Origin of the sequence: Microbacterium sp. 22296 (assembly GCF_052045385.1) — a bacterium.
Classification (GTDB): domain Bacteria; phylum Actinomycetota; class Actinomycetes; order Actinomycetales; family Microbacteriaceae; genus Microbacterium.
Genome location: NZ_JBQEOS010000005.1, coordinates 1 through 115,343, shown reverse-complemented (window position 1 = coordinate 115,343; position 115,343 = coordinate 1). Strand labels below are relative to the sequence as shown.

Genomic DNA, 115,343 nt, shown 5'->3' with positions numbered 1-115,343 from the left:
CACGTATTCGAGGTTGCGGTACCGGTAGGTGAACCACCCCGCTTCGGTCTCTACGACGACCGCATCCCCCACGCGAAGCGAGGGTAGATCGGCGAAGGGGGCGCCGTGACTGCCCCGGTGCCCGGCGATGGCGAAGTTGCCGACGGCACCGGGCATGGCGGTGTCGGGGTAGTGTCCGAGGCCGATCGGGTCGAGGGTGCGCGATGCGCTCACACCACCCGCGACGGTGAAGAGGTAGTCGGGGCCGAACCGCGGAATGTGGACCACGCCGAAGCGTTCGGCATCGCCCGGCTGCGCGAGCGCGGGCGGCTCGGCCGTCGGCGGTCCGGCGGGCTGATCGGGGGTCACGGGTGAAGCCGATGCGCTCGGCGCCGGGAGCTGAGGGTCGGCCGCCCATTGCTGACTCAGTTGTCTGCCCTCGTCCTTGAACTGGGCCCCGATGATCGCGTCGCCGATCCACAACTGCCAGACCACGAACAGCAGCACGAGGACCCCTGCCGTGACGAGCAGATCGCCGATGACCCCGATGATCGAGACGCGTCGACGGGCGGCGGGTGCGGGCGGCGGCGACGCCGCAGCGCGCCGATCACGGCGGGTCAGCGGCTGCGTGTCGGTCTGCACGGGGCGATTCTAGTTCCGCGGGTTCGGAGACCGCTGAGCATTAGACTGTGGCGCATGGCTCGAACTGGCAATGGCGACGACCCGATCGCAGAACGCACCGACGGCAATTCGGCTCCGAACCCGGTGTGGTTCCTGCCCATCATGATCGGTCTCATGCTGGTCGGGCTGGTCTGGGTGCTGGTCTTCTACCTCAGCAACTCCACGTTCCCCATCCCCGGTATCGGCGCGTGGAACCTCGTGATCGGCTTCGGCATCGCCTTCGTGGGCTTCCTCATGACCACCCGGTGGCGCTGACTTACACCGGTGTAATTCATCCCCACCTGTGGATGAGCCTGTGGATAACTTCGCTCAGAACAACACAGCCGGGATCGCGAGAACCGCAAGCAGCGCGATTCCGAGCCCCACAAGCGACCCGATCTGCACACCGCGCCGCGATGCGGTGCGCGTACGGGCGTAGATCAGTCCGACCAGTGCGCCGGTGATCAGCCCGCCGAGGTGGGCCTGCCACGAAATGCCCACCGCGGTCAGCGATCCGATGAAGTCACCCGAACCGATGGTGTTGATGGCCGCGAGGACGAACGGCCACGCGAAGTTGATGGCGATCAGGATGCCGATCACGCGGATGTCGGCGCCGATGTGGCGCCCGATGACGAGCAACGCCCCGAACAGTGCGAAGATCGCCCCCGACGCTCCGACCGTCCAGACACCGGGAGCCAGCAGCGCCACGGCCACCGATCCGCCCAGCGTCCCCAAGAGGTAGAGGAACACGAAGCGCGCGCGGCCCAGCATCGGCTCGAGACTGCGTCCGATGAACCACAACGCCAGCATGTTCAGGCCGACGTGGAAGAACCCGCTGTGGACGAGCGCGACGGTGAAGAGCCGCCACGGTTGAAAGACTCCCGCTTGGGGCAGCACGAAGATGCTGTTGAACGCGAGCAGATTCGACACCAGTCCGCCGACGCCCGGGATCAGACCGATGATGTAGACGAGTCCGGTCACCGCCACGATGGCGAGCGTCGCGCGCGGGCGACCGGCAGCGACCACGGCCATCGGCCGCGATCGTGAGCCCCAGCGTCGCTCGGCTTTCTTCTGAGCGGGCGTCTGGGCGGCCTGCTGTTGCGCCATGCACTCCGGGCAGATGACGCCGACGGCGGCGGGGGTGCGGCACTCCGAACAGACGGTGCGCATGCACCGTTGGCACAGCACGAAGCTCTGCCGGTCAGGATGCCGGTAGCAGAAGTTGTCGCTGTTGCGACGGAACTCCTCGGTGGTGGACACCCGCCGCCGCCCGTGCGGTCAGACCGAGACGACGTCGACCGAGGTGAGCACGACAGGCTCGATCGGACGGTCGCCGGCGGCGGTGGGGACGGCGGCGATCGCGTCGACAACGGCCTTCGAGGCGTCGTCCGCGACCTCGCCGAAGATCGTGTGCTTGCCCTGAAGCCACGGCGTCGGGTCGGTGGTGATGAAGAACTGCGAGCCGTTCGTGCCCTCGGGCTGACCGGTGATGGCGTTGCGGCGGAGACCCGCGTTCGCCATGGCGAGCTTGTAGGGCTGGGTGAAGTCGAGCTCGGGGCTGATCTCGTCGTTGAAGTTGTAGCCGGGTCCGCCGATGCCCTGACCGAGCGGGTCGCCGCCCTGGATCATGAAGTTGGGGATGATGCGGTGGAAGATGACGTCCTTGTACAGGGGACCGTCGCCCTTGGCACCCGTCGCCGGGTTCGTCCACTCCTGCGACCCATCGGAGAGACCGATGAAGTTGCGGACGGTCCGGGGAGCGTGGTCTCCGAACAGGTTGACGACGATGTCGCCATGATTGGTGTGCAGGGTCGCGACGGCGGTGTGGTTGGCCATGGGTACATTCTCTCAGAGTTATCTGCAAGGGTCGGCGGGCCGAGCGGCCCGGTCTGGCAAGATGATCGGACGTACATCCCATCGACAGGGAGGATGAGCCGTGGGCCTCAGCCGCAAGAGCAAGAAGGAACTGCGCAAGCTCCAGAAGCACGCCGCCAAGGTGTGGGAGTCGCAGCAGGTGCTGCTGGGCGAGAGCGGGAAGGTCGCTCGCGAAGCCGGCCACCAGCTCGGTCGCTTCAGCCGCGAAGATCTCGTCCCCGCCGTACAGGACGGCTACAGCAAGTACGCCGCACCGTACGTCGACAAGAGCGTGAAGTACAGCAATCGCTTCCTCAGCAACAAGGTCGTTCCGGCCGCCGGTGCTGTCGTGGGCGGTGCCCTGTCGGTGTGGGACGCCGCGGGCGACACGCGTGACCGCCTCGCGAAGGGGAAGGGCTTCGAGCTCGACACCCACAAGTACGCCAAGCGCGCCGAGAAGTACGGCAAGCAGGCATCGAAGCGCCTCGCGAAGAAGCTGCCGTCGCAGCACGACGGCATCGGTGCCGGAGGTGTCATCGCCATCATCCTCGGCGTCGTCGCCGCTGCCGGCGTCGCGTACGCCGCCTGGCAGACGCTGCGCGCCGATGACGAACTGTGGGTGGCGGACGACCCGCTGCGCGCGCCGGACGCGTGAGCGATCCCACCATCAGAGTCAGAGAGGCCGCGCGCGAGCGCGGCCTCTCTGTCGATGTCCGCGAGCGACCCCCGGCATCCAGCCTCGACGAGGCGGCCGAACTCCTCGGCATCCCCTCCGCGTCCCTCGTGAAGACGCTCGTCGTGAAGCGGTCCGACGACAGCTACCTCTTCGCCCTCGTTCCCGGAGACCGGGCGATCTCATGGCCCAAGCTCCGCGCGGTGGTCGGCGTGAACAAGCTTCGCCTTCCCGAACCCGAGCTGGCACTCGCGGCGACGGGCTACGAGCGCGGGACCCTCGTGCCGATCGGCAGTTCCACCGCCTGGCCGGTCTATGCCGATGAGCGCATCCGGGGCACCCGGATCGCTCTCGGAGCCGGCGCGCACGGCTACAGCGTGTTCGTCGACGCCGATGACCTGATCGCCGCCTACGACGCGGTCGTCGCCGACATCACCTCGGAACGCGCCTGACGCACGTCACGACCGCAGGCCCGCCATCCGCAGTGCGATGTCGACCAACTGCACCCGGCGCAGTTTTCTGGCTGCCCCCAGAGTGAACCACTCCGCTCGGTCGGTCGAGCCGTCGGTCTCATTGCGGAGCCTGCCGCCCACGATCCGCGCGCGGTACACGATGCGCAGGGTGTGCAACGGGCCGGACGAACCGTCGGCCAGACGCGCTTCGGCGGGGATCACCCGCGAATGGATTCCGAGCAGGTCGCCGACCGAGACCCGGAACCCGGTCTCTTCGCGTACCTCGCGGCGTACGGCCTGCACGGGGTCCTCCCCCGCCTCGAGCCCGCCACCGGGCAGTGTCCACGCGGCTCGCCGCCCGTCGACCCAGTGAGCGAGCAGCACGCGGTCGTCGGCGTCGGTGACGACGGCGTACGCGGCGACCCGCATGTCCATGACCAGACTCTAGCGAAGAGGAAAACGAAGAGCCGGTCCTGTGGACCGGCTCTTCGAGGTTGTGGAGCCTAGGAGATTCGAACTCCTGACATCCTGCTTGCAAAGCAGGCGCTCTACCAGCTGAGCTAAGGCCCCGCGAGAGAAGGGGTGGGGCTACCAGGACTTGAACCTGGGACCTCTTCATTATCAGTGAAGCGCTCTAACCGCCTGAGCTATAGCCCCGTCTCGCCGACGTGATCACGTCAACCTCGAAGACTTTACCGGAATCCCGAGGTTTTCACGAATCGACGTCAGTTCGAGGTGAACCCGACGAGCAGGCCACCCGTCACCTTCACCGCGAGGTTGTAGATCCCCGCCATCACGGCGCCGAGCACCGTGACGACGACGAGGTTGAGGATGGCGATGATCGCCGCGAACGCCATCACCTGGGGCAGTCCGACGTACTGCGACAACGTCGCTCCGCCATCGGTGAAGCTGGTGAAGAACTCGTCGAGCCTCGGCAGCAGAGTCGCTGCGACGACCAGATAGAGCAGGAAGTAAGAGACCACGGTGACGATGGCCAGAGCCACTGCCGCGAGGAACGACAACTTCACGGCCGACCAGAAGTCGATGTATACCAGGCGCAGTCGCACCTGCTTGGCCGGGGTCTTGTGAGTCGACTTCTTCGCAAGCTTGTCAGCTACCGTGCTCATGCGTCAGTACTTTCCTCAGGGGTCTCGGGAGCGGAGGCGTCGGCCTCATCCGCAGGGGATGCGGGAGGCTCCGTGGTCGTCTCCGTCGTCTCGGCCAGGTTCCGTTCGGCATTGCGCGCGATCGCGATGATGCGATCGTCGCCACCGGCCCGGGCGAAGACGACACCCATCGTGTCGCGTCCCTTGGCAGGCACCTCGGCCACGGAGGAGCGTACCACCTTGCCGCTGGCAAGAACCACGAGGACTTCATCGCCCTCGGAGACCATCATGCCGCCCGCGAGGACACCACGATCGTCGGTCAGACGGGCCACCTTGATGCCCAGGCCGCCACGGTTCTGCATGCGGTATTCGGTGACGGCGGTGCGCTTGGCGTAGCCGCCCTCGGTCACCACGAACACGAACTCGTCGTCCTTGGCGACGGATGCCGAGAGCAGACTGTCTCCCTCGCGGAAGTCCATGCCCTTCACCCCCGAGGTCGAGCGACCCATGGGGCGCAGCGCGCTGTCGGTGGCGGAGAATCGCAGCGACATGCCGAGACGGCTGATGAGGAGGATGTCATCGCCCTCGTCGACCAGCATCGCGCTGACCAGTTCGTCGGCGCCGCCCTGCTCGGTGTCGTCCCCGTCCTCCGAGACCTGACCGCGCAGCTTTATGGCGATCACGCCGCCCTGGCGGTTGGTGTCGTACTCCGACAGACGTGTCTTCTTCACCAGGCCGGCGCGTGTGGCGAGGACCAGGTAGGTCGAGACCTCGTAGTCGCGGATGTCCAGGATCTGGGCGATCTCCTCGTCCGGCTGCAGCGCCAGCAGGTTCGCGACATGCTGGCCCTTGGCATCCCGACCGGCCTCGGGAACCTCGTAGGCCTTGGAGCGGTACACCCGGCCCTTGTTGGTGAAGAACAGCAACCAGTGGTGCGTCGTGGTCACGAAGAAGTGCTCGACGACGTCGTCGGCACGCAGCTGCGCACCCTTCACACCCTTGCCACCGCGATGCTGGGACCGGTAATTGTCGCTGCGGGTCCGCTTGATGTAGCCGTCGCGGGTGACGGTGACGACCATCTCTTCTTCGGCGATGAGGTCTTCGATCGAGACGTCGCCGTCGAAGCCGTGCAGGATCTCGGTGCGACGGTCGTCGCCGAACCTGTCGGTGATCGCCGTGAGCTCGTCGCGGATGATGGTGCGCTGGCGGCCGGGCGTGGCGAGGATGTCGTTGTAGTCGGCGATCCGTGCCTCGAGCTCGGTGGCTTCGTCGACGATCTTCTGACGCTCGAGAGCGGCCAGACGCCGCAGCTGCATGTCGAGGATGGCCTGCGCCTGGGTGTCGTCGATGTCGAGGAGCTTCTGCAGCCCCTCGTTGGCATCCTGGGCCGTGGGCGAGCGACGGATGAGGGCGATGACCTCGTCGAGGGCGTCGAGAGCCTTGAGATAGCCGCGCAGGATGTGCATGCGCTCTTCGGCCTTGCGCAGGCGGTACCGCGTGCGGCGGACGACGACCTCGACCTGGTGGTCGATCCACAGGCTGATGAAGCCGTCGAGCGAGAGCGTGCGCGGCACGCCGTCGACGATCGCCAGCATGTTCGCGCCGAAGTTCTCCTGCAGCTGCGTGTGCTTGTAGAGGTTGTTCAGCACGACCTTGGCCACGGCGTCGCGCTTGAGCACGACGACGAGGCGCTGACCGGTACGTCCAGAGCTCTCGTCGCGGATATCGGCGACACCCGTGATCTTGCCCTCACGTGCGAGGTCGCCGATCTTGACCGCGACGTTGTCGGGGTTGACCTGGTACGGGAGCTCGGTGATCACCAGGCACGTACGGCCCTGGATCTCTTCGATGTTGACCACCGCGCGCATCGTGATGGAGCCGCGACCCGTGCGGTACGCGTCTTTGATGCCGCGCGTTCCGAGGATCTGCGCGCGCGTCGGGAAGTCGGGGCCCGGAATGCGCTGCATGAGCGCCTCGAGGAGTTCCTCGCGCGTGGCATCCGGGTTCTCCAGCGCCCACAGCGCGCCGGACGAGACCTCGCGGAGGTTGTGCGGCGGGATGTTCGTCGCCATTCCGACGGCGATGCCGACCGAACCGTTGACGAGCAGGTTGGGGAAGCGCGCCGGAAGGACGGTCGGCTCCTGGGTCTGACCGTCGTAGTTGTCCTCGAAGTCGACGGTCTCCTCTTCGATGTCGCGCACCATCTCGAGCGCGAGGGGAGCCATCTTGGTCTCGGTGTACCGCGGGGCGGCGGCACCCTGGTTGCCGGGAGAGCCGAAGTTGCCCTGGCCCAGAGCGAGCGGGTAGCGCAGCGACCACGGTTGGACCAGTCGCACGAGGGCGTCGTAGATGGGGGCGTCACCATGCGGGTGGTAGTGCCCCATGACCTCGCCGACGACGCGCGCGCACTTGGAGAACGACTTGTCGGGACGGAAGCCGCCGTCGTACATGCCGTAGATCACCCGGCGGTGCACGGGCTTGAGGCCGTCGCGCACGTCGGGCAGAGCGCGCCCGACGATGACGCTCATCGCGTAGTCGAGGTAGCTCCGCTGCATCTCGAGCTGAAGGTCGACCTGGTCGATCTTGCCGTGATTGTGAGCCGCCTCTTCGGGCGCTCGGGGGGGCTCGGGAGTGATGTCGTCAGCCATGTCTTCTCAGTTCCGTAGTGCGTGCGTCGTCTGTCGGTGCCGTGAGGTCGCGCCGACGCGATCAGATGTCGAGGAAGCGGACGTCTTTGGCGTTGCGCTGGATGAAGGTTCGACGCGATTCGACGTCTTCACCCATGAGCACCGAGAAGATCTCGTCGGCTGAGGCGGCGTCGTCGATCGTGACCTGCTTGAGCGTGCGGGTCTCCGGGTCCATGGTGGTCTCCCAGAGCTCGTGGTCGTTCATCTCGCCGAGACCCTTGTAGCGCTGGATGCCGTTGTCCTTCGGGATCCGGCGACCCGACGCCTGGCCGTCGACGAGCATCGCGTCGCGTTCCCGGTCGCTGTAGGCGTACTCGTGCGGGTGGTTCGACCACTTCAGCCGGTAGAGCGGGGGCTGGGCGAGGTAGACGAAACCGGCCTCGATCAGTCCGCGCATGTAGCGGAACAGCAGCGTCAGCAGCAGCGTCGTGATGTGCTGGCCGTCGACATCGGCATCCGCCATCAGGACGATCTTGTGGTACCGCGCCTTCGCCATGTCGAAGTCTTCGCCGATACCCGTGCCGAAGGCCTGGATCATCGCCTGGACCTCTTTGTTGCCGAGGGCGCGGTCGAGGCGCGCACGCTCCACGTTGAGGATCTTGCCGCGCAGCGCCAGGATCGCCTGGGTGTGCGGGTCGCGTCCCTGCACCGCCGACCCGCCGGCCGAGTCACCCTCGACGAGGAAGATCTCGCTGATCGAGGGATCCTTCGACGTGCAGTCCTTGAGCTTGTCGGGCATCGCGGCCGACTCGAACACGCTCTTGCGACGGGCGGTCTCGCGCGCCTTGCGGGCGGCGAGACGAGCCGTTGCGGCGTCGATCGCCTTGCGGATGATGTTCTTCGCCTGCCCCGGGTTGCGGTCGAACCAGTCGCCGAGCTTGTCGCCGACCACCTTCTGCACGTACGCGCGAGCCTCGGTGTTGCCGAGCTTGGTCTTGGTCTGACCCTCGAACTGCGGCTCCGACAGCTTGACCGAGATGACGGCGGTCAGACCCTCGCGGATGTCATCACCGGTGAGGTTGTCGTCCTTCTCCTTGAGAAGGTTGTTCGCGCGTGCGTAGCGGTTGACGAGCGTCGTCAGCGCAGCGCGGAAACCCTCTTCGTGGGTGCCGCCCTCGTGGGTGTTGATGGTGTTGGCGTAGGTGAAGACGTTCTCGGTGTACGCCGTGGTCCACTGCATCGCCAGTTCGAGCGCGATCTTGCGATCGGTGTCCTCGGACTCGACCTCGATGATCTCGTCGTTGACGACGTCGGCCTTGCGCACGCGGTTGAGGTGCTCGACGTAGTCGACCAGTCCGCGCTCGTAGAGGAACGAGTCGTGCCGCGGCGCCGTCACCTCTTCGCCCGGCTCCCCCTCGGTCACGATCGACTGAGGGCGTTCGTCGCGCAGGCTGATGCGAAGGCCCTTGTTGAGGAACGCCATCTGCTGGAAGCGCGTGCGCAGCGTGTCGTAGTCGAAGTCGACGGTGTCGAAGATCGTGGCATCCGGCCAGAAGGTGATGGTCGTGCCCGTCTTCTCGCTCTCCTCCTCTTTCGCGAGGGGGGCGAGCGGCACACCGCCGTCGCGGAACGACTGGCGCCAGACGTGACCTTGACGCTGCACCTCGACTTCGAGGCGCGTCGACAGGGCGTTCACGACGGAGGAGCCCACGCCGTGCAGGCCGCCCGACACGGCATAGCCGCCGCCGCCGAACTTGCCTCCGGCGTGCAGCACGGTGAGAACGACTTCGACGGTCGACTTGCCCTCGGTGCGGTGCATGTCGACAGGGATGCCGCGTCCGTTGTCGATCACGCGGACGGCACCGTCGCTGAGGATCGTGACGTCGATCGTGTCGCAGTAGCCGGCGAGGGCTTCGTCGACGGAGTTGTCGACGATCTCCTGCACGAGGTGGTGGAGCCCGCGCTCGCCCGTGGACCCGATGTACATCCCGGGACGCTTGCGAACGGCCTCGAGCCCCTCGAGCACCTGGATGGCGTCTGCCCCGTACTCGTTGGGAACCTTCGCGGGGGTGGTCGCTTCGGGTTCCTCGGAAACGGTGTCGGGGTTTTCGGACGTCATGAGTGAACGCGCTCCAGATCGATTCGTCGGAACTCCCATCTTACCGCGCGCCGGTCCTCGAAATGGCGTGTACGCCCCTACGCGGGGATAAATCACGTCGGATCGGGATCGACCATGGATCAGCCGTAGGTATCGCGTGGACCGCGGCCTGGAACGGCTCTGGGCCCCCATTTCCAAGAGGGGACGTCCGGCCCTACGAAGCGGATCGCCTCGACACCCGCCTCGGGGAAACGTCTGAGGATCTCCGACAGGATGTGCGCGCGCATGAGCTGGAGCTGTTTGGCCCAGGCTGTGGAGTCGGCCTGGACCGTGAGGGTGCCGGCATCCAGTGCCACCGGACGCGTGTGCGCTGCCGTGTCCGCTCCCGCCACTTCATCCCACGTGCGCACGAGATCCTCGCGCGACAGCTGAGCCTCCCACCCCGCCGAATGGGTGAGCGCAGAAAGGACGTCGCCGAGGCCGCGCGGATCGCGCCCGGGCGTGAAGGGGGCGTTCTCTCCGTCATCCGCGCGTCGCCGGCGCTTCTTCTTGCGGTAGGGAGTCGGCTCGAGACCGCGCAGCCGCAGGTAGGTGGCCATCGTCTCGGGCAGGTCGGGTTCGTCAGTCATGGTCGGACTCCACGATCCGGCCTGCGTCGACGCGCACCACATGGGCCCGGAGGGCGTCGGGCACGTCTTCTTCGACGGCCGCGGTGACGATGACCTGCTCGAAACCGCTTGCGAGTTCGGCCAGGCGGGTTCGGCGTCCGGCATCGAGCTCGGCGAACACGTCGTCGAGGATGAGCACCGGGTCTCCCAGCCGCGACTCCGCGCGCAGGAGCTCCGCGGATGCCAGTCGCAGGGCCAGGGCGACCGACCAGGACTCTCCATGCGAGGCGTATCCCCGCACGGGCAGGCCGCGTACCTGGAGCACCAGATCGTCGCGGTGGGGACCGACGAGGGTGAGCCCGCGCTCGAGCTCCGCGGAACGCCGAGCGGCGAGTGCCGCGCGGAACTGCTCGGCGAGCGGACCCGACGAGCGATCCGCGGCCGCCGGGCTTCCCTCCTCGGGGTCGCCCCCGCCCACTGACAGCGCCCACGACAGACGCGGTTCGTGATCAGCGCCCGCGATCGCCGCATAGGAGACGGCGACGGGCTCGGAAAGATCGGATGCCAACGCCAGACGCGCCTCGATCACCTCCGTACCGAGGGTGATGAGTTTGTCGTCCCAGACGTCCAGCGTGCTGAGAGCGTCGCCGCGAAGCCCCCGAGCCCTCGCGGACTTCAGCAGCGCGCCACGCTGACGGAGGACGCGGTCGTAATCGGCGAGCACCGCGGCCATGCGCGGCGTGCGCTGCACGACCAGTTGGTCCGCGAACCGGCGCCGAGCCGAGGGGTCGCCGCGGACGATCTGGAGGTCCTCGGGAGCGAACAGCACGACCTGCGCGTAGCGCGGGAGTTCGGAGGTGCGCACATTGACGCCATTGACTCGGGCCCTGTTCGCTCCCTGTCGGTTGAGCTGGAGCTCGAGAAGCACCGTGCGCTCGCCGTGCGCGAGCCGTGCCCGGACGATCGCGGCCTCCGTCCCGTCGCGCACGAGGGGAGCATCGGAGGACACCCGGTGCGAACCGAGGGTCGCCAGGCAGGCGACGGCTTCGACGAGATTGGTCTTGCCCTGACCGTTCCGACCGACGAAGACGTTCGCACCGGAGAGGAGAGAGACGTCGGCTTCCGCGTAATTGCGGAAGTCCTTCAGTCCGAGCTGCTCCACGATCACCGGGTCAGACTACCCGCCCCCTCCGACACGGCAGGGGGACGGCGTCTCAGCGCAGCAGCAGGTTTGGCTGCAGAAGGTACTTGAACGAGCCTTCGCCGCCCTTGTCGATCGAGGTCTGAGGAGTGACCAGGACCGGGCTGAGCTTGTTGGCGTTGTCGCTCGAGGTGAACGTGATCCGGGCGAACTCGCTCCGCACCGCGCCCAGCGACTCGAGGAGGTACTGCGGATTGAGCCCCAGAGTCACTTCGTCGCCCACGAGCGTCGCGTCCACGGACTCGGTCGCCCGCGCCTGCTCGGTTCCGGACGCGTCCATCGAGACGCCATCGGGCCCGAATGTGAAACGCAACGGCGCCGACCGGTCGAGCACGAGCGCGACTCGGCGCACCGCCTCGGCGAGATCGGCGGTGTTCACGACGCTGTGGTGCTCCGTCTGAGCGGGGAAGAGCCGACGAACCGGCGGGAAGTTGCCCTTGATCAGCAGCGACGTCACCGTCTTGTTGCCCGACGAGAACGCGATGATCTCGCGGTCGCCGGACCCCGAGAAGGCGATCGAGATGTCGCCGCCGTGCGCGAAGGTCTTGCCGACCTCCTGCAGAGTGCGCGCGGGCACCAGGGCCGAGGTCGGCTCATCGGATGCCGCCGAACCGCCGTCCCAGGGAATCTCGCGGAGCGCGACGCGGTACCGGTCGGTGGCGACCAGGCTGAGCTGCGTGCCGGTGACCTCGAGCTGCACGCCGGTCAGCACCGGGGTCACGTCGTCGCGTGAGGCCGCGAAAGCGACCTGGGCGATCGCCGTGGCGAACTCGTCGGCGGGCACCAGGCCGGACTCGCCGGAGACCTCGGGGATCGCGGGGTATTCCTGGACGGGCATGGAGGCGAGTGTGAATCGCGCCGAGCCACACGTGAGCAGGATCCCCCCGTCGTCGTCGACTGTGATCTGGATCGGTGCATTCGGGAGACGGCTCGCGATGTCGCTGAGCAGACGGCCGTGGACGAGGATCGTGCCCGGTTCGTCGACGGTGGCTTCGATCGTCGTGCGCGCAGAGGCTTCGTAGTCGAAGGCGGCCAGGGTGAGTCCCTGTTCGCCGGCTTCGATGAGCACACCGGCCAGGATCGGTTGCGGGTTGCGCTGGGGCAGGAGCTTGACCACGAACGAGACGGCTTCGCTGAACACATCGCGATTGACGTGGAACTTCACGGGTGCTCCCTTGACGGCGGGTATGGCTTTCCCATGCTAGTGCCCCCTCTGCGACGGGCACGCCGAGCGCTGTCGGCACGGCAAGGTCATCGAATCCGCCTTAACAAAGAGATGGAGTCTTCATCTTGTTAACAGCTGTGGACTCTGTGGATAACTCTCGCCATCCGTGTTAACAGCAGGGAAGGAGAGGGTCGGCGGTTGTGGACGGATCGCGGAGAGCCTGTGCTGTTAACAGCGTGGACGCGAGGGTCGCGGCGCGCCCGTCCACAGGGTCAAGGCATTCGTGCACACGTCATCCGCAGGAAAGTCGAGTTATCCACAGGTTTTCCACACTGTGAAGAACCTCGTGAGAAATGCCGTCCGTATGGCCTTGTATGCCTGATCAGCGGGCGAAAAAGACAAAGGGGACCGATCCACGATCGTGGATCGGCCCCCTCGGGAGAACGTCGCTCAGCGCATCCGGCCGAGCTGGCTCGTGATCTCCGAGACCTGGTTGAAGATCGACCGTCGTTCCTTCATCAAGTCGCTGATCTTCTTGTAGGCGTACATGACCGTCGTGTGGTCGCGGTTGCCGAACAGTTGCCCGATCTTGGGCAGCGACAAGCTCGTGCGCTCCCGGCAGAGGTACATGGCGATCTGGCGCGCTGTCGCGACGGCCTGCGATCTGCTCGAGCCGTAGAGATCGTCGACCGACAGCTTGAAGTACTGCGCCGTCGCCGTGATGATGTCGGTCGGCGAGATGACGTTGGCGTCGTCCTGGTCGATGATGTCGCGCAAGACCGTCTGAGCGAGCGACATGTCGAGCGTCGACCGGTTGAGGCTGGCGAATGCCGACACCCGGATGAGTGCGCCCTCGAGCTCGCGGATGTTCGACGAGACGACCGTCGCGATGTACTCGAGCACATCGTCGGGGATGAGCAGTCGTTCGCTCTGCGCCTTCTTGCGGAGGATCGCGATACGGGTTTCGAGGTCGGGCGCCTGGACGTCGGTGATCAGACCCCACTCGAAGCGGCTGCGCATGCGGTCTTCGAAACCCGTCAACTGCTTCGGCGGCAGATCACTGGTGATCACGACCTGCTTGTCGTGATCGTGCAGGGTGTTGAAGGTGTGGAAGAAGGCTTCCTGGGTCTCGGCGCGCCCCTGCAGGAACTGGATGTCGTCGATGAGGAGGATGTCGACATCGCGATAGCGCGCCTGGAACGCCGAGCCGCGGTTGTTCGCGATCGAGTTGATGAAGTCGTTCGTGAACTCCTCGCTCGAGACGTAGCGCACGCGGATGCCGGCGTACATGCTCGCGGCGTAGTCGCCGATGGCGTGGAGGAGGTGTGTTTTACCGAGACCGGAGTCGCCGTAGATGAACAACGGGTTGTACGCCTTGGCGGGCGCCTCGGCGACCGCCACCGCCGCCGCGTGGGCGAAGCGGTTGGACTGGCCGATGACGAAGTTGTCGAAGGTGTACTTGGGGTTCAGGCGTGTGTCGTTGCGCGATGCCGGAACGATCGGTTCCGGCGCCTGATCGATGACGTTCGAGTGCACGGCGATCGTCGGAGACGAGGTGGTTCGATCCCCGCCCACCGAACCACCGGCGCGGTGGGACTCGACGATGTCGGGATTGACCACGACACGGAACGTGCCCACGTCGGGGTCACTGCCCTGCACCTGGGCGAGGGCTTCGAGGATGGGTGCGCGCATGCGCTTGTTGAACTGCGCCGCAGTGAGGTCGTTGGGGACGTCGAGGTAGAGAGTGCCGCCCATGACGCCTTGCGGAACGGCCAGATTGAGGAAGCCGTGCAGCTGCGGGGTGACGCGGTCGTCGGTGAGAAGATGGTCCAGCACGGCTGACCAGACGGGGACATCCGGTACTTCGTGCAGAGACATATCCCCTCCGGGATCTAGACGCGACGGGCGATCGACGAGTCGCGCCGAGCCTGTGGATAACTTCCGGGGCCACGCTAGTTCGCGGCTCTCGCGGAGCAAAATCCACTGTAGGACCCGGCCGCGTGTCTTTGCCATGCTTGTGGACAACGCCTGGGGATAATGGGCGGTCGCGTTCTCGGTTTGAGTTAACGCCCCTCACGACGTAGCCTTAGTCGGTTGACTTATGCCTATAAGGCAGTCCCGACCCCGTCCCCGGCAGAAGAGCATCGGGCGACACCACCTCCGGAGTGACCCATGAGCAAGCGCACCTTCCAGCCCAACAACCGTCGCCGCGCCAAGAAGCACGGCTTCCGTGCCCGCATGCGCACGCGTGCCGGCCGCGGCATCCTTTCGGCGCGTCGCGCCAAGGGCCGCACCGAGCTCTCGGCCTGACAGACCCGGTGCTCGCGAAGCCGAACCGACTCACCCGCGGATCGGACTACAAAGCCACAGTCCGACGGGGTTCTCGTTGTGCCGGAGCGCACACCGTCACCTACGTCGGATCCTCGGCTGAGACCGATGCACCGCGTTTCGGCTTCATCGTGAGCCGCCAGGTCGGCTCCGCCGTCACACGCAACACCATTCGCCGCCGCCTCAAAGCGGTGTGCGCCGAGGCGCTCCCGTCCATCCGCGGGGGCGCCTCGATCGTCATCCGCGTCCTGCCCTCGGCGGCGGCGGCCGACTACGAGTCGCTCCGCGCAGACGTCGTGCGGTGTCTCGAACGGAAAGCGTCGGCATGAGCGCTTCGACCCTCCCCGCATCGGCCACGGGGTCCGGCCGGCTCACGGCCGGGGCGGCCTTGGCATCCGTTCCACTTCTCCCCCGGAACGCCGGCCTCGCGCTCCTGCATGCCTACCGGTCGACGATCTCGCACGTCTACGGCGACGTGTGCAAGTACTACCCCTCGTGCTCCGCCTACTCGGTGGGCGCCGTGCAGCAGCACGGACTCGTGAAGGGCGTCGCGTTGACCGCCGCCCGTCTCGCACGGTGTCATCCCTGGGCTCAGGGTGGCATCGACGACGTCCGTCCTCACCGGGCCTTCCGCCACGAACTCACTCGGCACGGATTCGTCGTGCCCGCCCGAAAGGACTGATCGTGCAATTCGATCTCATTGGGACCATCCTCTGGCCGCTGAAATGGGCGGTCGAGCTCGTGCTCGTCGGCTGGCACTCGCTCTTCACCGCATTCGGCATGGCGCCCGCGGCCGGCCTGACGTGGGTGCTCTCGATCGTCGGTCTCGTCCTCATCGTGCGCGCTGCGCTGATCCCCCTCTTCGTCAAGCAGATCAAGAGCCAGCGCAAGATGATGGAGATCGCTCCGGAGCTGCGCAAGGTCCAAGAGAAGTACCGCGGGAAGAAGGACCAGCTCTCGCGCGAAGCCATGAGCCGCGAGACGATGGCGCTGTACAAGAAGCACGGCACCACACCTGTCTCCAGCTGTCTGCCGCTGCTCGTGCAGATGCCGATCTTCTTCGCCCTCTTCAGTGTGCTGAACGACGTCGCGAAGCACGCCACGAACAACCAGGGAGGCGTCGGCCTGCTGACGCCCGAGCTGACGCGTGAGTTCTACGACGCCCGCCTGTTCGACGTGGCATCCATGCACGTGAACCTGGTCACGGCCTGGGGTCAGGCCGACGGTCAGATCACCGTCGCGATTCTGCTCACGCTCGTCGTGCTGATGATCGCGTCGCAGTTCTTCACGCAGCTGCAGATCATCTCGAAGAACCTGTCGCCCGAAGCCAAGACCGGTCAGGCGTACCAGATGCAGAAGATCATGCTGTACATCCTGCCGCTGGCCTTCATCTTCTCGGGTGTTTTCTTCCCCCTCGGTGTCGTCATCTACTGGTTCGTCAGCAACCTGTGGACGATGGTCCAGCAGTTCATCGTCATCCGCGAGATGCCCACACCCGGCTCAGACGCAGCGAAGGCGCGCGAGGAGCGGCTGGCACGTAAGGGGAAAGCCATCGATGCGGCCGGCAAGGTCGTTCCGATGGAGAAGTATCAGGCCGAACAGCAGCGTCTGCTCGAGGAGGCCGAGCGCGCACGCGCGGCGGCTCCGAAGCGTCAGCAGCCCGTCGGCAAGCAGCGCGCCAAGAAGCAACAGACCACCAAGAACACCGGTGCCGCGGGCGGAGCCGCCGGCGGTCCCGGATCCGCACCCGCTTCCTGACCTCCGGAGATCCTGATGACGACGTCCGATCAGATTGCCCCCGAGCAGACTGCCGCCACCGAAGAGCAACTCGAACAAGAAGGCGACATCGCCGCCGACTACCTCGAGGGTCTGCTCGACATCGCCGACATCGACGGCGATCTCGCGATGGATGTGCGTGCCGGGCGCGCGTACGTTTCGGTAGAGGCAGACGACGCCGATTCGCTGTCGAGCCTCGCGCACCCCGATACCGTGCAGGCGCTGCAAGAGCTCACCCGTCTCGCTGTGCAGAATGCGACGGGTCGATTCTCGCGACTCATCCTCGACATCGGCGGGTCGCGCGACGCCCGCCAGCGTCAGCTCGAGATGCTCGTCGACCGGGCTATCGCACGACTCGTCGAGGGTGCTTCCCAGGCCTCATTGCCGGCGATGTCGAGCTACGAGCGCAAACTCGTGCACGACATCGCGGCCGACCGCGGTTACGAGTCCGAGTCGTACGGCGAGGGTGCGGACAGACACACCGTTTTGCGCCGGGGCTGATCCGCGGATGCCGGAACAGCTCGAGGCCGAGCCCCTCGCGGCCGCGGACATCTTCGGTGACCGCGTCGACGTCGCGCGAAGATTCACCGCGAATCTGGCGGCGCACGGCGAGGAGCGAGGGCTGATCGGTCCGCTGGAAGTGCCGCGCCTGTGGACGCGACACATCCTGAACAGTGCGATCGCGGCTCCCTTCTTCACAGGAGCGGCGGTGGATGTCGGATCCGGAGCGGGGCTTCCGGGCCTCGTGCTGGCGATCGCGCGCCCCGACGTGGAGTGGACCCTCATCGAGCCGATGGAGCGCCGCACGACGTGGCTGTCGGAGCAGGTTGCCGACCTCGAACTCGATAATGTCAGCGTCGAGCGCATGCGCGGCGAGGAGTGGGCGCGCGGGCGCATCTTCGACGTCGCGACGGCGCGAGCGGTCAGCGCGTTGCGCACTCTCCTCCCCTACACCGCACCTCTCGTGCGCCCGGGTGGCCGGCTCGTGTTCCTGAAGGGCGCGAACGTCGGGCGCGAGATCGATGCTGCGGCCAAGCAGATCCGACACTACGGACTGCAGGACGTGTCGGTGGAGATCGTCGGAGAGGACGTGTTGGAGGAGCCCACGCGGGTCTTCCTGGCCACCGTCGGGCGCTGATTGTCAGGGCATGTGTACATGCTCTTCTGTGCCATTGGTTATCGTCCACTCTGGTCGGATGCCGATGAGTGACGTCGTGTGCTGCGGTGAGCGGCAGCTGCTTCGGTCTTTCCTCTTCCCGTCGACGTCGGAGCTTGAGTCGGAGCTCTGACGTGAGTCACTCGGCTGGTCCTGGGTGACCGTAGGGGACGAACGACGTGTCTCCTTGAGATCTTCGTTGAGACCCACCGTGCCGTAGCTCTCGCGTGAGATGGTTTGACGTCGAACGGTGTGCCGTCGGGGTCCCGCACCGATAGCCGGCGGAGACGGCGTCGTCCGTCGGCGTACGGCCTTGAGGTGGTGACGACTTTCGCTCGTGCCGTCGGACCGAGGTCGCGAGTTCGTGTGCGTTCATGACGTGTGACAGGTCACCCGTGCCCGATGTGGTTCGGGGGCCGGGATTCCACGGTGGGCCGGATGCCGCAGGTTCGGTGGGTGCCTGGCGGGCGGGTCGGTATCGGACGTGACATCGTTCGGCGTCTCTCCGGAGCTGTGACTGACGTTCCGGGCATTTCGTGTCAGCAGAAGTTCTGGCCTCGTGTGTGGCGGGTGGGTCCTCTGACCTCGGCGTCTCCGTTGGTGTGCGGCGCGGGCGGCGACACCGGAGTGGGCGTTCGTATCAGCGATGGAGCTGCGGGGAGAGCCACCACGGCCGTGTACTCCTCCACCCAGTTGCCCGAGTCGGCCGCACGTTCGGCCACCGACTCTCGACGCGATCTCGTAAGTGGGCGTGTTTCACGTGGAACAGATTGCGGCTCTCGATCGGCGCGACGAGTACGGCAGAGCTGGGCGCGGTGCATTGGCCGTCTCGTTCTCACTGTGCCGCCGCACGACAGCCATGGGCGAGGTGCAGTCACGTACGACTCCCCCGCCTCTCGCGGGTGACGGTGAGGACCACGGGTCGTCGGTACGGCGGTGGGCGGTCATTTCTGCCCACGAGCGCAGCACGAAGCGGTGAGTGGGGGCTGAGGGAGTCGTGCCGCGGGGTGACTTGGTCGCCGTGTGCGTTCCCTCCGATGGCCCGTGACGCGGGGTACGCCGAATGTTTCACGTGGAACACTCCGACTGTTGGGTGGGGGTGAGGCCGGGCATCTGAACGTGGCTGGCGTCTCCTCCTTCTCGATGCTCCCCGTCGCAGGGGGGGTCATGGCAGCGAGGGGATACCCGCACTCCACGCGCATTGCGCCTCGACGGTTGACGCGAGGTCCACCGCGCGCGCGTGCGGTCATGAGGAGGTGAGGATGTGCGGCCTGGATTCACACGAAGATGTCTGCATATCGGGAGTCGATCACCTGCCCTCCGACGTGGTTCTGTGGCCATGCTGTCGCACCATTGACTGCTGACCCCGAGGCGATGACCTCAGTTGCTTCGTGATCTCGAAGCTGCGCGAACGGGTGGATGCGATTGAGCAGATGGGTGTGGCGGGTCCTCTGCCGCCGCTCGCGGGGACGATGCTCGAAGATGGAGCCTGAAGGTGGCCACCCGTGGGGCGATGACGTCGTCCCACGGGAGACGCATGGGTGATGTGTCAGCCGCCCGTACCCAAGGCACCGTCTGGATCGTCGCTGGCGGCGGTCCAGTCGGCCCGCGCGGCGACACGTGAGCCGGCTTTGTAGACGGAGGGGAATGCGTGGTCCGTGCGAGAGTCGTGACGCGGGCGGGTCGAGCCTCGGCAACTCGCGGATGTGTTCATAGATCGGTCCCCGCTGTATGCAGCGAGCGTGGTGGTGATGAGGATCTCGTTGGCTGGGCAGAAACCAGTCGCCATCGGCAACGCCCCGAGTCACCGATACCCCATCCAAGGTGAACTGCCAATGTTCCACGTGAAACATCCAACGTCACAAGCTGAGGCTCCACGGTTGCGGGCGGGTGGCCGGCAGTCATGCTCGCATGGCCGACTCGCAACCGGTCCCCAGTCCCCCGATTTGCGTCAGCGAGACGGGTCATACGCCCACTGCACATGCCACGACCGAGGGTGGGCGGACGACGCGCACGGTCGGCAGAATGACGCGATGAGCCCAGCTTCCTGGTCATCAAACACGTCGAAGCGGACGCTGGTGGCGATGCCGATGGCTTTTCGGGGTCCAGGCGTCTGCACGTCGTCACTGTGAGACAGGGGCCTCCGCCGCCGGGCTGCGTGTGCGAAAATGCGCGGGCTCCGGAGCTGTCCGTCAGTACATGGACCACCGCGACCTCCGACAAACATCGCGGTTCGTTCGGGACGCTCTACCCCGCCTACGAGGATGAGGTCTTGTCGAACCCCGGGTGACCGAGTGTCGTCCGCATTGCGGAGCCTTCGCGTTGCATTGCCGCGGCCGACCATCACGTGGAGAAGGATGGGGACCTTGGCCGGTCCGTCCGTTCCCGCCCGGACTACCACGCCCGATGCGCGTACGGCGTTGCACGCGGAACAGCGCGCTTATCCTGCGGGATCGGCGGTCGAGATGCGGCGCCAGATTCAGCATGCGCGGCGACGAGATGAGCTTGTTCCGCACCCCAGCCAGGGACGAGTGGCCTGTTCGGTGAGGGTGCGGGCTCAGCTGCGCCAGGAGGCAGATCGTTCGAGCGCGCGGCGCCCCGGCGTGCAATCTGGCCAGGAAGCGTAAGCCCCTCTCCCGATGTCTCCGTTGGCACGAACCCAGAGACCCGACGACACGAACCACACGTTTCACGTGAAACATCAGCGCACTCGTGAACGGCAGCTTTTCGGGTCTCGTACCTCCCCGACCTCGTTGTCAGCCTGACCACAGCACCCGACCGAGAAGCACTGGAGCGGGCATCTCCGGTGATCGCGGCCTGATGTCTTCGCGCGGGGTGTCGAAGAGCCGGTTGTCGCGCGCACAGAGCGGGCAGGCGTACCGGCTCGCTCCTGGAGTGAGCTTCGGGTCACGGCGTGACTTCCGATACCGGTACGGCCAGATCCCGCGGTGTGAGCTGGTCGATGCGTGAAGCGTGCAGCGGCATCCGTTCATCCCGCTGTTCAATGGCAGGCTGCGACGCGACGTATGTGGCGGAGTTGATGCCCAGGGTGAGGGGCTGCGCCAACGCGGGGAACGCCGTCCGCTGCGTGCTCAACTGCTGCCGGTGCGAACTGATGCCCGATGCGTCCGACGGTGGCGGCTCTGTCCGTCCGCGTCTCCGGCATGCGCTGGGAGCGGCGGTGCGTGTTGCCGCGCATGATGCCGCTCGACGCTGCTGACGTGTGCTGGTGGACACATGCAGCGCAGAGCCTGTGTTTTGGCCTGCAGGCCGCACTGAGTCCGCGGGATGACTTCCGACGAACCGCCGTTCGAATCAGCAGGGCCCGTTGGCGGCGGCTTCTGTCACGCTGGCTCGCCCATCGCTACGTCAGATCTCCGTGTCGTGCCGGACTGTCCAGCGAAACGAAGCCGATCGAGCCCGCTACCCGACCCGCCGGACGCGAGCCCGCGCACCTGGCGGGTTTCTCCTACATTCACGTCTGTCCAACAGCGGCAGGCCAGGACCGGACACGGCGCACGACGCACCGGCGGCGGGTGCGGGCGTGACGCACGACAGGGCCAAACACTGCGGCTCCGCCCGGTGGTCCGTGGACGCGAGAAGGAACGTTCCACGGGTGGCCCCCGAATCGGAGGGCGACCGGTACGTAGATGTCGGTCTGGCAATGTTTCACGTGAAACACCTGACGGCAGGGGGACCGACCGTGACTCGGGGCTCTCCATCAAGCGCACACAGAGGGACGCGAGCATGAGCGCCTGCCCAGCGCACGAGTGAGTCGGGGGTATTGGAACGCGAATGCGGTCTCGCGGATGAGCGGATGACACCCCGCTGCTCCCCGCCCGCGGGCGTGGGTCGGCGGCGAGGAAGCCCCTCCACGACCGGGTACAGGGCACACGTTGCGTGCAGACGGGTTGCACACCAGGCGTCCCCAAGGGTGGAGCGAAAGCCGTTCCGTGCATCCGCCGGACGTCGGGCGATGTCAGGGGCCCCGGGTAGACTGAGCGAGTTCGCGAAGGTGAGAGGTGTTTCACGTGAAACAATCCGGTGAGGCGTCTTCGTCCTTTTCGCTTGACGACTCCCCCATTGCCCGTGAGATCGCAGATCTATCGGCGCGGCGGCGCGCGCTCGAAGGGGCCACCATCAAGCTTTCCGGCCGCACTCGCGTGTTCACGGTATCGAACCAGAAGGGCGGGGTCGGAAAGACCACGACCGCCGTCAACACAGCAGCGGCTCTGGCGTCGGTGGGAGCCCGGGTTCTCGTCGTCGATCTCGACCCGCAGGGTAACGCCTCAACCGCTCTCGGTGTCGCCCACACGGCGGACACGCCGAGCGTTTACGACGTTCTCATCAACGATGTCCCGCTCGTCGACATCATTCAGACGAGCCCGGAGTCCCCTGATCTGCTGTGTGCGCCGAGCACCATACATCTTGCCGGCGCAGAGATCGAGCTCGTCTCCCAGGTAGCCCGCGAGCACCGCCTGCGTGGTGCCCTTCGCGAGTATCTGGCGATCGAGGATAACCATCTCGACTTCGTGATCATCGATTGCCCGCCGTCGCTCGGACTCCTGACGATCAACGCATTCACGGCAGCCGATGAGGTGATGATTCCCATCCAGTGCGAGTACTACGCACTCGAGGGGCTCAGTCAACTGCTCGGCAGTGTCCAGATGATTCAGAAGCACCTCAATCCGAAGCTCCACGTATCGACGATCCTGCTGACGATGTACGACGGCCGCACGCGGCTCGCACAGCAGGTTGCCGAAGAGGTCCGCTCGCATTTCACGGGGGAAGTCCTCAATACGGTCATTCCCCGCTCCGTTCGCGTCTCCGAGGCACCGAGCTTCGGGCAGACGGTCATCGCGTACGATGGCCAGTCGGCGGGCGCCATCGCCTACCGCGAAGCCGCGGTCGAAATCGTCGCTCGCGACACCACCGAAAAGGATTCCTGATGGCTAAGAGGACCGGACTGGGTCGTGGCATCGGTGCGCTGATCCCCACCGCCGAACCGACGGAGGCGCGCCCCGTCGACGTATTCTTCCCGGGTGCATCAGCGTCCGACAAGGCGAAGAAGTCACCGTCGACGACGGACCCTGGAACGAGCGCTGACGCACAACTCGTTTCCGTTCCGGGTGCACGCCTCATCCACGTAGACCCGGCGTCGATTGTCCCGAACCCTCGTCAGCCCCGAACGCACTTCGATTCGGATGACCTCGCCGAACTGGTGCACTCCGTCCGCGAGTTCGGCGTGCTTCAGCCTGTCGTCGTTCGTGACAAGGGCGATGGAACGTACGAGCTCATCATGGGTGAGCGGCGGACGCGCGCGTCGCGCGAAGCCGGACTCACTACGATCCCCGCGGTCGTTCGTGAGACCGATGACGAGTACCTGCTTCGGGACGCACTCCTCGAGAACCTGCACCGGTCTCAGCTCAATCCCCTCGAGGAAGCATCGGCCTACCAGCAGCTGCTCGAAGATTTCGGCATCACGCAGGAGGAGCTGGCAACGCGGATCGGGCGTTCGCGTCCACAGATCAGTAACACCATCCGTCTTCTCAAGCTGCCGGTCCCCGTACAACAGCGTGTTGCCGCAGGTGTCCTCAGCGCGGGACACGCTCGCGCGATTCTCTCGCTCGACGACCCGCGCGAGATGCAGAAGCTCGCGGACAAGATCGTGAATGAAGACCTGTCGGTGCGCGCGGCCGAGGCCGCGGCGAAAATGCCCGGTGTGGTTCCCGTTCGCCAGAAGCCGAAGGCCGGCGCTCGTCAGGCGGGACTCGACCAGATCGCCGACAGGCTGGGTGACCGATTCGACACCAAGGTGCGCGTGTCGCTGACTGCAAAAAAAGGCCAGATCAGCATTGATTTCGCTTCTATCCAGGATCTGAATCGCATCCTTTCGACCCTGGGCGAAGACGGCTATACCGGCTGAGCGTCCTCAGACCAGGATCAGTCTCGAGACGAGGGATGCGATCGCGGGCCTCGGTGTCGGCGGCCCGACGTACGCTGGAATGGTGACAGCGAACGACGACACCCTGCGCCGCCGCGCCAGCCTCGAGCTGCTGCGCGCGGAGGCGTCCGACGAGTTGGCCGTGCTCATCCACGAGCGTCTGCGCGGCGGCGAAGACCCGTGGGACTTCATGGAGGATCTGCCGAGCGTGGACGAGCTCGTCGTGCTCACGCTCCGCGCGGAGAACATCGCGGAGAACGGCGGACGGCGACCCAACCGCTCGCGCAACTACCGCGTGCTGCGTCAGATCTCGCTCGACTATCCGCCCCTCACACGCGCCGTGTGGCGCATCCTGGGCGACGAAGAGCCGCATCGCCGCTGGGACGCCAGCGTGCGTCTCGACGCGTCCTGAGGGGCTCTCAGCACGCCACACCGATCGACACGACCCCGTACACGGCGAGGGGCTCGACGTGCCCGTTTGATCGCGGGGGTCGCGGCATCCGGAACCCGGTCCTGTCGTTGACGAAGCGACCCTCTGCGCCCACGCCGTCCGGCCGATCCCCGGCAACGCGAAAGCCCCGCGTCCGTGAGGAGGCGGGGCTTCCGTGCAGAACATCTCAGCCGAGGTAGGGAGCGAGATCCTGTTCCAGCGCGAACTTGGGCTTCGCGCCGATGATCGTCGTCTTGACCTCGCCGCCCTGGAACACCTTCATCGCGGGAATCGAGGTGATCTGATACTTCATCGCGAGGTCGGGGTTCTCGTCGACGTTCAGCTTGAGGACCGTGATCTTGCCCGCATTCTCGGTCTGGATCTCATCGAGGACGGGAGCGACCATGCGACACGGACCGCACCACTCGGCCCAGAAGTCCACGAGCACGGGTCCGTCAGCCTGCAGGACGTCCTGCTCGAACGTGGCGGAGGTCGTCGCCTTGGCAGTCATTGCATATCTCCTTAGATGAAAGCTTCAGTGAGTGAAAACGCCGGTGAGCGCGGATTTGTTCCTCAGACGACCGCGACGTCGGGAAGGCCGCCGATGGGGCTCTCCGAGACTGCGGGTTCGCCGGCCTCACCGCGTGCGGCGAGGAAGTGCTCGACGTCGAGGGCGGCCACCGTCCCGCTGCCCGCGGCGGTGATCGCCTGGCGATACGTCGGGTCGATCACGTCGCCGGCGGCGAAGACGCCGGCGACGGACGTGCGCGACGAACGTCCGTCGACCCAGATGGTGCCCTGGTCGGTGAGCTGCAGCTTGTCGTGCACCAGGTGGGTGCGCGGGTCATTGCCGATGGCGACGAACAACCCGTCGAGGGGCAGCTCACGCGTCGTGTCGTCGACGGTCGAACGCAGACGCACGCCGTTGACGGCGTCGTCACCGAGGATCTCGTCGACGGCGCTGTTCCAGATGAACTCGATCTTGGGGTTCGCGAACGCGCGCTCCTGCATGATCTTGGACGCGCGCAGCGAGTCCTTGCGGTGGATCACGTAGACCTTCGATGCGAACTTCGTCAGGAAGTTCGCTTCTTCCATCGCCGAGTCGCCGCCGCCGACGACGGCGATCGTACGGTCGCGGAAGAAGAACCCGTCGCACGTGGCACACCAGGAGACACCGCGACCCGAGAGGCGCTCTTCGCCCTCGAGCCCGAGCTTGCGGTAGGCCGAGCCGGTGGCGTAGATGACCGAGACGGCCTCCTCGACCTTGCCGCTGCCGAGCGTGACCGTCTTGACGGGGCCCTCGAGGTCGAGCGACACGACGTCGTCGTAGAGCACCTGAGCGCCGAAACGCTCGGCCTGCGCCTGCATTTTGGCCATGAGGTCGGGCCCCTGGATGCCGTCGGGGAACCCGGGGAAGTTCTCGACCTCGGTCGTGTTCATGAGGTCACCGCCGGCTTCGACGGAGCTTGCGACGACGAGGGGCTCGAGGTTGGCTCGGGCAGCGTAGATGGCGGCGGTGTAGCCGGCCGGGCCCGACCCGATGATGATGACGTGACGCACGTTTGCGCCTTCCTCTCGTTGATTCCGTCGGATGAAACCCATGGTAGCCGCGGGGTATTCCACGACCGCAGGGCTAGCGCTTGGGGAGGAACCGTCGACCCAGCGCGACGGCCGGTTCGAGTTCCGGCGTACGAAGAAGGGCCAGGATGCCGATGTAGACGGCCAGGACGACCGATCCGACCAGCGCGGCTCCCAGGGCGCCCGACACCACCGACGCCGACAGCCAGCCCTCGGGACCGCCGCACAGCACCACGACGCCCCAGCCCGCAGCGGCAGCCGGGATGGCGACGAGGACGAACCGCGCGAGCGGGGTCAGCCAGGCGCGGACACCGATACCCCCCAGGCGCCGATGCAGGATCGCTGTGGCGATCACCACCTGAACGACGCTCGCGAGGGACTGACCCAGAGCGACCCCCGCCGCCAGCTGCGCGAGGGGAAGGGTTCCGGCACCCACGGCGGCCCCGGCGATCAGGGCCGTCACCGCGACCAGAACGCCCTGGGCGAGGGTGAAGAAGAACGGCGTCCGCGTGTCGTTGTAGGCGTAGAAGGTGCGCTGGATGACGAAGAGCACGGCCAGTGGGAGCAGACAGACGAGGAAGCACAGCAGGACGGGGGCGGCGGCGAGCGCCTCGTCGGAGCTGTTGGTGAAGACGCGCGTCGCCGGCACCGCGGCGACGGCCAGCGCGGCGGTGGCGACGACGATGAACAGTCCGAGGACGCGGATGCTGCGGACGATGTCCGACTTCACCTCATCGTGGCGCCCGGCTGCGGCGTGCTCGCTGAGCTGGGTGAAGTACGGCGTCCCGATCGACAGCACGATGATCGAGTACGGCAGCATGAACACCAGCCACGCGTTCTGTGTGGCGATGATCGCGGGTCCGGTTCCCGAGGCGCCGGACAGCACCCGGGTCTGCACGATTCCGGCCAGCTGTCCCACGATGACCATGAGGAACGTCCAGCCGGCCAGCCGTCCGATGTGGCGAAGGCCCACGCCCCGCCAGTGGAAGTCGGGACGCAGCTGCAGACCGGCCCGCCGCCAGAACACCAGCAGGACGACGGTCTGCAAGACGATGCCGCCGGTGGCGACGCCGCCGAGCAGCCCGATCATCGTTGGTGTCCACTGCAGGACGTCGGGGCTCGGCCCTCCGAACAGCAACAGGAAGATGCCGAAGCCGACGATGGAGACGACGTTGTTGACGATGGGTGCCCACGTGTACGGGCCGAACACTTTGCGTGCGTTGAGGATCTCGCCCAGCAGCGCATAGAGGCCGTAGAAGAAGATCTGCGGCAGGCACCAGTAGGCGAACGCGGTGGCGAGAGCGATCTGATCGGGCTCGACCTTGGCGGGGTCGATGTAGACGGTGACGATCAGCGGAGCGGCGATCATCGCGAGGGCGGTCGTCGCGAGCAGGATCACCGTGCCCAGCGTGAAGAGTTTGGAGACGAAGGCGCGGCCCCCGTCGGCATGCGCGGCGGCCTTGACGATCTGCGGGACGATCACCGCCGTGAGCACCCCGGTCGAGATGACCGTGTAGATGTTGTTCGGCAGCTGGTTGGCGAGACCGAAGGCGTCGCCCGCGGCGCTGCCCACCGACCCGACGATCGCGACGAGCACGACGATGCGCAGCAACCCGCTCACGCGGGAGACGATCGTCCCCGCCCCGATGAGCACACTCGCCCGTCCGATACTGCTCACGGGCGGATCTCCTGTTCGTCGGGTGCGGTCTCGTCCGCGGACTCGGCGGGGCTGCGCCCGTCGTCGTCCGGACCCTTCGCTCCGATGCCGTCGACGGGGCCGTCGGCATCCGGAGTCGGGGCGGAATCCTCTTCGGCGCGTGTGCGACGGCGACGCGCGACGGTCCGGACAACGCCGAGGCCGAGGAAGCCGACCACGAGCACGACGATGACGATCAGCCCGATGCTCTCCCACTCGGCGCGCACCTCGACGTCGACCCGCTGCGGGGCGCCGATCGGCTGGTCGGTGGGGCTGTAGAGCTGCAGGGCGACGCTGACCTCGCCGTTGGCGATACGCGCCTCGACGGGGACCTCGACGCGGGTGTTGGCCGCGGCCTGCGCCTCGACCGTGGTGCGGTCCTGCACGCGCAGACGCGCATCGTTCGGGCTCACGTCGAGGACCACCGTGACGGGCCACGGCAGGTCGTTGCGCACCCAGGGCCGCAGCGGGGCGCTGGAGCTGACCAGGCGGAAGTCGGAGGACAGGATGCCGACGGAGTCCAGCGTGGTCTGCGTGCCGGAGCGGTGGTCTGCCACGGCCTGACGGGCGGGATCGCCCGTCCACGAGACGTTGATGACCTGCAGCATCTCGGCGCGCTCGCGGCCGGTGAGCAGCTCGGGTTGATCGAGGATCGTCGCGAAACGGTCGACCGACTGCTCGTCGGAGAGGAGATCGCCCACCTCGGCGGCCCGTGTCGGATCGACCGCGGGCGCGGCGAGGGAGATCTCGGATGCCGAGCGGCCCGAGATCTCGGCGAGGGTCGATGTCGCGAACCCCGGCGCAGACGACAGCAGGCCGAGCGTGGCGCGCAGGCTCCCGCGGGAGCGATCGGTGCCGCGGTCGAGCACGGCGAGCACCGGCTGATCGCCGGCGGAGCTGCGCGCGACGGCGAGGTACGCCTGCGCCGCGGCCAGGGACGCACTGCGGCGCGTGGCGTCGTTCTGGCCGGCCGCGGTCGCGAGCACCCGCGACACCTCCGCGTCGTACACCGGGGTCGAGATGCCCGCGGTGGTGGCGGCCGCGACGCGCGAACCGCCCGAAACGCTCGTCGAAGCGATGAGGACGCGAGCGGGGGCCTCAGGGGTTCCGAGCGCGCCGAGCGCCGCCACCGTCTCGGGCCCCGCCGACCCCGTGGCCGGCCAGAAGACGTTCGACGTCGACGAACCGATGTCGAGCAGCGTCGACAGCGACGGATAGCTCGGCTGTCCCGGACTCGCGGACGGGAGCGGTTCCGGAGTCGAGACCGCGGGCACCGCAGCCGACGAGCCGGTGAAATCGGCCTCCGTCATATAGGACTGCAGCGATGTCGGGCCCAAGGGGGCGCTCAGTCCGGCCTGCAGCTGGGCAGCGATGTCGGCGTCGCCGAACTGCAGCGCGAACCTGTCGTTCGGCAGGGCGAGCAGGCGCTGCAGCCAGGCCACCGCGGTGGGCGGGGCAGCGGAGCCGAGGACGCGGATCGCCGCCGGTATCGCCGGGTCGACGGCGAGGGTCGCGGCGGTACCGTCGACGGCGTCGAGCTGGGCCGACAGCGCTCCGTCGACCGCCGTCAGCTCCGCCAGCTCGTTGCCCGTCAGCAGCCCCCGTGTGAGGGGGGCGGCGGTGATGGGCACCACGAGAGCGATCGGGGTGGTCGGCCCGTCGGACGGCACGACGACGACGCTCGGGGCCGTCAGGCCCGCCGCCGACACGAGCACCGGGTAGATCCCGGCACCGCGGGCGGCGAGGGTCGGATCGGTCGCGGGGACGGTCAGCGTGATCGAGCTCTGCGCGCCGGAGGCGGTGGCATCCACCGTTCCCGTCGCCAGCTGCTGCAACGACTGTCCTGACGCATCGCCGCCGAGCCAGCGGTCGAGAGCGGCGTCGTCACCCAGGGATGTCGAGCCGATGGAGAGGGCGACCGGGACCGCGGCGGAGGCGGAGGATCCCGCCGACAGCGTGACGACGACCGACAGCGGGTCTCCGGGGCGCAGGATGCCGTTCGCACCCGGGGCGGCCGACAACGCCGAGGCGACGGTCGTGGTCGTCGGCGAAGGCTCGGGGGTCGCGGCGGACGCGGCGGACGCGGCAGCTGACGGCAGCGTCACACCGAGGGCCAGGGCGCCGGCGGCGAGGGTCGCCAGCAGCCGGCGCGCGAGGGGGCGCCGCGGCACGGGTGAGCCCGAAGGCGGGGAAGTCACGGTCATACGAGCGTCGGTGGCACGAGGGGGACTCGCACCGCGACGAGTCTAGGCCCGCGTGCCTTGAAGCCCCCCGATAGCCTCGCGCAGACGCTTGAATGGACCGGTGCTCCCCGAACCCGACCTCCGCCTCTGTCAGGCGCTCGCCGCTGATCTCCGTGCCGCTGACTACACCAGCGCCAGTCTCCGCGAGGCCTGGGGCGCGCAAGCGGATGACGCCGTCGCCCGGGGCCTGCGCCGCCCGGCCGAGCGCGCGCTCGGCGGCCGTGACGACGCGCTCGCCGTGATGGGGCGTCTGTGGGGACTCGGTCTCCCCGCGGATCGCGCGCGGGTGGCTTCGGCTCTGCCGTCGTTGGGGATCGACGGAGCGGCCGCTCTGGGCCTGGTTCGCGTCGAGGACGATGAGGTGCACCCCGCAGCGGTCGTGCGGCCGCAGGCGTTCTCGGACGACGCGGGGGAGGTCGAGTGGTGGATCGCGAGCGACCTCGACGAGGCGGCGCTCGAGGGTCCCCTCCCCGAGGACCACGTCCTGGGTGTCGGTGGAGCCTCGCAGACCCTGGCCCGCCTCCAGGTGACCCGTGGCGCGCGGACCGCCCTGGACATCGGGACCGGGTGCGGCATCCAGGCCCTCCGCCTCCGCCGGCTCGTGGAGCACGTCGTCGCCACCGACGTCTCCGAGCGGGCGCTGCGGTTCACGCGGCTGAACGCGCAGCTCAACGACGTCGAGGGGATCGAGACGCGGCTCGGCTCGCTCTTCGACCCCGTCGCGGGCGAGACGTTCGACCGGGTGGCATCCAATCCCCCGTTCGTCATCACGCCCCGTGTCGAGGGGGTGCCGGCGTACGAGTACCGCGACGGCGGGATGGAGGGCGATTCGCTGGTGGAGGCCGTCGTCGCCGGTGTCGGTCCGCACCTCCCCCCCGGCGGCGTCGCACAGATGCTGGGCAACTGGGAGTACCGCGAGGGGGAGTCGGGACTCGACCGCGTCCGCTCGTGGGTGGGCGACGAGATGGATGCCTGGGTGATCGAGCGCGAGGTGCTCGACCCGCTCGCGTACGCGGAGCTGTGGGTGCGCGACGGCGGCACGGTTCCGGGAACGACGGCGCACGGACGTCTGATCGATGCGTGGCTCGACGATTTCGCCCATCGCGGTGTGACCGGCGTCGGCTTCGGATACCTGTTGCTGCGCAAGCCCCTCGCCGGCGGCCCGACCCTGGCGCGGTACGAGCGCGTCGCCGGGGGCGGGGAAGCCGCATTCGGACCGCACCTCGCCGACTGCCTCGCCGCGCACGACCGTGCGGCCCTGCTCGACGACGACGACCTCGCGGCGAGCGTGCTGCGGGTGGCGCCGGACGTCACGGAGGCGCGTCATCACCGTCCGGGTGAGGGGGACCCGACGGTCATCGAGCTGCATCAGGGCGGTGGCTTCGCGCGGCGGATCGAGGTCGACCCGGCCCTGGCGGCGCTCGTGGGCGCGTGCGACGGCGATCTGACGGTCGGGGTGCTCATCGACGCCATCGCCCAGTTGATGGAGGTGGATGCCGCGCACCTCCGCGCCGATCTGCTGCCACGGGTGCGCGAGTTGCTCGTGACGGGGTTCGTCTCGTTCGCCGACTGAGGCGCGACGTCGGGGTCGCGTGTCGCGCGAGTGTCCACGAAACCCGGACGTGGATGCCGTGGCATCCGGATGTTGTGGACACTCGATGAGGCTGCCGACAGGCGCGGGGACGCTGTCGACAGCCCCGGATAGGCTCGAAGACATGCTGAATATGGCCGAGGGTCTCGCGCGCCTCGAGGAGCTCGCCGCGCACCCCGTCGTCGCCACCGTCGCCCGTGCCTTCGCCGACGCCGGCCGTGATCTCGCGATCGTCGGCGGTCCCGTCCGCGACGCGCTGCTGGGCCGCACCACGCACGACTTCGACTTCACCACCGACGCCCGCCCCGAAGAGATCCTCGCGCTGATCAAGCCCGTCTCGTCCGTCCAGTGGGACGTCGGCCGCGCTTTCGGAACCATCGGCGCGCGCGTCAAGGGCGAGCAGGTCGAGATCACCACCTACCGCGCCGACAGCTACGACGGGGTCACGCGCAAACCCACGGTGGAGTTCGGTGACACCCTCGAGGCCGACCTCAGTCGCCGCGACTTCACCGTCAACGCGATGGCGCTCCGCGTGCCCGCGCGCACGCTCGTCGACCCGACCGGCGGCGTCGAGGACCTGATCGCGGGGCGTCTGCGCACACCCATCGACCCCGCTGTGAGCTTCGGCGACGATCCGCTGCGCATGCTGCGCGCGGCCCGGTTCGCCTCGCAGCTCGACTTCGCCGTCGACCGCGGAACCCTCGATGCGGTCGCCGAGCTACGGGCGTCGCTCGAGATCGTCAGCCCCGAGCGCGTGCAGGCGGAGCTCGTGCGCCTGCTGCAGACCGACGACCCGGTCCGCGGCCTCCGCGTACTCGTCGAGACGGGCCTGATCGACGAGTTCCTGCCCGAAGTGCCCGCTCTGCGCCTCGAGGTCGACGAGCACCACCACCACAAGGACGTCTACGAGCACTCCCTCACCGTGCTGCGTCAGGCGATCGCCCTCGAGAAGAGCCGGCATCCGGACGCCGCTCCGGATGTGCCTCTTCGGCTCGCCGCCCTCCTGCACGACATCGGCAAGCCCGCGACGCGACGCCTCGAGCCGGGCGGGGGCGTGACGTTCCACCACCACGACGTCAAGGGCGCGCGCCTGGCCCGCAAGCGCCTGCAGGCGCTGCGTTTCGACGCCGCGACCACCACCGTCGTCACGCGGCTCGTCGAGCTGCACCTGCGGTTCTTCGGCTACGCCGAGGGGGCGTGGACGGATGCCGCGGTGCGCCGCTACGTCCGCGACGCCGGGGCCGAACTGGAGCGCCTGCACATCCTCACCCGCGCCGATGTGACCACCCGCAACAAGCGCAAGGCGCAGCGACTGGCATCCGCGTACGACGACATCGAGGCGCGCATCTCCGCCCTCCGCGAGCAGGAGGAGATCGACTCGATCCGCCCCGAGCTCGACGGCAACCGCATCCAGGAGGTGCTCGGGCTCACGCCCGGACGCGAGGTGGGTGAGGCGTACCGGTTCCTGCTCGACCTGCGGCTCGACGAGGGCGTGGTCGGCGAGGACGAGGCGGAGAAGCGCCTGCGCGAGTGGTGGGCAGCGCGGGGCTGACCGCATATGCCGTCGACGGCATGAGGGGCGGCTCCACGAGCCAGAGTTGCCCCGCATCTTCGATCAGGGAACGACGACCGCCCGGCCGCGTACGGCGCCCTTGTGGAGCCTCGCGTACGCCTCGACAGCGCCGTCGAACCCGTAACGCTCGACGTGTACACCGACAGCGCCGCTGCGGGCGAGATCGAGCACCTCGATCAGCTCGCTGCGCGTGCCCCAGTACGGCGCACGGACGGCAGCGCCCATCGGGGTGGAGAAGAACCCGGCGGGCATGATGCCGCCGCCGATGCCGACGATGTGGATGAAGCTGTCCACGCCGGCCACAGCGCGGGCGAGGTCGATCGTCGGCTGCACGCCCACGAAGTCGAACACCGCTGTCGCACCGAGGCCGTTCGTGAGCTCACGGATGCGCTCGGCGGCGTGCTCGTCGGAGGTCACCGCGTGGTGCGCACCGACCTCGCGGGCGAGGGCGAGCTTGTCGTCGCCGAGGTCCACGGCGATGACGGTGGCCTGCGTGATCGCGCGGAGGATCTGCACGCCCACGTGGCCGAGTCCGCCGACGCCGATCACGACCGCCGTCGCACCGGGGTACAGCTTCTCCTTCGCCGACACGATCGCGTGGTACGGCGTCAGGCCGGCGTCGGTGAGAGACACGGTCTCGACCGGGTCGAGGTCGCCGAGCGGGGCGAGATGACGGGGATCATCGACGATCACGTACTCGGCCATCGCCCCGGGGCTGCCGAGACCGGGAGGGGTGATACCCAGCTCCGCCGCGTATGGGCAGTAGTTCTCGGCTCCCTGCGCGCACGCGTGGCAGCGGCCGCACCCCCACGGACCGTAGATCGCGTAGGCCGCACCGATCTCGACGCCCTCGACGCCCTCGCCGAGTTCGTCGACGACACCGGCGCCCTCATGGCCGAGGGTGAGCGGCAGACCGTAGGTGTACTGGTCTTCGGGGAGGTCCATCACGAACCAGTCGGAGTGGCACAGGCCCGCGGCCGTCACCTTGAGCCGTACCTGGCCCGGACCCGCGTGGGGTTCGTCGATCTCGACGACCTCGGGGCCCTTGCCGATCTCGCGATACTGCACTGCCTTCATGGCATCCCTTTCTCTCGTTCGCTCCACGGTGCCTCCCCGGTCCGTCGTCGAGGACGGGGGTTGACGGCGTCTTCCGCTGATCGAGAAGCGCTTGCACACGAGGGGACGCCCGCCGCCGCCCCAGCGCCCGGAACGGTGAGCCCTGCCGCCCGGGCCCTCGCCGACCTACACTGGAGCCACCTCCGTCACCGCCGATGGGAGTCACGTGAGTTCACCGTGGTCGCGACCGGCCATCTCCCCCGAGACTTCGGGACTGCTGATCGCCCGCGCCCATGACGAGCTCCTCGCCGGCAACGAGGATCGACGCCTCGACGACGTCCGTCCGCTGGTCACCGAGTCGTGGCGGAGGTCGATGGCATCCCTCGTCGGGCCCGAGGGGCTTCCCGCGCTCGAACTGGCGTCGGAGGAACTCGAGGCGTACCGCCGGGCTCATCCTCTGGCCGGGGTCATGGACATGGTGCGCGGCCTGCTTCTTCCGGGCACCGCCGAGGAGTCGGGTGTCGTCGTCGCCGTGGGAGACGCCGCGGGGCGCCTGCTGTGGGTCGAGGGCGACCGGCATATCCGCACCCTCACCGGCGACATGGGTTTCGTCGCGGGGGCGAACTGGGCCGAGGATGCCGTCGGCACCTCCGCACCCGGGACCGCGTTGACCCTCGATCGCTCCGTGCAGATCCGCGGAGCCGAGCACTTCAACCGCCTCGTGCAGCCCTGGTCGTGCACGGCCGCTCCGGTGCACGACCCCGAGACCCGTCGCCTGCTCGGCGTGATCGACGTCACAGGAGGGCCCGAGGCCGTGACGCCCCAGGCTCACCTGCTGGTGGATGCCACGGCCCGGGCCATCGAGAGCGAGATCCTCGTCGCGCGGCTGCGTGCGCAGCAGACTCCTCCCCCGCGACGCTCCGCGCCCGCGCGTGCCCTGCTGCGCATCCTCGGACGCGACCGCGCGATGCTCGAGGTCGGGGGCTCGACACTCGAACTCGGCGCACGTCACGCCGAGATCCTCCTGCTGCTCGCCGTGCACCGCGAGGGGCTCTCCGCAGAGGCGTTGAGCGAGGCCGTGTACGGCCACGCCGCCGTCGAGACGCTGCGGCCCGAGATGGTGCGCCTGCGCCGCGCCCTGGTTCCCGTCGCACCGCGGGTGGTGCCGGCATCCCGGCCTTATCGGCTCATCGACGGACTCGAGACCGACGCCCAGCAGGTGCTGTCCCTTCTCGATCGCGGCGCGCACCGGGTGGCCCTCGCGGCGTACTCGGGTCCGGTGTTGCCCGAGTCGGAGGCGCCGGGGGTGGTCGAGGTGCGCGAATCGGTGCGCTCGACGCTGCGAGAGGCGTTGATCGCCGAGGCCGGGGTCGACGTGCTCCTCGCCTACGCCGACGGCGTGGACGGGCGCGACGACGAGGAGGTGCTGCGGCTGTGCCTGTCGATGCTTCCCCCGCGCTCGCCGAAGCGTGCCGGCCTCGTCGCACGGATCGAGCGGCTCGAGCGCGAGTGAGCGGCACGGGAGCGACAGCGCTTTCGGGCGCGTTCACTCCTCGGTGGGCCCGATGTCGGAGGCCCTCGTTACTCTGAACATATGGACGAAAACGCGCTCGACATCTTCTCGACAGCCCGTGCCCGTCGCGACGTGGCGCGCATCCGCGAGGCGCTGGCCGAGGTCAAGGCAGGCGACATCGCCCGTGTCATCGTCCGCTCGCCGCGCTACGGCCTCTACGCCCTCGAGGGCACCGTCCGTATCGGCGTGGGCGGTCAGCCCCTGGTCGGCGACGTGATCCTCGCGACGAGCTCCGAGATCCAGCGCATCGATCTCGGCATCGAGCCTCCGCGGCCCGCACTCGAGGCCGACGTGGTCGATCCGTCGACCCTCCCTCACGGCACGCCCGTGCGCGTGACGTTCCTGACCCCGACGCACCAGACGTTCGCCCTGACGGGCCCGATCACGGCGGGCAATGACCGGTTCCTCCTCGTCGGCAGTTGGATCGTCGCCGACGACCGCGTGATCGCCCCGCGCGTGCAGAGCATCGAGCGCCTCGACGACGTCGACCTGCACGAAGTGAACGTCCCGCCGCTGCGATCGGTGCTGGCCGACGCCGACGCGTAGTCCTTCGCGCGGAACGGATGCCACGGCCTTGGGGTCGTGGCATCCGTGCTTCCGGGGGGTGTTGCACGGGGGCGGATGCCGCGGCGATGGTCGCGAGGCCGTCGCCGGCCACCGAGGTCACTGCCGCCTGCCGCCCGTTGCCGGCCGCCCATCGTGCCCGGGCGCTGGCGAGACGGCCGCAGCTCGAAACCGCATTGCAGTGACGAGGCCGCATGCGTTCGCCGCCAATCGGATGCGCTCTCGGCAATCGGGTGCGGCTTCGACGAGATGGCCCGCGCCGCCGTCGGCGCTGTGCCCGCGGTGCAACTCGATGCAACCTCCCTCGGCGTACCGTCGGCGCATCGCCGCCCGAAGCAGACGCGGCGACTCATGACCGTCGAAGGAGACACGCATGACCATCGTCGAAGAGGGCGTCTCGAGCGTCTACGCCGCCCCCGGAACCCGCGGATCCGTCGCCGAATACCGTTCGCGGTACGGGCACTACATCGGCGGCGAGTGGGTCGCCCCGCACAGCGGGGAGTACTTCGAGAACATCACTCCCGTCACCGGCAAGCCGTTCTGCGAGGTCGCGCGCGGCGACGCACACGACATCGATCGGGCGGTGGATGCCGGGTGGAAGGCGTTCGCGTCGTGGAAGAAGACCACGCCGGCCGAGCGCAGCGTCATCCTGAACAAGATCGCCGACCGCATCGAGGAGAACCTCGAGAAGATCGCCGTCGCCGAGACGTGGGAGAACGGCAAGCCGGTGCGCGAGACGCTCGCCGCCGACATCCCGCTGACTGTCGACCATTTCCGCTACTTCGCGGGCGTCCTGCGGGCGCAGGAGGGCTCGCTCAGCCAGCTCGACGAGAACACCGTGGCGTACCACTTCAACGAGCCGCTCGGTGTGGTGGGTCAGATCATCCCGTGGAACTTCCCCATTCTCATGGCGGCATGGAAGCTCGCCCCCGCGCTCGCTGCGGGCAACTGCGTCGTGATCAAGCCGGCCGAGCAGACTCCGGCATCCCTGCTCTTCCTGTTCGACATCATCGGCGACCTGCTGCCCGCCGGTGTCGTGAACATCGTCAACGGCTTCGGGATCGAAGCGGGTGCGCCGCTGGCGCAGCACAAGCGGATCCGGAAGATCGCGTTCACGGGCGAGACCACGACCGGCCGTCTGATCATGCAGTACGCCTCGCAGAACCTGATCCCGGTGACGCTCGAATTGGGTGGCAAGAGCCCGAACGTCTTCTTCGAAGACGTGGCGCTCCGCAGCGACGACGCCTACTACGACAAGGCGCTCGAGGGCTTCACGATGTTCGCGCTCAACCAGGGCGAGGTCTGCACGTGCCCCTCGCGCTCGCTGATCCAGCGGTCGATCTACGACCAGTTCCTCGGCGACGGCGTCGAGCGCGTGAAGAAGGTGCGCCAGGGCAATCCGCTCGACCCCGAGACGATGATCGGCGCGCAGGCCTCGAACGACCAGCTCGAGAAGATCCTCTCGTACATCGACATCGGCAAGCAGGGCGGCGCCAAGCTGCTCATCGGCGGTGAGCGGGTCGATCTCGGCGGCGACCTGACCGAGGGGTACTACGTCGCCCCGACTGTGTTCGAGGGGACGAACGACATGCGCATCTTCCAGGAGGAGATCTTCGGGCCGGTGCTGTCAGTGACGTCGTTCGACGACTTCGACGATGCCATCTCGATCGCCAACGACACGCTCTACGGTCTCGGTGCCGGCGTGTGGAGCCGCAGCGGTGACACCGCCTACCGCGCAGGTCGCGCGATCGAAGCAGGACGCGTCTGGACGAACACCTACCACCAGTACCCCGCGCACGCGGCGTTCGGCGGGTACAAGCAGTCGGGCATCGGCCGCGAGAACCACCTCAAGATGCTCGACCACTACCAGCAGACGAAGAACCTGCTGGTGTCGTATGCCGACGGGGCCATGGGCTTCTTCTGAGCCGGAGCCGTTGTGAACGGAGCGTCGGGGCGGCGGGTCGCCGGCGCTCCGTGATCCCCGGGTTCGCGCCCGGGGGTCGCACCCGTCTGGGTTGTGGGGCTGTGCGTGTCCCACTTGTGGGCGCGTCGCGTCGACCTTCGTCCCGCTTGTAGCAGCCTCGCGTCGACCCTGGTCCCAGTTATGGCTGCCTCGCGTCGACCCTCGTCCCAGTTATGGCGGGTTGTCGGGCCCGCAGCCAACACATTTCGGGACATGAACGGAAAGGAGTGGGACATGACGACCCAGCTCTCACGCGTCGATGTGACGGATGCCGCGGCCGCGCTATTGCGCGAGCTCACGGCCAAGCATGGGCCGCTGATGTTCCATCAGTCGGGCGGTTGCTGTGATGGCAGCTCACCGATGTGTTATCCGGTCGGGATGTTCCTCACCGGACCGAGCGACGTGTTGTTGGGCGTCATCGACGTCGGGCTCGACGACCCCATCGAGGTCTTCATGTCGGAGTCGCAGTTCGAGTACTGGAAGTTCACGCACCTGACGATCGACGTCGTCCCGGGCCGCGGGGCCGGTTTCTCGGTCGAGGGTCCGACGGGGATGCGGTTCCTCATCCGGTCGCGGATGCTGACGGAGGAGGAGGCGGTGGCGTTCGGGGTTCAGACGATTCGCGAATGAGGCTGGCGCGCCACATCTTGTCTCGTGCCCACGAGGTGAGGGAGAAGGCGATTACGAGCATCGGTGTGGCGAAAGCCGCGTCGGGTGCCAACCCGGCAATCGAGAAGCCTGTCAGGATCACCGACGCCACGGTGACCCACCAGGTCGCGGGTCGGATCGGATCGACGAGCAGGCCCCACCCGCCGCCGATGAGGGCCGCGTAGATCGTCACGATGATTACCGGATTGGCGGTGTCCCACATAGCGGCGCCCCCTGAGATGCGGATGAGGGCGCTAGCTTGCCACGGGCGGCGCGCGAGTTCCCGCGGTCGTCACCTACGACCGTCGACGATTTCATCCCGTCGGTTGGGTCGAACCCGCATAGCGTAGGACCGACCGCAAACCGGAGGGACACGCGATGACAATCCGCCTCAGGTATGTCGCCTCTCACGTGGCCGTCGTGGCATCCGGCCTTCTCCTCGGCGCGGGTCTCCTCGGCATTCTCGCTATGGCGCTCGCCGCCGTCTCCTTCGCGAACGCGGCCACGACAGTGATCCCGCTCGTGGTGACGTTTCAGGGCGCCCGTGACGCTGACGACTCGCCTTCGGTGGTCATCGACGGATCGCTCGTCAACGCGGTCATTGCTGCGGCCCTCTTCGCGTTGGTGTGGTGGGCGATGATGGTCCGCATCGGCTCGAGGAGATGACGCGCGGGTCCGATGCAAGCCTTCACGCTGGCGTCAGGCCACCTTCGACGCCCGGATCGTGTAGCTCAACGGAATGACCGACGGCTGCTCGGTCAGGGCGTACTCACCGTCGGGGCGGACGGTCATGCGGCCGGGCAGCGCGTCCCACGGCACGCTGTCGTGCTCGACCAACGCGTCGAGGCGGAGCCCGCGGTCGAGGAGGGCGGTGACGATCTCGCCGAGGCCGTGGTTCCACTCGTACGTGCGCGTCGCGGTCAGCGGTGCGGCGACCTCGACGTAGGTTCCTGCGTCGTCCCATTCGAGAGGCGCGGTCTGCTCGAAGTAGGGGAAGGTCGGCGCGAGGCCCGGGAGCTGCTCGTTGAGGGACCACAGGACCGGATGCCCCTCGCGGATGTGCAGCGTGCCCCCCGGAGCCAGCAGGTCGGACACCACTCCCGCCCACTCGCTGATCGAAGGCAGCCAGCACAGTGCGCCGATACCGGTGTAGACGAGGTCGAACCCTCCGCGGGGCAGGACCGTTGCGGCATCCCGGACGTCCGCGTGCACGAAGTCGATGTCGGCTCCGGCTTCGGCGGCCAGGCGGCGGGCCTCGGCGACGGCGTTCTCCGAGAAGTCGAGGCCTGTCACGCGTGCGCCCAGGCGCGCCAGCGACAGGGTGTCGGTGCCGATGTGGCACTGCAGGTGCACCGCGCGCAGCCCCGCGATGTCACCGATCAGGGGCTGATCGAAGCGCACGACGTCGGAGAGCGCCTCGGCATTCGCGACGTACCGTTGCACGCCGTAGCCCGATCCGTCACGGGCAGCGTGCAAGGTCGCACGCTGGTCCCAGTTGGCGCGATTGGCATCGGTGTAGTCCGAGGTCATGGCATCCCCTTCCGTCGGCACAGCCTTGCCACGATACAGATCTCGGATGCCGCGCACCCTCCGCCGTGGCTCGCACGGGGATGCCGTGACCCCGCGTGACGAGCCGGTCGGTCCGATGTCGGAGGGGCGCGTTAGCCTGGCGGAATGTCGGGCAAGGTCTATGTCATCCACGAGAATCCCCAGTGGCTTCCGCCGTTCGCGGCCGCGTTCGAAGCCGAGGGCGTGCCGTTCGAAGAATGGCTGCTCACCGACGGCTCGATCGACCTCGCGGTCGAACCGCCGGACGGCGTCTTCTGGTCGCGACTGAGCGCGTCGGCGCACACGCGGGACCACGCGCACAGCAAGGAGTTCGGCCGCGCCGTGTTGCGCTGGCTTGCATCGTGGGGCCGTACGGTCATCAACGGTGCCGACGTCCTCGAGCTCGAGGTGAGCAAGGTCGCCCAGCACGCGGCGTTGCGACACGCGGGCATCGAGGTCCCCCGTACGGTCGCCGTCTTCGGTACCGACGACCTTGCGGCATCGGCCGAACGATTCGGCGCGCCGTTCATCAGCAAGCACAACCAGGGCGGCAAGGGCCTGGGCGTGCGGCGGTGGGACTCCGTCGACGACTTCGCCGCCTGGGTGGCCGGGTCCGACTTCGAGCCCTCGCCCGACGGCATCACCCTTCTTCAAGAGCTCCTCGTCGCCCGGACGCCCTTCATCACCCGCGCCGAGTTCGTCGCGGGCGAGTTCGTCTACGCCGTGCGCGTCGACACCAGCGCCGGCAGCTTCGAGCTCTGCCCCGCCGAGGCGTGCGCGATCCCGGGTGCCGACGGCGTCGAGCCCGAGCCGCTTTTCCGCCTGCGCGACGATGTCGACCCCGCACTCATCGATCGGTATCTCGCATTCCTCGCGGCCGAGGGCGTGGGGATCGCCGGCATCGAGTTCATCGAGACCCTCGACGGCCGCACGGTGACGTACGACGTGAACACCAACACCAACTACAACCCCGACGTCGAGGCATCCGCTCCGCGCTCGGGACCGCATGAGATCGCGCGCTGGCTCGGCTCCCTGCTGCCACGTGAAGTGGTCGGCATCCGTGGCTGAGCCCGCGGCGCCGCACAGCGACTGGGCGGGCTTCGGCTTCGCCACGCGGCAGGTGCACGCCGGCGAGCAGGAAGACCTCACCCACGGCTCGCGCATCACGCCCATCCACCTCTCGGCCGCCTACCGGTTCGCGTCGTTCCAGGAGGCGACCGACCGGTTCGCCGGCGCCGACCTCGGCCACCTCTACTCCCGCAACGCCAACCCCACCAACCAGGTCGCCGAACGTCGTCTCGCCTCGCTCGAGGGAGGCTCGGGCGCGATCGTCGTGGGCTCCGGCCAGGCGGCCGTCACCGTTTCGCTCCTCGCGCTCGCCGGCTCCGGTGAGCACATCGTCTCCACCGCGAGCATCTACAGCGGCACGCGCGTGCTGTTCGACCGCACCTTCGCCCGCATGGGGGTGACCGTCGACTACGTCTGGGATCCCACCGACGAGTCCGAGTGGGACTCCCTCATCCGCCCCGAGACCAAGGTGATCTTCACCGAGACGCTTCCCAACCCGAAGAACGACATCGTCGACATCGCCGCGGTGGCCCGCATCGCGATACGCCACGGCATCCCGCTCGTCGTCGACAACACCATCGCGACGCCCTTCCTGATCCGCCCGATCGAGCACGGCGCCGACATCGTCGTGCACTCCGCGACGAAATTCCTCTCGGGCCACGGTGCCAACCTCGCCGGGGCGGTCGTCGACGGTGGAACGTTCGACTGGGTGGCATCCGATCGCTCCTACCCCGCCCTCACCGACACCCCGATCGCGGCGCACCGCTCGCTCGTCGAGGCGTTCGGGCCGCGCGCATTCGAACTGTCCCTGCGGTTCGGGATCGCGAACGACATCGGTCCGGCGCTGTCACCGCTCAACGGCTTCCTGCTGCAGCAGGGAATGGAGACCCTGTCGGTGCGCATGCGGCAGCACCTGGCGAGCGCTCGAACGGTCGCCGAGTGGCTCGAGCAGCACGACGCCGTCGAGAGCGTCGACTACGCCGGACTCCCCACGCATCCGCAGCACGACCTCGCCGTGCGCGATTACGGCGGACTGTCGGGCTCGGTGTTCTCGTTCACCGTACGCGGCGGGCGCGATGGGGCCGAGCGCTTCTTCGATGCCCTGCGCTTGTTCAGCCGCATGACCAACATCGGCGACACGCGCTCGATGGCACTGCACCCCGCCACCACCACCCACATCGGCTTCGCACAGGAGACGCGCGACCGTCTGGGTATCAGCGACGGGCTCGTGCGCCTGTCGATCGGGCTCGAGGATGCCGAAGACCTGATCGCAGATCTCGACCAGGCGTTGCGCGCGGCGGTCTAGCGCTTCCCGCGAGACACAGAGGCCGTCGACGTGTCGTCGAGACGACGGGCTCGCGCTCGCCCACGGGGACCCTGAGCGTGTCGAAGGGTCCGCGTGCGCGGTGTTGACCGGTGGCTTCGACGGGCTCAGCCACCGGTGTTGACCGGTGGCTTCGACGGGCTCAGCCACCCCCCACTCGTCTCAGATCTCGCGAACGCGCGGAAATGCCCCGGTACAGGACGGTCACGCGTCGCGCTGCGCCTCCAGGCGCCGTACGCGCGGGATCACCTCGGCGGCGAAGCGCTGCATCTCGGGCAGGTGCGGTGAGAACTGCAGCAGCAGCGTCGAGACGCCCACGTTCGCGAACTCCACGATGCGTTCGGCGACCTGGTCGGGGGTGCCGACGAGGTTGGGCCGCAGGCCGCGGTTCGAGACCGAGTACTCCTTGAGGTCGACCGGGGTGTCGAGCTTCGACTTGCTGACGAAGTCCTGGTACGAGCCGTACGCCGCTCCCCCGCGCACGTCGGTGATCCGCTCGATCTCGGCCTGCGCTTCGTCGTCGGTGTCGCGCACCACGGCGTACGCGGCCATGCCGAAGGCCTCGAACGGCGTCGCCCCCGCCGCCGCGCGTCGCCGGCGCATGTCCGCGACCTTCGACGACAGCTCGTCGAGCGTCCCGCCGTGCGTCAGGTACGCGTCGGCGAAGCGGGTGATCGCCGTACGACCGGCCTCGCTCTCGCCACCGGCGTACAGGCGCGGGATGACGCGGGGCTTGGGTTCGGTATACGTCCCCTCGGTGCGGTAGTACTCCCCCTCGTACGCGAACGGCGTCTCGGACCACAGTCCGCGCAGCACCTCGACCCACTCGATGGTGCGGGCGTAGCGGTCGTCGTGCGCGCTGAACAAGCCGTCGTACTGCTTCGCCTCCTCGGCCCACCACGCCGAGACCACGTTGAGGGTGAACCGGCCCCCACTGATCTCGTCGATGGTCGCCGCCTGCTTCGCGGTGTGGAACGGATTGTGGAACCCCGGACGCACGGCGGTCATCAGCTCGAGTGACGTCGTCACCGCCGCCAGCGCCGCGGTCACCGCCCAGGCATCCAGCGACGGCGCCTCGACGCCCTTGATGTCGTTGAGGTTCAGCTCGGGGATCAGCGTGAGGTCGAACCCGCCCTCCTCGGCGGCTCGGGCGATCTCGGCGATGTGGGCGAACGAGACGGGTGTCTGCTCGTCGTCGACGTTGCGGAGCCACCCGCCGAAGATCGGGGTCCAGTAACCGAAACGCACGCGCTGGGGGGAGGTCATGGCATCCATCCTTCCGGCTGCGCGCAACGACGGGGTCGGTCCCGACACTCTCCGTCATGTCGGATGGAGAACTCAGACGTTCCTCGGTACCGGTAACACGAGGGTCAGCGCTCGTCACAGCGGCGTAACACGGCATCCATAGATTTCTTCCAGGTTCGGCTCACCGGACCGTCCCCCCCTGCCGTGCGAGATGCTCCACGTCGCGCGGCCGCAACCCCCATGGAGACTCCGTGCAGAGACGCATCCTCGCGGGCACCGTCGTCTGCGGCCTCGCCGCGACCACCGTGTTCGCCGCCCTCCCGGCCTCGGCCGCGATGGTTCCCCCCTCGCTGAGCGTGGTGCGACCCGTGTCGCCGCTGATCGACATGCCGACCAGCTACCCCGTGCAGCCCGAGCTGAAGGTGTTCCCCGACCTCCCCGAAGACGCGTCCATCGCGCGCGGCGTGCGCCCGTACGACGAGATAGCGCCGTTCCTGAACACCCTCATGGACACCAGCGACCGGGTCTCGGCGCAGGTCGTCGGCACCTCGGCGCAGGGCCGCGACATCTACCTGGTGACCGTCACGACCCCCGAGACCACCGCGCAGACCGCGCAGCAGTCCGCCTGGCGCGACCTCGTCAAGGCCGACCCGACGGCCGCCGCGGCGGACGAGACGCTGCAGAGCGAGTACAAGGTGCCGATGTGGTTCAACGGCAACATCCACGGCAACGAGTGGGAGGGCACCGACGCGACCCTCAACTACATCGAGGACCTCGCCACGACCACCGACCCCGCCACGACCGAGATGCTCGACGATCACCGCATCTACTTCACGGTGACCAACAACCCCGACGGCCGTGCGCTGGGGCAGCGCGGAACCGCGAACGGCTACGACCCGAACCGCGACTTCATCACGGGCGCCACCGCCGAGGCATCCATCGTGCGCGACCTGGCGAACGTCATCCAGCCGACGTACTTCATCGACCTGCACGGCTACACGAGCGTGCTGCAGGTCGAGCCCTGCGGCCCCCCGCACGGTGAGAACTACGAGTACGACCTCTTCGTGCCCCACGCCTATGCCACGGCGTTGGAGATCGAGGATGCCGTGACCGCGGCGAACATCCCGGGTAACACTTACTACGACCCGGCGACCGACAGCGTGACCGAGACCAACACCGGCTTCATCAACATCCCCTACCGCGACCAGCGGTCGGGCTGGGACGACTGGCCCCCGATCTTCGCCCCGCAGTACGTGGCCTACCAGGGAGCCATCACGAACACCGTCGAGCTTCCGCTCGGGCGTTCGGGCGACCAGCCCGCTCGCGCGAAGGTCAACATCGAGGTCGCCGAGGTCGTGATCGACACCGTCGTGGACTACGTCGACGAGCACAGCGATGCGCTGCTCGACAACCAGATCGAGATCTTCCGCCGCGGCGAGGCCGGCGAGCCCAGCCGCGAGATCCCCGCCGACATCGCCCCCGAAGACCTCGCTCCGGGTGTCCCCGCGCAGTGGACCGACATCTGGGACGAGACCGACATCTACAACGCCGACTTCCCGCGGGCGTACGTCATCCCGATCGGCGGGGGTCAGCGCTCGGACTCCGACGCGCAGACGCTCGTGCAGCAGCTGCTCGTCAACGGCATCCGGGTCGAACGCCTCACCGCCCCCGCACGCCTGGAGGGCAACGACTATCCGGCCGGTTCCTTCTACGTCGACATGCACCAGCCGCTGCGTGGCCTCGCCAACGTGCTGCTCGCGAACGGTTCCGACATCTCCGACCGCGTCCCCGACATGTACGACATCTCGGCATGGAGCCTGTCGCTGCTGTGGGGCGCGCAGGTGGTCCGTATCGGAGAGACCACGGATGCCGCCCCGACCACCGCGGTCGAGCCCGTCACCGAGGCGCCGCTCACCGGCTTCGTGTCCACCGGCTCCGGCACGCTGAGTTTCCAGCCGCGCGGCGTCGCCGACTGGCAGGCGGTCAACGCGCTGTTGGCGGCGGGAGTGCCGCTCACGCAGCGCACCAACGGGTTCATCGAGGTCAGCGGCGATGCGGCGACGCGCGTGCTGCTCGAGGAGGCAGCGGCGACATTCGGCGTGGACTTCCGCCTGAGCGGCTGGAGTCCGGTCGAGGGCAGCATCGAGTTGAAGAGCGTGCGGATCGGTTATGTCGGCGACGCCGGCGACCGAGACGCCCTCACCAAGGTCGGCTTCACGGGACTGGTGCCGGTCACCGCCGCGGCACTGACCGCGGGTGAGGTGGACCTGTCCACGATCGACCTCCTCTACGTCGGGACCGGTCTGAGCTTCACGCCGGAGGAGCAGGCCGGAGCCGACCGGGTGGAGGCCTTCATCGCCGCCGGCAAGCCGGTGGTGGGGCGCGGTGCGGGTGGCGCCGCCTTCGTGAACACCCACGTCGCTCCGTTGACCGCGGTGACGGGAACCCGAGGGTCCAACGGCATCGCCATCGTCCACACACCGTTCGAGAGTGTGCTGGAGGGCACGCAGGGCACGGCGTTCGGGTACCCGTTCGCGTGGTTCCCCGACCCCGCGCCCGGTGTCACGGTCGAGCAGCGCTACGCGGAGGACCACACCTTCATCTCGGGCCACTGGCGCAGCACTCCCGGGCAGTCGATCCAGGATGCCGCGGGCCAGGCGTCGGCCGTCTCGCTCACGGGTCCGTCCGGCACGCGTGCCTTCGTGTTCGGCACCTCGCCGACCTTCCGCGCCCACCCGGTCGGCGCGTTCAGCGACATCGCCCGCGCGGTGTTCTGGGCCGCGGACGCGCCGGTGGTCGTCGAGCCGACGCCGACGCCGGAACCCACCGTGGCGCCGACGCCGGAGCCGACGGTCGCCCCGACGCCCGAGCCGACGGTGGCCCCGACGCCCGAGCCCACCCCGGAGCCGACCGTCGCCCCGACGGCCGAGCCGACCGAGGCACCCACGGCCACGCCGACGCTCGCGCCGACCGCCTCGACGCCGCCGGTTCCCGGCTCCGGGTCGGGACCGCTCGCGCAGACCGGTACCGCCGACGTGTCATCGCTGGGCTGGCTCGCGCTCGCCGCCGGCATGGTCGGTGTCGGGCTGGTCGTGATCGGCCGGACGCGCTCGAAGACCTCGACGCGCTGATCCCGCTCCGGGGAGGGGCACCCGCCCCTCCCCGGAGTCCCCCACCCTGGAGCTCCACCCATGACCCACCCCGAAGACCCCTCGCAGACCTCGGATGCCACGGACTCCCGCTCGGCATCCCCCCGCCCTCCCCGCCGAGCGGCGCTCGCCGTGGGTTCGGCCCTCGTCCTCGGCGGCATCGCCCTGGCTATCTGGGCGGTGACCACGACGGGTTTGACCGCTCCGGAGGCGCAGCCGACGTCTGTGAGCACAGCCACTGTGGCCTCGACGTCTCCCGTGGCCGAAACGTCACCGGCATCGCCGCCCGCGTCAGCGGCATCCACTCCCCCGACGGTCTCGACGGGAGGCCCGGTGATCTCGGAACTCTCCGTCGAACCGACGGTCGCCGCCTGTCCTGACGACCGCGAAAGCACCGTGCCGCTGACGTTCTCGTGGACCAGCGAGGGCGCCGAGCGGGCGTGGATCGGCATCGCGACCAGCGACGCCTCGGTGCAACCCGCGGCCGAGGTCGGCCTCAGCTCAGCCGGTTTCTCCGGTCTGGTCTTCGCGTGCAGCGACGCCGACCAGGTGTTCACCCTCACGGTGCAGGGTGCCGGCGAAACCGTGAGCGAGACCATCGCGATCACGCGCGAGCTCGACTGATCCCTCGCGGTGCCCCTGAGCCGGGCCCGAGGTGGACGAGCCTGGCGAAACCACCGGTCCGTGCGTGAGCGGTGCTGTCTGCCCCGGGCCCTTCGACGGGCTCAGGGTCCTCCCGCGCGTGCGGTGCTGTCTGTCCCGGGCCCTTCGACGGGCTCAGGGTCCTCCCGTGCGTGCGGTGCTGTCTGTCCCGGGCCCTTCGACGGGCTCAGGGCCCTCCCGCGGCGGAGAGCCGGGCCCGGGGTGGCTGAGCCTGTCGAAGCCACCGGTCCACCGCGTCACACACCGTCGAGCATCTCCTTCGACCGCGCCGTCTGCTCGCGCAGCGCCTCAGCCAGAGCGACGACCGCCGGGATGCGCAGCGAGTCGGCGCGCACGATCATCCAGTACGGCAGTCGCTCGCCGACCACCTCGGGCAGCAGTCGCACGAGGTCGTCGTGACGGTCGGCGGCGAAGCACGGCAGCATCCCGATCCCGGCGCCGGCGCGGGTGGCCTCGACCTGCACGAGCACGTTCGTCGAGGTGACCCCGTCGCGCATCCGCGGCACGACGCGGCGCGGAAGGTCGAGCGCCTCCACCTGCAGCATCGCGTCGACGAAGTAGACGAGTCGATGGCGCTGCAGTTCCTGCATGTCCCGCGGGCTCCCGTGCGTCGACAGGTACGCGCGGGAGGCGTACATGCCGAGCGTGTACGACCCGAGCTCGACGCTCGACCCCCGCATGGTCTGCGGCTGCCCCACCACCACCTCGAGATCGAGTCCCGGCCGGTGCAGAGAAGCGCGGCGCTGGGCGGCGACGATCTCGACCGACAGGTCCGGATGCCGATCCCGCAGCCGCGCGATCGCGGGGGCGGCGATGAAGGCGCTGAAGCCGTCGGTCGCCGACATGCGCACGACGCCCGACACCGGATCGGGCTCCTCTCCCCCCGCCGCGAGCTGCGACAGAGCCGCCTCGATGCGGCCGGCCGTCTCCGCGGCGTGCTTCCCGAGCGCCGTGAGCTCCCACCCGCGCCCGGACTGCGCGACCACCCGCCCGCCGAGCGCCTCCTCGAGCGCACCGATCCGACGCGCCACGGTGGTGTGATCGACGCCCCGCAGCTGGGCGGCGGCGGTGTAGCGGCCGGTGCGCGCTACCGCGAGGAGCATGAGCAGGTCGTCGGCGCGGACGTTGGCGGCATCCATTCTGCAATTCTGCACACCCGCGTCGTGCAACTGGGCATTGCCGCACTGGTGGCATCCCCTCACACTGGCATGCGGATGTCACCGCCGACACCGAAGGAGCGTCATGGATTCCCCCACCCGCGCGCGTCAGAGCGCTGAGCCCCCCACGAACCGGATCCGCAGGGTCGTCGCTGCGTCCATGGCCGGCACGGTCGTGGAGTGGTACGAGTTCTTCCTCTACGCCACCGCCGCCAGCCTCGTGTTCGGCACGTTCTTCTTCCCGTCGTCGGGCTCCCCCCTCGACGGCATCATCGCCGCTTTCGTCACTTACGCCGTCGGGTTCATCGCCCGGCCCCTCGGGGGCATCGTCTTCGGACAGATCGGCGACCGTTTTGGCCGGAAGCCCACGCTGCAGGCGACGATCATCATCGTCGGTGCCGCGACCTTCCTCATGGGATGCCTCCCCGGCTTCGCCTCGGTCGGTTATTGGGCGCCGGCGATGCTCGTCGCCCTGCGCTTCATCCAGGGCTTCGCCGTCGGCGGGGAGTGGGGAGGAGCCGTGCTGCTCGTCGCCGAGCAGAGCCCCGACCGTCGCCGCGCGTTCTGGTCGAGCTGGCCGCAGGCCGCGGTGCCGGTCGGCAACCTGCTGGCCACCCTCGTGCTGCTCATCACCTCGTTCGTGCTCAGCCCCGCCGCGTTCCTCGATTGGGGCTGACGCATCGCGTTCTGGCTCTCCGCCGTGATCGTGCTGGTCGGCTTCTGGATCCGCCGTCACGTCGAGGAAGCGCCCATCTTCCTCGAGGCCAAGGCGCAGGTCGAGCAGGAGAAGGCGACCTCGTTCGGCGTCGTCGAGGTGCTGCGTCGCTACCCGAAGGGTGTTGTGCAGGCCATGGGCGTCCGCTTCGCGGAGAACATCGTCTACTACATCGTCGTCAGCTTCTCGATCGTGTACCTGAAGGTCGTGCACTCCTACGACACCAGCCAGTTGCTCCTCGCGCTGCTCATCGCCCACGTCGTGCACTTCGCCGTGATCCCGCCGCTCGGCCGGCTCGCCGACCGTGTCGGCCGTCGTCCGGTGTACCTGGCGGGCGCGATCCTCAGCGCCACCTGGGCGTTCTTCGCCTTCCCGATGTTCGACACGCTCAACCCCGTGATGATCGTGCTCGCTGTGACGATCGGCTTGGTGTTCCACGCCGGCATGTACGCCCCGCAGCCCGCCGTCATGGCCGAGCTGTTCCCCACCCGCATGCGCTACTCGGGCGTCTCGCTCGGCGCCCAGGTCACCGCGATCCTGGCGGGTTCGCTCGCCCCGATCCTCGCGACGCAGTGGCTGCGTGACTTCGGCTCATGGCTGCCGATCGCGCTCTACATCGTCGTGGCGTGCATCGTCACCTCGATCGCCGTGCTGTCGTTGAAGGAGACGCGCGGCGTCTCGCTGCGAGACATCGACGCCGCCGACGCGGCGCGCACGGCCGAGCGCGTGGGAGCGAAGGGATCCGCATGAGCATCGACCTGACCGGCCGTCGCGCCCTCGTGACCGGGGGAGCGAGCGGCATCGGCGAAGCGATCGCGCGCGCTTTCGCGAGCGCGGGGGCCGAGGTCACCGTCGCGGACCTGAACGCCGAGGGCGCGGAACGCGTGGCCGCCGACCTCGGCGGTCGCCCGTGGGTCGTCGACCTGTCCGACACGGCGGCGCTTCGAGAGCTCAGCCTCGATGTCGACATCCTCGTCAACAACGCCGGCATCCAGCACGTCAGCCCCATCGAGCAGTTCGATCCCGAGCGTTTCTCGTTCATGCTCCGGCTCATGCTCGAGGCGCCGTTCCTGCTGATCCGCGCGGCGCTGCCGGGCATGTACGAGCGCGGTTTCGGGCGGGTGCTGAACGTCTCGAGCGTGCACGGCATCCGCGCCTCGGCCTTCAAATCGGCCTACGTCACCGCCAAGCACGGCCTCGAGGGCCTCTCGAAGACGACAGCGCTCGAGGGCGGACCGCACGGCGTGACGAGCGTGTGCATCGACCCCGGATACGTGCGCTCGCCGCTGGTCGAGAAGCAGATCGCCGACCAGGCCCGCGCGCACGGCATCGCCGAGGACGAGGTGCTCGAGACGATCCTGCTGCAGGATGCCGCGATCAAACGCCTCGTCGAACCGACCGAGGTCGCGTCGCTCGCATTGTGGCTGGCGGGACCGGATGCCGCGATGGTCACCGGCGCGAGCTACACGATGGACGGCGGGTGGTCGGCGCACTGACCCGTCGCGCGTGTCAGGACCCGAGCACGTCGAACACGATGGTGACGAGCCACCACGCGCCGATCGCCACGCCGACCAGCACTGTCACCCACGAGAAGCCCCGTCGCAGGCGACGCCCCGGCGGTGCGACGCCGACCGGGGGAGGGGTGAGCAAGGCTGCCGGAGCGGTAGACGCCCCCGGCAGACCGGATGCCACCGCCCCCGCGGTCGGGGCTGCGGCCAGACGTTCGTCACGCCACCGCGCCCACTGCGCGAGCTTGTCGTCGAGCGCGCCCACGGTCGACATCACCCACTGCCAGGTCGCGGGATCGAGCGTCGACAGGTCGCGACGGGAGTACAGGAACAGCCACTCGTCGACGATCTCGATGTCGAGCTGCGCGGCGTTGTCGATGAAGCGGGCCATGACATCGGGCGTGAACAGGTAGAGGGCGTCGCGCTCGTACCCTTCGGGGCAGTACAGCGCGAAGTGCTGGTCGAAGTCGCCCTCGAGGCTGAGGCGCTGCCCTCGGCCGAAGGCGACCGGCAGGTTGGAGCCGCCGAACAGCCCGTTGTTGCCCACGGCATCCAGCACGATGTGGGGGAGCGGCGTGTCGAGGCGCAGCGCGGCGTAACCCCACCGGTGGGTCTGCTTGTTCTTGCCCGAGCCGGTCTCGTAGCGGTAGTTGGCCACTTCGACGAACCGCGGATGCTCCCGGCGCATCAGATCGTGCGTGCCCCGGTCGTTGCCGATGCTGAAGATCATGCCGGGGAGCGGGGGGTTCGCGTACCCCGGATGCCAGGTCATGCCATTCGCGCGGGCGAAGCGGTCGAGCCGGTACCGGCGGACGGCCGAGCCGCGGGCCCCGCGCACGATCGCGACCGCGACGAGCGCGACGATGGCGAGGATCACGAGGAACGGCAGCGCGGCGATGGCGCTGCCGCTGCTCTCGGTGAACATCGTGACGACGATCGAGAAGAAGAGCGGGACGCCGACGAGGGCGAACGCGAGTCCCACGACCACGAGGATCACCACCGACAGCGTGCGGCCCCGCAGCACTCCCCGCTTCCGCAGTTCGGCGGTGAACGCGCCCACCGCCGCCTTGTCGACGGGCTCGGTCAGCGGCGCGGTGTCGAGTCCTGCAGGTGTCGTCATGTGTCGCCTCCCCGCCTTCGACCGTAGCGGGGGCGTCCGACATCGGGGAGGCCAGCGCGCGAGTGTTCCCGTTCCGTGGTGCCGGGCCCTGAGCGTCGTTGTTCCATGCGGGTGCTCGCGTGCTGCGGCGCCCAGTCCCGAGAAACGTTGTCCTGCGCGAGAAACGCTGTGACGCGACGTTTCTCCCGGCGGCGGGCGTTTCTCGGGGCGGGGCGGGGGTGCCGATGCCGACGCCGACGCGTCCCCGGACGGCGGATGCCGGGACTCCGGCGACCGCGTCGTCGTTCCGGACCGCGAGAAACGCCGTTCTGCGCGAGAAACGCTGCGACGTGGCGTTTCTCCCAGCGGTGAGCGTTTCTCCGTGCGGGCCTGGGCGCCGAAGCGGACCGCGACGCCGATGCCGGCGCCGGGGCATCCCCGGACGGCGGATGCCACGGCATCTGCGACCGCGTCGTCGTTCCCGACCGCGAGAAACGCCGTTCTGTGCGAGAAACGCCGTGACGTGACATTTCTTGCGGCGATCAGCGTTTCTCGGCGCGGCGCGACCGCGCTGTTGTGCCCGACCGCGACAAACGCTGTCCTGCGCGAGAAACGCTGCGACGTGACGTTTCTTCCGGCGATCAGCGTTTCTCGGCGCAGGCGCAGGCGCGGGCGCAGGCGCAGGCGCAGGCGCGGGCGCCGATGCCGGACGCCGGAGCGTCCGCAGACGGTGGATGCCACGGCACCCGCGACCGCGCTTCCGGCCGCGATTCCGCCCCACCCATGGCATCCGCTAGACTACGAAGGTTGTCCGGCGACGCCCATGCGCGTGTGAGCCCGCGATGACGTGCAACACACCCTCCTGCTGCCGGGAAATGCCCGTCAGCCGTTCTAGTCCGAAGGAGGTGGGTTAGTGACGCACCAGTACGAACTCATGGTCATCTTCGATCCCGAGGTCGACGAGCGCCAGGTCGCTCCGAAGCTCGACGGATTCCTCAAGGTCATCACGGCCGATGGGGGAACCATCGACAAGGTCGACATCTGGGGCCGCCGTCGTCTCGCCTACGAGATCCGCAAGAAGAACGAGGGCATCTACGCCGTCGTTAATTTCGTCGCGACCAGCGAGGCCACGAACGAGCTCGACCGTCAGCTGAAGCTGAACGAGCAGATCATGCGCACCAAGGTCCTGCGCGCCGAAGAAGCGATCGCTCAGGTCGCCGCCGAGGCCAAGCGCTCCGAGGAGAAGGCCGCCCGCAAGGCCGCCGCTCCCCGCAAGGTCGAGTCCGCCGAGAAGGCTGCGAAGTAACGACGATGGCCGGCGAAACCGTCATCACCGTCGTGGGCAACCTCACCGCCGACCCCGAGCTGCGTTACACGCAGAACGGACTGCCGGTGGCGAACTTCACGATCGCGTCGACCCCCCGCACGTTCGACCGTCAGGCGAACGAGTGGAAGGACGGCGAGGCGCTCTTCCTGCGCGCCTCGGTGTGGCGCGAGTTCGCCGAGCACGTCGCCGGTTCGCTGACGAAGGGCAGCCGTGTCATCGCGACCGGTCGCCTCAAGCAGCGTTCGTACCAGGACCGTGAGGGAAACAACCGCACCTCCATCGAACTCGAAGTCGATGAGATCGGTCCCTCGCTCCGCTACGCGACCGCCCAGGTCACCCGTGCCGCTTCCGGCGGCGGGGGTGGCGGCGGTGGCGGTCAGCGCCCGCAGGTGCAGCAGTCGAACGACGAGCCGTGGTCGACGCCCGGCTCGAACAACGGCGGCGGCAACAGCAACAGCGGCGCCGACGCGTGGAGCACTCCCGGTTCCTACGGAGACGACACCCCGTTCTGATCTTCGCTGCGCCTCACGGCGCGACGACCCCTGAAATTCCGGATGCCATGCCCCGGTCCGCGTGACCGCCTCGGCATCCGAACCACACGAAAGAAGGAAGCATGGCTGGCAAGGCCACTGGCGACCGCCGCAAGCCGCGGAAGGGCGCGAAGAACGCAGCCCCCGCGAAGGCGATCCGCGTCGGCGTCATCGACTACAAGGACGTCGCAACCCTCCGCAAGTTCATCTCGGAGCGCGGGAAGATCCGCGCCCGTCGTATCACCGGTGTCTCCGTGCAGGAGCAGCGCCTGATCGCCCGCGCCATCAAGAACGCGCGCGAGATGGCTCTCCTGCCCTACGCCGGCGCCGGCCGCTAAGGAGCACCCGATGGCAAAGCTGATTCTCACGAATGAGGTCACCGGGCTCGGTAGCGCCGGTGACGTTGTCGAGGTCAAGAACGGGTACGCCCGTAACTACCTCATCCCGCAGGGCTTCGCCGTGGCCTGGAGCCGCGGTGGCGAGAAGCAGGTCGCGTCGATCCGCGCGGCCCGCGATTCCCGCGCGATCCACGACCACGAGGACGCCGTGGCCCTGAAGAACTCGCTCGAGTCGAACACCGTCAAGCTGGCCGTCAAGGCCGGCAACGAGGGTCGCCTCTTCGGTTCGGTCAAGACCGCCGATGTCGCCGACGCCGTCAAGGCTGCCGGTCTGGGCGAGCTCGACAAGCGCAAGATCCAGATCACCTCCGCGATCAAGTCGGTCGGCGAGCACGAGGCGACCGTTCGTCTGCGTGACGACGTCACCGCCGTGATCACCCTCCAGGTGGTCGCCGCGAAGTAATTCGCAGCACTCTCGAGAACGGCCCCGTTCCTGCTCCGGCAGGGCGGGGCCGTTCCGCGTTCCGCGGGCGGGGCGGTTTGCGGCGGCCTTCCCGGGGTTCGGGGCACGTTTCGCGCCTTTGGGGCGTGTGTTGTCCGCCCCGATGCGCGGAACGCGCCCCGAACCCCGGGGGAGCGGTGGATGCGAAACGCGGAACGCGCCCCGAACCGGGGGAGCTGTGGATGCCACGCGCGGAACGCGCCCCGAACCGGGGACGCGGCAGCTGTGCAACGCTCCGCCGCGTGTCGTCGAGTTTCCGCGCCGCCGCCCGCAGCACCGCCGAGTAGGTACGATTTGCTCCACACAGCACTCCGGGGATGACCCCGATACGTCCACGAGGAGACATCGTGACCGCTTTCGCACGTCTGCGCCGCGCCGCCGCCCTGACCGCCGTGGCCGCCGTCACGTTCGTCTCGCTCACCGCCTGCGCCTTCGCCCCGACGGGCTCCGACGCGGGCGCCGCCCCCGCGTCCGAGGGCGCGCTGCAGACCGTCACCGCCGGCAAGCTCACCATCGCCACCGGCGAGCCCGCGTTCTCGCCGTGGGTCGAGAACGACGACCCCGCCTCGGGCGAGGGCTTCGAAGCCGCGGTGGCGGACGCCGTGGCATCCCAGCTCGGATTCTCGAAGGACGACGTCGTGTGGGTGCGCTCCACCTTCGAGAGCGCCATCGCTCCCGGCCCCAAGGACTGGGACCTCAACCTGCAGCAGTTCTCCGTCACCGAGGAGCGCAAGAACGCCGTCGACTTCTCGTCGCCGTACTACACGACCACGCAGGCCGTCGTGACGACCGGATCATCGCCCGCCGCGTCGGCCACCTCGGTCGCCGAGCTGAAGAACATCCCCGTCGGCGTCATGACCGCCACCACGAGCTACAAGGTCGCCTCCGCCCAGCTCGGCACCGCGAACCTCAGCGTCTTCAACTCCAACGATGACGCCGTCGCCGCCCTTCAGGCGGGCCAGGTCGACGCGATCGTGGTCGACCTCCCCACCGCGTTCTACCTCGCCGGTGCCGTGCTCGACGACGGCAAGGTCGTCGGCCAGTTCCCCGACTCCTCGGACGGTGGCGACGAACTCGCCATCGTGCTGCCCAAGGGGTCGGCGCTGACGGCCCCCGTCACCGAGGCCGTCGACGCGCTCCGCGAGGACGGCACGCTCGACGAACTGCAGCAGACGTGGCTCGGCGGCACCACGGCCGCTCCCGTGCTGAAGTAACAGCCGTGGCATCCACCCCCCTCGACGCCGCATGGCGTCCGAGCGAGCTCGAACTCGGTCGGCGCGTCACACGGCGTCGGCAGTCGACGAAGTCGGTGCTAATCGCTCTTGTGAGCTCGGTCGTCTTCGTCGTCGTGGTGGGGTGGGCCATCCTCTCCAGCCCCGGCTGGGAAGACGTGCGCCGCAGCTTCTTCGACGTCGACATCGCGATCGCGAGCTTCCCGTCAATCCTCGTCGGGCTCTGGCTGAACATTCAGGTGCTGCTCGTCGCGGCGGTCGCCGTGGCGATCCTCGGCACCACGCTGGCGGTGCTGCGGTCGCTGCGCGGTCCGGTGTTCTTCCCGCTGCGCGCCCTGGCCACGGTGTACACCGATCTGTTCCGTGGCATCCCTCTGCTGATCGTGCTGTATCTGGTGGGCTTCGGGATCCCCGCCCTCGGCTTCTTCGGACGGGTGCCGGTGGTGTTGTGGGGCACCATCGCGATCGTGCTGACCTACTCGGCGTACATCGCCGAGGTGCTGCGCGCGGGTATGGAGGCCGTGCACCCCTCGCAACGCGTCGCCGCCCGCTCGATGGGCCTCACGCACGGGCAGACGCTGCGCATCGTCGTCATCCCGCAGGGCGTCCGCAAGGTCGTGCCGGCGCTCATGAACGACTTCGTCTCGATGCAGAAGGACGTCGGTCTGATCTCGGTCCTCGGAGCCGTGGATGCCATCCGCGCGGCGCAGATCGCCGCGGCGGAGTACTACAACTTCACGCCGTACGTCGTGGCGGCGCTGCTGTTCGTGGCGATGGCGTTGCCGATGATCCGCCTCACCGATTACGTGTCGGCGCGTCTGGCGAAGCGCGAGCAGATGGGTGGGGTCGTGTGAGCGTGCTCGACGTCCGCGGCGTTCGCAAGGCCTTCGGCGACCACGTCGTGCTCGACGGCATCGACCTTGCGATCGACCAGCACGAGGTCGTCGTGCTCATCGGCGCCTCGGGGTCGGGCAAGTCGACGCTGCTGCGCACCATCAACCTCATCGAGCGCGTCGACGACGGCCAGATCCTGCTCAACGGCGACGACCTCACCGACCCCACTCGTGATCAGGATGCCGCACGCGCCCGTATCGGCGTCGTGTTCCAGCACTTCAACCTCTTCCCGCACCTGCGCGTGATCGACAACGTGACCCTCGGCGTGCGAAAAGTGCACCGGATTCCGAAACCCGAGGCGTACGCCCGCGGAACCGAACTGCTCGAGCAGCTCGGCCTCGGGGCGAAGGCGCGGGAATTCCCCGACCGTCTTTCGGGTGGGCAGCAGCAGCGCGTCGCGATCGTGCGCGCCGTGATGAGCGATCCCGAGTTGCTGCTGCTGGACGAGATCACCTCGGCGCTGGATCCGCAGCTCGTCGGCGAGGTCCTCGACCTGGTACGGGTGCTGCGCGACCGCGGGTCGACCATGCTCATGGCGACGCACGAGATGTCGTTCGCACGCGAGGTGGCCGACCGGATCGTCTTCATGAAGAACGGGCGCATCGTCGAGCAGGGCACGCCCGCGCAGGTGCTCGATGCGCCGCAGCATCCCGACACCGTCGCGTTCCTCGAGCGCGAGCGTCGCGGCGGCGCGCTGTAGCCGCCGGGAGGGAGGCTTCGACAGGCTCAGCCACCCCGCCTCGGTGCACCGGCGGGGGCCTTGAACTCGTCGAACCGGCCCCGCCATCGAGCCGCGTTGCGCGCGGAGGTCCCTGAGCGTGTCGAAAGGACCGGGACTCGCATGGAGGTCCCTTCACGGGTCGAGGGGCGTGACCCGCAAGCCCGAGGTCCCCGCGTCCGTCGAGGGGGAGCGAGCCCCGGACGCTGTTCGTCGCTTCCGGGCGCGCCACGACACCGGACGCCGCCCCCAACAGCCGGCATCCGGTGTCGCCAGCCGGGGAGGGGCCACCCCCTCCCCGGAGTCAGTGCGTCAGGCGGCCGCGCGGCGACGACGCAGCAGAGTCGCGCCACCCAGCAGGATCGCCACCAGACCCGCCAGGCCGAGGCCGGCGGTCGCCGCCCCGTCGGTTCCCGTGACGGCGAGCGTCCCGACGGTGCCCGTGGCCGTGCGCGAAGCGACGGGCGCCGCCGCCGCGTACGGCGTGGACGAGGCCGACGCGGTGGAGCCCATCACCGGCGTGGAGGTGCCGGAGGTGCCGGGGGTGCCGGGGGTTCCGGGCGTGCCGGGGGTGCCGGGTGTTCCCGGAGTGCCCGGTGTTCCCGGGGTGCCGGGAGTTCCGGGCGTGCCGGGTGTTCCCGGGGTGCCGGGCGTTCCGGGGTGACCGGGCGTTCCGGGGGTGCCGGGGGTGCCGGGCGTTCCCGGCGTTCCAGGTGTTCCGGGAGTTCCGGGAGTTCCGGGCGTTCCGGGGTGACCGGGCGTTCCGGGGGTGCCGGGCGTTCCCGGCGTTCCAGGTGTTCCGGGAGTGCCGGGCGTTCCGGGGTGACCGGGCGTACCCGGCGTACCCGGCGTACCCGTGTGCGAGCCGCCGGTGTTGCTGTCCCCGATCACCGACACGGCGTTTCCGCCGATGGTGACGGGCAACGAGATGGGGACGATCAGCTGGTTGCCGCCGAGGATGCTGCCGCTTCCGTCGGTGGAGATCCCGCCCAGTAGGCCGCCGGAGGTGCCGCCGGTGGTGGTGGCATCCGTGGTGGTGCTGTCACCGATCACCGAGACGGCGTTGCCGCCGATGGTGACGGGCAGGCTGATCGGGGCGACGAGCTGGTTGCCGCCGAGCAGGCTGTCGGTGCCGTCGGTGGTGATCTCGCCGCCGAGACCCGAGCCGCCCGTGCCGCCGCCTGTCGTGGCGCCTTCGGTCTCGCTGTCGCCGATCACCGACACGGCGTTCCCGCCGATGGTGACGGGCAGGCTGATCGGCGCGACGAGCTGGTTGCCGCCGAGCAGGCTGTCCGACCCGTCGGTCGTGACCTCACCGCTATGCCCGGAGCCGGAGTGCCCGGGACCGCCGTGCCCGGAACCGGGGTGCCCGGATCCCGGGTGTCCGGATGCCGGGTGCTCCGCAACGGAGCCGCTCGATCCGCCGGAGGTGGCATCCGTGGTGGTGCTGTCGCCGATCACTGACACGGCGTTTCCGCCGATCGTGACGGGCAGCGAGATCGGGACGACGAGCTGGTTGCCACCGAGGATGCTGTCGCTTCCGTCGGTGGTCACGTCGCCGATGCCCGAACCGCCCGAGCCGCCCGTGGTGGTGGCATCCGTCGATGTGCTGTCGCCGATCACCGACACGGCGTTTCCGCCGATGGTGACGGGCACCTCGATCGGCACGATGGCCTGGTTGCCGCCGAGGACGCTGTCGCTTCCATCGGTCGTGACGTCAGCGCCCGTAGCGTCCGAGCCGCCGGTGGTCGTGGCATCCGTCGATGTGCTGTCGCCGATCACCGACACGGCGTTGCCGCCGACGGTGACGGGCACGTCGACCGACACGAGGCCTTGGTTGCCGCCGAGCAGGCTGTCCGACCCGTCCGTGGACACGTCGCCGCCCTGGTTCGAGCCGCCGTCGTGGTGCCCGGAGTCGGAGCCGGATGATCCGCCGGTGGTGGTGGCATCCGTGGTGTGACTGTCTCCGATCACCGAGACGGTGTTGCCGCCCACGGTGACGGGCAGATCGACCGAGACGAGGGCCTGGTCGCCCGAGAGCAGTCCGTCTGCTCCCGAGGTGTCTGCGGCGTTGGCGATGCCGCATCCGAGGACGGCCAGGCCGCCTCCGATGAGCGCGCCCCAGAGGGCACGCGAGGGGAAGGTACGCATGAGAGTTTCTCCTGTAGATGAGTGAGGGTGCGCGAACGCGCGGGGTCGTGTGCCGTGCGATGCACGGCGCGACCGACCTCAGTCAGGAGAAGCGTCGGTGTCGTAGACGGGGATGCCGGGGAGGTCGTCGTCGACGTCGCCCCCGCGGGCGAGAAGGGTCAGCGCGAACGAGAGCGCGCCGTGGTCGGCGGTGGCGGCGGTCGTTCCTGTCGCTCCGGATCCCGCGGATGCCGAAGATCCGGCGCCGGTGCTCAGTGCGAGCGCCACGTGCGCCGGGTCGTCGGAGTCGATCGGCGCAGAAGGCACGTCGGTGGAGGAGGGGAGGGATGCCGGGGCGACGGCATCGAAGAAGCGTGCGACCCGGTCGACCGATGCCGTCGCGCGTGCGATCGCCGCGGCGGGCGAGACGACGGGCGCCGGGGGAGCCGCCGGAACTGCGAGCGCCGGAACGAGCGTGTCAGGCGCAGCCGGGGCGGGGGTATCCGAGGGGATTGCCGGCGGCGTCACGGAGGGAACCGTGACGCCGGGTGCAGGGGAGAGCACCTCGCCGCCGTCGCCGGGGAGCGACGGGACAACCGGAGCGATCTCGGGCGCCGAACCGACGACGACCGGGAGGGTTTCATCGACGGTGCCGGCCACGCCGGTGACGACGCCGCCCACGCCGGTCTGCTCGATGACTCCGCCGACGAGGGGGAGGGCCTCTGCGGTGTCGACGATCGGGTCGACGACGGCGCCCACGACGCCCGCGGAGGCGACGTCGGTGACGACGTCTGCCACGGTGCCGATCGTGCCGCTCACGAGGCCGTTCGCGGTGTCGACGAGGGCCGGGACCGAGTCGGCGACGGGGGTGACGACGCCCGCGACGGGGGCGGCGACCTGCGTGACGGGGGTGACGACCCTCGCGACGGGGGCGGTGACGGTCTGGGCGACGGGCGCGACCGTGTCGGTGACGACGTCCACGGCCGGTTCGACGATGGAGGTGGCGACCGGTTCCACGATGGCGCTGGTGACCGGCTCGACGGTCTGTGCGACCGGCTCGACCGCCTGCGCGACCGGCTCGACGGTCTGCGCCACCGGCTTCCTGTCGCTGGTCGTCGGCTCCGAGACGGCCTCCGCGACCGGCTCCACAACGGCAGTCGCGACCGGCTCGACGATGTCGCCGGCGGTATCGGTCACGCCGTTGACCGTCGACCCGACGGCACCGAGCAGACCCGAGCCGGAGTCGTCGGCGGAGGCCGACGTCGCGCTGGCGAAGAGGGAAAGGACGGCGATGCCGAGGGACACCAGGACACCGAGCAGGAGCACGCGCAGAGTGCGCGGCATCCCTGTCTTCAGCGTGGCATCCATGATTCGCCCCCCAAGGTGAATCGTCGGTGACTCCTGGGCGGCGACGTTACGCCTCCGTCGGCGAGGGCGAAAGAGGGAGGGTGAATTCTGAGTAGTGCCTACGTAACGAGCGGGTGACGGGGCGACACGCCGCGGTGTCGGAAGATTTGACATCGGATGCCGTCCGTCGGTAGGCCGACGTGGAGTTATCCCCCGAGTTGTACACATGCGTTTGTCAAGTCGAGGAACCTTCAACGCCTACTTCAACCGTGATTTCCCCACACAACCTGTGGAGAAATAAAAGCCAGATCAAGACGTATATATTGGTCCGAATCCACAACCATCCACCGACTTGTCCACAGGAGTTGTGCACAGAGACTGCGGCGTTTCCCGCACACTCTCCACAGAGTTATCCACAGGCACATTTGCGTGGGTCGAAGGTGGTATCTACCGTGGGGGCAGCCCATCGGGCATCCCTGTCACCCTGCGGCGCGCGTCAATGTCGGAGGTCGGTGATCGGGTGCTCCCGAGGTCGTTCCACCTCTCGCCGCCGCATCCTTTCGCGCGCGCGTGAGGGGGGCGCAGGGGCGGCCCGAGAGCAGAGGAGAGCCCGTGTCGATCGCAGACATCGCCGAGGAGCGTCTCGGAAAAGCACCGCGTCCCGAGCGCACACCCCCGCACGACATCCTCGCCGAGCAGAGCGCGCTGGGCGGCATGCTGCTGTCGAAGGACGCCGTCGCCGATGTGATCGAGACGCTCCGTGGCGGCGACTTCTACGTACCGAAGCACGAGCTGATCTTCGAGGCCATCCTCACGCTGTACTCGCACGGTGAGCCGACCGACGTCGTCGCCGTGACCGACGAGCTCATCAAGACCGGCGAGCTGCAGCGCGCCGGGGGAGCGGACTACCTGCACACGCTCACCTCGATCGTGCCGACCGCGGCCAATGCCGGCTACTACGCCTCGATCGTGTCCGAGCGCGCGCTGCTGCGCCGTCTCGTCGAGGCCGGCACGCGCATCGTTCAGATGGGTTACGCCGGCGAGGGCGACCCCATCGAGCTCGTCAACAGTGCGCAGGCAGAGATCTACAACGTCTCGGGCGATGACAGCGCTGAGGACTACATCCCCCTGACGGTGGCGGTGGATGCCGCTGTCGACGAGATCGAAGCCGCCCGCGGCCGCGACGGGTCGATGACGGGCATCCCCACCGGCTTCGCCGGACTCGATCAGCTCACCAACGGCCTGCACCCGGGCCAGATGATAGTGCTCGCCGCGCGTCCCGCCATGGGTAAGTCGACGCTCGCGCTCGACTTCGCGCGCGCGGCCGCGATCCGCTCGAACGCGCCCTGCATCTTCTTCTCGCTCGAGATGGGTCGCAGCGAGATCGCCATGCGCCTGCTCAGCGCCGAGGGCGCCATTCCGCTGCAGAGCATGCGCAAGGGCACGCTCGACTCCCGCGACTGGACGACCGTCGCCGCCACCCGCGGTCGTATCAACGACGCGCCCCTCTACATCGACGACAGCCCCAACATGACGCTGGTCGAGATCCGCGCCAAGTGCCGACGCCTGAAGCAGCGCGAGGGTCTGAAGATGGTCGTCATCGACTACCTGCAGCTGCTCACCAGCGGTAAGCGCGTCGAGTCGCGTCAGCAGGAGGTCAGTGAGTTCTCGCGCGCGCTGAAGCTGATGGCGAAGGAGCTGCAGGTGCCCGTCATCGCCCTGTCGCAGCTGAACCGTGGCGCCGAGCAGCGCGCTGACAAGAAGCCGGCCCTAAGTGACCTGCGTGAGTCGGGCTCGATCGAGCAGGATGCCGACATGGTGGTGCTGCTGCACCGCGAGGCCGCGTACGAGAAGGACTCACCCCGTGCGGGCGAGGCGGACCTGATCGTGGCGAAGCACCGTAACGGGCCGACCGACACGATCACGGTGGCGTTCCAGGGGCACTATTCGCGGTTCGCGGATATGGCGCCGGGGATGTAACTCCGAGGCCTACGGCTTCCAGAACCCCAGCGTGCACAGCAGCACGGTCTCGTCGTCGGCACCCGCCGGCGGGTCGATGGCCGGCGGGAAGACACCCCACTGACGCCACTCGTCGGCGTGTGGGGTGACGTGTTCGTTCATCCCCTCGATGAGCTCGGAGGAGAGATGGAACGGGATGCCGAACTCCTTGGCGATCGACCACGCCTGGAAGGCGCGGTACGTCGCGAGGTGCGCGAAGCCCTCGTCAGCCGGGTAGTCGCCGTAGGTGAAGTGGAAGGTGTCGGCGAAGTCACCCGCGCGGACCGCCGCCTGGGCTTTGTCGTTGAGGGCGTCGTACGAGGCGATCGGATCGTCGCCCCGCAGGTCGACATCGGCGAACGGGTCGCCGTCGGCGGCCGCCCGCCCGGCGATCACGTCGGGCACCCACGCTTCGTCGTAGGCGTGGCGGCCCAGGATGCCGAGCAGGGTGGGCGACTTGAGCTGGCTCCACTCCTTCGGCACGGATGCTGAGAAGTCAGCCGAATCGAGCTGATCGACGACCTCGCGGAGCGCGGCGTCGGCGTGGAGGAACAGAGTGGCGGGGCTCATGGTGGGGGAGGGTACTCCCGGGGTGGCGGTGGGGGCCAGAGGGGCCTTTTCGATTCGAGCCTTACTCCCGCTGGAGTCCGGCATCCGGTCCTCCGTGCCTGTGACCGGTCATCGCGTCCGACTACGGATCCGGAAGCTTGATCGGCTCGCCGTCGGAGCTGTACGACTCGAGCGGCTCTCTGGGAAGTGTTAAGCCGCCGGTTCGCTGAGGCGCTCGCCGAGCCGGTGGGACATCAGGGCGAGATGCGTGCGCCTCGAGCTTGAAGCGCTTTCCTAACCCTCCGCCGTGTCCGCTACGACGAGTACGCGCGTCAGTGGCACGACTGACCGCCATGATTCCGGCAATTGCGAGTAATGCTCCAGCACCATGGTGACGATGTCCTCGCCTGAGAGTAGCCGGAGGCCAGGACGTTGGCGCTCGATAGCTAGCGCATCACGTGAGTACCCGCCAAGGGTGACGAAGAGCAACAGCTCTCCCTGACCTTGCGTGCCGATCAGCTGCTGCACATCCGGCGCCCCGACCGTGCCCGTGTGATGCTTGCACTGGACCTTGATCAGAGGTGGTTCCACCCCAAGTGGATCACGGTGCGCGATGACGTCGACACCGCCGTCCTGGGAGTACTGAGTGACCCGGGCCTGGTACCCGACAGCGCGGAGCAGCGCAGCGGTGAACTCCTCGAAGTCCTGATGGCTCAGTTGCTTGTGAAGGGTCTCTAGGACGAAGTCACGTGTATGCCGTTCGATTCGTGATGCGCGAGGCTCGTCTATCTCGTCGTCACTTACCGTCTGGTCGGCCACCAGGTCGATGGTCTTCGCGAGAGCATCTAGAGATTCCTCTGCGCTGTTCAGCACCGCTAGGAACTCGTCGGCATGGCGCCGGACGCGGAAGACAGCGAGAACCGAGCCGATTTCATACAACGCTGCTTGCGTGAATAATGTTCGAGGAAGGCCGACGCGCTTCCATGCCACGTGTCGCCTGTGACGGTGAGCTGACGCCGAAGGCTCGAAGTAGTAGTCGCTGGCAATCACACCTAGGTTGATCGTCGAGTTCGGCTTGTACGGCGCAACAACGACATCGCCGATCTGCATTTCGTCGCGGAAGCGAGTGAGCACACCCGCTTGCCCGGCGATCGATCGCACCTTCGCATCGGGCTCGACCGCGGTGAGGGCGGCCTTCATCCCTTCACGCCCCGCCGCGATATCGGTCAAATCAGAGAGATTGTCCCACCCGAGGCTGATGAAGCCTCCGTCGACAAGCTCTGTGGTCAATGCGTTGTTGTGCACACCCCACAAATTCACTTCGCGGATCCTCCTCCCGTGGCGCATATGCCTGACCCAGACTTCAGGTACTCGTACAACATCGCAGGCAGCGCCTTTCCCAGCTCGGCGAACAGGCCGCTGTCGTTGAACAGATCGTCGATGAACGCGGGCGTCTCGTTCCGCACGCCGAGGAGGGCCCTCGCGAACGCCTTCGGCAGCGCCGGTGACTCAGCGAACTGCTGCGGGCTGTTGACGGCGGCCTGGTTCGCGAGGTCGACGTCGAGGGCGAGCTGGCCGACGATGTGATTCATCTGGAGATCGATGACGCCAACCCCGTACTTGTCGCCCAGGCGCTCGTTGAGCTTGTGGATGATCTCCTCGAGCGCGGACCGGTGCTTCTCGTGTATCGCGCCCGAGCCGATCGCGGAGATCGGGTCCAGCCCTGGTCCTTGCTCCAACTTCAGCGCCACCGATTCGCCGGCGCTGATCTTGTAGCCGACGAGCGAGACATCCGAGATGTCGACCGGTTCGAGGATCGTCGCGGTTGACAGCTGCGCGAGGATGCGGCGGAAAAAGTAGTGCCGGCGAGGCAGGTCGGTGTCTTCGAGGTTGCGGGCCTGGGAGATGAAGTCGTAGAACTTCACGAAGTTGCCCACGTCGGCCTTGAACAGCCGCAGTTCGTCTTGCTCGCTCTTGTCATCGTTCAGGACCGCGGCGACCCATCGCTTCTGGAACCGGTCCACCGCCGGCGCCGTCGCTGCCGATACCTTCGAGTTCGCATTCACCCCACCCGCGAGGGCCGCGTCGAACGCCTGCTCGACCTCCGACATGTCGTAGATCCCCGCGCCGTCGAGCTTCGAAACGAGGTCGTAGATCAGGTTCGGGTCTGTCGTCGCCGTCAGCGTCGCTTTCCGGTAGTACGGCAGGAACGCCTCCAGCACCTCGACAGGGTCGTTGACGAAGTCGAGGACGAACGTCTTGTCCTTGCCCGGGTACGTGCGGTTCAGCCGCGACAGGGTCTGCACGGCTTGCACCCCGCCGAGCTTCTTGTCGACGTACATCGCGACAAGGCGGGGCTGGTCGAACCCGGTCTGGAACTTCTCCGCCACGATCATCACGTTGTACGTCGCCGGCTTGAACGCCTCCGCCAGATCCGACTGCACGCCCGGGTTCTGCGTGCGCTCGGTCAGCCCCTCACCGACGTCGTCCGGGTCCTCGACCGTGCCGGAGAACGCGACCAGCGACCGCACCCCCAGCACCCCAGCATCCTGGACGTATTTATCGAGGTACTTCTTCCAGCGGACCGCCTCCATCCGCGACCCAGTGACGACCATCGCTTTCGCCTTGCCGTCCAGCAGCGGCTGCACGAACGCGCGGAAGTGGTCGACGACGATCTTCGCCTTTTGGCTGATGTTCGTCGGATGCAACCGCACGTACCGCACCAGCGCCTTCACGGCGGTCGACTCATCGACCTCCCCGGCACCGTCATAATCCCCATCAGGATGCTGCAGCTTCCACGCCACCTTGTACGGCGTGTAGTTCTGCAGCACATCGACGATGAACCCCTCCTCGATCGCTTGCTGCATCGAATACAGATCGAACGGCTCCGGCAGATCACCACCCTCCGGGGCCCGCCCGAACAGCTCGAGTGTCTTCGCCTTCGGCGTCGCCGTGAACGCGAAGTACGAGATGTTCGGAGCGGATGCCGTCACCTCCATCGCCCACTGCAGGTACGCGTCCGAATCCATCGGCGCCCCTTCCGCGACCGCCGCCTGCTCCGCCGGCGATAGAACCTTCGTCAACGCGCCCGCCGTCGACCCGGTCTGCGACGAATGTGCTTCGTCCGCGATCACCGCGAAGCGGCGGTTCTTCAGTTCGGGCAGGGTCTGGATCGCGCTGATCAGCGCTTCGAACGACTGGATCGTCACGATCACGATGTTCTTGCCACCGTTCAACGCCGCCGCGAGCTGCTTCGACTTCGACTCACCCGCGTCCTTCGTGATCGACTGCACCACCCCGGCATGCTTCTCGAACTGCGCGATCGCGTCCTGCAGCTGTTTGTCCAGCACCGTGCGGTCCGTCACCACCACGACCGTGTCGAACACCCGCTCGTTCGCGGCGTCATGCAGCTGCGACAGACGGTGCGCCAGCCATGAGATCGAGTTCGTCTTGCCCGACCCCGCCGAATGTTGCACCAAGTACCGGTTCCCCGGCGCCTCCGCCCGCGCCGCCTCCACCAGCCGGGTCACCGCACGCCACTGGTGGTACCGAGGGAACAGCACCTTCTCCGCGCGAGTCTTCTTGCCCGTATCGGGGTCGACATCGACCTCGACCTGCAGGTGCACGAACGACCCCAGCAGCTGCAGCCAGGTGTCGCGCTGCAGGATCTCCTCCCAGAAGTATGCAGACGCCGACCCGTCCGCGTTCAGCGGGTTCCCCGCCCCCTCATCGGCGCCCTTGTTGAATGGCAGGAAACGCGTCTTCGGCCCCGCGAGCTTCGTGGTCATCCGTACCTCGGAGTTCGAGACCACGAAATGCACCAGCGACCGCTTCGCGAACGCGAACAACGGCTCGCCCGACGGATTCCGGTCAAACTGATACTGCGTCACCGCGTTGCCGATCGACTGCGTGAAGTCTGTCTTCAACTCGACCGTCGCGACCGGGATGCCGTTGACGAACAGCACCAGATCCAATGCCTTGTTCGGATGCCTGACCGAGTAATGCACTTGGCGCATCACCCGCACCCGCACGTTCGCGTACGCTGCGAGCGTGTCAGGGTTGTTCGTCGTCGCCGGCCGGAACTGCGCCAACCGGAACTTCACCGCACCGCCATGCAGCGGCACCATCGAGAAGCCCTCATGTAGGATCCGGATCGTCCCGCCGTTCTTCAACGGATCGTTGTCGAGAGCCTTCGCAAGACGGTTCAGGATGCTGCGTCCCGCCGCCTCACGCTGAGCCTCGGTATCGCCGGGACGCACCACCTTCGCAAACTCCGTCGGCTGCGAATCCGCGAGCCAGCCGAGCACGTCCTCGGGGAACAGCGCGAGCTCGCGGTCGTAACCGGCGTCGGTGGGGGAGTAGAGCCAGCCGTTTGCGGCGAGATGCTCGGCGATCTCGTTCTCCAGCACCGACTCCAGATGCGCACCAGCAACACCACTCACGTCGCCACCCCCACGTCGATCTTGCCCGTCACCGCCGCCGAGATCAGCGCAGCACGGCGCTCATGCGCCAATTCAACCCCGCGACGTGCAGCGTCGATCGACCTGTCAATCTGAGCGCATCGCTCAGTCAAATACGAGTCGATCCCGTCCTGCTCCTCCCGTGGAGGTACCGGCAATACGAATCGACGGAGGCTGGACTGGGGGAGATTATTCGCGAGGCCATCGGCGCCGCTCACGCTGGACTCGACCTGCTCACGATAGATCCTCGAGTTGAGGAGCCAATAGAGATAGCTAGAGGTCGTCCGCGCACTCGGGATGAGTCGGAAGGTCTTGTCCGAAAGGATCAGCTGGTATGGGCTCTCTTTCACGAGAGCCGCTGAGCCAAGTAGCCGGATACTCCCACTCGCGCGGTTGACCAGAAGGTCGCCTGAGCGGACGAGTAACGAGGGATGAAAATCGAAGTCGTCGGGGAGCAGTTTGTGTTCCGTTGGCCGGTAGACCCCGCCGTTCACGCATCCAGACTTCAGCACTCCGAACTGGCCCTCGCCCTCGGCAAGACCACCCTCGGCTTGAGGACTCACGCCTTGCTCAATTCGCCGTAGCAAGTAGCGAAGGGGCATTGAGTCCCAATGAACCGGAATCGTTCCGAACCACCGATCATCGCTATCATCGGGGCTGTCTCCAAGACCCGACGTCAGCACAGACGTGATCGTGGCAGCGCGGCGTTCGGTGAGGAGTGCGATGAGTTCCTCGTTCTTCGCGATGAACGCGTCGATCTGCGCCGTCTCCCGATCCAGATAATCCGCAATCGCCCGTTGCACCTCGACTCTCGGGTGAGGAACGCGATAACTAGCGGCGTAAGACTCCGGCACGCGCTTGAGCCCACCCGCACCGCTCATCTTTGCCTCGCCGGGTTCGCGGAAGTCCTCAGATTGCAGAACCCAAGCGAGATACATCGAGTCCAGCTCGCGGGAGGGGCGCATCACGGTGATCTCGGTGGTCGCGAATGCGTACCCGCCAGGCAATCCCGTCGCTCGGAGGCCCTTGCCGTTCTCGAAGCATGGCGTGACCTTGGCATATGCGACATCGCCGTCCGCGATGAACGAGTAGCCCTGCGCAAGCTCGGCTGTGCGGCGCATTCTGGTGGAGTCAACAGCACCGAACTCCGAGATCGCCTCCATCGGGAGATAACACGACTCGTCGCCGGTCATCGCCGTCGGACGAGGGTTGAAGCGCACCAAGTACCGCAGCGGGACCTGCGGTGCGGCCAGAAGCTCGGACTGAACACTCACTGCTCTACCTCTACGAGTATTGCCCGGAGTTGGTCCATGACGGCGTCGAGGTCGCGGTCGATCTCTTCGAGTGGACGGGGTGGGATGTACCGGTAGAAGTGGCGGGTGAAGGGGATCTCCCCGCCTTCCTTGGTCTTGGAGTGGTCGACCCACGCGTCGGGCGCGTACGGCAGGACTTCGCGGGAGACGTAGGCGTCGACATCCTCGTCCCACGGCACGTTTTCGGTGTCGCGAAGCGATGCATCCGGCTCCGGGTTGCCCTTGACGTCGGCGCAGATGTCTGCAGTGTCGTCCTGCTCGCCGAGCTCGGTCGTCACGGTCTTGAGCAGCGGCGCGGCGAGGGCGAGGCCTTCGGCTTTCGCGGCATCCTTCAGCACCTTCTGGAACGCGGCGCGGTTCTTCCACACCGTGTCGGCACTGAGGCGATCAAGCGCAGCGCGCAGGGCTGCGGCATTCGTCTTACTAAGCTTCTGGATCGCCTTCACCTCGAACACGGCGTCGACACGTTGGGGCGTCGCCTGCCAGTTGAGCTTGAGGGGGCGTTCGACGGTGATGGTGCGGTAGAGGAAGTCTTCGTTACGGAGGATCTTCGATTGCTCGCCGTCCTCGAACCCGGCGTACAGGCGGACGATGGTCTCGATGTTCTGTGGGGACAGTTCGTTGCGCTTGGAGCCGAGGCCCTTGCGCAGCTTGGTGAACATCTCGCGACCGTCGATGAGCTGAACCCGGCCCTTGCGGTCCTCGTCTTTACGGTTCGTCAGCACCCAGATGTAGGTAGAGATGCCGGTGTTGTAGAACATGTCCTTCGGCAGCCCGATGATCGCCTCGACAAGGTCGTTGTCGAGCAGCCACTTGCGGATGTTCGACTCGCCACCGCCGGCGCCGCCGGAGAACAGTGGTGATCCGTTAAGGACGATCGCCATACGGGAGCCGCCCTCTTCGGGTTTGCGCATCTTCGACACCAGGTGGAGCAGGAACAGCATCGCGCCATCGCTGACAGCGGGAGTGCCGGGGCCGAAGCGGCCGTTGAAGCCGAGCTTGCTGTGCTCGCCATCGACGTACGTGCGCTGGTCTTTCCAGTCGACACCGAATGGCGGGTTGGACAGGCCGTAGTCGAACTTCTTGTCGTCGAACGCGTCTTCGGTGAGGGTGTCGCCGAGGGCGATGTTGTCAACGTCCTGCCCCTTGATGACCATGTCGGCCTTGCAGATCGCGTACGACTGGTCGTTGTAGTCCTGCCCGTAGAGGCTGAGCTGGATGCCCGGGTTCATCCTGCGCAGGTACTCGTCCGCGACCGACAGCATCCCGCCCGTGCCGGCGGTGGGGTCGTAGATCGACCGCACCACGCCCGGCTTCGACAAGGCGTCGTCGTCGAGGGCAAACAGCAGCTGCACCATCAGCGCGATCACTTCACGCGGCGTGTAGTGGTCACCGGCGGTCTCGTTGGAGCGCTCGTTCGCCCACCGGATCAGCTCTTCGAAAACGAGACCCATCTGGATGTTGCTGACGGTGCGGGGGTGGAAGTCGACCTGCGCGAACTTCTCCGTCACGACGAACAGCTTGTTCTTCTCCGCCAGCTTGTTCAGCGTCTTGTCGAACTCGAACCGCTCGAAGATGTCCCGCACGTTCGACGAGAACCCCGCCAAGTACGAAGAGAGGTTCGCGCGGAGATCCTGGGCGTCGGCGACGAGATTCGCGAAGTCGAACGGCGACGTGTTGTAGAACTGGTGCCCCGCGGCCTCCGTCAGCTTCATCTGCTGCAGCATCTCGGGCGCCGTCGCGACGGTCGGGGCGACGTTCAGCACCTCGGCCTTCGTGTCAGCGAGGACTGCATCGAGGCGTTTCAGCACCGTGAACGGGAGAACGACCGACCCGTACTCGGACGGCTTGAACGGGCCGCGCAGAGACTCGGCAATGTTCCAGATGAAGTTGACGTGGTTAAGCAACCGGGTTCGCTCCTCGTTGTCGATTCCGCCTAGCCATCGAGCCAGCGCCACACATCTATCCTGGCTGACAGGTGCTGACCTGAGAACCAACCGGGCGGCCGCCATCTTGATGCCGGCCTATACCGAATCAGTCCACTCGCGCACGTGCGTCGCCTCAGTTTTAGGCGCATCATGCAAGTAGGGAGGCGTTGCCGGCGTCCGCTGACTGATGGAAGATCCGAGGGCCGACGGAGTGGGGGCATGTCGATGAGGCAACCCTGGGTAGGCGCGACGCTGATACGGCGCTCGTTGCGCCTAGACGCCCATCTGGTGTGCGCGACAAGCGCAGAAGGGCCGCCCTCATCAGCCAATTGCTACGCGCAGAGAAAGAGGGGCCACTCGTGGATCATGTGACTATCTTCCTGGACGAGTCCACCGTGTCTATCTGTCGCACTCACGAGCCCTGCAATGAAAGAGCCCGTAGTGGATCGATCTGCGATGTGCGAGTGCTTGTTGGTGTCGGCGCGTGCGTCGTCGAGTCCGATCTTGACGCAGACGCGAGTCGCGCTCGACTCGCCCGCGTCCGTGAACGCATCGGGGTCCGGACTGGCGTTGCGTCCGCCCGCCGCATGGCAACCTTCGTCCGAGACGGATGGCACGCGACCGAAGACCTGCCGGAGTTTGCAGACCCGCTACTTGAGGAGATCGACACAGACGGGATGTTCAAGGGCCACGTCAGATTTGCCGTCCTCAAAGCGCCACCGTCCGATGTTGACGGTCTCTACAACTACCTGTTCGGCCGACTGCTGACTCACGTCCTGATGCGATACAAATCGGCAGGCCGGGTCGACGTGATCTTCGAGCAAGGAGGCGGCAAGACTCTCGCGGACTACCAGCAACTGGTGAATCCTCGGTTGACCAACGTGTTAGTGACGATGCAGCCGAAAGGCGACAATCTACTCGCCCTCGCCGATTATCTTCTCTTTGCCACCATGCGTTACGCTGCCCGCGCCGAACAACTGTGCCCTGGCGAAGCCTGCGCTGACTCGCATCTTCCGCCCGTTGCAGCGGCCGCTAACTTCGACGCTTTTGGCTCGCCCGTGGCGGTCGGTCATGTTCAGCAAGACGATCGTTGGCACAAGATGTACTTCGGATTTCTGCGGGCGATGTCGTCCGTGGTGCGGCTCCGTCCGCCAGCAGATGCGCTCGTCGAGTGAACTATGATGGGTCACGCCTCCAGGGAAGACTCGTCGACTGCAGTCAGTCGTGCAGGGTAGGCCATCATGGTTTTATTTGCTTCCCTGGGGGTCCTGCATGATTTTGTGGCCGACATTCTCTTCGCGTATTGGGCTATATAGCGAGGACGCGCGCGCCGTGACGCAATGGCAGGACTGGGCTCGGCCTTATCACTCCGATGTGAGCTTTCGCTCAGGTCGGCGGTGGCGCACGACTAAACGAGCGATTGGTCGGCTCGACATCGCGCTCAAGCTCGCGAAGGGGATTCTCGCTGCCGGGTGGGTTCCGCAGGATTGTGTCCATGGCTTCGTCAGAGGTCGTTCTACGGTATCGGGAGCGGCTCCGCACGTAGGCGCGAAGGTCGTGCTGGCCGTAGACCTGAAGGACTTTTACGGTCAGATCAGCTTCGACCGCGTCGCCCCCGCGCTGGCAGAACAGTTCGACACCGAAGTTCTGGCCTGGATCGAAGGTGTCTGCTTTATCGACGGAACACTTCCTCTGGGATTTCGAACAAGTCCGTACCTGTCTAACCTCGCATTTCAAGAAACTGATCGCTCAATCGAGATGATTGCTTCCGCACGGGGTATCTCTTACACGCGCTGGGTAGATGATCTGTCTTTCTCACACGGCGAGCTGGACGACGCATTCCTTCGCGCAGTGCGCGAAGTCGTCGGAGCCGCCGGCTGGGCCTTGAACGACCGCAAGACACGATTCATGCGGCGATCTCCGTATGTGCTGGGACTCTACGTCGGTCACGACGTCGATGAGCCACGGCTGCCCAGATGGGTCAAGCGCAAGATCCTTCTGGAGAGCTACTACTTCGCAAAGCATGGCGATTCGCATTTCGAGTCTCCCGGCGTCTACCCGCGCCTGACTCTCCTCGGACTCTGCGCGTACGCGTTCTCAGTGGAGCCGGAACTGGCGGATAAGATCTACCCGCGTCTCGCCGCCGGGATTCGTCAGTCCGGTCGGCGAGCCCGGCAAGCTGGCGACGCGGTGGATTCTTCGTACCTGAACGAGGCAGAATTCGACCGGCTGATCGCAGCGCTCCCGGATGAGTAAGAGCTCCGAGAGGAGGTGCCTCGATGAAGCCACCTCCTCATGGTGTCGGCGACGGATCAAGCGAGCCATTTTTCTCGTTTGCGAGCCGAAAATGGACTACAGACCAAGTGCGCTTCTAAGGGCGTCGAGATCCGGATCGATGAGGTCATCTTCCGGTGCTTCCCCCTCGGTACCGTGCGAGCCGTCCGAAGATGGAGCTTCGAATGCGAACACCACGGCTCGATTCCCACTCAGCGACTCGGCGACGACGCGGTTGATCTCTTCGCTGGTCGACCCGCGGGTTCCAACTAGCCCGGCTGCGACCATTCGGGCGAAGCCAGCACCGTAAAGTGCTCGGTCTGCTAGACGCGCTTCGGTGACCAGGCGCACCCCACGTGGGGTACGAAACTCATCCAGATAGAGTTCGAGGAAGTCGTCAGCGACGTAGTAGCCGGGCATGAGTCGCGTTTCGTCCGAGCTAAATGCGCCATCCCGCTTGCAGAATTTGAAATAGGCAACAGACTCAGAGAACCGATAGTTCGTGACGCCGGTGGAGGATGTACGCGCTCGATCATGGGCCAGCTGAACCGACCTGAGCCGCTGTCGTTCAGCGTCGAACTGGCGGTCGGGGCGATAGACCCACCCGCCAGAACCTGCCTCCATCATCTTGTACTGAACCAGAATGAAGGATCCAATCGGGTGGTTGTAGTAGATGAGATCGGCGCCGGTCAGTTGCTCAAGAGGAGCCTTGTTGGCGTTTATGACTGTGAGGGCGCGATCTCCTTGTCGAAACGTCAACGCGGCGGCCGCGAGCTGTTCCTCGCGAGTCCAGTCCAGAAAGTTACGCGCATCGACGTTGATGACGTGATCCTCCAGCTGATGTGCGGCAGTGAGCCGCGCAAGGAATGGCGCGCGATCACCCTGATTAGCCTCCATGCTTCTGAGCGCTGGCCTGAAGCTCTCGCGAGCGCCGAAGATTTCCCCAGCAAGCATTACCGCGTCCCGCTCCTGTTGCAGCACGACACCGCGGCGGCCGGGCTCAATGACAGTCCCGTTCAGTTGCGACAACAGTGCGCGAACGGCCGGGCCGTCGGTCCCAGCGAGACCCTCAAGGGCATGGACTATCCGCCGCGACGTCACAGGTGGCAGGCGCCGACCGCGATTGATCGCCTCAGCAACAGTCTTCAGTTGGCTTCTAGATAGGTGCAGATTCGCAATGAGACGGTCTTCGTCAATGCATTCGGTAAGCGCGATGATCGCTCCTAACCGGATCTGCGTATCGACGGTGGTGATGCGGCGGCCTGCGGTCGCGATAGCGATCGCAACGATTGAACTTTGCCATTCGTATGTGTCGCCGAGAAAGTCCGACATCCTGATGCGGCCGGCTGGCAGAGACACAAGGCAAAGCCTTCGACCCGAGAATCCAGCGGCATTGGCTCTGGCGGCGAACGTGAAGTCGTCGCCGGCCTCTGCGCGCCTAAGGAGCGCGTCAAGCTCTGTCGAATCGGAAACCGGGTGTATAACGATCTCGCTCACCTGCGCACAGTATCGCCAGATCCGATGCGTCGTGCGCGGTATCGGCCGATTGCTTCCGCCTACTCGCTCGTTGTCATTTCAACTCGTGGTGGACCGCCCGCGAGGGCCCATCAGCGGGCGTTGCCCGAACAGAGTTGATGACCGCTCGCTCCGGTCGCGCGCTAAGCCCAATGAGCTCAGGTCGCGATCTTCGAGCTGGACGATCGTCAGCGCAATGCCCGTCGCATCTCCCAGATCGCGAATCCTTGCCCTCGAGTTTGGAGGCCGAGAATGCCGATGAGTCAGTGGGCTCGTCAGAAGCTCACCCGCAGTTGGTGGCTGTTCAGCGAGCTGCTCGAGCGTGTCGATGCGTGGAACGCAGCTGGCGAGTTCACCGCGAAAGTCCAAGTGCTCCCTGACAGGACCGCAATTGATTTTCTGACGTCTGCGGGGTTCCGACGCCTATTTCCGACTGGGCGCTGCTCGTCGGCGACGCTGTACACAACGCCCGTTCTGCCCTCGACGCCGAGATCTGGCACCTCGTATGCGTGGTCATGCGCGAGAAGCCGGAGTTGACTATAAAGGTGCGACGCCGCGATCGGGTTGGCGTCCAGTAAGGCCGGTAGGCGGCCGCGACGCGCAGCGGGTGCGCCGCAACCGCACTTGTCACTCGGCGGTGACCGACGCGCTCCACGTCACACCGAACCGGTCGGTCAGCATGCCGAACCCGGCGCTCCACGCCGATGCGGCGAGGGGTTCGACGATCGAGGCATCCGTCGACAGGGTGTCCCAGTAGCCCTGGAGCTCCTCGCGGGTGGGGGTGCTGATCGAGACGAACAGCGACTGGTCGGTGACCGTCGTGTTGGTCTCGCGGTGGGTGGACCCGGGGGCTGCGATGCCGCCCTCGGTGCGGCCGGGGATGTCGTAGCCCATGATGCGGAAGCCGTTCTCGGCGGCGACCAGGCCGAAGACGACCTTGTCGGCGCCGGGGATCTCGGCCGGCATGCCGAAGTCGGCGTAGGTGTTGACGACGAGGTGGCCGCCGAAGACGGACTGGTAGAACTCGAGCGCCTGACGGGCATCGCCGCGGAAGTTCAGGTGGGTGGTGGTCTGCACGGGCATGTCTGCTCCTCGATGAATGGGCCGGGGTTGGCTTCGTCCATCACGGTGTCATCCGTATAGGTCGGTTTCTGTCCTAGACCGCGACTACGGTGGGCGACATGGCCACCACGTCGCGACTGCTGACCCTGCTGTCGCTGCTGCAGGCCCGGCGCGATTGGCCCGGGTCGATGCTGGCATCGCGACTCGACGTCAGCGATCGCACCGTTCGGCGCGACATCGATCGCCTGCGCGAGATGGGGTACCGCATCGAGACGACGATGGGCCCCGACGGGGGCTACCGCCTCGACGCGGGTGCGGAGATGCCGCCGCTGTTGTTCGACGATGACCAGTCGCTCGCGGTCGCGATCGCTCTGCGCGCGGCTCCGGCATTGGGTGCCGACATCGGCGAGGCGGCGGTGCGCGCTCTCGCCACGATGCGTCAGGTGCTGCCGTCACGGCTGCGGCATCGCTTCGATGCTGTCGAGGTGACGACCGTCCGTGGCGCCGGAGAGTCGCTGGCCGCGGCTGTGCCGCTCGACGTGCTGCTCACGCTTGCGCAGGCGGTGCGCGACCGCGTGACGGTGCGCTTCGACTACCTGCCGCGGGGCGAGGGAGACCCCCAGCCTCGGCGGGTCGAGCCGCATCACATCGTGACCTCGCACGGTCGGTGGTACTTGCTCGGGTGGGATCTCGACCGGGACGACTGGCGGCTCTTCTCCGCTGACCGGGTGCGTCCTCGCGTGCCGCACGGTGCGCCCTTCGTGCCGCGGGTGGTGCCGGGCGGCGACGTCGACGCGTTTGTCTCGGCGCGGTTCAAAGGATCGGACACGAACGAGTGGCCCTGCCGGGGCACCGTGCTGCTGCACGCGCCCGCCCGCGACGTGCTGCCCTTCGCGGGCGACGGCACGGTCACCGCGGTCGACGACGAGCGGTGCACTCTCGAGGTGGGGTCGTGGTCGTGGGGCGCGCTCGCCGCGTCGTTCGGGCGGTTCGAGGTGGCGATGGAGGTCGTCGAGCCGCCGGAACTGGCCGAGGCGTTCGCGGTGCAGGCGGCGCGCTTCGCGGCGGCGGGCCCTTCCGCGGAGGAGTCCCGGCGAGGAAGCTAGCGGCATGACCCAGCCCCTCCGCTACGCGATCAACGTCACCCTCGACGGCTGCTGCTCGCACGAGGCGGGCCTGCCGCCAGATGCCGAGTCCATGGCGTTCTGGACCGACGAGCTGCGCCGCTCCGACACGCTCCTCTACGGTCGCGTCACCTACGAGCTCATGGAGGGCGCGTGGCGCCGACCCAAGTCGGGGGAGTGGCCCGACTGGATGGATGCCAGTGAGGTCGCGTTCTCGGAGGTGATGGATCCGATGCGGAAGGTCGTGGCATCCGGAACCCTCGACGCGGTCGACTGGAACGCCGAACTGATCAGCGGCGATGTGGTCGAGGCTGTCCGGGCTGTCAAGGAGCGGCCCGGGCGGGGGATCGCCCTGGGGGGCGTCGCGCTGCCGGCGATGCTGGCGAGGCACGGGCTTATCGATGAGTACACGTTCGTCGTGCACCCCGTGATCGCGGGGCGGGGGCCGCGACTGCTCGACGGCGTGGACCTGAAGCTGGAGCTGATCGAGCGGCGGGAGTTCCGCTCGGGTGCTGTCGTGCAGCGCTACCGGCCCGTCGCATAGGGAAGGGCCCCGCGCGAACTGATTGCGCGACGCCCTGGCATCCGGATCTCTGGAGGAACGCGCGATCGGTGTCGTCGCGCTTGTGGGGACCGCGTGTCCCCGGACGAAGAGTCGGATGCCGGGGATGAACGGTCGGACGCGATCGCCACGACGCCACGAGGATCGGACCATGACCACGACCGCACCCGTTCCGCTCGCTCCGACGGCCTCGATGAGGTACGGCGGACTCATCGTCGTGATGCTGTTGAGCTTCTTGCTCGTGACGGCGGAGTTCCTGCCGAACGGAGTGCTCACCGAGATGGCGCTCTCGCTCGGGGTCACGCCCGGACAGGCAGGGCAGACGGTCACCGTCACCGCTCTCGCCGGGCTTCTGGTGGCACCGACCGTCGGGCTCCTGCTGCCACGCCTCGACCGCCGCACGCTGCTGATGGGGGCCGCGGCGGCCGCCACGGTGTCGAACCTCGTCGTCGCGCTGGTTCCCAGCCTGGTCGCGATACTCATCGCGCGATTCCTACTGGGTGCGGCCATCAGCGCCTTCTGGGCCATGTCGATCACCGTCGCCGCGCGGCTGGCGAGCCCCGACCGGATCGGTCGGGCGGTCATGTTCGGGTCGGCCGGCGTCTCACTGGCCACGGTGGCGGGGGTACCGATCGGGGTGGCGTTGAGCGAAGCGCTCGATTGGCGCGTCGCGTTCCTGCTCATCGGTATCGCCATGGCCCTCGTGGGCATTGCCGTCCGCCTCGCGCTGCCTCCGGTCCCGCCCGCTGCGGCATCGAGCCTGCGACTTCTCGTCGACACCCTCCGCCGGCCCGGCGTGGGCGGCGGCATGGCCGGACACGTGCTCATCGTACTGGGGCACTTCGTCGCCTACACGTACGTGCGCCTCTCGCTGGAACGCATCCCCGACGTCGACGCCAGCACGATCGTGCTGCTGCTCGCGCTGTTCGGAGTGGGCGGCCTGGTCGGCAACGTCGTCGTCGGGGTCATCGTCGACCGGGCGTTCGGGCGGCTGGCGGTCGTCGGCCCGCTGGTGATCGCGCTCGCCATCGGGGTGGTCGTGCTGTTCCCCGCGACCGTCGCGGTGGCCGCGGCGGCCGCCGTGTGGGGCTTCTTCTTCTCGTCGTGGCTCATCTTTGTCAACACCTGGGTCGGACACCGGATGCCCGACCGCCTCGAAGCCGGCGGCAGTCTCACCGTCACCGGATTCCAGCTCGCGATCATAATCGCGGCCGGGGTCGGCGGCATCTTCGTCGACACGATCGGCGTCGTGACCGTGGACGTCATCGGCATCGTGCTGCTCGTGATCGGAGCCGCGTTATTCGGCCTGTCGCTCAGCGCGCGGCGCACGCAGGCGGCGGTCAGCCGGGCTGACGGCTAGGCCGCGGGGGCGGCCGAGGCGCAGAGGTTCGACTGACCGGATGCCGCCCGCGAGGCCGCGAGTGCAACCGGTCCCACGCACCCCCGGCCGCACTCGAGCCGCGATCCTGGCGTGGGCGCCCGGGCGCCGCTGGCGAGACCGCGAGCACGACCGCGCCCTGGACGCTCCGAGGCGCCGCCAGCTAGACCGCCGCTCGCGACCGGGCGTCGGAGCGCCACACCGATGGCGCGACCCCGGTGTGCCGACGGAAGGCACGGCTGAAGCCCTCGTCCGACGTGTAGCCGAGGGCCCGTGACGTTTCGGAGACGGGAGTTCCGGCATCCAGAAGCTCTTTCGCTCTCCGCATGCGCACCTCGGTCACGAACGAGGCGGGAGAGCTGCCGAACGCCTCACGGAAGCGTGCCGAGAACACCGAGCGCGACATCGCGCCGAGGGATGCCAGGCTGCCGAGCGTCCATTCGTGCCCGGGGTCGTCGACCACGGCGGCGACGATCCGAGCGAGGAACGGATCGTCGGCTCGCGGCGGCCACGCCGTCGAACGGTCGCCGGTCGCCCACGCGCGCAGCGCCGACAGGAGAACGGTCGTCACCATAAGTCGGCAGATCGTCTGGTCTCCGGAGCGGGGCCGGTCGGCATCCGGAAAAGGTGAGCCGAGGTGCGCGGCGAGGTGCGCCGCCGCGGGCTCGGCGGCAGCGAAGCCGCTGATGAACACGAACGGCGGCAGGGCACGCGTGTCGACGGTGGGCGTGATCGTCAACGGGATGACGGTCACCTCGGCGCTCGACTGCGACAGCAGCCGAGGAGCGCCGCACCCGAGGGTGAGGAACGCGTCGCCGGCCAGCAGGGTGCGCGTTCCTCGGGAGGCTTCGGCGGCGCCCGAGGCGGCATCCACATCACACGCCGAACCCGGAGACGTGCGCCCCGTGATCTCTCCGGCGCGCACGAAGACGAGCGTGGCCTTGCCCGGTTCGAGGGGAAGCGCGTCACCCGCGCCCAGGGAGAGACGGCGCGTGTCGCCGGGCCTCACGTCCAGCGAAGCCAGAGCGCGTTCGAGTGCGGGCTCGGTCGTCACAGGGGCGGGAACCGTCGGGGAGCGGATCGTATTCCGAGTGGGGATCCGGCTAACCCGACGTTTCGCCCTCGGGGCCGTCGCGATCGCTCGTCCGCGAGGTCGCGACAATCGCCACCCCCACGGCGAGCACGGCCGCATTCGACCAGAAGATCGCCACGAGCCCAAACGGCCCGGCGACCAGCCCGACGCTCACGGGGATCAACACCTGCAGCACGCGGTTGGCGGTCAGGCGCAGGCCGAGCGCGGCGCCGTGCACCGCGGGCGGGGTGATCGCGGTGGTCCAGGCCATCGTCAGGGGTTGGGGGAGGCCGAGGGCGATGCCGAGCGCGATCATCACGGGGATCGCGCCCCAGGGGTTCGCGAAGGGCAGGGCGACGAGACTCGCGACGCCCAGGAGCATCGCCAGGACGAGCAGGGCGCGGCGCCCGAATCGCGCGACGATGCGGGCGAGACCGAGTCGGCTTACGACCGAGACGATCGCGCGCAGGGCGAGCAGCAGGCCGACGGTGACCGGGGCGATGCCCTTGTCGACCGCCCACAGCGGCACGAAGGTGTAAAGCAGGTCGACCGTCACCAGCACAGCCCCGCTGACCGCAAGGGCGCGCCACAGCTCGGGCGCCTTCATCGCCGCCGAGAGCGGAGCGCGCGGGGCCTTCGCGGCGGTGGTGCGGCGGTGCGTGTCGCCGCGACGGAGGAAGAGGATCAGCGGTAGGGCCAGCACCGTGAAGGCGAGGCAGACGGCGAAGCCCGCCGTGGTGTCGGGCTGATCGCGCGCGGCGAGGGTCGCGGCGACGGTGACGGCCGGGGGACCGATCAGCTGACCGATGGATGCCGCGGCGCTGAGGGTGCCGAAGCCGCTGTCCATCGAGCCTCCGCGACTCGCGTGCGCGACGAAGGTCTGCTGGCCGATCATCACGCAGAGGTGTCCCAGCCCGATGGTCAAGGTCGCGGCGAACAGGAGCACGACGCTCGACGGCAGGGCGAGCACGACGATCGCACCGGCCGAGGCGATGAAAAGGCCGGCGAAGGCGACGGTGCTGCCACCGAAGCGGTCGCAGATGCGGCCCGCGGGAAGGGCCGCGACGATCGTCGGAACGGCGAAGGATGCCGCGAGCGCGGCGAGCAGCAGCGGATCGCCGCCCAGCTCGAGCGCGCGGTAGCCGACCATCAGCCGGACGCCGACCCACGAGGCCTGCGACAGCGCCGCCTGGGTGCTGAGCGCAGCCCGCCAGGCGGGGCCGGTCACGGCCGGAGGGGGATCTCGTCGGTGCCGCCGAGCATGCGGGTGAGGCCGTCGATGTCTTCGCGGACGGCGTGGTACCGCTCGGAGTCGAGGTGGTAGACCGCGAGCTGGAGTGTGTAGCAGATGGCCATCGGCACGAAGAGGGTGCGGTACTCGCTGTCGGCGCTGCGGAGGGCCGCGATGAGGTGGTCGGGAGCGGGCCGGAACTGGGCACCCGGCACGTCGGTGATCAGCAGGCTGCGTCCGCGTCGGCGCTGCGCCTCGGCGATGAGGGCGGGGAGCATCCGCGGGGTCTCGCGCAGAGCGAAGCCGATCAGCATGCTGGTGGAGTCGAACGGCACGAAGCGCTCGGCGAGGTCTTTCGCCTGGGGCGAGAGGGTGACCACGACCATCCCCAGGCGCCGGAACCGGCGGGCCAGCAGTTCTTGCAGCGAGCGGGCGTCGCCGTTCGCGAAGATGTAGACGACCCCGGCGCCGGCGATGTCGCGGGCGGCCGCGTCGATCGCGGACTGGGGGACGAACTCCGACAGCCGCTCGAGGCCGGCTCGCTCGTCGGCGACGAAGGATGCCAGGTCGGCCCCGGACTCCTGCCGCATCGGCGCTCCCGAGAGCGCGGGGTTCACCTCGTCGGCGCGGAGGTCGCGACGCAGGTCGGGGTACCCGCGGTAGCCCAGCTTCTGCGCGAGACGCACCACGGTGGACTCGTGCGTGCCGGCCTGAGCGGCCACGTCGGCCGCCGTCGTCGACGATGTCGCGGCGCTCAGCAGCACCGTCATGACCTTCTGCTCCGTGGTGCTCAAGGCGGCGGTGTTGCGAGTCGCGACGGCGCGGAAGCTCATGGTCTCTCCTTCGAGGCACGACGCCGATCAAGCGGGTCGGGTTGTTGACAAGTCTGGACCATCCTGCAATCCTGTGCAAGTGCGCAAGTTGCGTCAGCGGCCTTGCACACACTCCTAGCACAAAACCCGCAGAGAGGCGGATGACGATGGCGTCTGATGTGGTGCAAACCTCGTCCCCGACGAGGGCACGGCAATACCTGGAGTGGTCTGTCGTGGCGATCGGTGCCGTCACCGGCATCGCGGTCATGGTGTCGGGCTTCGGCTACGGCCTGACCAACGTGACCGGGGTGGGCGCAGGCTTCTTCCCGGTCGTCGCGGGAGCCACGATCGCCCTCGGCGCGGTCCTCTGGGCGCTGCAGTTGCTCGGCGCGGGTCGCGCGCAACGCCGGGATGCCGACCGGTCGGAGTTCGCGGCGCGGACCCCCTTCGAGGGCAACCGCGTCGACCCGCCCACCGACACCGCGATCGGCGTGCTCGTCGTCGACGGGATCGATGAGGAAGACGACGACATCGCCCTCCCCGACCGTCGCGGAGTGCTGCGCGTCGCCATCGTGGCGGGATCGCTCGTGCTCGCAGCGATCCTCCTCCCGGTGCTCGGGTACCTCCTCACCATGACGCTGCTGCTCTTCAGCGTGATGACGCTCGTCAGCGCTCGCCGCTGGTGGGTCGCCCTCCTCATCGCGGTCGGCGTCGCCGTCGTCAGCCGGTTCGTCTTCGCCGACCTGCTCGGCACCGCCCTCCCGCACTCGAGCATCACCGTGCTCCGGATGATCGGCCTCTGACATGGAATTCGGTGCTCTCTTCCAAGGACTCCTCACGGTCCTCACCCCCGAGAACCTGCTCTTCGCCCTCCTCGGCTGCGTGCTCGGCATGCTCGTCGGCGTGCTGCCCGGCTTCGGGCCCGCCGCCGCGGTGTCGCTGCTCATCCCGGTGACCTTCGGGCTCTCGCCCACGACGGCGATCATCATGCTCGCCGCCATCCTCTACGGCGCCGCCTTCGGCGGCACGATCACCGCCGTCCTGCTGCGGATCCCCGGCGAAGCCTCGTCGGTGGCCACGACCCTCGACGGGTACGAACTCGCCAAGCGCGGCCGCGGCGGCCCGGCCCTCGTGATCGCGGCCGTGGGGTCGTTCATCGGCGGGCTGGTCGGAGTCGTCGGATTCGTGCTCGTCGCCCCCTTCGCGCGGATCGCGCTGGAGTTCGGCGCCCCCGAGCTGTTCCTCGTGTCGTTCCTCGGGCTGCTGCTCATCACGAGCTTCGCGGGCAGCAACCCCGCCAAGGCGCTCATCAGCGCCGGCGTCGGCCTCGCGATCGCGACGGTCGGCCTCGACCCGGGCGTCGGGATCGTGCGCTTCGGGTTCGACATGCCCCAGCTTTTCGACGGCATCGGCCTCGTCGCGATCGTGATGGGCGCCTTCGGGCTCAGCGAGATCCTCGCCCAGGCCCAGCGCGGCCCCGCAGGTATCGCCAAGCCGCTCTCGATCGGACGGCTCTACCCCACTCGGGACGACTTCCGCCGCTCGTGGAAGCCCTTCTTCCGCGGCTCAATCATCGGCTTTTTCATGGGCCTGCTCCCCGGCTCGCCCGGAGCGGCGACGTCGCTGGCCTCGTACGCCGCCGAGAAGCGCTTCTCGAAGAAGCACCGCTCCGAGTTCGGCCGGGGCGCCATGGAGGGCGTCGCCGGGCCCGAATCCGCCAACAACGCCCTCGCGGTCTCGTCGATGATCCCGCTGTTCACCCTCGGCATCCCGACGTCGGCGACGGTCGCCATCATGGCGGGCGCGTTCACCGTCAACGGCCTCATCCCCGGACCGCTGCTGTTCCGCGACAACCCCGAGGTCGCCTGGGCCATCATCGCCAGCTTCCTGGTGGGCAACGTCATCCTGCTGATCCTCAACGTGCCCCTCGTGCGCGTCTGGATCGCCGTGCTCCGCCTGCCGTTCGCCTACCTGATGGCCGCGATCCTCGCGTTCATGTTCCTCGGCACGTACTCGATCAACGGCAGCACCTTCGAGATCTTCGTCATGGTCGCGGCGGGCGTGATCGGCTACGTCTTCCACCTGCTGCGCGTGCCGCTGACGCCGCTCGTGCTCGCGATCATCCTCGGCCCGATGCTCGAGGAGAACTTCCAGCGGTCGCTCGCCCTGTCGCGCGGTGACTGGGGAGTGTTCACAAGCAGCCCGATCGCCACCGGCCTCCTCGTGGTCTGCGCCCTCGCCGTCGCGCTCGGAGCGAGCCGCCCCGCGCTCGCCGCCTTCGTGCGGTCACGGTCGCGGTCCCGTTCCCGCGCACGGGTCGACGCCTAGTCCCGTCCCCGCACCCTCGTCATCCCGACACATTCAGCATCCCCGCACATTCGTCATCCCCACCAGAAGGAGAAAACAGCATGCGAATCCGCTCCCTGACCCTCGGCGCCGTTGCAGCCCTGGCTGCCGTGGCCCTCGTCGGATGCTCGTCCGCCACCGGATCGACCTCGAGCGGCGACGGCGCCGACGAGGCCTGGCCCGCCGCCGGAACCGACATCGAATGGATCGTCCCCTCGGCGGCCGGTGCCGGCAACGACATCCTGGCCCGCATCGTTGCGCCGGCCATGCAGGAATCCCTCGACGCCAACATCCAGGTCGTGAACCTCGAGGGCGGCAGCCAGGTCGTCGGCCTCAGCAAGCTCGCCACCTCGGCACCCGACGGCACGACGTTCGGCTACACGAATATCCCGTCCATCCTCGGTCGCTACCTCGACCCGTCGAAGAACGCCACCTTCGATCGCGAGAGCTTCCTGCCGGTCGGTTCGTTCGCCACCAACTCGGTCGTGATCGGCGTGGCCGCGAACAGCCCGTACAAGACCATCGACGACCTGTTCGACGCCGTTCAAGACGACCCCGGCACGATCACGGCGGGCACGGACTCGCGCGCCGGCGACGACCACGTCAACCTGCGGATCCTCGAGAACGAACTCGACCTGGGGTTCAACATCGTCCACTACAACAGCGGTGCCGACAAGGTGGCCGCGGTCATGTCGGGCGAGGTGAACTTCGCGCTCGGCGGGGTCTCGAGCTTCTACGGTCCGTACAAGTCCGGCGACATCCGCCTGCTCGCGATCGTCGAAGACGAGCAGAGCGAACTCATGCCCGACGTGCCCACGCTGTCCGGCGAGGGCTACGAGGTCGCGCCGATGAACAGCCGCTTCACCCTGTCGGTGCCGGCGGAGACGCCCGAGAACATCCGCTCCTCGCTGGAGGCCGCCCTCAAAGTCGCCGCCGAAGACCCCGCGGTCATCGAGAAGCTCACCAACGCGGCCACCGTCGCATCCTGGATGCCGGGAGCCGAGGTCGCGAAGCTCTGGGAAGAGCGCGAAGCGACGATCTCCCCGATCATCGACGAACTGCTGCAGGTGTCGCCGTGACCTCGGCCGTGGCGACGAACGTCATCGAGCGCGCTTCCCTCAGCGCCTCCGAGCGCGAGCGCCTCGCGCCCCTGGCCGCCTCGGCGGTCGTCGACTCGATGCAGCGCCTCGGATCTCCGGATGCCGGCATCTCACCGACGTGGGTGGGTGCGCGCCTGGTGGGACCGGCGCTGACCGTGCTCACGGCGGCGGGCGACAACCAGATCGTCCACGCCGCGCTCGACGTCGTCCAACCGGGCGAGGTCATCGTGCTCAACGGCTTCGGTGACACCACGAGGGCGCTGATCGGCGACCTCATCGCCGAGCGGGCGCTGAGTCTCGGGGTGGCGGGCTTCGTCGTCGACGGATGCGTGCGCGACGTCGACGCCATCCGCGAGCTCGGGCTCCCCGTCTTCGCCCGCGGGGTGACTCCGGCCGGTCCCTACAAGAACGGTCCCGGGGTGATCGGCGGCGCAGTCGCGATCGGGGGAGTGGCCGTGCTCACGGGCGACGTTGTGGTCGCCGACGCCGACGGCGTCGTGTTCATCCCGCGCGCACAGCTCGACACGATCGTCGACCTGGCGGAGCACAAGCTCGAGAGCGAGGCCCGGAAGCGGGCGAGCATCCGGGCGTCCGTGATCTGAGCCCCACCGGGGCCGGCGTCACTCCAAAAGAGGAAGGGCCTCGCGCGAACGGCATCCACCGTTCGTGCGAGGCCCTTCGACATAGGTCAGTCCTGAAGGAACGGGTAGTCCGTGTACCCGCGCTCGTCGCCGCCGTACACGGTGGCCTGCTCCACCTCGTTCTCGTCGGCGCCCTTCTCCCAGCGCGCCACGAGGTCGGGGTTGGCGATCGCGGGGCGACCCACCGCGACCAGGTCGGCGATTCCGTCGTCGACGACCGACACGGCCTCGTCGCGCGTGGTGACGCTCGAGAAGCCGGAGTTCACGATGACCGTGCCACCGAACGCGCGGCGGAGGTCCTGGATCAGCTCACCCGCGGGGTCGGCGTGCAGCACGCTCAGGTAGGCGAGGCCCAGGGGCGCCAGGCCGGCGATCAGCGCCTCGTAGGTGGCGCGCGTCTCGGCGTCATCCTTCTCCCACACGTCCTGAATGTTGTGGGCGGGCGAGATGCGGATGCCGACGCGACCGGCGCCGATCTCGGCCACGACGGCCTCGGCCACCTCGACGACGAAGCGGGCGCGGGCCTCGGGCGATCCGCCGTAGCCGTCGGTGCGCTGGTTCGAGGCGGGGGAGAGGAACTCGTGCAGCAGGTACCCGTTGGCGCCGTGCAGTTCGACGCCGTCGAAACCGGCATCCACTGCCTTGCGGGCGGCGGCGACGAACTCGTCGCGGACGGTGGCAAGCTCGGCGGTCTCGAGTGCGTGGGGGGTGGCGTAGGCGACCTTGGTGCCGTCGGCCAGGCGGGTCTCGCCCTCGATCGCGATGGCCGAGGGGGCGACGATGCGGTCGGTTCCGGTGATGTCGGGGTGCGTGACGCGTCCGCCGTTCATGAGCTGCATGAAGACGGTGCCGCCCTCGGCGTGCACGGCATCCGCGACCTTCGCCCAGCCCGCGGCCTGCGCGTCGGTGACGATGCCCGGCTGACCGGGGTACGCACGCGACTCGGCGCTCGGGAACACACCCTCGGTGACCAGCAGGCCGATGCCCGCGCGCTGCGCGTAGTACTTCGCGACGATGGGTCCGGGGACGCCGTTGGCGTCGGCGCGGAGGCGGGTCATCGGGGCGAGCGACACGCGATTGCGGACGTCGACATCGCCGACGGTGGTGGGGCTGAACAGGCTCACGGGAGTCCTTTCGTGGGGAACGGGGGCCACGCCAAGCCAACGAGAGGCGGCGGCTGCCTATTCCACAGGGGCGAGGTGACGCGGCCGGGAGGCTTGACGGCGGGGCCGGGCGGACTCGTGGGGGCGTGGACCGGCGCCCGGACTCGCGTCGGGCGGAGGGGACGGATGCCACGACGGTGGCGAGGCGGCCAGAGGTCGCCGTGGGAGCCCGAAACTGCCTCTGGTCAGGAACGATGTCGGCGAGGAAGATGAGCAGCGTCGCAGCGTCGCCCACCCGAAAGAACGGTCCTCCGATGGCATCCCTCTTCGAAACGTCCCTCGACGATCGCGCCACGACCTTGCGCGAAGCGCTCGGTTCGCGTGTCGTCTTCGCCCACGAGCCCGAGTACGACGTCGTGCGGGCGCCCTGGAACCCCACCGCCGACCAGCGGCCGTTCGCCGTCGCCACCCCCGAGTCGGCCGACGACGTCGTCGCGATCGTGCGCGCGGCGACGGCCGCCGGTCTGCGCGTCGCGGCGCAGTCCACCGGGCACGCGGCCCCGGGGCTCTGCGAGACCGACCTCTCCGACGGGGTGCTGGTGCGGCTCGGCGCGCTGCGCGGGGTCACCGTGCACCCCGAGACCCGCACCGCGACCGTGCTGGGCGGGTCGCACTGGAACGACGTCCTGGATGCCACCGCCCCGCACGGCCTCACCGCCCTTCACGGCAGCGCGGGCGACGTCTCGGTCGTCGGGTATTCGCTCAACGGAGGTGTCTCGTTCTACGCGCGGGCACACGGGCTCGGCATCAACGCCTTGAGGTCGGTGCAGATCGTCACCGCCGACGGCACGCTCGTGCGCGCGAGCGCCGACGAGAACACCGACCTGTTCTGGGCCGTGCGCGGAGGGTCGGGGTCGTTCGGCGTCGTCGTCTCGATCGAGATCGACCTGCTGCCCTACGCGGACGTGTTCGCCGGGATGCTGCTGTGGGACGCCTCGCACACGGAGGCGGTGAGCCGCGCGTGGGCGGAGTGGACGGCATCCGCTCCCGAATCCGTCACCTCGACCCTGCGGGTACTGCACCTGCCGCCCCTACCCGAACTGCCGCCCTTCCTCTCGGGACGCTCGCTCGTCGTGATCGATGGAGCCGTGCTCGAGACCGACGCCCGCGCCGACGAACTGCTGCAACCCCTCCGCGACCTCGCGCCCGAGATCGACACGTTCGGGCGGATCCCCTCGCCCGGACTCGTGCACGTTCACATGGACCCGCCGCAGCCGACGCCCGCGGTGACCCGCCACCGGATCCTCGAGACGCTGACCGACGAGGCCGTCACGGCGTTCGTCGCGGCATCCGCGGATCCGGCGCTCTTCGTCTCGGAGCTGCGACACGTGGGCGGGGCGGCCTCCCGACCGGTGCCGGCGGGTGGGGCGGTGTCGGCGATCGCGGGCGACTACATCGTGCACGGGATCGCGGTGCCTCCCGTGCCCGAGGCGGTCCCGGCGGCGCGCGCCGCGGCCGACACCTTCATCGGGCGCTTCGTGCCGTGGGCGAGCGAGGCACTGGTGCTGACGTTCCTCGACGGCGGCTCGGACCGCGCCCCGGGCTTCGGGGCGTCGCTCGATCGGCTGCGCGCGCTGAAGACGGAGTGGGACCCGCGGAACGTGTTCGCGGCGGCGAACCCGGTCGTGCCGGCGGGCGGCTGAGCGGGGGCGGTCGCGCGACCCGGCCCGGGTCAGAGGGCGGGCAGCACGGTCTCAGTGAGGTATTCGCGCAGCCGCGGGACATCCCGCGCGAGGGTGCGCCAGACCCGGTGCGGGTTGAGGTCGTCGTCCCGATGCGCCGCGAAATTGCGCATGTCGATGATCTGCCGCCACGGCTGGTCATTGAAACGCTCGCGGACGGGCGCGGGGATCTTGGCGACGGCCTCACCGATGCGGATCAGTCCCATCTCGGCAGCCCACTGCGCGTGCACATCAGTCATGAAGTGGTCCTCGCCGCGCGCGACGATCTGCGCGATCACCTCGCACACCGCGATGACACGCGCCGCGGCATCCCGAGTCCTCTGAGGATCGGCGGTCACAGCGCTACAGCTTCGCGCAGCACTCTCTCGCGGAACTCACCACGAAGAGTGTCGGATGCCACGACATCCACCTCGACGTGGAGGAGGTCGGCGAGGGCGAGACGCAAGCCGATCTCATCCAGAAGGCCGGCCTCGGGGGTGAAGTCCACGAGCAGGTCGACGTCGGAGGTTGCCGTCTCCTCGCCTCGCGCGATGGACCCGAAGATGCGCGGAGCCGTGGCGTGATGCTCGGCGACGATCCGGTGAATCTCGTCGCGGTGTCGGAAAAGCCGCTCGTTCAGGGTGCCAACCAGCGCACTACGGATGCGGTTGAGAACCTCCGCGCTGGGCTGACGCCGGCCGTTCTCGTACGCCGAGATGTTGGGCTGCGGCACACGCGCGGCGCGAGCGAGCTCGGCCTGGCTCATGCCCGCCGCCTCCCGGCCCGCTCGAATGTTCACGGGACCAGTGTACGAGAGGGGTTATCGGGGTCGATATATGCCTTCTGCTCGGACGGTCTGAGGTCGCGCCGGGGGCTTCTGGGAGGGCGAGGACGTCGCCCGGGTCGGGGGCGGCGCAATGGCCGCTGCTCTGCCTGTCGCACCGGGCGCGAGGCATTCACCCGGCACCTCTCATCCTCGTTCACCCAGAAGGGGCGGGCCAGAGGAGTAGGACTGACGTACCGCGACGCTGGGCAGGCGGATCCATCGAGCTCGGAGGAGAGAGATGCCACACACGTGTACACGACCTCGCGGCGGGAGAACGGACCGGTCAATCGGGGCGCCCATCGAAGGGCCGCCCCGATGACGCCGTCCACGTATCGCACCTCCCTGAGACTTCGGCTGTCGATCCTCTTCTCTCCGGTGCGGCTGATCCTCTGCGTGGCATCGTTCGCGTGGTTCGTGGTGGTGAGCGCGCTGTACATGGGTCGCGGGCAGGGCGCCGAGTGGTGGGGGCCTCTGTCGGTGATCCCTCTGCTGACCTTCACGGCCTGGACCGTCGCGACGGACATGCGGCATCGACGAGAAGAAGCGGAGCAACGTCCGACGGCGGACGGGGACGGAGAGAGCTGATCTCGAGAGACCAAGGGAAACGGATGCCACCCCCACCGGCACCCGCTCCCCTCGACGGCCCCGGAGCTACCGCCGCACCTCCACCCCCACCGGCTTGCTCACCGTGGTCCCGGAGGCGTTCGTGAACTCAACCCGGTAGGTGTGCGTCCCGACGCCGGCTCCGGTCACCGCGCCGCGCGCGGTCTGCGGGAGCGGCGTGCGCGCGGTGAGCGTCCCCTCGGCCACGACCGTGTCGCCCTCGAGGAACCGATAGCTGGTCGCGTTGGTTCCCGACCGCAGGGTCGCGGTGAGGGTGAAGGTGCCGTCACGGTCGCGGTTGTCGTGGGTCAGCACGGGAGTCGCGGGCAGGGCTTTCGTCACCTTCACCGTCGTGCTCGAGGTCTTGGTCACGCCCTTCGCATTGACCAGTTCGCCGGTGTAGACGTAGGTGCCGTTCTTCTTGCCCGAGACCGCGACCTTCGCCGACTGCGGAGCCGTGCCGCGGTACTCCAGCGGAACCGTGGCGATGAGTGAGCCGTTCTCGTACAGGCGGAAGGCCGTGGCGTTCTGTCCTTTCAGCAGGGTCATCCGCACGGTGTAGTCACCGGTGGAGAACAGGTTGTCGTGCCAGAGCGTCGCCATACCGGGCTTCGCGGTCGCGCCATCGGGCACGGTCACGGGCGCCGACCAGTCCGACCGCGGCGACTCCCCGACGGCGTTGACCGCGATGACGGCGAAGCGCGCCGTCGTACCGGGTGTCATGCCGGTGACGGATGCCGTGAGCGATGCGGTCGTGGCCACCGCGGCATCCACTCCCTCCCGGTAGACGCGGTACTCGGTGACGGGCGAACCTCCGTCGGCGGCGGGGGCGGTCCACGAGACCGTGGCGCCTCCGGTCTGCGCGGTGGCGGTCACCGCCGTGGGTGCTCCGGGGGCTTCGTCGGCCTGCCACATCGTGGGGAGGAGGGGTGTGACGCGGATGCTGTCGATCGTCGCCGTGCCTCCCTCGGACCACGCGGTGATGTCGTCGGCGCCGGCGTTCGGGAACACCTGGTGGGTGATCGTGGTGCGCCCACCCGCGGCGAAGAGCTCGACCGAGGCGCGGTCGAGATAGGCCTCGAGCGTGACGGTGCCGTCGACGAGGGCGACCGGGGCGTCTTCGACCGAGGCGAAGGCGGGGTGGAAGCCCACGTTGCCCGAGTCGCGACGGTCGACGAACACGCGTCCCGTGGTGGTGTCATAGCCGATGCGGGTGCCCGAGGTGTCGTCGCCGAAGACGGTGATGCCCGCCTGCTCGGCATCCCCCGGCCGCAAGGTGACGTCGACCTTGACGACATCACCGGCGAGCCGCAGGTCGGTCTCGCCGTCGACCGTCACGTTCGTGCGGGTCTGGGCGTTCGCGGCATCCATTCGTCCTTCGATCTGGGGGACGACTCTCTGGGTGAGGCGCGGGCCCTCGGCGGTCGACGTGAGGGCGACCTCGCGGGGGAGGGCCATCGAGCTCCGCCACGGGGAGGTGGGGATGTCGTTGGCGTAATCCCAGTTGTTCATCCACCCCTGCATGACCCGGGTGTCCTTGTCGGGCGTGCCGGAGTAGGTCACCGTGGCGTAGTAGTCGCGGCCCCAGTCCAGCCAGTCGTAGCTCTCGAGCCGCGTGGGCGCGGCCTGATCGGCGAACATCACCTGGTCGAGCAGGATGTGACCCCACCCGGAGCGGTTGTTGTCGATGACCCGGATGCTGGCCTGCCGCCCCTCGAACTCCGAGACGTTCCAGCTGGCCCAGTCGAGGTTCTCGCTGTTCGACCCGGTCGCCGAGCGGACGACCTCACCGTCGACGACGAGGTTGACGCTCGTCTCGTCGCTGCGCACCTGTGCGGGGGTGTCACCGACCACGACGTGGTCGAAAGTGAGGTGCCCCCACCCGCCGGTCGCCTCGTCGCGGATGCGGATCTGCGCCTGCCGGTCGGCGTACTCCGACACGTCCCACGACACCCAGTTCAGGGCGCCGGCTTCGGGTCCGGTCTGCGAGCGGACCACCTCGCCGTCGACCACGAGCTCGGCCTGCAGGGTACCGTCGGTGCGCTTGCCGCCGCCGATGAGGAACGACACGTAATCGCCGTTCAGCGTGAATGCGGGGGAGAGCATCTCGCCGGTGTTGTCGTCGCCGCGCGGACCGCCCTCCCACGTGTTGATGCGCTTCGCGCCGAGGTAGTAGTCACCGCCGGCGGCGGACGGGTTGCGGGCCGGGTCGGTGGCGAAGTCGCCGGTGAGCTGCCATCCCGTGTCGGCGAGGGTCTGTCCGTCGGCGGTCTCGAAGTCGAACACGGTCGTGCCCGCGGGCGGGTCGTTCGCGAGCTGCGAGCCGTCGATATGCGGGTGGTTGCCGCCGCCGACGAGCAGGTCGATGTACGGGGCCGACACGGTGAACGTTGGGGAGTCGAGTGTGCCGACCGGCCAGTCGCCGTCGTGGAACCCGTTGACGAGCCCCGCGCCGACATAACCGGTGACCGGGCTCTGCCCGTCGAGGGCACCGGATGCCGGGGACAGGCCCCACGGCCCGTCCTTCCAATTGCCCGGCTCGTTGCCGAGCATCCACCCGTCGAAGGTGCCGTCGTCGAAGCCGGCGAAGACGTCGCCCGTGGGGGTGGCCTGCATGCCCTCGGTGCTCTCGCTGGTGAACGTCGTGCCGTCGAACTCGCCGACGAAGTACTGCCCGCCGCTGCCGCCCCCGACCGCTCCCGGGTTGAGGTTGACCACCATGACCCACTTGGTGGTGTTCGGGTCGCCATCGACAGGGAGCTCGAACAGGTCGGGGCATTCCCAGATGCCGCCGGTGGAGTTGGCGGGGCCGAAGTCGGACAGGTAGTCCCAGTCGCGCAGGTTCGCGCTCTTGTAGAGCACCACCTTGTGGTCGAGCGCCTCGACGGCGGCCATGACCCAGTACGCGCCGCCGGGTCCGTCGTACCAGAACACCTTCGGGTCGCGGAAGTTCGCGGAGTTGCGGTCGAGCACCGGGTTCTGGTCGTACTTCGTCCAGGTGTAGCCGTCGTCGAGGCTGTACGCCAGCGACTGCGCCTGCAGCCCCGCGCGAGTCGGGTGGGCCGGCTCGTAGGCGCTCGTGTAGATCGCGATGAGGGGGGCGTTCGTGCCGTCGCCGAACCCGGACGTGTTCTTTTCATCGACCACGACGGAGCCCGAGAAGATGCTCTCGATGGGCCGGCCCTGCTCGTCGAACGTCTGCGGGATGGCGAGCGGCTGCTCGGTCCAGGTCAGCAGATCGGTGCTGGTGGCGTGGCCCCAGCTCATGTTCCCCCACCGGTCGCCCTGCGGGTTGTGCTGGAAGTAGAGGTGGTAGACGCCCTTGTGGAACACCATGCCGTTGGGGTCGTTCATCCAGTTGCGCTCGGGCGAGAAATGTACGAGCGGGCGGTAGGGCTCGTCGCCGGGGGCGGGCTCCGCGGCGGTGGATGCTAGGGATGCCGCGGGGGCGGGCGTCGCGTCGGCGGACACCGCGGGGGTGGAGGCGGCGAGGGTGACCGCGGTCGAGGGCCCGGCGACGGCGGATGCCCCGGATGCCGGCACCGCGGGCAGGGGGCCAGCGTAGGCCGGCGTGATCGCCGTGGCACCGAGGGTTGCCGCCAGGGCGACGGTGGTCGCCGCGGCGATCGCTCGGAATCGGTTTGTGGGCAGGCAGATTTTCACACGCGCTCCTTTGTGCGTGCCGCCGTGAGGCAGCGACTGACATCGATGTCAGTCCATTGCGCACGAAGCTAAGCGGTGGGCGTCGAGTGAGTCAACGGTTAACGCCGTTAACCTAGTTAACCAGGGGAAAATCCGTCGAGAAGGGCCTCGGCGAGACCTGATTCGGCGCCGTGCTACGGCATCCAGAACCCCAGCGCGCAAAGCAGACGCGTCTCGTCGTCGGCATCCGCCGGCGGGTCGATGGCCGGAGGGAACACGCCCCACTGTCGCCACTCGTCCGCGTGCGGGGTGACGTGCTCGGTGAAGCCGTCGACCAGTTCGGGGGAGAGGTGGAAGGGGATGCCGAAGTGCTTCGCGATCGAGTACGCCTGGAACGCGCGATAGGTCGCGAGGTGAGCGAACCCCTCGGCGGCGGGATAGTCGCCGTACGTGAAGCGGAACGTCTCGGCGATGTCGCCCTTCTGAACCGCGGTGGTCGCGGTGTCGTTGAGGGCGTCGTACGCGGCGATCGGGTCGTCGCCCAGCAGATCGGCGTCGGCGAACGGGTCGCCGTCGGCTGCCGCTCGACCCGCGATCACGTCGGGGATCCACGCTTCGTCGTAGGCGTGCCGCCCGAGGATGTCGAGCAGGGTGGGTGACTCGTGCTGACTCCACTCCTTCGGCACCGAGGCCGAGAAGTCGGCGGGATCGAGGCGGTCGACGACCTCGCGCAGCGCGGCGTCGGAGCGGAGGAAGAGTTTGGCGGGGCTCATGGCGCTCACGGTACTCCGGGCCTCCGACGTCGACCAGGGGGATGCGGCGAACGGCGCGGGTCACTCGAACGAGACGAGGCCTGCCCGCGCCGCCCGGATGAGCAACTGCACACGGTCGCGCACGTTCCACTTCGACATCAGGCTGCTGAGGTGCGCCTTGACCGTGCCCTCCGAGACGTTCATCGCGCGGGCGATCTCGGCGTTCGACTTGCCCGTCGCCAGCATCTCCAGCGTCTCACGTTCGCGGTCGGTGGGCTCCTCGTGTTCCGCGAGTCCTCGCACCTCGGGCTGGGGCGCGTGCTTGATCGAGGCGATGAGCTTGCCCGTCACCTGGGGCGACAGCACCCCGTTCCCGGCGTGGATGCCCCGCACCGCCGCGACGATGTCGTCGGGGTCGGTGTCTTTGAGCAGGTAGCCCGACGCACCCGCGCGCAGCGCTGGGAGCACGGCATCCGTCGTCCCGAAGGTCGTCACGGCGATGACCCGGATCTGCGGCCACTGCGTGGTGATGCGCGCGATCGCCTCGACGCCGTTCATCGTGGGCATCTGCAGGTCCATGACGACCACGTCGGGCTGGAGCGTGCGTGCCTTCTCGACGGCATCCAGGCCGTTCTCGGCGTTGCCGACCACCGTCATCTCATCGTTCTCGAGGAAGATCGACAACGCTCGACGCACCAGCATCTCGTCGTCGGCGATGAGGACACGGATCTTCGCCATGGCCCGAGCTTATCCACCGACCGGGGGACTCGACCTCGACGAAAGTCGAAGGATGCCCCAGACGAACGGCCGATGGAAGCCCTTTCGGGACGCGACAGGATTCAAGAACATCGATACGGATCAGCACGAATCGGGGGGATGAGATGCCGGGAATCTGGAGCTACATGTGTCAGGTCATGGGGATCTGCTCCTGACGAGCGATCCGACCGATCGCGGGCGCGGGGTCGTCCGGGCCGCGCCCCGCGATCGATAATCGAGGCATGGCCGAACAGACCGTGCAGAGCGAATGGTGGCGCGGTCTCGCCGCCACCTGGCGATCCGATCGGCTCTCCCGGGTCGAGGCCATCGTCGTGCTGTTGCTGGTCGCCCTCGGCACGGCCGCCGGAATCGTCGTCGCCCTCTTCGCGCGCCCCGACGCCGTCGGCCCCGCCCTCTTCCAAGCGGCGTTGACGGCGTCGTTCGCGCTGTTCGTCTGGACGCCGTTCGGCGCGGTCGCGGTGCTCGTGGCATGCGTGCCCCTCTCCTACGCCTTCGCCAGCGAACGCGAGACACTGCTGGTGCTCGCCATCGCGCTCGGCCTGGTCGTCCGCACCGGCGCCCGGGTCGTCATCGCCCTGTTCGCCGCGGCGTTCCTCGTCGCGAGCGCCGCGATCGTGCTGGCCTCCGACCCGGGCGGATTCAACCTGCCCGCCGCCCTTCTCGCGGCCGTGGTATCCGGCGCGGTGGGGCTGGTCACGCGCATGGCGAGCGACCGCGGGCGACGACTGGAGGAGCGCCTCGCCGTGAGCGCACGCGCGCAACAGGATGCCGCGCGCGCCGAGCGCCAACGGATCGCCGACGAACTGCACGACGTGATCGCCCACGACCTCACCATCATCGCGATGCACGCGCAGGTGCTGGTGCGCACCGACGACGTCGGTACCCGGCAGCAATCGCAGGCGGCGATCAGCGAATCCGCCGCGCGAGCGCTCTCGGATCTGCGCCGCGTGGTCGCCGAGAACTCCGACCTGCTCGCCGGCGACCCCTTCGGAGCGACCGGACTGTCGGATGCCGTCGACGCGGCCGAACACGAACTCACCACCGCGGGACACCGGGTGGTCGTCGACTGCGCGGCGAGCGACGTGGTACTTCCGCGCGTGGTGGAACGCACCCTCGCCCGGGTGCTGCGCGAGTCGACCACCAACGTGCTCAAGCACGGCGGCGGAGGCGACGTGCGCATCGGATTCCGCGTCGACGACGACGCCGCGACCCTCACCCTGCGCAACAGCCTCGGCGGCGAACGGGTGGCGGGGCTCCCCTCGGGCGGGTACGGGACCGTGCGCATGGCCGAACGCGCGCGGCGCCTCGACGGCACCTTCACCGCCGGCCGGGACGGCGGCGACTGGCTCGTGACCGTGCGGATCCCGCTCGGCTGAGGCGGATTCGCCCCACCCCGACCCGGCCACGCCGACCCGGCCACGCCGACCCGGCCACGCCGACCCGGCCACCCCGACCCGGCCACGCCGACCCGCGCACGCCCCGCCGCGCACGGCCCGCCGCGCACGCCCCGCCGCGCACGCCCCGCCGCGCACGGCCCGGGGCCGCGGTGACGAACCGGCCGTGAGCCGCGCGCTGGTCTCCGGACGGCCGAGGCGAGCCGACGAAGGGCCAATCGGGTGTGGCCGTTCGTCGGTGTCGACGCCGCGGCCCCGGTGGAAACCTTCCTGATGCGCCGGACACCGACGACCGCCGGGGTCGCGGGCGGCGCCCACCGCAACGAAGGGTTCCCACGATGACAGAGCGCAACGTCTCCCTCCTCGAGGAGATCGCCGAGCAGGACCAGGCCCTCACCTCGGCCGGTCAGGGATGGACCACCACCATCACCTCGCTGACCTGTTACGGCGTCAGCTGGGTCGCCGGCAACAACGGCCAGATCTGTACGGCGACGGTCGAGTGCCAGAACAACTGCAACTGACACGACGGCCCCGGCGCGTGGTGGCCTCTGCCGCCACGCGCCCCCTCCGAAAGGCGAACGAATGAGCCCCGTAGCAACCATCGATCGCGTCGAGCGGATGCTGGAGAACGTCCTGTCAGCCGCCGACGAGTCCGAGCGGGCCACCGCGACGACGGTGGCCGCCGACCTGCTGAGCGCCCCCGCGCCCCGGTCCCTGTCGAACGACGAGCAGACCGCAGTGATCGACGCGCTGCGCGCGCCCGGTCCGACGGCGGGGCTCGTCGAGCTCGTCGACGCCGTCGCCCGCGCCCTCGCCGGTCCGGAATCGGCCGCGATGCTGCGGCATCCGATGATCGACCCCGACGGCCGGGTACCCCAGCAGCTGCGCACGCACCTGCGCGAACGCGCGGCGGACGCGATCGGACGCGTCGTCGTGCACCTCGTCGACGACTTCCGTGCAGTGACGCACGCCTCGGTCGACGCACCCGCGGGATTCGGTCCGTTCATCGACTGGGTGACCGGCCCCGGACGCGGGCGCCTCTTCACCGACCACGCCGACGCGCTCGCCGCGACACGGGCCGCCCTCGCGGCATCCGTCCACGCCCTGGGCGAGATGCTGGAGCGCGTCGAAGACGACCGCGAAGCCCTCGCCGCACTGACCGGCGGGTCGGACCGCGCACGGCTGAGCTCCCTCCGCGTCGGGGCCGGCGACACGCATGACTGCGGACGCGTGGTCACGGTGCTCGAGTTCGACGACGGCGCACGCGCCGTCTACAAGCCGCGATCGCTCGCCGGAGACGCCGCCTTCGTCGCCGTGCTGCAGTGGATGCGTCGCGAGGCCGGCATCGCCCTTCCCTGGGTGCGCACCATCGATCGCGGCGACTACGGCTACGCGGAGTTCGTCGACCGCATCGGCGACCTCTCCCGCACCCGGGCGCGCACCTACCTGCGCGACGTCGGCTCGCTGCTGGCAATCCTGCAGGCCCTGCGCGCCAACGACATGCATTTTGAGAACATCGTCATGGGCCCCGAAGGGCCGGTCGTCATCGACGGCGAGACCCTGCTCACGCCTGTGGCCCGGCACCTGCCCGACTACGCCGACGGTGCCGCATCCGACGTCGCCGGCCGCAGGATCTCGCGATCGGTGCTCGGAATCGGCATCCTGCCGACGGTCATCGGCGCCGCGAAAGACGATCCGGGACTCGACATCGGCGTGCTCGGCTTTCGCGGGGGACAGTGGAGTCCCTTCCGCAGCGTCGTCATCCGCGACGCCCAGTCCCTCGATGTGCACACGGCCCTCGCCCGCACCGAGGTCTCGGGAGACGCCCCGGCCGACACCTTCAGCGCCCTCGACGCCGCCGAGCAGCGTGACGCCGTACGCGCCGGGTACCGGGCGACGGCCCTCGCCCTCGCCCACCGGGCCGACGACCTCGCCGACGTCGTCGCGCACGCCTTCTCGAACGTCCGCGTGCGGCACGTGCCGGCGGCGTCCGCGCTCTACCGCCAGATCCTGACGCTCGCCCACCACCCGCAGGCGTGGAGCGACCGCCCGCTGCGCGCCGCCGTGCTCTCGCGGGTCGTCCTGCGCCGCGGGGACGCCGCCGATTCCGCCCTGCAGGCGTCGGAGGCCGCGCAGCTCGCCCGGGGCGACATCCCCCACTTCACCATCCGGGCGGACTCGACCGTGTTGACCGACGCTGACGGCCGAACGTTCCCCGCGTTGATCGAACGCTCGCCCATCGACAACGCCCGCGAGGGCATCGCCGCCCTCGCCGCCGAACTCGACGCGCAGGACCGTGCCATCGACCTGGCCTTCGTCTCCTCGCTCAGCACCGATGATGACGTGACGGCATGGCCGGACTCCCCCTCGTCCGGCGGCGGCGAGGAGGCGTCGGCAGTGGCGCGCGGCATCCTGGACGATCTGGTCGCCTCGGTCGTGCGCGGAACCGCGCCGCGCTTCCCCTCGACGTGGATCGATCCGCAGGTCACCGTGCCCGACCAGGCGCAGTGGGCGCCCGGCACGCTCGGCTACGACCTCTACGGCGGAGCCCCCGGCGTCGCCCTGGCCCTCGCGGCCGGAGCAGCGGTGTTCGGCGACGACCGCTACGCCGACGTCGCCCTGTCGGTGCTCGATCCCATCGCGCGCCAGTTCGCCGACGGCGTGATCGACGAGCTCCCCTTCGCCGTCGGGGGCCTCACCGGCGCCGGCAGCACCGCCTACGCGCTGTCGGTGGGTCACGCGCTCCTCGGTCCCGGCTCCTTCGCGCTGGACCGCGCCGCTCTCCTGCGGGTGCTCGGGCGCGGGGTCGGCGGCCCGGACCAGTCGTGGGACCTCGTCAGCGGAACGGTCGGGGCGCTCGCCGCCGCGCTGGCGGTCGACGACGGGACCGGGACCGGGACGGTGGATGCCATCGCTCGCCGCGTCCGCGCGCAGTCACCGCTCTTCGACACCGACACCGCCTACACCGGCTACGCGCACGGTGCGGTCGGTGCCGCGGCGGTGCTGCTGCGCGCGGGAGCGCGCCTGGACGACCACGCCCTCACCGCGACCGGCGCGCAGCTGCTCCGTCGCGTGATGGACACGCGCCGGGAGACCGGCTGGCCGCGCACTTTCGCCGCCCACGATCGCACCGCCGGCCATGCGTGGTGCCACGGATCGACCGGCGCGTTGCTCGCGGCCGCCGAAGCGCACACGATCGACGCGGACCTCGTCTCTCCGGCCGAGCTGGTCGAGCTGTCGCGTGACGTGCTCGCGGAGGGACTCGGCAACAACCCCACCCTCTGCCACGGCGACGCGGGCACCATCGACGTGCTCGCCTACGTCGGCGCCGTCTCCCCCGACCTCGTCGTCGACGGGCGCCTCGTCTCGCGCCTGGCTCCCGTTCTCGCCGCGGGAGCAGCGTCGGCCTTCGTCCGCGCCCGTTCGGGCAGACGCAACCGGTACGGCTTCGTGTCGTCCCTGATGATCGGCTCCGCCGGCACCGCGTGGGCGCTCATGCGCGCGCAGCGCCCGGACCTCCTCCCCAGCGTCCTCGGACTCCACAGCCCCCTTCTCGACGAGAAGGCGGAATCCATGCACACCCACGAAGAGAAGGAAGGCACACCATGACCAGCAACACGCACAACCGCACCGGCTTCATCGCGGAGGACGACCTCGTCCTGCTCTCGGAGAACGCCCAGGACGTCTCGGCCGGAACGACGACGGCTCCGTGCGCCGTCGCCGGCCTGACGATCGCCGCGACGGCCGCACTTCCGGGCTTCTGTCCGACCGGGGCGTGCACGACCCGCTGCACCAAGGGCTGAGACCCTCGGGCCTCCGCCGCCCCNGGCGGAGGCCCCCACCTCCCCCGAGAAAGGACCGCTCCATGCTCACGACGTACGCCATCGACATCGACGAAGCCCTGCGCCCCCTCGCCGGGCGTTTCGAGCGGTTCCACGCGGGGCTCCTGCGGACGTCGGGCGAGCGCGTGCTGCGACTCCTCGACGACCGGCGCGTCGATCTGCCGGGGCTCTCGCCCGCATCGGTCGTGGCGCGCCACCTGCGAGACCTCGCCGACGCGCTCGACAGCATCAGCATCCGCGCGCTGATCACGCACTTCGTCGACGCCCAGGATCGCGACGGGCGGGCCTACTCCGACCACGCCGACCGCCTCGACGACCCCGAGCAGCGCCGCGCGATCCTCGCGTCCTACCCCGAGCTCGCCCGCCTGCGCGATCTCACCGTCGCGCACCACGAGCGTGCGCTTGAGGAGTGCCTCGACAGCGCCGCTGCCTCGGCGGCGTTGATCGTGGGACGCGCGCCCGGCGACCTCACCGAGATCGCCCACGTCGGCGGAGACGCGCACCGCGGCGGCCGCAGCGTCCTGATGGTGCAGTGGGGCGAGCGACGCCTCGTCTACAAGCCGGCCCCCGCGCTCTCGAGCAGGGTCCTCCTGCGGGTGCGCGACATCGTCGACCCCTCGCACGACCTGCTCGGCCCCCTCGTGCCCGAGGTGCGGGCCGACGACGGCTCGTCGAGCTGGCACACCTACGTCGAGCGCGCCGAGGCCTTCACGCACGGCGACGCCGAGCGGTACCTCGCGCGCTTCGGCGCGGCGACCGCGCTGGCCACCGCCCTCGGGTCGACCGACCTGCACACGGAGAACGTCATCCCCGCCGCCGATGGGCCCATGGTCGTCGACGTCGAGACCTTCACCGGCCTACCCCGCGCCACCGGCGTGCAGGCCACCGCCCGCGAGGCCCTCGCGCAGCGCCTGGAGGAGAGCGTCTTCCGCACCCTGCTCGTACCCGGCCGCTTCGTCGGGGGGTCGCTCGACATCGACGTCTCCGCCCTCGGCTCGGTGGAGCGCACGGATGCCATCACCTATTCGTCGTTCGTCGTCACGGGCGCCGGCACCGACGCCATCGGGTTCGCGACGGCCGACGGCACGATGGACAGCGGCCACCGACTCCGCGACCCCGCGGGCGCCACCATCGACCCCCGCTCTCACGCGCGGGCGCTCACCGAGGGCTACACGCGCATGCGCGAGGTCGTCGTCGACGCGATGGACCGGATCGTCGACGCCGTTGCCGTCGAGCAGCCCCTGCGCGTGCGGATCGTGCCCCGCCCGACGCGCGTGTACGCGCGGTTCATCGAGGCCTCCACCCACCCCGTCTACCTGGGGTCCGCCGAGGCGCGCCGGCGGCTCTTCCACAAGCTCGGCCGCAGTCAACTGTCGCTCTCGGCGGCCGAGCAGGAGGCGCTCGTCGACGCGGAGGCCGAGGCGATGTGCGACCTCGACGTCCCCTACTTCGAGCAGGTGGACCGCACCGACGGCGCCGACCTGGTGTGCTGGCATCCGGACGGACTGCGCGGCATCCAGCAGGCCCCCACCGTCGTGCAGTCGGTGACGGCGCACCTGACGACCTTCGCCGCGGAATCCGGCGCGAACGACGAACGCGACATGCGCCTCTCGCTCGAGACCTCGACCGATGACGTGTGGCACGCGCCCCTCCGCGCCGCCGGACGCGCGGCCGCGTTCCCCGCCGCTCCGCTGCCCGACCCCTCCCATCACGTTCGCGGGGCTGACGGGCGCACCTGGCTCACCGCCATCACCGTGGGGGCGGGCCTGCGCCTGGCCCCGCTCACCCTTGCCTTCTTCGAGGGCGGCGGAGCGCTCGTGGCCGCCGCGCGGCATCCCGCGATCGCCCCCGCCGTCGTCGTCGAGGCCGCCGCGGGAGCCGTACGGCACGACCCGCCCGAGGACGACGCCGCCCCCCTGCTGCTGTCGCCGTTCATCGGATTCGTCGCCGAGGAGGTGACCCGCGCCGAGCTGCGTCGCAGCGGGCTCGACGTCGGCGGCGGCGTGCTGTCGGCCCGTCACCTCGACCGACTGCCCACCGCCTCGCTGGACGACTTCGACTACCTCGGCGGCTTCGGCGGCTATCTCGCCGCCCTCGCGAGGTACCCGCACACCGATCTCGACCCCGAACGCGCCCGGGTGGCCGTGCACGGATTCCTGGATGCCACGGGCGCGGCGCTCGCCGACCCGTCGGTGCCGGGGCTCGCTCACGGGCTGGCGGGACGCATCTCCGCGCTGACCGCCGCGCACCGCCTCGTCGGCGGCGACGAGCGCATCCGGCGGGTGGGGGAGGAGCTGTGCCACGCGTTCGACTCGTCTGCTCCCGAGCTGCGCACCGCCGAGGGGGCGCGGTCCTGGTGCCGCGGGTATCCCGGCATCCTCGCCGCGGTCGTCGATGCGGCGGTTGAGTTCGACATCGACCCCCGTTCGCCGCGCATCCTCGCCGAGGCGCGCACCGCGTTGACCGCTCCCCGCGCGGAATCCGAGGCGGTCGACCTCAGTCTGTGCCACGGCGTGGGAGGGGAAGCGCTCACCCTGCACCTGCTCTCGCGTCGACTCGACGATGCGTGGCTGTCGGAGGTGGCTCGGGATGCCGCCCATATCGGACGCGCCGCCGTCCGCGACGGCAGGTGGACGTCGGGCCTCGGGTGCGCCCCGCAGCACGAGGGGTTCCTGCTCGGCTCATCCGGGTGGTTCCTGGTGGAGTCGGTCCTGGCCGGAGCGCCGGCGCCCCGGATGCTGGACGTGATCGCGTGAGCCGCGCGCGCGTGCGCCCCGTGCGCCAGTTCCTCATGACGGAGTGCGGCCTGTGCTGCGCCGCGATGGTCATGAGCGCCTATGGCGCGCCCCGCCAGATCGCGAGCCTGCGCAAGGAAGTGGTCATCGGCCGCGACGGACTCACGTTGGCGGGCGTGGCCGCGGCCCTTCGCAGCCGCGGCATGCAGACGCGCGTCTATCGCGCCGCGCAGCACGCCGTGCCCGCCGTCACCCTGCCGGCGATCGCCTACTGGGACGCTCAGCACATGGTCGTGGTGGAACGCGTCCACCGCGGTTCGTGGACCATCGTCGACCCCTCGAGCGGCCGCTCGACCCTGTCGGAGGCCGAGGTCGCGCAGCATTACTCCGGCATCGTCGTCGAGGCGACGCCCGGTCCGGACTTCGTCGCCGTACCCGGGCGGCCGAGCGGAATCTGGAAGACGCTGTGGGCCATGTGCGCCGGCGCGCGGCGACCGTTCGCCGCCGTGCTGGGGCTGTCGCTGCTGTCGTACCTGCTCATGATCGCCCTGCCTCTGGCGACCGAGCAGGTGGTCGATCTCGCCACCGCTTCGTCGGAGCCGGACGCCCTGGCACCGATCTTCGTCGGGGTCGCCGTGGCGGCGGTGCTGTACCTGCTGCTCTCGCTCGCACGCAGCCTCATCGCCTCCACCGTCGTCGCGCGCATCGGGTTGGCTCTCGGGTCGACGACTTTCGGCAAACTGCTTCGCCTGCCGTACGCGTTCTTCGCGGCGCGCAGCAACGGCGAGCTGATGTACCGGTTGACGAGTCTCGCCGGCATCCGCGATCTGCTGTCGGGGCAGCTCACCAGTGCGCTGCTCGACGTGGGGGCGCTGGTCATCGTGACGGTGTTCGCGTTCGTGCGGGAGCCGACCCTCGGGGTCGTCGTGCTGGTGCTCATCATCGTCATGGCCGGCCTCACAGTGACGGGCGCGAAGGCGTCGCGCCGCATCACCGACGAAGAGATCTCGGCGAACGGCGTCGCCACGGGCATGCAGATCGAGGCCGTCGGCGCTATCGACGTGCTGCGGGTCGCCGGGGTGTCGGGGTCCTTCTTCGCCGAGTGGCGCGGCCACTTCGGCCGGGCCATCGCGCTGCTCGCGCAGCGGATGCGCCTGCAGGGAGCGATCTCGACCGCAACCTCGACGATCCAGGTGTTCGGGCCGTTCGCCGTCCTCGCGGTGGGCGTCTCCCTCGCCGACAGCGGCATCGTCGGTCTCGGCGCCGCGGTCGCCCTGCAGGCGCTCACCGCTACGGCCCTGGGGGCGGTGCAGTCCCTCAGCACCTCGGCGATGCAGGTCGCCCAGATGGGGGTCTACGTCGAGCGCCTCGCCGACATCCTCGACCAGCCCGACGACGCCGTCTTCGGTGACGAGCGCGCGGAACTGGACGGATCGGTGGAGTTCGTGGACGCCTCGTTCTCCTACCCCGGCGCGGCGACCGAGGCCCTGCGGGGCGTCTCGTTCCGAGTCGAGCCCGGGGAGCGGGTCGCCGTGGTCGGCCCCACGGGGTCCGGGAAGACGACCCTGGCTCAGATGCTCGTGGGGTTGCACGCGCCGACCGCCGGCGAGGTGCGCATCGGCGGTCGCGCGCTCCGCGACGTCTCCCCCGAGTCGCTGCAGCGGATCCTCGCCTGGGTGCCGCAGGACGTCCGCCTGAGCAGCCGGTCGGTGGCCAAGAACATCGACTTCGGCGCGGAGGATCCGCGCATGGAGGAGGTCGTCCGCGCAGCACGTGCGGCGGCTCTCGCGCCGACCGTCGAGGCGATGCCGCTCGGATACCACACCCACGTCGGCGACCTCGGCGGGGGACTGTCGGGCGGTCAGAAGCAGAGGGTGGCGCTGGCTCGCGCACTCGTGCGCTCCCCCCGGCTGCTCGTCCTCGACGAGGCGACGAGCGCCCTCGACACCATCACCGAGAGCCTGATCGTCGAGGCCCTCGAATCGCTCGAGTGCACGCAGATCATCATCGCGCACCGCCTATCGACCATCGCGCGAGCGGACCGCGTCATCGTCGTCGACGAGGGCCGGATCGTGCAGCAGGGCACACATGACGAACTCATCGCTCGTGAGGGCACGTATCGGGATCTCGTGCATGCGCAGGTCGAGGTGCGCGCATGAGGATCACCGCCGACGAACGCACAGAAGGAGGAAGAAGATGACGACACCCATCGTGGTGGCTGAGGGCCTGTCCAAGAGATTCGGCCGTCGAGACGCCGTCACCGACATGAGCTTCTCGCTGGTCCCCGGACGCGTGCTGGGCCTTCTCGGACCCAACGGGTCGGGGAAGTCGACCACCCTGAAGATGCTTCTCGGGTTGATGCGGCCGACCGCCGGCACAGCGCTCATCGACGGCACCTCGTACGCGCGGCTGCGGCATCCCGCCCGCATCATCGGAGCGGCACTCGAGAACACCGCGTTCTCGCCCGCGCGCTCCGGCCGTGACCACCTCCGCATGCTCGCGCCCTACTCCGGCGCATCGCATGCTGACGTGGATGCCGCTCTCGAGACGGTCGGCATCTCGGACGACGCTCATCGGGCCGTGAAGCAGTACTCCCTCGGCATGCGTCAGCGTCTGGCGCTCGCTGCGGCCCTGCTCGGCCGCCCGCGAGTGCTCGTGCTGGACGAGCCGGCGAACGGGCTCGACCCCATCGGCATCACGTGGCTGCGGCAGACGCTCAGCGCCCTGGCCCAGTCGGGTGTGGCGGTGCTGGTGTCGAGCCATCACCTCGCAGAGGTGGACCGGGTGGTGCAGGACGTCGTCCTGATGCACCGCTCGCGCACCGTCTTCGCCGGCACCCGCGAAGACCTTCTCCGCGGTGCCTCCGTCCTGACGTTGGCGACGGGAGAGAGGGAGGATGCCGTGCGCAACCTGCTCGGTGAGAGGTTCGACCTGCGTCCCCTGCCCGACGGCCGGTTCTGGGTCGGGGAGCGCGCCGAGACGCTCGAGGACATGTTGCGCACCCGCGGCATCGACAGGGGAGAGGCGTCGGTGATGGCCGCCGATCTCGAGTCGGCCTTCATGGTGCAGACCGCGACCACGACGGCGGTGGCGCAATGACCGCGTTCGCCACCTCCCTGCGGGTCGAGCAGCGCAAGGTCACCACCGTCCACCTCTGGTGGATCCTTCTGGCGGGCTTGACCGTGGTGTCGCTGGCCGCCCCCGCCGGGCTCGTCGTCATCGCCCGCTCCGCGCCGCAGTCGCCGCTGACCTTCGCCACCTCGACCGAGGTGCTGGTCGCGCTGAACATCATCGGCGCCCTGGGCTACATTGTCCCGCTCGGGATGGGGGTGCTCATCTACTCGAGCGACCTCGCGCGCCGCACCCTGGCGCTGACACTGCTCGGTGAGCCCCGGCGCCTGCGCGTCTACTCCGCGAAGCTCGTGGTCGCCGCAGCCTTCGGCGCCGTCGCCGGCGTCGTGACCGCGGTGACCGGTGCGCTCAGCGGTGTCCTGGCCTTCCAGGCCACGGGGGCGCTCCCCGGCGAGGCCTTCGCCGCCGCGGTGGTCGACCTGCTTCCCGTCATCCCCGTCTTCGCGCTGTGGAGCGCGCTCGGCGTGGGGTTGGGGGCCCTGGTCGGATCCCCCGTCGTCGCTATCGTCGGCGTCGTGGTGGTGACTCAGGTGGTCGAACCCGTCGCCCGGGTCCTGGCGGCGTCGTCCGGCATGCCCGACGCGGTGGCGTTCTTCCCCGGTGCGGCGCATGACGCGGCCATCGGCGGGACGCTGATGACGTTGGCATCCGGGGCCGAGCCGCCGTCGGCCCTGGTGGGTGCCGTGGTCCTGCTCGCCTACGCGACGGTGTTCGTGGGGGCCGGCGCGGTGCGCGCGCGGCGGTACGAGCTCACCTGAGCGGGTTCGCCGAAGGTCCACCGCACGTCTGGCCGATCGGCCGAAGCGGCCGTCCACTCGGCCGTCTACCGTGAGAACACCCACCGAGCAGAAGGAGAGATCGTGAACAAGTGGAAGAGCGTCGAGGCGATCGTCGTCGGCGTCTGTGCTGTCATCGCCGTCGTGCTGGGCCTGTTCGTGGCTCCGATGGTGCCCGGGTTCGTCCCGAATCTTCAGATCGTGGCGGTTCTGATCGGTGCGGCCCTGGCCGTGTACGCGTGGTGGCTGTGGCGTCGGGTCGGCGAGTCGGCGAAGGCGGACGCGTCCCCCGCCCCGTGATGCCCTGATCCTCGTGAGGGCCGCGCCCGGCATGTCGCCGGCGCGGCCCTCGCTCGTCCCCGCGACCGTACGATGGGGCTCCGCCCCCGCTTCGTAAGGACTGCGCGATGACCGAGAACCCCCTCGCCCACCGCCTCGACTACCGCCTCGATGAGCTCGGCGATGGCGCGCTCTCGGCATCCCCTCTCGCTCTTCTGCGGCGCTGGCTCGACGATGCGGCCGACCTGCCGGAGCCGAACGCGATGGTCGTGTCGACCGTCGATGCCGAAGCCCGGCCGACCGCGCGCACGGTGCTGCTGCGTGGGATCGACGACGACGGAGCGCTGTGGTTCTTCACCAACCGGCAGTCGCGCAAGGGTCAGGCCCTGGCCGCGAACCCCGCCGTGTCGGTCCTCTTCCCCTGGTACGCCCTGCAGCGCCAGGTCATCGTGCTCGGCACCGCGACACCCCTGCCGGCAGAGCGCGACGACGCGTACTTCGCCTCGCGCCCGCGCGGTTCGCAGCTGTCGGCGTGGGCGAGCCATCAGTCGGAGCCCGTGGCATCCCGAGCCGCCCTCGAGGAGCAGATGGCCGAAGTGTCCGCCCGCTTCGCCGACGACCAGCCCGTGCCGCGGCCCCCGCACTGGGGCGGGTACCGGGTCGAGGCGCGCGAGATCGAGTTCTGGCAGGGGCGCCCGTCGCGGTTGCATGACCGGATCGTGTTCTCGCGCGAGGGGGACGGGTGGGCGGGGGTGCGGCGGCAGCCGTGAGCAGGGCCGTCCGGTGCCGGCCCCGCCCGTCGGCGGCGCGACGGGGGTGTGGACGCCCGCGTCCACGACGGCGGAGCGCTCCCACGACCGACCTCACAGACGGGGACGATCGCGGCCAGATCCGGACGGATCATCGAGCGGGTGCGGGCAGGTACTCCGCCGCGAACTCCACGTCGCACATCGTCAGCAGGTGAGTCACGAGCCAGCCGTAACCGAGGAGTCCGTCGTCCGCATGCAGTCGGGCCAGCTTCCCGTCGGCTTCGACACGGACGAAACCCGCTGCATCCATCGACCATCGGCCCTCGCCGGTCACCGGCGTGGGCACTCCCTCGAGGCACCAACGCCCCTCCGCATTCTTCGTGACGCCGTCAGCGAGCACGACGCTCCGCAGTGTCGCGGTGCCGTCCTCGGCGAGCGTCAGCCTCGAACCGTCGTGGACGTACTCGGCCGGGAAACCGACCTCGGCGCTCAGCTTCTGCCATGAGCGGGAAGCGGACACGAGCCCGTCGATCTGGGTGTGGATGACGACGCCGACGACGACGACGGCGATGACCGCCCACCACGGGCGGCGCCACCGGGGATCGGGAACCCGGGCGGCGAGACGGTGAGCGACCACAGAGAGCGCGATGATCAGCACCACCCCGAGGAACTCCAGCAGCAGCACCACCGGATCCGTTTCGGCGAACACGCGTTCAGACTATCCGCGCGCGCCCGGTCGGCCCCCGAAGGATCGGACCACCCGGGGTGCCTTGGGAGGCCGCCGCACAAGGGGCAGGCTTGAGAGACGCGCGAACGGCTCCGGCCCGTACATTCGAAGGAGCGGCACCTGTGACGCGGACCGCGCGGACCACACGCGATCCGCGTCCCCCTTCGAAGGAATAAGACACCATGGCGAAGAAGAACGCGGAACAACCCGACCTCGACCAGAAGGCCTTCGTCGAAGCGACCTCCGAGGCGAAGTCCCGTTACGGCCGCTTCAACCTCGCCATCGTCGGGAGTTCCGGTGTCGGCAAGTCGTCGCTCGTGAACGCGGTGTTCGGCCGCGACTGGGCGAAGGTCGGCCGCGGCCTGCCGGTCACGCGGGGCGTGCAGTTCTACAGCGATGACTCCCTCGGTATCTGGGACGTCGAGGGCTTCGAGATCGGCTCGCCGGTGCCGCCCGACCAGCAGTTGCGCGACCACCTGAAGGCGATCGCCGCGCAGCCCGGCGATCACCAGATCTCCGTCGTCTGGTACTGCGTGCAGGCCAACGACGACCGACTCACTCCCGCCGACATCGCCATGATCCGCGAACTCGACGCCCGGGGTCTGCCGGTGATCCTCGTTCTCACGAAGGTGGATTGGATCAAGAACCCCCTCACCGGTCAGCAGGGTGTCGCCAAAGACCTGCAGGCCTTCGTGGACTGGCTCAACGACCCGGTGGACGCGACGACGGGCGAGCGGCTGCGCATCCCGTACCGGCAGGTCATCCTCACCTCCACCCGCGACCGACACGGGAAGGGCAAGGGGCACGGCCTCGGTGACCTTGTCACGCAGACCCTCGAACTCGCGCCCGAGCGCGACAAGGATGCCTTTCGCATCGCACAGCGCCTCAACCTCCCGTGGAAGCGCGAGATGGCTCGCCCGATCATCGCGACGGCGGCCGCGGCAGCCGCGGGAGCGGCGACCGTTCCGCTTCCTGTCTCGGATGCTTTCACTCTTGCGCCGATCCAGCTCACGATGATGGGGCGCATCGCCGCCATCTACGACCTCGAGGTCAAGACGATGCTGTCGGCGGGTGCCCTCGCCCAGTTCGGGGTGCAGGTCGCGGGGCGCGCGCTGGCGACGAGCTTCCTGAAGCTCATCCCGGGCGCCGGGGTCGTCGTGAACGCCGCGGTGGCGGGTGCGCTGACCGCGGCGACCGGGGAGAGCTGGATGAAGATCTGCGAGCTCCTGCACACGGGCAAGATCGACGTACGCAAGCTCGACAAGGAGTGGGCCAAGTACGCGCCGAGCTTCATGGACGTCGCGCGGAAGCTGGTCGAGCGCCGCGTGGGCCGGAAGTAGCCGCCGCGCCACGACGCGATGTCCGCGCAGCACCGAGGCCGTGATGAGCGGAGGGCGAGGGGCGTGCGGAGGATGGATGCCGCCAACGCGTCCTCCCGTCGTCCCCCTGCCTCCGCTGGTCACGTTGCTCGCGCCGTGCGTAGCGAGCGGAGGAGATACGGCGAGCGAAGGATGGATGCCGCGGCTGAGGTCCTCTTTCCACGGGATCCCATCCCCTCCGAACCCGTCCGCGGTGCCCCGCCGCGCCCGCCGCCGCCCCGACCCCTCCCCGCCGTGGAACGCTAGATGCACCATGACCGACACCACCCCCGCCGAACGCCTCCGCGCCGCCCTCGAGCAGCCCGACGCATCGGGGCGGCTGCAGGCCGCGCTCGCCGCAGGAACCCGGCCCCACGACAGCTACATCGCCGAGCTCGTGGCGCGCTGCGCGGTCGAGACCGACTTCTTCGTGCGCGACATGCTCACGTGGGCTCTCACGCGGCACGACCCCGAGCGGGCGGTGGTGGCGCTGCTGCCCGAGGTGGGCTCCGACGTCCCTCAGGCTCGCAGCCAGGCTCTGCACACGCTGTCGAAGATCGGCGATCCCGCCGCGTTCGCCGTGATCACGCGGGCGGTGCTGCGCGACCGGCATCCGGAGGTGGCACGGGCGGCGTGGCGAACGGCATCCGGTCTCGTCCCCGACGACGCGCACGAGGCGCTCGCCGAGGAGCTCGCCACCCAGTTCGGCCGCGGCGACCACGACACCCAGCGCGGCCTGAGTCGGGCGTTCGCAGCGATCGGCCATCGCGCCGAGGCGGTCGTCGAGCACGCGGCGTCGTCGTCGTACGACGTCATCAGTGCGCACGCGCGGGCGACCCTGATCGTGATGCACGACCCCGACACCGAGTTCGCCGAAGCGGTCGTCGAGGCGCGCCGGGTGGTCGCGCAGCGGGCGCTGCCGGCGGAGGACTGAGGCGCCGACCCGTCCGCCCGCACCGGGTCAACCCCCACCCTTTTCAGGAACCTCCAGACCGAGAAGGAGTACCTTCTCGACAGGTCTGCGCGACTCCACGTGCTCAGGTCGGCTCCTACGGTGTCGTCGACGGGCGCACGGTCGCGCTCGCACACGACACGGGGAGGCGACCATCACCAGCACGATGACGGCACCCGTCGCACCCCCGAAGGCGGTCGCTCACGGTCCCCTCGATCGGGTCCGGCACCTGCCCTCGCTCACCGGCCTGCGCTGGGCCACGGCTCTGCTGATCTTCGGGCATCACCTCATGGCCGTGGAGTATTTCGGCGGCACCGCGGGCGATGTCTGGGCGTGGGCGTTCGAGGCCGGCAAGACCGGGGTGACGCTCTTCTTCATCCTCTCCGGATTCGTGCTCGCCTGGGGATACAAGCCGCAGCAGACCGCCCGCTCGTTCTGGTGGCACCGCGTCGCGCGCATCTACCCGCTGCATGTGGTCGGCGTCGTGCTCGCGCTGATCGCCGCGGCGACCCTCGTGCCCGAGATCCGCACCGACAGCGCGGCCCCTGTGGTCGCCAACGTCTTCCTCGTCAACGGCTGGGTGCCGGACTGGTGGCAGGCCGGCAACCCCGCGAGCTGGTCGCTCGTGTGCGAGGCCTTCTTCTACCTGAGCTTCCCCTTCCTCATCGTTCCTCTGGTGCGGGCATCGAACCGCGCCCTGACGACCGTGATCGTGGCATCCCTCGCGCTCGTCGCGCTGGCCCCGCAGATCGCCGCCTTCGCGCCGGGCGTGCTGTCGTCGGCATCCACCCCCCTCCTGCGCCTGCCGGAGTTCGTCATCGGCATGACCCTGGCCGTGATGATGAAGCGGGGGGAATGGATGCCGCTGCGCCTCGGCATCGCGGTGCCCCTGGCCGTCGCCGGCTACGCGCTGTCGGAGGCGCCGACGGTGCCCGGCACCGACATCCACCCGGGGCTCGCCGCCACCGTCGGGTTCTACGCGTTGCTGGTCGCCTCACTCGCGAACGCCGACGCGCGGGGACGCTCGACCTTCCTCGCCCGGCCGCTCTGGCAGGAGCTCGGACGCGTGTCCTTCGCTTTCTACCTCGTGCACCTGCTCGTCATCGCCTCGGTGTCGTCGGGGTGGCCCGACGGGCATCCCGAACTCCCGTGGCGGCAGGCCGTGCCGCTGGCGCTCGCCGCCTTCGGCATCGCCCTGGCGATCGCGTGGGCCATGCACAAGCTGGTCGAGATCCCCGCGCAGCGGTGGTTGCTGCGGTACGACCGGGACCGTGCGCGGCGCGGCTCGGCGCCTCAGGCTTCGGAGGCCGGCACAGCGCGATAGACGCGTCCGCTGCGCTCCGCGCCGCGGACACTCGTCTCGGCACGGCCTTCGCCCTTCGCGTCGGACGGCGGATGCCGGGACCCGGCCGCTCCCGCCTGACTGCGTCAGCCCGACGGCTTCCGCGCTCACGTCGCCGAACACAACGCAGGAGATTTCGGCGGCTGCACATGCGCAGCGGCGGAACCCCGTGCGCCCCATCCACGTGGCTGTCTTTTCTCCTGCGTTGTGTCGCGGGCGACGGCGCGCGGGGTGGTCGGCGCCTCCTTGAACTGCCGCAAGCCGCCTGGCTAGGCTCGCCGGATGTTCTCCGGACTCGCTGGACCGCACCTGCTCATCATCATCCTCACCTGGGGCCTGACCCTCGCCGTCGTCGGCGCCGTCGCCTACTTCGTGGTGCGGCTGGCCGTGCTGCATGCGCTCAAGGCGCACACGCGCTGGGTCGACGGCGGCAAGCACTAGCCCCGCCGATCCCCAGCACAGCGGGATGATCGAGAACGGGGAGAGCCGCGCCGATTCGGCCCGGTTCCCGTCCATCCCTGTTTTCGTCGGCGCCGGGGCACCCGCGACACGCCCGGCCCACCTGCTCTTCAGCAACGCTCCGATACGATGCCCCGTGCCCGAAACACAGCTTCTCCCTGACCGCGATGCCGCGCGGTCGACATCCATCGACCCGTTCGAGCTCGAGATCGCGCTGCGCGTCATCGACGCCGCCTCCTCGCTCGACCACGACGACCCCGCCTACATCGCCCTGCGCCGCCAGACCGGCAAGCTCTACAAGGACGTCAAGCGGCAGTCGCGCAAGGAGAAGCGCCAGCGCATCGCCGATGCCGACCGTGCGGTTGTCGCCGCCACCGCCACCGGCGCCCCCGACCGCATCGACGACGAGACCCGTGGCATCCCGCTGCAGGCGCGTACCGCCATGCCGTTCGCGGGCGAGCTGATCAAGGCCCGCGCCTGCTACATCTGCAAGCAGGACTACACCCTCGTCGACGCGTTCTATCACCAGCTCTGCCCCGACTGCGCGTCGATGAGCCACGAGAAGCGCGACGCCCGCACCGACCTCACCGGCCGACGCGCCCTGCTCACGGGCGGCCGCGCCAAGATCGGCATGTACATCGCCCTGCGACTGCTGCGCGACGGCGCGCACACCACGATCACCACGCGCTTCCCCCGCGACGCCGTGCGCCGTTTCTCGTCGCTCCCCGACAGCGCCGACTGGCTGCATCGCCTCAAGGTCGTGGGCATCGACCTGCGCGACCCGGCGCAGGTGATCGGTCTCGCCGAGTCGGTGGCATCCGATGGGCCCCTCGACATCCTCATCAACAACGCCGCCCAGACCGTGCGGCGCTCGCCGGGGGCCTACAAACCCCTGGTGGATGCCGAACTGGCACCGCTCCCCGACGGCCCGCTGCCCGAGCTCGTCACCTTCGGCCACACCAACGACGCGCACCCGCTCGCGCTCGCGCAGTCGGTGTCGGCGCACCCGATCCTCGCCTCGGCCGCCCGCACGGCCGACGAGCTGACCGCGGAGGCGATGGCGGCAGGATCCTCATCGCTCGAGCGACTGATGACCGGAACCGCGATCGACGCGGGCGGCCTCATCCCCGACGAGGACCGCATCAACAGCTGGACGCAGCACGTCGACCAGGTCGAGCCCCTCGAGATGCTCGAGGTGCAGCTGGCGAACATGACCGCGCCGTTCCTGCTGGTCAGTCGCCTGCGCCCGGCGATGGCGGCATCCACCGCGAAGCGGAAGTACATCGTCAACGTCTCGGCGATGGAGGGCGTGTTCGGTCGCGGATACAAGGGACCCGGCCACCCGCACACGAACATGGCCAAGGCGGCGCTGAACATGCTCACGCGCACGAGCGCCCGCGAGATGTTCGAGGCGGACGGCATCCTCATGACCGCCGTCGACACCGGCTGGATCACCGACGAACGCCCGCACTTCACCAAGGTGCGCCTGGCCGAGGAGGGCTTCCACGCCCCGCTCGACCTCGTCGACGGAGCCGCCCGCGTGTACGACCCGATCGTGCGCGGCGAGGCCGGCGAAGACCTGTTCGGCATCTTCTTGAAGGACTACCGCAAGAGCTCGTGGTGAGTCGGCGCCCGATCCCGGCAGCGTGAGGTCGGTGACTGGGGCGTGAGGTCCCTGAGCTCGTCGAAGGGTCCGGGGGCGTCGATGGTGCAGCCGCGTGAGGCATGAGGTCCCCGGACCTGTCGAAGGGTCCCGGGGGCTTCGACGGGCTC

General features: G+C 68.7%; 98 protein-coding genes, 2 tRNA genes and 1 pseudogene (1 of these 101 running past the window's edge). 59 read left to right on the top strand and 42 right to left on the bottom strand.

Annotated features, from left to right (window positions below; all coding sequences use genetic code 11):
- On the bottom strand, positions 1–621 hold the 5' portion of the coding sequence (locus ACTJJP_RS11745) for a class E sortase (protein ID WP_440775189.1). 198 nt of this gene lie to the left of the window's left edge; 621 of the gene's 819 nt are visible here — the first part of the coding sequence; its start codon is at positions 619–621; its stop codon lies off the left edge, out of view.
- 54 nt (positions 622–675) lie between these two features.
- Here ACTJJP_RS11745 and ACTJJP_RS11740 point away from each other — a divergent pair, with 54 nt between their 5' ends.
- Positions 676–915 (top strand): cell division protein CrgA, encoded by a 240-nt coding sequence (locus ACTJJP_RS11740; RefSeq protein ID WP_440775188.1) that lies wholly within the window; start codon positions 676–678, stop codon positions 913–915.
- Positions 916–969: 54 nt separating this feature from the next.
- Here the strand turns inward: ACTJJP_RS11740 and ACTJJP_RS11735 are convergent, their stop codons facing one another.
- Together ACTJJP_RS11735 and ACTJJP_RS11730 are read right to left on the bottom strand one after the other, a co-directional pair.
- Entirely contained in the window at positions 970–1,899 is a 930-nt protein-coding gene (locus tag ACTJJP_RS11735; RefSeq protein ID WP_440775187.1) for a rhomboid family intramembrane serine protease, read from the bottom strand.
- Positions 1,900–1,917: 18 nt separating this feature from the next.
- Entirely contained in the window at positions 1,918–2,475 is a 558-nt protein-coding gene (locus ACTJJP_RS11730; protein ID WP_440775186.1) for a peptidylprolyl isomerase, read from the bottom strand.
- Between the two features lie 100 nt (positions 2,476–2,575).
- On the opposite strand from ACTJJP_RS11730, the gene ACTJJP_RS11725 reads away from it, so the two are divergent.
- Positions 2,576–3,148, top strand: coding sequence for a DNA helicase (locus ACTJJP_RS11725; protein ID WP_243501492.1), 573 nt, complete (start codon positions 2,576–2,578; stop codon positions 3,146–3,148).
- A complete protein-coding gene (locus tag ACTJJP_RS11720; protein ID WP_440775185.1) occupies positions 3,145–3,618 on the top strand; it encodes an aminoacyl-tRNA deacylase in 474 nt (157 codons plus the stop codon). The genes ACTJJP_RS11725 and ACTJJP_RS11720 overlap by 4 nt, the downstream gene beginning before the upstream one ends.
- A 6-nt stretch (positions 3,619–3,624) precedes the next feature.
- Here ACTJJP_RS11720 and ACTJJP_RS11715 read toward each other — a convergent pair whose 3' ends face one another.
- The 10 genes from ACTJJP_RS11715 to dnaA all read right to left on the bottom strand — a co-directional run bounded on the left by ACTJJP_RS11715 (position 3,625) and on the right by dnaA (position 14,301).
- Positions 3,625–4,053, bottom strand: coding sequence for an NUDIX hydrolase (locus tag ACTJJP_RS11715; RefSeq protein ID WP_440775184.1), 429 nt, complete (start codon positions 4,051–4,053; stop codon positions 3,625–3,627).
- A 62-nt stretch (positions 4,054–4,115) separates the two neighbouring features.
- A tRNA-Ala gene (locus tag ACTJJP_RS11710) sits at positions 4,116–4,188 on the bottom strand.
- Positions 4,189–4,201: 13 nt separating this feature from the next.
- Positions 4,202–4,275 (bottom strand) — tRNA-Ile (locus ACTJJP_RS11705).
- A gap of 68 nt (positions 4,276–4,343) precedes the next feature.
- Positions 4,344–4,745 carry a DUF3566 domain-containing protein gene (locus ACTJJP_RS11700; RefSeq protein WP_058231963.1) on the bottom strand — a complete coding sequence of 134 codons (402 nt, stop codon included), beginning with the start codon at positions 4,743–4,745 and terminating at the stop codon, positions 4,344–4,346.
- A complete protein-coding gene (gene gyrA, locus ACTJJP_RS11695) occupies positions 4,742–7,372 on the bottom strand; it encodes a DNA gyrase subunit A (protein WP_440775183.1) in 2,631 nt (876 codons plus the stop codon). The genes ACTJJP_RS11700 and gyrA overlap by 4 nt, the downstream gene beginning before the upstream one ends.
- Positions 7,373–7,433: 61 nt before the next feature.
- Entirely contained in the window at positions 7,434–9,470 is a 2,037-nt protein-coding gene (gene gyrB, locus ACTJJP_RS11690; RefSeq protein ID WP_440775182.1) for a DNA topoisomerase (ATP-hydrolyzing) subunit B, read from the bottom strand.
- A gap of 119 nt (positions 9,471–9,589) precedes the next feature.
- Positions 9,590–10,078: a DUF721 domain-containing protein gene (locus ACTJJP_RS11685; RefSeq protein ID WP_440775181.1), complete on the bottom strand. Its 489-nt coding sequence runs from the start codon at positions 10,076–10,078 to the stop codon at positions 9,590–9,592.
- Positions 10,071–11,225: a DNA replication/repair protein RecF gene (gene recF, locus ACTJJP_RS11680; protein WP_440775180.1), complete on the bottom strand. Its 1,155-nt coding sequence runs from the start codon at positions 11,223–11,225 to the stop codon at positions 10,071–10,073. Before recF ends, ACTJJP_RS11685 begins: the two co-directional genes overlap by 8 nt.
- A gap of 46 nt (positions 11,226–11,271) precedes the next feature.
- Entirely contained in the window at positions 11,272–12,423 is a 1,152-nt protein-coding gene (gene dnaN, locus ACTJJP_RS11675; protein ID WP_440775179.1) for a DNA polymerase III subunit beta, read from the bottom strand.
- Positions 12,424–12,873: 450 nt separating this feature from the next.
- The gene (gene dnaA, locus ACTJJP_RS11670; protein WP_440775178.1) at positions 12,874–14,301 is read right to left on the bottom strand and encodes a chromosomal replication initiator protein DnaA; all 1,428 of its coding nucleotides are present in this window, start codon (positions 14,299–14,301) and stop codon (positions 12,874–12,876) included.
- A gap of 294 nt (positions 14,302–14,595) precedes the next feature.
- On the opposite strand from dnaA, the gene rpmH reads away from it, so the two are divergent.
- Genes rpmH through rsmG form a run of 6 tightly spaced genes read left to right on the top strand, consistent with a single transcriptional unit; the run spans position 14,596 to position 17,665 of the window.
- A complete protein-coding gene (rpmH, locus tag ACTJJP_RS11665) occupies positions 14,596–14,733 on the top strand; it encodes a 50S ribosomal protein L34 (RefSeq protein WP_055952712.1) in 138 nt (45 codons plus the stop codon).
- Between the two features lie 8 nt (positions 14,734–14,741).
- Positions 14,742–15,080 carry a ribonuclease P protein component gene (rnpA, locus tag ACTJJP_RS11660; protein ID WP_440775177.1) on the top strand — a complete coding sequence of 113 codons (339 nt, stop codon included), beginning with the start codon at positions 14,742–14,744 and terminating at the stop codon, positions 15,078–15,080.
- Positions 15,077–15,433, top strand: a complete 357-nt coding sequence (gene yidD / locus ACTJJP_RS11655; RefSeq protein WP_440775176.1) for a membrane protein insertion efficiency factor YidD — start codon at positions 15,077–15,079, stop codon at positions 15,431–15,433. The genes rnpA and yidD overlap by 4 nt, the downstream gene beginning before the upstream one ends.
- A 2-nt stretch (positions 15,434–15,435) precedes the next feature.
- Positions 15,436–16,509 (top strand): membrane protein insertase YidC, encoded by a 1,074-nt coding sequence (gene yidC / locus ACTJJP_RS11650; protein ID WP_440775175.1) that lies wholly within the window; start codon positions 15,436–15,438, stop codon positions 16,507–16,509.
- 15 nt (positions 16,510–16,524) lie between these two features.
- Positions 16,525–17,028: a Jag family protein gene (locus ACTJJP_RS11645; protein WP_440775174.1), complete on the top strand. Its 504-nt coding sequence runs from the start codon at positions 16,525–16,527 to the stop codon at positions 17,026–17,028.
- A gap of 7 nt (positions 17,029–17,035) precedes the next feature.
- Entirely contained in the window at positions 17,036–17,665 is a 630-nt protein-coding gene (rsmG, locus tag ACTJJP_RS11640) for a 16S rRNA (guanine(527)-N(7))-methyltransferase RsmG (RefSeq protein ID WP_440775173.1), read from the top strand.
- A 557-nt stretch (positions 17,666–18,222) separates the two neighbouring features.
- Here the strand turns inward: rsmG and ACTJJP_RS11635 are convergent.
- Positions 18,223–18,405, bottom strand: a complete 183-nt coding sequence (locus ACTJJP_RS11635; protein ID WP_440775172.1) for a hypothetical protein — start codon at positions 18,403–18,405, stop codon at positions 18,223–18,225.
- A gap of 3,300 nt (positions 18,406–21,705) precedes the next feature.
- On the opposite strand from ACTJJP_RS11635, the gene ACTJJP_RS11630 reads away from it, so the two are divergent.
- The 3 genes from ACTJJP_RS11630 to ACTJJP_RS11620 all read left to right on the top strand — a co-directional run bounded on the left by ACTJJP_RS11630 (position 21,706) and on the right by ACTJJP_RS11620 (position 24,039).
- Complete coding sequence (locus ACTJJP_RS11630) at positions 21,706–22,632, top strand: ParA family protein (RefSeq protein ID WP_440775171.1); 927 nt, start codon at positions 21,706–21,708, stop codon at positions 22,630–22,632.
- Entirely contained in the window at positions 22,632–23,609 is a 978-nt protein-coding gene (locus ACTJJP_RS11625; protein ID WP_440775170.1) for a ParB/RepB/Spo0J family partition protein, read from the top strand. The genes ACTJJP_RS11630 and ACTJJP_RS11625 overlap by 1 nt, the downstream gene beginning before the upstream one ends.
- Positions 23,610–23,691: 82 nt before the next feature.
- Positions 23,692–24,039, top strand: coding sequence for a tryptophan synthase subunit alpha (locus ACTJJP_RS11620; protein WP_440775169.1), 348 nt, complete (start codon positions 23,692–23,694; stop codon positions 24,037–24,039).
- Between the two features lie 205 nt (positions 24,040–24,244).
- On the opposite strand, the gene trxA is transcribed toward ACTJJP_RS11620, so the two are convergent.
- The 4 genes from trxA to ACTJJP_RS11600 form a co-directional block, all read right to left on the bottom strand.
- On the bottom strand, positions 24,245–24,568 hold the full coding sequence (gene trxA, locus ACTJJP_RS11615) for a thioredoxin (RefSeq protein ID WP_440775168.1): 324 nt from the start codon (positions 24,566–24,568) through the stop codon (positions 24,245–24,247).
- Between the two features lie 62 nt (positions 24,569–24,630).
- Entirely contained in the window at positions 24,631–25,617 is a 987-nt protein-coding gene (gene trxB, locus ACTJJP_RS11610; RefSeq protein WP_440775167.1) for a thioredoxin-disulfide reductase, read from the bottom strand.
- A gap of 73 nt (positions 25,618–25,690) precedes the next feature.
- A complete protein-coding gene (murJ, locus tag ACTJJP_RS11605) occupies positions 25,691–27,313 on the bottom strand; it encodes a murein biosynthesis integral membrane protein MurJ (protein ID WP_440775166.1) in 1,623 nt (540 codons plus the stop codon).
- Positions 27,310–29,529: a DUF6049 family protein gene (locus ACTJJP_RS11600; RefSeq protein ID WP_440775165.1), complete on the bottom strand. Its 2,220-nt coding sequence runs from the start codon at positions 29,527–29,529 to the stop codon at positions 27,310–27,312. The genes murJ and ACTJJP_RS11600 overlap by 4 nt, the downstream gene beginning before the upstream one ends.
- Positions 29,530–29,635: 106 nt before the next feature.
- Between ACTJJP_RS11600 and ACTJJP_RS11595 the strand changes: the two genes are divergently transcribed.
- A complete protein-coding gene (locus ACTJJP_RS11595; protein WP_440775164.1) occupies positions 29,636–31,147 on the top strand; it encodes a DUF7059 domain-containing protein in 1,512 nt (503 codons plus the stop codon).
- A 142-nt stretch (positions 31,148–31,289) separates the two neighbouring features.
- Complete coding sequence (locus ACTJJP_RS11590; protein ID WP_440775163.1) at positions 31,290–32,717, top strand: CCA tRNA nucleotidyltransferase; 1,428 nt, start codon at positions 31,290–31,292, stop codon at positions 32,715–32,717.
- Positions 32,718–32,780: 63 nt separating this feature from the next.
- On the opposite strand, the gene ACTJJP_RS11585 is transcribed toward ACTJJP_RS11590, so the two are convergent.
- Positions 32,781–33,815 (bottom strand): NAD(P)-dependent alcohol dehydrogenase, encoded by a 1,035-nt coding sequence (locus tag ACTJJP_RS11585; RefSeq protein WP_440775162.1) that lies wholly within the window; start codon positions 33,813–33,815, stop codon positions 32,781–32,783.
- Positions 33,816–34,020: 205 nt separating this feature from the next.
- Here ACTJJP_RS11585 and ACTJJP_RS11580 point away from each other — a divergent pair, with 205 nt between their 5' ends.
- The 5 genes from ACTJJP_RS11580 (at position 34,021) to ACTJJP_RS11560 (ending at position 39,208) form a co-directional block, all read left to right on the top strand.
- A complete protein-coding gene (locus tag ACTJJP_RS11580; protein ID WP_440775161.1) occupies positions 34,021–35,307 on the top strand; it encodes a GAF domain-containing protein in 1,287 nt (428 codons plus the stop codon).
- 81 nt (positions 35,308–35,388) lie between these two features.
- Positions 35,389–35,913, top strand: a complete 525-nt coding sequence (locus tag ACTJJP_RS11575) for a hypothetical protein (protein ID WP_440775160.1) — start codon at positions 35,389–35,391, stop codon at positions 35,911–35,913.
- A gap of 391 nt (positions 35,914–36,304) precedes the next feature.
- Positions 36,305–37,855 carry an acetaldehyde dehydrogenase ExaC gene (exaC, locus tag ACTJJP_RS11570; RefSeq protein ID WP_440775159.1) on the top strand — a complete coding sequence of 517 codons (1,551 nt, stop codon included), beginning with the start codon at positions 36,305–36,307 and terminating at the stop codon, positions 37,853–37,855.
- Positions 37,856–38,128: 273 nt separating this feature from the next.
- Entirely contained in the window at positions 38,129–38,524 is a 396-nt protein-coding gene (locus ACTJJP_RS11565) for a DUF779 domain-containing protein (RefSeq protein ID WP_440775158.1), read from the top strand.
- A gap of 396 nt (positions 38,525–38,920) precedes the next feature.
- Positions 38,921–39,208, top strand: a complete 288-nt coding sequence (locus ACTJJP_RS11560; protein ID WP_440775157.1) for a hypothetical protein — start codon at positions 38,921–38,923, stop codon at positions 39,206–39,208.
- Between the two features lie 33 nt (positions 39,209–39,241).
- On the opposite strand, the gene ACTJJP_RS11555 is transcribed toward ACTJJP_RS11560, so the two are convergent.
- Positions 39,242–40,072 carry a class I SAM-dependent methyltransferase gene (locus ACTJJP_RS11555; protein WP_440775156.1) on the bottom strand — a complete coding sequence of 277 codons (831 nt, stop codon included), beginning with the start codon at positions 40,070–40,072 and terminating at the stop codon, positions 39,242–39,244.
- Between the two features lie 144 nt (positions 40,073–40,216).
- Here ACTJJP_RS11555 and ACTJJP_RS11550 point away from each other — a divergent pair, with 144 nt between their 5' ends.
- On the top strand, positions 40,217–41,158 hold the full coding sequence (locus tag ACTJJP_RS11550; RefSeq protein WP_440775155.1) for an ATP-grasp domain-containing protein: 942 nt from the start codon (positions 40,217–40,219) through the stop codon (positions 41,156–41,158).
- Positions 41,151–42,464, top strand: a complete 1,314-nt coding sequence (locus ACTJJP_RS11545) for an O-acetylhomoserine aminocarboxypropyltransferase/cysteine synthase family protein (RefSeq protein WP_440775154.1) — start codon at positions 41,151–41,153, stop codon at positions 42,462–42,464. Before ACTJJP_RS11550 ends, ACTJJP_RS11545 begins: the two co-directional genes overlap by 8 nt.
- A gap of 222 nt (positions 42,465–42,686) precedes the next feature.
- Here ACTJJP_RS11545 and ACTJJP_RS11540 read toward each other — a convergent pair whose 3' ends face one another.
- Entirely contained in the window at positions 42,687–43,748 is a 1,062-nt protein-coding gene (locus tag ACTJJP_RS11540) for an LLM class flavin-dependent oxidoreductase (RefSeq protein WP_440775153.1), read from the bottom strand.
- A gap of 230 nt (positions 43,749–43,978) precedes the next feature.
- Here ACTJJP_RS11540 and ACTJJP_RS11535 point away from each other — a divergent pair, with 230 nt between their 5' ends.
- On the top strand, positions 43,979–46,858 hold the full coding sequence (locus ACTJJP_RS11535) for a M14 family zinc carboxypeptidase (protein ID WP_440775152.1): 2,880 nt from the start codon (positions 43,979–43,981) through the stop codon (positions 46,856–46,858).
- A 60-nt stretch (positions 46,859–46,918) separates the two neighbouring features.
- A complete protein-coding gene (locus tag ACTJJP_RS11530) occupies positions 46,919–47,500 on the top strand; it encodes a hypothetical protein (RefSeq protein WP_440775151.1) in 582 nt (193 codons plus the stop codon).
- Positions 47,501–47,775: 275 nt separating this feature from the next.
- Here ACTJJP_RS11530 and ACTJJP_RS11525 read toward each other — a convergent pair whose 3' ends face one another.
- Complete coding sequence (locus tag ACTJJP_RS11525) at positions 47,776–48,678, bottom strand: LysR family transcriptional regulator (protein WP_440775150.1); 903 nt, start codon at positions 48,676–48,678, stop codon at positions 47,776–47,778.
- Between the two features lie 103 nt (positions 48,679–48,781).
- Here ACTJJP_RS11525 and ACTJJP_RS11520 point away from each other — a divergent pair.
- Both ACTJJP_RS11520 and ACTJJP_RS11515 read left to right on the top strand, forming a co-directional pair.
- Positions 48,782–50,161 (top strand): annotated as a pseudogene (locus ACTJJP_RS11520) (MFS transporter).
- Positions 50,158–50,907, top strand: coding sequence for a 3-hydroxybutyrate dehydrogenase (locus tag ACTJJP_RS11515; RefSeq protein ID WP_440775149.1), 750 nt, complete (start codon positions 50,158–50,160; stop codon positions 50,905–50,907). The pseudogene ACTJJP_RS11520 and the gene ACTJJP_RS11515 overlap by 4 nt, the downstream one beginning before the upstream one ends.
- Positions 50,908–50,920: 13 nt before the next feature.
- Here ACTJJP_RS11515 and ACTJJP_RS11510 read toward each other — a convergent pair whose 3' ends face one another.
- Positions 50,921–52,039 carry a hypothetical protein gene (locus tag ACTJJP_RS11510; RefSeq protein ID WP_440775148.1) on the bottom strand — a complete coding sequence of 373 codons (1,119 nt, stop codon included), beginning with the start codon at positions 52,037–52,039 and terminating at the stop codon, positions 50,921–50,923.
- 892 nt (positions 52,040–52,931) lie between these two features.
- On the opposite strand from ACTJJP_RS11510, the gene rpsF reads away from it, so the two are divergent.
- The 7 genes from rpsF (at position 52,932) to ACTJJP_RS11475 (ending at position 57,541) form a co-directional block, all read left to right on the top strand.
- Positions 52,932–53,324: a 30S ribosomal protein S6 gene (rpsF, locus tag ACTJJP_RS11505; RefSeq protein WP_013584644.1), complete on the top strand. Its 393-nt coding sequence runs from the start codon at positions 52,932–52,934 to the stop codon at positions 53,322–53,324.
- Positions 53,325–53,329: 5 nt separating this feature from the next.
- The gene (locus tag ACTJJP_RS11500; protein WP_055952617.1) at positions 53,330–53,857 is read left to right on the top strand and encodes a single-stranded DNA-binding protein; all 528 of its coding nucleotides are present in this window, start codon (positions 53,330–53,332) and stop codon (positions 53,855–53,857) included.
- Between the two features lie 101 nt (positions 53,858–53,958).
- The gene (gene rpsR / locus ACTJJP_RS11495; protein ID WP_013584646.1) at positions 53,959–54,213 is read left to right on the top strand and encodes a 30S ribosomal protein S18; all 255 of its coding nucleotides are present in this window, start codon (positions 53,959–53,961) and stop codon (positions 54,211–54,213) included.
- A 10-nt stretch (positions 54,214–54,223) separates the two neighbouring features.
- The gene (gene rplI / locus ACTJJP_RS11490) at positions 54,224–54,676 is read left to right on the top strand and encodes a 50S ribosomal protein L9 (protein ID WP_440775147.1); all 453 of its coding nucleotides are present in this window, start codon (positions 54,224–54,226) and stop codon (positions 54,674–54,676) included.
- Between the two features lie 386 nt (positions 54,677–55,062).
- Entirely contained in the window at positions 55,063–55,929 is an 867-nt protein-coding gene (locus ACTJJP_RS11485) for an ABC transporter substrate-binding protein (protein ID WP_440775146.1), read from the top strand.
- Positions 55,930–55,934: 5 nt separating this feature from the next.
- Positions 55,935–56,801, top strand: coding sequence for an amino acid ABC transporter permease (locus ACTJJP_RS11480; RefSeq protein WP_440775145.1), 867 nt, complete (start codon positions 55,935–55,937; stop codon positions 56,799–56,801).
- A complete protein-coding gene (locus ACTJJP_RS11475; RefSeq protein ID WP_440775144.1) occupies positions 56,798–57,541 on the top strand; it encodes an amino acid ABC transporter ATP-binding protein in 744 nt (247 codons plus the stop codon). Before ACTJJP_RS11480 ends, ACTJJP_RS11475 begins: the two co-directional genes overlap by 4 nt.
- A gap of 330 nt (positions 57,542–57,871) precedes the next feature.
- On the opposite strand, the gene ACTJJP_RS11470 is transcribed toward ACTJJP_RS11475, so the two are convergent.
- Positions 57,872–59,710, bottom strand: a complete 1,839-nt coding sequence (locus ACTJJP_RS11470) for a chaplin family protein (RefSeq protein ID WP_440775143.1) — start codon at positions 59,708–59,710, stop codon at positions 57,872–57,874.
- Between the two features lie 78 nt (positions 59,711–59,788).
- The gene (locus tag ACTJJP_RS11465) at positions 59,789–61,057 is read right to left on the bottom strand and encodes a hypothetical protein (RefSeq protein ID WP_440775142.1); all 1,269 of its coding nucleotides are present in this window, start codon (positions 61,055–61,057) and stop codon (positions 59,789–59,791) included.
- Positions 61,058–61,648: 591 nt separating this feature from the next.
- On the opposite strand from ACTJJP_RS11465, the gene dnaB reads away from it, so the two are divergent.
- Positions 61,649–63,016: a replicative DNA helicase gene (gene dnaB / locus ACTJJP_RS11460; protein ID WP_440775141.1), complete on the top strand. Its 1,368-nt coding sequence runs from the start codon at positions 61,649–61,651 to the stop codon at positions 63,014–63,016.
- Between the two features lie 9 nt (positions 63,017–63,025).
- Here the strand turns inward: dnaB and ACTJJP_RS11455 are convergent, their stop codons facing one another.
- The 5 genes from ACTJJP_RS11455 to ACTJJP_RS11435 form a co-directional block, all read right to left on the bottom strand.
- A complete protein-coding gene (locus ACTJJP_RS11455; RefSeq protein WP_440775140.1) occupies positions 63,026–63,604 on the bottom strand; it encodes a hypothetical protein in 579 nt (192 codons plus the stop codon).
- Between the two features lie 273 nt (positions 63,605–63,877).
- Positions 63,878–64,903, bottom strand: coding sequence for a restriction endonuclease (locus ACTJJP_RS11450; protein WP_440775139.1), 1,026 nt, complete (start codon positions 64,901–64,903; stop codon positions 63,878–63,880).
- Complete coding sequence (locus tag ACTJJP_RS11445; protein ID WP_440775138.1) at positions 64,900–67,890, bottom strand: type I restriction endonuclease subunit R; 2,991 nt, start codon at positions 67,888–67,890, stop codon at positions 64,900–64,902. Before ACTJJP_RS11445 ends, ACTJJP_RS11450 begins: the two co-directional genes overlap by 4 nt.
- Before the next feature lie 131 nt (positions 67,891–68,021).
- Positions 68,022–69,317, bottom strand: a complete 1,296-nt coding sequence (locus ACTJJP_RS11440; RefSeq protein WP_440775137.1) for a hypothetical protein — start codon at positions 69,315–69,317, stop codon at positions 68,022–68,024.
- Complete coding sequence (locus ACTJJP_RS11435) at positions 69,314–71,263, bottom strand: type I restriction-modification system subunit M (protein WP_440775136.1); 1,950 nt, start codon at positions 71,261–71,263, stop codon at positions 69,314–69,316. The genes ACTJJP_RS11440 and ACTJJP_RS11435 overlap by 4 nt, the downstream gene beginning before the upstream one ends.
- Positions 71,264–71,871: 608 nt before the next feature.
- On the opposite strand from ACTJJP_RS11435, the gene ACTJJP_RS11430 reads away from it, so the two are divergent.
- Positions 71,872–72,459 (top strand): hypothetical protein, encoded by a 588-nt coding sequence (locus tag ACTJJP_RS11430; protein ID WP_440775135.1) that lies wholly within the window; start codon positions 71,872–71,874, stop codon positions 72,457–72,459.
- A 157-nt stretch (positions 72,460–72,616) separates the two neighbouring features.
- On the top strand, positions 72,617–73,540 hold the full coding sequence (locus tag ACTJJP_RS11425) for a reverse transcriptase family protein (protein WP_440775134.1): 924 nt from the start codon (positions 72,617–72,619) through the stop codon (positions 73,538–73,540).
- 96 nt (positions 73,541–73,636) lie between these two features.
- On the opposite strand, the gene ACTJJP_RS11420 is transcribed toward ACTJJP_RS11425, so the two are convergent.
- Entirely contained in the window at positions 73,637–75,055 is a 1,419-nt protein-coding gene (locus tag ACTJJP_RS11420; protein WP_440775133.1) for a hypothetical protein, read from the bottom strand.
- A 645-nt stretch (positions 75,056–75,700) separates the two neighbouring features.
- Positions 75,701–76,156 (bottom strand): VOC family protein, encoded by a 456-nt coding sequence (locus tag ACTJJP_RS11415; RefSeq protein ID WP_440775132.1) that lies wholly within the window; start codon positions 76,154–76,156, stop codon positions 75,701–75,703.
- Positions 76,157–76,254: 98 nt separating this feature from the next.
- Between ACTJJP_RS11415 and ACTJJP_RS11410 the strand changes: the two genes are divergently transcribed.
- The 3 genes from ACTJJP_RS11410 to ACTJJP_RS11400 all read left to right on the top strand — a co-directional run bounded on the left by ACTJJP_RS11410 (position 76,255) and on the right by ACTJJP_RS11400 (position 79,181).
- Positions 76,255–77,241: a helix-turn-helix transcriptional regulator gene (locus ACTJJP_RS11410; RefSeq protein ID WP_440775131.1), complete on the top strand. Its 987-nt coding sequence runs from the start codon at positions 76,255–76,257 to the stop codon at positions 77,239–77,241.
- Positions 77,242–77,245: 4 nt separating this feature from the next.
- Positions 77,246–77,803 (top strand): dihydrofolate reductase family protein, encoded by a 558-nt coding sequence (locus ACTJJP_RS11405; protein WP_440775130.1) that lies wholly within the window; start codon positions 77,246–77,248, stop codon positions 77,801–77,803.
- 169 nt (positions 77,804–77,972) lie between these two features.
- Complete coding sequence (locus ACTJJP_RS11400) at positions 77,973–79,181, top strand: MFS transporter (RefSeq protein WP_440775129.1); 1,209 nt, start codon at positions 77,973–77,975, stop codon at positions 79,179–79,181.
- Between the two features lie 181 nt (positions 79,182–79,362).
- Here the strand turns inward: ACTJJP_RS11400 and ACTJJP_RS11395 are convergent, their stop codons facing one another.
- The 3 genes from ACTJJP_RS11395 to ACTJJP_RS11385 are packed head-to-tail and all read right to left on the bottom strand — an operon-like array spanning position 79,363 to position 82,335.
- Positions 79,363–80,253 (bottom strand): helix-turn-helix transcriptional regulator, encoded by an 891-nt coding sequence (locus tag ACTJJP_RS11395; RefSeq protein ID WP_440775128.1) that lies wholly within the window; start codon positions 80,251–80,253, stop codon positions 79,363–79,365.
- A gap of 49 nt (positions 80,254–80,302) precedes the next feature.
- A complete protein-coding gene (locus ACTJJP_RS11390; protein WP_440775127.1) occupies positions 80,303–81,499 on the bottom strand; it encodes an MFS transporter in 1,197 nt (398 codons plus the stop codon).
- Positions 81,496–82,335, bottom strand: coding sequence for a MurR/RpiR family transcriptional regulator (locus ACTJJP_RS11385; RefSeq protein WP_440775126.1), 840 nt, complete (start codon positions 82,333–82,335; stop codon positions 81,496–81,498). Before ACTJJP_RS11385 ends, ACTJJP_RS11390 begins: the two co-directional genes overlap by 4 nt.
- Positions 82,336–82,547: 212 nt before the next feature.
- Here ACTJJP_RS11385 and ACTJJP_RS11380 point away from each other — a divergent pair, with 212 nt between their 5' ends.
- The 4 genes from ACTJJP_RS11380 (at position 82,548) to ACTJJP_RS11365 (ending at position 86,362) form a co-directional block, all read left to right on the top strand.
- On the top strand, positions 82,548–83,117 hold the full coding sequence (locus ACTJJP_RS11380; RefSeq protein ID WP_440775125.1) for a tripartite tricarboxylate transporter TctB family protein: 570 nt from the start codon (positions 82,548–82,550) through the stop codon (positions 83,115–83,117).
- Between the two features lies 1 nt (position 83,118).
- Positions 83,119–84,642, top strand: coding sequence for a tripartite tricarboxylate transporter permease (locus ACTJJP_RS11375; RefSeq protein ID WP_440775124.1), 1,524 nt, complete (start codon positions 83,119–83,121; stop codon positions 84,640–84,642).
- A gap of 80 nt (positions 84,643–84,722) precedes the next feature.
- Positions 84,723–85,739 carry a tripartite tricarboxylate transporter substrate binding protein gene (locus tag ACTJJP_RS11370; protein WP_440775123.1) on the top strand — a complete coding sequence of 339 codons (1,017 nt, stop codon included), beginning with the start codon at positions 84,723–84,725 and terminating at the stop codon, positions 85,737–85,739.
- A complete protein-coding gene (locus ACTJJP_RS11365) occupies positions 85,736–86,362 on the top strand; it encodes a methyltransferase (protein ID WP_440775122.1) in 627 nt (208 codons plus the stop codon). Before ACTJJP_RS11370 ends, ACTJJP_RS11365 begins: the two co-directional genes overlap by 4 nt.
- 86 nt (positions 86,363–86,448) lie before the next feature.
- Here the strand turns inward: ACTJJP_RS11365 and ACTJJP_RS11360 are convergent, their stop codons facing one another.
- Entirely contained in the window at positions 86,449–87,525 is a 1,077-nt protein-coding gene (locus tag ACTJJP_RS11360) for an alkene reductase (protein WP_440775121.1), read from the bottom strand.
- Between the two features lie 293 nt (positions 87,526–87,818).
- On the opposite strand from ACTJJP_RS11360, the gene ACTJJP_RS11355 reads away from it, so the two are divergent.
- Entirely contained in the window at positions 87,819–89,207 is a 1,389-nt protein-coding gene (locus ACTJJP_RS11355) for an FAD-binding oxidoreductase (protein WP_440775120.1), read from the top strand.
- 29 nt (positions 89,208–89,236) lie between these two features.
- Here the strand turns inward: ACTJJP_RS11355 and ACTJJP_RS11350 are convergent, their stop codons facing one another.
- Both ACTJJP_RS11350 and ACTJJP_RS11345 read right to left on the bottom strand, forming a co-directional pair.
- Complete coding sequence (locus tag ACTJJP_RS11350; protein WP_440775119.1) at positions 89,237–89,524, bottom strand: HepT-like ribonuclease domain-containing protein; 288 nt, start codon at positions 89,522–89,524, stop codon at positions 89,237–89,239.
- Between the two features lie 56 nt (positions 89,525–89,580).
- Positions 89,581–90,024: a helix-turn-helix domain-containing protein gene (locus ACTJJP_RS11345; RefSeq protein WP_440775118.1), complete on the bottom strand. Its 444-nt coding sequence runs from the start codon at positions 90,022–90,024 to the stop codon at positions 89,581–89,583.
- Positions 90,025–90,366: 342 nt separating this feature from the next.
- On the opposite strand from ACTJJP_RS11345, the gene ACTJJP_RS11340 reads away from it, so the two are divergent.
- Complete coding sequence (locus ACTJJP_RS11340) at positions 90,367–90,636, top strand: hypothetical protein (RefSeq protein WP_440775117.1); 270 nt, start codon at positions 90,367–90,369, stop codon at positions 90,634–90,636.
- 66 nt (positions 90,637–90,702) lie between these two features.
- Here the strand turns inward: ACTJJP_RS11340 and ACTJJP_RS11335 are convergent, their stop codons facing one another.
- The 3 genes from ACTJJP_RS11335 to ACTJJP_RS11325 form a co-directional block, all read right to left on the bottom strand.
- Positions 90,703–94,125 carry a GH32 C-terminal domain-containing protein gene (locus ACTJJP_RS11335; RefSeq protein WP_440775258.1) on the bottom strand — a complete coding sequence of 1,141 codons (3,423 nt, stop codon included), beginning with the start codon at positions 94,123–94,125 and terminating at the stop codon, positions 90,703–90,705.
- Between the two features lie 365 nt (positions 94,126–94,490).
- On the bottom strand, positions 94,491–95,069 hold the full coding sequence (locus ACTJJP_RS11330; protein ID WP_440775116.1) for a hypothetical protein: 579 nt from the start codon (positions 95,067–95,069) through the stop codon (positions 94,491–94,493).
- A 60-nt stretch (positions 95,070–95,129) separates the two neighbouring features.
- Entirely contained in the window at positions 95,130–95,786 is a 657-nt protein-coding gene (locus tag ACTJJP_RS11325) for a response regulator (protein ID WP_440775115.1), read from the bottom strand.
- Positions 95,787–96,046: 260 nt separating this feature from the next.
- Here ACTJJP_RS11325 and ACTJJP_RS11320 point away from each other — a divergent pair, with 260 nt between their 5' ends.
- From ACTJJP_RS11320 to pdxH, 10 genes are all read left to right on the top strand, one after another.
- Positions 96,047–97,201, top strand: coding sequence for a sensor histidine kinase (locus ACTJJP_RS11320; protein ID WP_440775114.1), 1,155 nt, complete (start codon positions 96,047–96,049; stop codon positions 97,199–97,201).
- 356 nt (positions 97,202–97,557) lie between these two features.
- Positions 97,558–97,740: a plantaricin C family lantibiotic gene (locus ACTJJP_RS11315; RefSeq protein WP_440775113.1), complete on the top strand. Its 183-nt coding sequence runs from the start codon at positions 97,558–97,560 to the stop codon at positions 97,738–97,740.
- Positions 97,741–97,801: 61 nt separating this feature from the next.
- Positions 97,802–100,828, top strand: coding sequence for a type 2 lanthipeptide synthetase LanM (gene lanM / locus ACTJJP_RS11310; RefSeq protein ID WP_440775112.1), 3,027 nt, complete (start codon positions 97,802–97,804; stop codon positions 100,826–100,828).
- Positions 100,825–101,022 (top strand): class II lanthipeptide, LchA2/BrtA2 family, encoded by a 198-nt coding sequence (locus tag ACTJJP_RS11305; protein ID WP_440775111.1) that lies wholly within the window; start codon positions 100,825–100,827, stop codon positions 101,020–101,022. The genes lanM and ACTJJP_RS11305 overlap by 4 nt, the downstream gene beginning before the upstream one ends.
- Positions 101,023–101,084: 62 nt before the next feature.
- Positions 101,085–103,817: a DUF4135 domain-containing protein gene (locus tag ACTJJP_RS11300; protein WP_440775110.1), complete on the top strand. Its 2,733-nt coding sequence runs from the start codon at positions 101,085–101,087 to the stop codon at positions 103,815–103,817.
- Positions 103,814–105,955 (top strand): peptidase domain-containing ABC transporter, encoded by a 2,142-nt coding sequence (locus ACTJJP_RS11295; RefSeq protein ID WP_440775109.1) that lies wholly within the window; start codon positions 103,814–103,816, stop codon positions 105,953–105,955. The genes ACTJJP_RS11300 and ACTJJP_RS11295 overlap by 4 nt, the downstream gene beginning before the upstream one ends.
- A gap of 37 nt (positions 105,956–105,992) precedes the next feature.
- Complete coding sequence (locus ACTJJP_RS11290) at positions 105,993–106,895, top strand: ABC transporter ATP-binding protein (protein ID WP_440775108.1); 903 nt, start codon at positions 105,993–105,995, stop codon at positions 106,893–106,895.
- Positions 106,892–107,686, top strand: coding sequence for a hypothetical protein (locus ACTJJP_RS11285; protein ID WP_440775107.1), 795 nt, complete (start codon positions 106,892–106,894; stop codon positions 107,684–107,686). Before ACTJJP_RS11290 ends, ACTJJP_RS11285 begins: the two co-directional genes overlap by 4 nt.
- A 102-nt stretch (positions 107,687–107,788) precedes the next feature.
- The gene (locus tag ACTJJP_RS11280; protein ID WP_440775106.1) at positions 107,789–108,004 is read left to right on the top strand and encodes a hypothetical protein; all 216 of its coding nucleotides are present in this window, start codon (positions 107,789–107,791) and stop codon (positions 108,002–108,004) included.
- Positions 108,005–108,111: 107 nt separating this feature from the next.
- Positions 108,112–108,753: a pyridoxamine 5'-phosphate oxidase gene (pdxH, locus tag ACTJJP_RS11275; RefSeq protein ID WP_440775105.1), complete on the top strand. Its 642-nt coding sequence runs from the start codon at positions 108,112–108,114 to the stop codon at positions 108,751–108,753.
- 130 nt (positions 108,754–108,883) lie between these two features.
- Here the strand turns inward: pdxH and ACTJJP_RS11270 are convergent, their stop codons facing one another.
- Positions 108,884–109,441 (bottom strand): hypothetical protein, encoded by a 558-nt coding sequence (locus tag ACTJJP_RS11270; protein ID WP_440775104.1) that lies wholly within the window; start codon positions 109,439–109,441, stop codon positions 108,884–108,886.
- A gap of 200 nt (positions 109,442–109,641) precedes the next feature.
- Here ACTJJP_RS11270 and ACTJJP_RS11265 point away from each other — a divergent pair, with 200 nt between their 5' ends.
- The 5 genes from ACTJJP_RS11265 (at position 109,642) to ACTJJP_RS11245 (ending at position 115,194) form a co-directional block, all read left to right on the top strand.
- Entirely contained in the window at positions 109,642–110,799 is a 1,158-nt protein-coding gene (locus ACTJJP_RS11265) for a GTPase (RefSeq protein ID WP_440775103.1), read from the top strand.
- 292 nt (positions 110,800–111,091) lie between these two features.
- Entirely contained in the window at positions 111,092–111,751 is a 660-nt protein-coding gene (locus ACTJJP_RS11260; protein WP_440775102.1) for a HEAT repeat domain-containing protein, read from the top strand.
- Positions 111,752–111,935: 184 nt separating this feature from the next.
- Positions 111,936–113,093 carry an acyltransferase family protein gene (locus tag ACTJJP_RS11255; protein WP_440775101.1) on the top strand — a complete coding sequence of 386 codons (1,158 nt, stop codon included), beginning with the start codon at positions 111,936–111,938 and terminating at the stop codon, positions 113,091–113,093.
- A 300-nt stretch (positions 113,094–113,393) separates the two neighbouring features.
- Positions 113,394–113,552, top strand: coding sequence for a hypothetical protein (locus tag ACTJJP_RS11250; RefSeq protein ID WP_440775100.1), 159 nt, complete (start codon positions 113,394–113,396; stop codon positions 113,550–113,552).
- 154 nt (positions 113,553–113,706) lie between these two features.
- Positions 113,707–115,194 carry an SDR family NAD(P)-dependent oxidoreductase gene (locus tag ACTJJP_RS11245; protein WP_440775099.1) on the top strand — a complete coding sequence of 496 codons (1,488 nt, stop codon included), beginning with the start codon at positions 113,707–113,709 and terminating at the stop codon, positions 115,192–115,194.
- Positions 115,195–115,343: the final 149 nt, after the last annotated feature.

Coding starts and splice junctions, on each gene's coding strand:
- ACTJJP_RS11585 (WP_440775162.1), bottom strand. CDS start 33,815: ATGAAGGCAGTGCAGTATCGCGAGATCGGCAAGGGCCCCGAGGTCGTC.
- ACTJJP_RS11515 (WP_440775149.1), top strand. CDS start 50,158: ATGAGCATCGACCTGACCGGCCGTCGCGCCCTCGTGACCGGGGGAGCG.
- ACTJJP_RS11510 (WP_440775148.1), bottom strand. CDS start 52,039: ATGACGACACCTGCAGGACTCGACACCGCGCCGCTGACCGAGCCCGTC.
- exaC (WP_440775159.1), top strand. CDS start 36,305: ATGACCATCGTCGAAGAGGGCGTCTCGAGCGTCTACGCCGCCCCCGGA.
- ACTJJP_RS11645 (WP_440775174.1), top strand. CDS start 16,525: ATGACGACGTCCGATCAGATTGCCCCCGAGCAGACTGCCGCCACCGAA.
- rplI (WP_440775147.1), top strand. CDS start 54,224: ATGGCAAAGCTGATTCTCACGAATGAGGTCACCGGGCTCGGTAGCGCC.
- ACTJJP_RS11290 (WP_440775108.1), top strand. CDS start 105,993: ATGACGACACCCATCGTGGTGGCTGAGGGCCTGTCCAAGAGATTCGGC.
- dnaA (WP_440775178.1), bottom strand. CDS start 14,301: ATGTCTCTGCACGAAGTACCGGATGTCCCCGTCTGGTCAGCCGTGCTG.
- ACTJJP_RS11255 (WP_440775101.1), top strand. CDS start 111,936: ATGACGGCACCCGTCGCACCCCCGAAGGCGGTCGCTCACGGTCCCCTC.
- ACTJJP_RS11565 (WP_440775158.1), top strand. CDS start 38,129: ATGACGACCCAGCTCTCACGCGTCGATGTGACGGATGCCGCGGCCGCG.
- rpsR (WP_013584646.1), top strand. CDS start 53,959: ATGGCTGGCAAGGCCACTGGCGACCGCCGCAAGCCGCGGAAGGGCGCG.
- ACTJJP_RS11250 (WP_440775100.1), top strand. CDS start 113,394: ATGTTCTCCGGACTCGCTGGACCGCACCTGCTCATCATCATCCTCACC.
- ACTJJP_RS11265 (WP_440775103.1), top strand. CDS start 109,642: ATGGCGAAGAAGAACGCGGAACAACCCGACCTCGACCAGAAGGCCTTC.
- gyrB (WP_440775182.1), bottom strand. CDS start 9,470: ATGACGTCCGAAAACCCCGACACCGTTTCCGAGGAACCCGAAGCGACC.
- ACTJJP_RS11555 (WP_440775156.1), bottom strand. CDS start 40,072: ATGACCTCGGACTACACCGATGCCAATCGCGCCAACTGGGACCAGCGT.
- ACTJJP_RS11285 (WP_440775107.1), top strand. CDS start 106,892: ATGACCGCGTTCGCCACCTCCCTGCGGGTCGAGCAGCGCAAGGTCACC.
- ACTJJP_RS11560 (WP_440775157.1), top strand. CDS start 38,921: ATGACAATCCGCCTCAGGTATGTCGCCTCTCACGTGGCCGTCGTGGCA.
- ACTJJP_RS11550 (WP_440775155.1), top strand. CDS start 40,217: ATGTCGGGCAAGGTCTATGTCATCCACGAGAATCCCCAGTGGCTTCCG.
- ACTJJP_RS11530 (WP_440775151.1), top strand. CDS start 46,919: ATGACCCACCCCGAAGACCCCTCGCAGACCTCGGATGCCACGGACTCC.
- ACTJJP_RS11405 (WP_440775130.1), top strand. CDS start 77,246: ATGACCCAGCCCCTCCGCTACGCGATCAACGTCACCCTCGACGGCTGC.
- trxA (WP_440775168.1), bottom strand. CDS start 24,568: ATGACTGCCAAGGCGACGACCTCCGCCACGTTCGAGCAGGACGTCCTG.
- ACTJJP_RS11400 (WP_440775129.1), top strand. CDS start 77,973: ATGACCACGACCGCACCCGTTCCGCTCGCTCCGACGGCCTCGATGAGG.
- ACTJJP_RS11385 (WP_440775126.1), bottom strand. CDS start 82,335: ATGAGCTTCCGCGCCGTCGCGACTCGCAACACCGCCGCCTTGAGCACC.
- ACTJJP_RS11455 (WP_440775140.1), bottom strand. CDS start 63,604: ATGAGCCCCGCCACTCTGTTCCTCCACGCCGACGCCGCGCTCCGCGAG.
- ACTJJP_RS11325 (WP_440775115.1), bottom strand. CDS start 95,786: ATGGCGAAGATCCGTGTCCTCATCGCCGACGACGAGATGCTGGTGCGT.
- pdxH (WP_440775105.1), top strand. CDS start 108,112: ATGACCGAGAACCCCCTCGCCCACCGCCTCGACTACCGCCTCGATGAG.
- ACTJJP_RS11355 (WP_440775120.1), top strand. CDS start 87,819: ATGGCATCCCTCTTCGAAACGTCCCTCGACGATCGCGCCACGACCTTG.
- ACTJJP_RS11260 (WP_440775102.1), top strand. CDS start 111,092: ATGACCGACACCACCCCCGCCGAACGCCTCCGCGCCGCCCTCGAGCAG.
- ACTJJP_RS11590 (WP_440775163.1), top strand. CDS start 31,290: ATGCTGAATATGGCCGAGGGTCTCGCGCGCCTCGAGGAGCTCGCCGCG.
- ACTJJP_RS11700 (WP_058231963.1), bottom strand. CDS start 4,745: ATGAGCACGGTAGCTGACAAGCTTGCGAAGAAGTCGACTCACAAGACC.
- ACTJJP_RS11500 (WP_055952617.1), top strand. CDS start 53,330: ATGGCCGGCGAAACCGTCATCACCGTCGTGGGCAACCTCACCGCCGAC.
- ACTJJP_RS11415 (WP_440775132.1), bottom strand. CDS start 76,156: ATGCCCGTGCAGACCACCACCCACCTGAACTTCCGCGGCGATGCCCGT.
- ACTJJP_RS11525 (WP_440775150.1), bottom strand. CDS start 48,678: ATGGATGCCGCCAACGTCCGCGCCGACGACCTGCTCATGCTCCTCGCG.
- ACTJJP_RS11305 (WP_440775111.1), top strand. CDS start 100,825: ATGACCAGCAACACGCACAACCGCACCGGCTTCATCGCGGAGGACGAC.
- ACTJJP_RS11740 (WP_440775188.1), top strand. CDS start 676: ATGGCTCGAACTGGCAATGGCGACGACCCGATCGCAGAACGCACCGAC.
- ACTJJP_RS11465 (WP_440775142.1), bottom strand. CDS start 61,057: ATGGATGCCACGCTGAAGACAGGGATGCCGCGCACTCTGCGCGTGCTC.
- ACTJJP_RS11730 (WP_440775186.1), bottom strand. CDS start 2,475: ATGGCCAACCACACCGCCGTCGCGACCCTGCACACCAATCATGGCGAC.
- ACTJJP_RS11315 (WP_440775113.1), top strand. CDS start 97,558: ATGACAGAGCGCAACGTCTCCCTCCTCGAGGAGATCGCCGAGCAGGAC.
- ACTJJP_RS11320 (WP_440775114.1), top strand. CDS start 96,047: ATGGCCGAACAGACCGTGCAGAGCGAATGGTGGCGCGGTCTCGCCGCC.
- ACTJJP_RS11685 (WP_440775181.1), bottom strand. CDS start 10,078: ATGACTGACGAACCCGACCTGCCCGAGACGATGGCCACCTACCTGCGG.
- ACTJJP_RS11470 (WP_440775143.1), bottom strand. CDS start 59,710: ATGCGTACCTTCCCCTCGCGTGCCCTCTGGGGCGCGCTCATCGGAGGC.
- yidD (WP_440775176.1), top strand. CDS start 15,077: ATGAGCGCTTCGACCCTCCCCGCATCGGCCACGGGGTCCGGCCGGCTC.
- ACTJJP_RS11410 (WP_440775131.1), top strand. CDS start 76,255: ATGGCCACCACGTCGCGACTGCTGACCCTGCTGTCGCTGCTGCAGGCC.
- ACTJJP_RS11575 (WP_440775160.1), top strand. CDS start 35,389: ATGGACGAAAACGCGCTCGACATCTTCTCGACAGCCCGTGCCCGTCGC.
- ACTJJP_RS11430 (WP_440775135.1), top strand. CDS start 71,872: ATGGCAACCTTCGTCCGAGACGGATGGCACGCGACCGAAGACCTGCCG.
- gyrA (WP_440775183.1), bottom strand. CDS start 7,372: ATGGCTGACGACATCACTCCCGAGCCCCCCCGAGCGCCCGAAGAGGCG.
- ACTJJP_RS11540 (WP_440775153.1), bottom strand. CDS start 43,748: ATGACCTCCCCCCAGCGCGTGCGTTTCGGTTACTGGACCCCGATCTTC.
- rsmG (WP_440775173.1), top strand. CDS start 17,036: ATGCCGGAACAGCTCGAGGCCGAGCCCCTCGCGGCCGCGGACATCTTC.
- ACTJJP_RS11625 (WP_440775170.1), top strand. CDS start 22,632: ATGGCTAAGAGGACCGGACTGGGTCGTGGCATCGGTGCGCTGATCCCC.
- lanM (WP_440775112.1), top strand. CDS start 97,802: ATGAGCCCCGTAGCAACCATCGATCGCGTCGAGCGGATGCTGGAGAAC.
- ACTJJP_RS11330 (WP_440775116.1), bottom strand. CDS start 95,069: ATGAGCCCCGCCAAACTCTTCCTCCGCTCCGACGCCGCGCTGCGCGAG.
- rpmH (WP_055952712.1), top strand. CDS start 14,596: ATGAGCAAGCGCACCTTCCAGCCCAACAACCGTCGCCGCGCCAAGAAG.
- ACTJJP_RS11340 (WP_440775117.1), top strand. CDS start 90,367: ATGACGCCGTCCACGTATCGCACCTCCCTGAGACTTCGGCTGTCGATC.
- ACTJJP_RS11370 (WP_440775123.1), top strand. CDS start 84,723: ATGCGAATCCGCTCCCTGACCCTCGGCGCCGTTGCAGCCCTGGCTGCC.
- ACTJJP_RS11300 (WP_440775110.1), top strand. CDS start 101,085: ATGCTCACGACGTACGCCATCGACATCGACGAAGCCCTGCGCCCCCTC.
- ACTJJP_RS11375 (WP_440775124.1), top strand. CDS start 83,119: ATGGAATTCGGTGCTCTCTTCCAAGGACTCCTCACGGTCCTCACCCCC.
- ACTJJP_RS11715 (WP_440775184.1), bottom strand. CDS start 4,053: ATGGACATGCGGGTCGCCGCGTACGCCGTCGTCACCGACGCCGACGAC.